A 98,557-nucleotide genomic window follows, 5' to 3' on the forward strand; every position below is an offset into this window, starting at 1 on the left:
TCGGCCGACGCGGGTGACGCCTCGGCGGTCTTGATCTTCGACCTCGGGTAAAAAGTCGTTACCCGGGGCGGTAACGTAAGGCTGTGAGTGAGCAGCGGCGTGGAGTGATGTTCGGCGTCGCGGCGTACGTCATGTGGGGCGCGTTCCCGCTCTACTTCCCGCTCCTGGAGCCGGCCGGAGCCTGGGAGATCCTGGGACACCGGGTGGTGTGGTCCCTGGTCGTGGCCGGAGCGCTGGTGCTGCTCGTCGGCCGCCGCCAGCAGGTGGCGGCGATCCTCCGCGACCGGCGCAAGCTCCTGCTGCTGGCGGCGGCTGCCGCGGTGATCTCGATCAACTGGGTGACGTACATCTGGGGGGTCAACAACGGCCGGATCGTGGAGACGAGCCTGGGCTACTTCACCAACCCGCTGGTCACCATGCTGATGGGCGTGATCATCCTGCGTGAGCGGATGCGGAAGCTGCAGTGGGTGGCGCTGGCGATCGCGTTCGTGGCGGTCGTCGTGCTCACCATCGACTACGGGCGGCTGCCCTGGGTGGCGCTGGTGCTGGCTTTCTCGTTCGGCACCTACGGGCTGCTGAAGAAGAGCGCCGGGGTCGGCCCGTTCGAGTCGCTGGCCGTCGAGACCGCGGTGACGGCGCCGTTCGCGCTGACCCTCATCGTCGCTCTCCAGGCCACCGGCAACGGCACGCTCGTCGGGCACGGTGTCGTCCACGTACTGCTGCTGATCAGCCTCGGCATCATCACGGTGGTGCCGCTGGCCTGCTTCGGGGCGGCTGCGATCCGGGTGCCGATGGTGACGATCGGGCTGCTGCAGTACCTCGCGCCCATCCTGCAGTTCGCCGTCGGCGTCTTCATCGCCCACGAGGCGATGCCGCCGGGTCGCTGGGCCGGCTTCGCGATCGTGTGGGTCGCCCTGGTCATCTTCAGCGCCGAGGCGGTCCACCACCGGCGCAAGGTCCTGCGCACCCTCGTCGCGCCGACGACCCCGACAACCGTCTGATTCAAAAGCCAGGCGAGGCGTCACTCAGGTCGGTCGAGATGGCACCCAGGTGCCATCTCGGCCGACCTGAGTGACGCCTCGGCGACCGGGGGACGTCCAAGGGGCGGAACGATCGTGCGTTTTCACATTCACTCGGCTAACTCAAGTATTCTCCTCGACATTCGTAACCCGATCGACCTTGACTCGGCAGGGCAGAAGTGAGGAACCAGATGAAGAAGATCAAGGTTGCAGTGGCCCTGGCCGCTGCGAGCATCCTGACCTTGACCGCGTGCGGTGGCTCCGGTGGCGGCAGTGACGCGGAGTCGATCTCCATCGTCGGCTTCGCCGTCCCCGAGACGGCCAACAAGGCGATCGCCAAGGAGTTCAACAAGACTCCCGAGGGCAAGGGCGTCACCTTCGAGACCTCCTACGGCGCCTCGGGCGACCAGAGCCGTGCGGTCGAGGCCGGCCTGAAGGCCGACTACGTCCACCTGTCCGTCGGCACCGACGTGCAGCGCCTGGAGAAGGCCGGCCTGGTCGACCCGAAGTGGGACGACGGCCCGAACAAGGGCATCGTGTCCAGCTCGATCGTCGTGCTGGGTGTCCGCAAGGGCAACCCGAAGAACATCCAGGGCTGGGACGACCTGATCAAGCCGGGCGTCGGTGTGGTCACCGCCAACCCGGCCTCGTCCGGCGCGGCCCGCTGGAACGCGCTGGCCGCCTGGGGCTCCGTCGTGAAGAACGGTGGCACCGAGGCGGAGGGCAAGGCGTACCTCGACAAGCTCTTCAAGAACGTCGTCACGCTGACCAACTCCGGCCGCGACGCCACCACCGCCTTCCTCGGCGGCACCGGTGACGTACTGCTCGCCTACGAGAACGAGGCGATCCTGGCCTCCCAGCAGGGCGAGGGCTTCGACTACATCATCCCGGACTCCACGGTGCTGATCGAGAACCCCGGCGCCATCCTCAAGGACTCCTCCAAGCCGTCCCAGGACTGGCTCGACTTCGTCCTCGACCCCAAGGGCGGGCAGAAGCAGTTCGCGCTGACCGGCTTCCGTCCGGTCAACACCGAGAACCCCGGCGTCGTCGACTGGGACGCCATCGGTCTCAAGCCCGAGGACATCAAGGGTGCCAAGGACCCGGCCGACCCGTTCCCGGCGCCGAAGCAGCTCCTCACCCTGGAGAACGACTTCGGCGGCCGCGACTGGTCGGGCGTCAAGGAGAAGCTCTTCGGCACCGGTGAGGACGGCGAGGCCCTCGGCATCGTGACCGACGCCATCGCCAAGTCCGGCAAGGCCTCCCAGTAGTCACGTCATGACGACAACCATCCCTACGGTCGAGCCGGCTGCGCCGCGTTCGCGGAGCAGCCGGCCGGCCACCACTCTGACAAGGACCAGCGGCATCGGGCTCGGCGTCACGATGCTCTGGTTCAGCCTGCTCGTCCTCATCCCGCTGGTCGCGGTGATCATCACCGCGTCCAGCGGGGGCTGGTCCGCCTTCGCGCACCAGCTCGGCAACGAGCAGACCGCCTCCGCGATCTGGCTGACGATCCGCGCGGCCATCGTGGTCACGCTGATCAACGTCGTCGTCGGCACCGTCATCGCCTGGGTGCTGGTGCGCGACAAGTTCTGGGGCAAGGGCCTGCTCGAGGTCATCATCGACATCCCGTTCGCGCTGCCGACGATCGTCGCGGGTCTCGTGCTGCTCTCCCTCTACGGCACGTCGTCGCCGCTCGGGCTCCATTGGGCCAACACGTCGATGTCGGTCTACCTGGCCCTCGCCTTCGTGACGTTGCCCTTCGTCGTACGCATGGTGCAGCCCGTCCTCGAGGAGCTGGACGCCGACGTGGAGGAGGCGGCTGCCTCCCTGGGAGCCTCGCGGTTCACCACGTTCCGGCGGATCATCCTGCCCTCGCTGGCGCCCGCGATCGCGGCGGGGGCGGCGCTCTCCTTCGCGCGCGGGATGGGGGAGTACGGCTCCCTGGTCCTGCTCTCGGGCAACCTGCCGTTCAAGTCCGAGGTCGCCTCGGTGCGGATCCTGTCCGCGATCGAGAACGACAACCCGGAGGGCGCGGCGGCGATCGCGGCGATGCTGCTCGTGGTCTCGCTGCTCGTCATCGTCGTCCTCGACCTGGTCCAGAGGAGGATGGTCCGCCGTGGCTGAGACCCGTCGCGCTCCGCGCACCCCACTGACGTACGTCCTCCGGCTGGTCGTCATCGCCTATCTGGGCCTGCTGGTGGCCTGGCCGGTGGTGCTGGTCGCCTGGAACGCCTTCCACGTGCCCGACGTCGGGTTCACCACCGAGGCGTTCGCAGGGATCTTCGGCGACCCGCAGATGATGCACGCGATCCAGCTGACCTGCATGGCCGCGGTGGTCGCGACGCTGATCAACCTGGTCTTCGGCGTCTCGATCTCGCTGCTCCTCGTCCGGACCGAGTTCCCGGGCAAGCGGGTCCTGAGCGCCCTCATCGACCTGCCGCTCTCGGTCTCTCCGATCGTCGTAGGCCTGGCGCTCGTGCTGGTCTACGGCGGCCGCGACGGCTGGTTCGGGCCGACGCTCGAGTCGGCCGGCATCCAGGTCATCTTCGCGACCCCCGGGATCATCATGGCGACCGCGTTCGTGTCGCTGCCGCTGGTGATCCGCGAGGTCATCCCGGTGCTCGAGGAGATCGGCACCGAGCAGGAGCAGGCCGCGGCGTCGCTGGGGGCGAGCTCCTGGCAGACGTTCTGGCGGATCACCCTGCCGGGCATCAAGTGGGCCGTCATCTACGGCGTCGTGCTCACCCTGGCCCGCTCGCTCGGCGAGTTCGGCGCGGTCAAGGTCGTCTCGGGCAACGTGCTCGGCCAGACCCGCACCGCCACCCTCGCGGTCGAGGAGAAGTACCTGAACTTCGACCAGCAGGGCGCGTACGCCGTCGCCTTCCTCCTCGCCAGCGTCTCGGTCATCTGCATCCTCGTCGTCTTCGTGCTGCGCGCCCGTGGTGCGCGCGTGCGCTGAAAGGACCACATCCCATGAGCATCGAAGTAAGTGGTGTCAACAAGCGTTACGGCGACTTCGTGGCGCTGGAGGACATCAACCTGACCATCCCGACCGGGCAGCTGACGGCACTGTTGGGGCCCTCCGGTGGCGGTAAGACCACGCTGCTGCGGGTCATCGCTGGGCTGGAGACGCCCGACTCCGGGTCGGTCGTGATCGAGGGCAAGGACGCGACGTCGCTGCCCGTGCAGAAGCGCAACGTCGGCTTCGTCTTCCAGCACTACGCCGCGTTCAAACACCTCTCGGTGGCCAAGAACGTCGCCTTCGGGCTGGAGATCCGCAAGCGGCCTCGTGCAGAGATCGCCGCGAAGGTGGAGGAGCTGCTCGAGCTCGTCCACCTCTCGCAGTTCGCCAACCGGCTGCCCTCGCAGCTCTCCGGCGGCCAGCGGCAGCGGATGGCGCTGGCGCGCGCCCTGGCGATCGAGCCGTCCGTGCTGCTGCTCGACGAGCCGTTCGGGGCGTTGGACGCGAAGGTACGCAAGGAGCTGCGCGACTGGCTGCGCCGCCTCCACGACGAGGTGCACGTGACCACCGTCTTCGTGACCCACGACCAGGAGGAGGCCCTCGAGGTCGCCGACGAGATCGTGGTCGTCAACCAGGGCGGGATCGAGCAGATCGGCACCCCCGAGCAGCTCTACGACGAGCCCGCCAACGACTTCGTGATGTCGTTCCTCGGCGACGTGACCACGCTCGGCGGCGCCCTGATCCGCCCGCACGACGTCGAGGTCACCCCGTCGCCGATCTCCGAGCACTCGCTCGAGGGCACGGTCTCGCGCGTCCTGCGGATCGGCTTCGAGGTGCGCCTCACGGTCCTCACCGACGACGGTGAGGTCGTGACCGCCGAGCTGACGCGTACGCATGCCCGGGCTCTGCAGCTCGAGGAGGGCGTCAACGTGTTCGTGACGCCGTCGCCGGGGGCGTACACGATGCCGGCGCCTTCGCCGGCGGCGTAGGGGAGGGATACCCGGTTAACCGGTGAAACCTGCACTTCTCAGGTGTTGCAATGCCAGAGAAGTGCAGGAATACCCGGTGAACCGGGTATTCCTTCGCGTCAGTGAGGCAGCCAAGCCTCGTCGCGCGCGGTGCGGGTGGTGACCTCGTCGGGCAGCTCACGAGAGGCGAGATCGGCGATGGAGACCTTCTCGAAGACCTCGCGGAGCGAGTCGCGCGCGGCGATCCAGACGTGCTGGAGGACATCGGCGCGCTCGTTGTAGGTGACCCCCTCGGGGCGCAGGCCATAGACCGAGACCAGCGGGCCGTCGACGGCGCGGATCACATCGGCGACAGAGACGTCCGACGCCTTGCGGGCCAGGCGCCAACCGCCGGACTGGCCGCGCTGTGAGATGACGACGCCGGCCTTGCGGAGGTCGGCGAGGATCGCCTGCAGGAACCCGTGAGGGATCTCCTGGGCGCGGCCGAGCTCCTCGGCGCTGACAGCTTTTCCGTCCTCGCGCGCGGCCATCTCGATGAGGGCGCGGAGGGCGTAGTCGGACTTGGCAGATACTCGCACGACCACATTCTTGCAGATGAATGCAGAATTTCGCTCAATCTAGTGGTCAAGTCCACTTTCATTCGCGAGCGTCTCGGCCCGAGCCTTGAGCGCCTCGGCGTGACGCCGGAAGCCCTCGGCGACCCGCTCGGGACCGGCCAGCCCCACCAGCGGACCGGAGAAGTCCTCGACCGTCTCGTAACGCGTCGGCCCGCCCGGTCGCTGGGTCAGTCGCTGGTGACGTACGCCCCGGACCAGGCCGAGCCGCGCCGGCCAGCCCTCGTAGACATAGGCCAGGTACGCAACCCCCACCCCGTCCCCGCCTACGACCGGCGGCTCGAGCGCCGAGATCCGCTCGGGTGAGCGCGTGTGGCCACCGTTCGCCCAGGTCACATGCAGGATGATCGGGTTGCCCACCGCCGCCGGCCGCGCGGTCTCGGCGCGGACGACGAACGGGTTCCAGGCGGCGTACGACTCGGTCTCGACCATCACCCGCCACACCACCTCGATCGGGGCGTCGATCTCGGCTGACGCTCTCGGAGGCTCGTAGGTCACAGCCGGAGCCTAGTGCTGAAGTCTGTGCTCCCACCGGGAGTCAGGCGAGCTCGATCAGGCCGTAGTGCCCGTCGTACCGGTGATACAGCACGCTGCCGGCACCGGTTTCCGCTTCGAGGTAGAAGACGAACGGCTCACTGTCAGCCTCGAGCCGGGCACGCGCCTGGTCTTCGGTCAGCGACGGCGGCGAAGGTGCCTGGATCGCCGAAGGGAGACGGTGCACCAGCGCGGGCGCGTCCGAAGCGGCGTCTCGGTAGAGGAAGAAGTCGTGGTCGAGCAGGTCCATCTCGTACGCCGCCTGCTCGGCGGTCATCGAGGCGCTTGCGAACGACTTGTGTCGGACCACCTCCCGGGTCCCCTCCGACCTGGGGAAGTAGGGGACCCGGCGGCTCGGAGGGTCGCCATGACGCCACTCGTGCTCGGCCGGGGTGCGCGTGCGGCGGTGCCTGGTGCGGTTGCGATCCTGCAGATGTGCCAGCTGTCGGCGCAGCCGGTACTCCAACTCGTCGACGGCCTCCGGCATGGTCGGGGCTGCTGCCTTCGCCCTCACCATGAGTCCGTCGACGTTCGCCGACGCTTCCGCGATGGCGTGGTTCTCCGCCGCTGGGTTGTGCCGCCAGTCCAGTACGACGTGCGCCTGCAACACCGGTCCGTGCGCGACGCCCAGTGCCGTGGAGATCTTGCTCCGCGCGTACTTTCCGGCGTACTCGCCGACGTTGCCGCGCAGGGTGACTGTGACCGGGATCGGCTCCTTCGTGAGCGCCATCGCCCCTCCTCTCGAGGCTCTATCAGCCACCTCCGATGCAACCCTCGCGTCGCCCGTACGGGTTAGTGGCCAAGGTCCTGGGGTGGGGTGCCTCTCGACCCGGGGCAGGCCATTCGTCCGCATCGAGAGTGCTGATCGGCCCTACCCGCCTCGTGGTGGGCCTTCGAGGCTGGTGAGCGTGCAGGAGCTCGGACAGATGAGACCCACCGACACGGCCCGCGACCCACACGTGGGCGGACTGGGCGGCTCGACCGATGTCATCGACGCGCCGACCGTAGGCGTCGAGGAGGAGTTCACGCTGCTGGACCCGCGCAGCGGCGCGGTCGTTCCGGCGGCGATCGAGATCATTCGCGAGTGCGGCTACCCGACACACGTCGTCACCGAGTCGATGAGGTTCATGGTGGAGACGCGGACGCCGGTGTGCACCACGCTCGCGGAGGTCCACGATGCACTGAGCGCGATGCGTCGCCGGGTCGCGGAGGTCGCGAGCCACCACGGGGCCATGGTCGTCGCGACAGGAGTGGCGCCGTTCGGGCTGCCCGACCCGCCTCCGGTGACGGATGAACCTCGCTACAACGAGCTCGCCAGGCGTTTCCCGGTGGCCATGCGTACCAACGGAACCTGCGGCTGCCATGTGCACGTGGGTGTTCCGACCAGGCAGGTCGCCGTGGACGCTCTGCTCCGGCTCCGGGCCTGGTTGCCGCCACTCATAGCCCTGACGGCGAACTCGCCCATCTGGGAAGGCGCGGTCACCGGTTGGGCCAGCAGACGCTTCCTCCTGGCGTCCCGCTGGCCGACCCTCATGCCCGCGCCACCGGTGCGCTCGGTCGAGGAGTACGACCAGATGGTCGACCAGGCCGTCGCGGCGGGCCGGGCATTGGACAGGCGCAGCGTGTACTTCCTGGCGCGCCTCTCGCCCCGATACCCCACCATCGAGGTCAGGGCGGCCGACATGAGCCTGACGGCCGAGGAGGCCGCGGCGTACGCGGGACTCGTCCGGGCGCTGGTCGGCATGGCGGTCGACGATGCCGCAGCCGGTCGGCCCGTGGTGCCCGTTCGTCAGGACCTGCTTCGGCGGTCCTGTCTGTCGGCTGCCCGTGACGGCCTGGGCGGGATCGTGATCGATCCGCAGAGCGGCCGTCCTCTCCGCTCCTGGGAACTCATCGACGCCATGGTCACCCGGGTTCGACCGCAGCTGCGCGCACATGGAGACGAAGCCTCGGTGCTCTCGACCATCGATCGCCTACGCCGGGTCGGGGGCGGAGCCGACAGGCAGCGTCGGCTGTTCCGGCGAGCAGGCTCGCCTGCTGCGTTCACCGCCGCTCTCGCGGCAACCACCACTGGTGGACTCGGTGCCGGCCCTGCGCGGTGATCGTCAGCGGTAGTTGATGAACTGCACCGCGAAGTCGTAGTCCTGCGCCTTGACCAGCGAGATCACGGTCTGCAGGTCGTCGCGCTTCTTGGAGGAGACGCGGAGCTCGTCGCCCTGGATCTGCGCCTTGACGCCCTTGGGGCCCTCGTCGCGGATCAGCTTGGAGATCTTCTTCGCGTCCTCGGAGGAGATGCCCTCCTTGAGCGTGATCGAGATCTTCGACTGCTGCCCCGACTGGCGCGGCTCGCTCGCGTCGAGGATCTTCAGCGACTGCTGGCGCTTGATCAGCTTGTCCTGGAAGACCGAGAGCACCGCGCTGGCCCGGTCGTCGGCGGAGGCGGAGATCTCGATCGCGTGCTCACCGCTCCATTCGATGGTTGCGTTGGTCCCCTTGAAGTCGAACCGCGTCGCCACCTCACGTGCGGCTTGGCTCAGCGCGTTGTCGACCTCCTGGCGGTCGATCTTGCTCACGATGTCGAACGACGAGTCAGCCATGACTCTCTCCTCTAGCCTCTGACCAGGACGGTGCCCCGGGAACGTACCTGTCTCACCCTAGGACCTCGTGCCGTTTTCGTACGCCGCCAGCCCCTGCGCTATTGTTTCGTGCTGTCGCGATCCGTCTCCGACGGGACGCGCACAACCCAGGCAGGTTGCCCGAGCGGCCAATGGGAGCGGACTGTAAATCCGTCGGCTTTGCCTTCGAAGGTTCGAATCCTTCACCTGCCACGCCTGGGAGAACACCCCTGGTGACCAGCGGAAACGTTGGCCACCAGGGGTGTTTCGCTTTTCTGGGGGTATGCAGCCGTAGCCACTGTCGTCAGGTGACTCGGAAGACCGGCCAGCCGATCTCGGTGCGCCAGGCAGCGGGGTCGCTGGTGTCACGTGGGCCGACGAGGTAGACCTCCCGCACCGGCCCGGCGACCGACATCGCGTTCTCGACCACCCAGGTCCCGAGCTCGCCGTACGTCACCTCGATGCCGTCGTGCTCGCCGACGTGGGTGGTGACGGCCAGCTCCACGGCCGGCAGGGTCGCGGGGTGCACGCGGCCGGTGCGGGGTGGGGTCGCGGTCGGCAGGTAGACGAGGGCGTGGCCGCGTTCCTGCTCGAAGAGGGCGTTGTCGTAGCTGCCGCCCGGCGGTCCGGTCACGGCGGGGCAGACGGCCGCTTCCAGCTCGGCCATGGCGCCTGCGTACCAGGTCGTGACGTCGTGATGACCGACGACATCCTCCACCGCGGCGACCGTCCGGGCGGGCTCCGCGCGGAGCTCGACGTCGATCGGCGCGGGGTCGGGCTGGAGCAGGCGGCGCAGCGACACGACGGCGGCGCGGGTGCGGTCGAGCACGTCCTCGAGGCGCTGCAGGTGGTCCGCGACCAGGGTCGCGCGGACACCGGGATCAGGGGTCCGCAGGATCTGCCGCACGTCGCTCAAGGGGACGTCGAGCTCGCGGAGCCGGTGGATGACCTGCGCGGTCGGGATCTGGTCGACGCCGTAGTAGCGGTAACCGGTGGTCTCGTCGACCACGGCCGGCTCCAGCAGGGCCGCCTCGTGATACCGGCGCAGCGTCCGTACGCTCAGGTGGGTCAGCCGCGAGAACTCCCCGATGGTCAGCACCCCCTCATTCTGAAGGCTCTCCCTGGGGGAGAGTCCACCGCTTGACCCTCCCGCACCGTGAGGCCGGATGGTGGGCTCATGACACAGCACACCGACCTTCCGTCCGACCTGCTCCCGACCACCGTGCGCGACTTCTTCGCGGCCCACGTCGTCCATGACGCCGACACCGCCGCGTCGTTCCTCACCGACGATGCGGTGATCGTCGACCAGGACGAGACCTTCCGCGGCCGCGAGGCGGTTCACGCGTTCCTGCGGGACGCCGGGTCCGAATTCGACTACACGACCGAGCAGATCGGCGCCCGCCGCGTCGACGACGCCCACTGGGTGCTGACCGTGCGGCTCGAGGGCACCTTTCCAGGTGGCGTCGCCGAGCTCGACTACCGGTTCACGCTGCGGGACGACCTCGTCGCCGAGCTCGTCATCGCCAACTACGCGGCCTGACCCGCGCCACCGCGAACTTCGAAGGAGAGAGATGTCCAGTTCAGACCGCGATCGTCTCGACGGCCGCCGGGCGCTGGTCACGGGCGGCTCGAAGGGCTCGGGCAAGGCCGTGGCGGAGAGACTTCGAGAGATGGGTGCCGACGTGTACGTGACGGCGCGAAGGATGCCCGAGGGGTACGAGCACCCCGACCGATTCATCGAAGCGGACATCCTGACGGCCGAAGGCACCGACGCCGTGGCCGCCCGCATCGCAGAGTCCGGCGGCCCACTCGACATCCTGGTGCACGTCGTCGGCGGTGCGTCCACGCCGCCCGGGGGATTCGCGGCCATCACCGACGACCAGTGGCTCACCGAGCTGAACCTCAACCTCCTCGGAGCGGTTCGTCTGGATCGAGCTCTTCTCCCGGCGATGATCGCGTCCGGGTCGGGCGTGGTGCTGCACTTCACCTCGATCCAGCGTGAGCTGCCCCTGCACGACGCGACCCTGGCGTACGCGGCGGCGAAGGCCGCGCTGCGCACCTACAGCAAGGGGCTCGCCAACGAGCTCGCCCCGCGCGGCGTACGGGTCAACGCGATCAGCCCCGGCGGGATCGAGACCGAGGCCTACGAAAGGTTCGTGGACCGGATCGCCGAGGGCAACGGGCTCACCCGCGAAGCAGCGAAGCAGACCATCTTCGACTCCCTCGGCGGCGTACCTCTGGGGCGGTTCGCGCGCACCGAGGAGATCGCGGACCTGGTCGGCTTCCTGGTCTCGGACCGCGCCTCGGCGATCGTGGGCGCCGAGTACGTGATCGACGGCGGCACCGTGCCGACCGTCTGAGCGGGAGGCGCGATAGGTTCGGGTGATGGACATGAACGCCTACCAGCAGGCGGCGCTGCGGACCGCGGCGTCGAAGGGCACGCCCAACGAGGTGTTCCATCTGCTGCTGGGGCTGGTCGGCGAGACGGGTGAGATCGCCGAGAAGGCGAAGAAGATCATCCGGGACCACGACAGCGACTTCGCGCAGTGGGACCTCGATGATCTCGCGAAGGAGCTCGGCGACACACTGTGGTACCTGGCGGTCCTCGCCGACCATTTCGGACTTCCGCTCGCGGACGTCGCCGAGCTCAACGTCAAGAAGCTCGCCGATCGTCAGCAGCGCGACGCCATCGGTGGCAGCGGCGACAACCGCTGACCCCGCCGACGGGCCCGCCGGCCCCGGTCTACGAAGGAGCCCCATGACAGCCGACACGACGCCCTCCACCACCGAGAACGACGAGTTCTGGCGGGAGCGGCGGGTGTGCTTCCTGACCACGACCCGCCCCGACGGGAGCCCGCATCTCGTGCCGGTGGGAGTGACCTTCGACCCCGAGGCCGGCATCGCGCGGATCATCAGCAGCGCGGGCAGCAAGAAGGTCCGCAACGTACGCGCGGCCGGGGATGGCGCGCAGGCGGCGGTCAGTCAGGTCGACGGGCGGCGCTGGTGCACGTTGGAGGGCACGGCGGTCGTCAAGGACGACCAGGAGTCGGTGGCGGAGGCCGAGCGGCGCTATGCCGAGCGCTATCGGCAGCCGCGGCCCAACCCGGAGCGCGTGGTCATCGAGATCACCGTGACCCGGGTGCTCGGCAACACCCGTCCGTCGGGCTGGTGAGCAGCCCTACTGGGAGCGGACTGTGAATCCGTCGGCCTTGCCGGGGTCGGACTGCCACGAGGTCAGGATGCGCAGGCGATCGTCGGACGGGCTGCCGGTGGGCGCGGTCAGCACCATCAGGCGCTGACCGGAGCCGTCAGGGCTCTGCCAGGTGTCGCAGTCCAGGGTCAGCTCGCCGACCGCGGGGTGGTGGTAGTGCTTGGTTCCGAAGCTCGCGGAGTTCACGTGCCGCTCCGCCCACCACGTACGGAAGTCGGCATCTCTCACGGAGAGCTCGCCGACGAGGACGGCCAGCTCGGGGTCGTGCGGGTCCTTCGCCGCCTCCATCCGCAGCGCGGCCACGGCGTCGCGGGCGTCGTGCTCCCACTGGGCGTGCAGGCCGCGCACGATCGGGTGGGTGAACATCAGGCGGATGTAGTTGCGCTCCGGTTCGGGGATCGTCGCGAAGTCGAGGAACAACGCGGTGGCCGCGTGGTTCCAGTCGAGGACGTGCAGCCTTCTTCCCAGGACCAGCGCGGGCGTGTCGACGAGCTGGTCGAGCAGCCGGCGTGCGGCGGGCCGGATCGTCTGCACGGTCCGGCGTCGCCGGGGGAGCGCGTCGACCTTCCCGGCGATCTCGTACATGTACGCCTGCTGGTCCTCGTCCAGGCGAAGGGCACGAGCCAGCGTCTCCAGGACGGACGCGGATGCCTTCACCCGTCCCTGCTCGAGACGGGTGTAGTAGTCGACGCTGATCACGGCGAGGGCGGCGACCTCCTCGCGGCGCAGGCCGCGTACCTTCCGGTGATTTCCCAGGTCAGGCAGGCCCACGTCGGCCGGTGTCAGGCGTGCCCGAGACGCCTTGAGGAACGCTCCGAGCTCGTCGGGCACCGCTGAGTTGCTCATGGGTCCATTGTGGCCGGGACGTACGGAACCCATCCAGGGAAGAAACCTTCCCAGGCAGATACTGGCCGCTTTCGCGGTCCTTCGGCGCGGTGGACCTTGGTGTGTGCCGGCGGCGAACCCGCCGGTGCGGACCGGACGGACCGGCCGCCTGTACGAAGGAGAGACCCATGGTCACCAAGCTCGACGTCACGTTCGACAGCGCAGGGATCCAGATCGCTGCCCACCTCTACGTCCCCGAAGGCGCCGGCGCCGCGCCCGCCGTCGTCGTCGGTCACCCCGGGACGGGGGTGAAGGAACAGGCCTCGGGGCTGTACGCCGCGCGCCTGGCCGAGCAGGGGTTCGTGACCGTCGCCTATGACGCCGCCTACCAGGGCGCCAGCGGCGGGCTCCCCCGCGGGCTGGAGGACCCGGCCCAGCGCATCGAGGACATCAAGGCGGCAGTCTCCTTCCTGACCACCCGCCCCGAGGTGGACGGCGAGCGCATCGGGGTGCTCGGCATCTGCGCGTCGGGCGGCTACTCGCTCACCGCGACGGCCGGCGACCACCGGATCAAGGCGCTCGCGACGGTCTGCGCTGTCGACGTCGCCCGCCAGTTCCGGCTCGGCGCCAACGGCACCCAGGACCCGGCGGTGTTCCAGGCGATGCTGGACGGTGCGGCGGCTGCCCGCACGGCCCGCGCCCGCGGCGAGGACCCCGGGATGCTGCCGCTGTTCCCGGCGACGGCGGACGAGGCGCGAGCGATCGGTGGGGAGCATGCGGCCGAGGGCTTCGACTACTACTGCACCCCGCGTGCCGATCACGAGCGAGCCGCCAAGGCCTTCGACTGGACGAGCGTCGACAAGATGGCGACGTTCGACGCCTTCGCACAGGTTCCGCTGATCGGGCAGCGACCGCTGCTCATGGTGCTCGGCACCCGGGCCGAGACGGCGTGGATGGCGATCGACGCGTTCCAGCGAGCCGTGGGGCCGAAGGAGGTCTTCTGGGTCGAGGGCGCCAGCCACGTGGACCTCTACGACCGCGAGCCGTACGTCGGCGCAGCCGTCGAGCGACTGGATGCCTTCTTCACCCGGAACCTCGACGGGTGAGCCGCGCATCAGGGTCGGAAGCGCCGTGTCGGCGACCTAGAGTCGTCAGGGAGGGAGACAGGAGAATCCGATGAGCGTCCAGCTGAACCACACGATCGTCCACGCCTCCGATCGAGACGCGATGGCGACCCATCTGACCGAGATCCTCGGACTTCCGCCGGCCCAGGTCTATGGCCCGTTCCGGGTCGTCGAGCTCTCCAACCAGGTCAGCCTAGACGTGGTGGAGGACCAGGATTTCCGGCCGCAGCACTACGCGTTCAAGGTGTCCGAGGCCGAGTTCGACGAGATCTTCGGGCGGATCACCGAGCGCGGCATCACCTACTGGGCCGACCCGTTCCACCGTCAGGAGGGCCGGATCAACCACAACGACGGCGGCCGCGGGGTCTACTGGGAGAGCCCGGACGGGCACAACCTCGAGATCATCACGGTTCCGTACGGCGGCTGAGCGCCCACGAAGGGGTCAGGCCAGGTCGGCGGCGAGCTGCTTGCCGGCCTCGGTGAGCAGCGGGACGGCGCGCTCGATGAGCTCGTCGCTCATCCGGCCGGTGGGTCCGCTGATCGACATCGCCAGGCGCGGGGCGTAGTCGGGGACGGCGACGGCGACGCAGCGTACGCCTGCTTCCTGCTCGCCCTCGTCGATGGCGTAGCGGCGTTCGCGGACCTGCTCGAGCTGGTCCAGATACTCGTCGCGCGAGGTGATCGTCGTCGGGGTGTAGGGGACCATGTCGGTGCGCCGGAGGATGTCGCGGACCTGGTCGGGAGCCATGTCGGCGAGGATCGCCTTGCCGACGGCGGTGCAGTGCGGGGAGACCCGGCGGCCGACCTCGGTGAACATACGCATCGACTGGCGCGACTCGGTGTGGGCGACGTAGACGATCTGGTCGCCGTCGAGCATCGCCAGGTTGGCCGACTCGCCGACCTCGTCCACGAGCCGGGCGAGGTGGGGGCGGGCCCAGGTGCTGAGCATGCGGGAGGAGCTCTCGCCGAGGCGGATCAGCTTGGGGCCGAGGACGTACTGCCGGTTGGCCTCCTGGCGGAGGTAGCCCAGGTCGACGAGGGTGCGGACCAGCCGGTGGATGGTCGGCAGCGGCAGGCCGGAGGCGGCGGCGAGCTGGGAGAGTCCCATGGTCCCGCCGGCGTCGGCCATCGTCTCGAGCAGCGCGAAGGCACGCTCGATCGACTGCACGGCACCGGCGCGTGCCCTGGGTGCCTTCTCGTTCTCGCTCACCTGAACTCCTTTGTCCCTCCGGGCTGTTCTTCCGGATGACGGAAGTCTAGCGTCGTCTAGAGGAAATCCGGACGGTTGCGCCGGTTGTTCCCTCCGATTAATATCCGCAATGCGGAAAGAAGAATCCATTCAAAGGAAAACTGTAGCCCTGGGAGGGTGGAGCTCGTGAACATTCAGATCACCGGTGGCCAGGTCGAGCGGGGAGACGAGATCCTCACCCCTGAGGCCCTCGACTTCGTGGCGGAGCTGCAGCGACGCTTCGGGGCCCGCCGTGACGAGCTGCTGGCCGCCCGCAAGGCCCGGCGCGAGGAGGTCGCGCGCACCGGCCGGCTCGACTTCCTGCCGGAGACGGCAGACGTACGCGCCGGCGACTGGACCGTGGCACCGGTGCCCGAGGATCTCCAGGACCGCCGCGTCGAGATCACCGGCCCGACCGATCGGAAGATGACGATCAACGCCCTCAACTCCGGCGCCCGGGTCTGGCTGGCCGACATGGAGGACGCCAGCACCCCGCACTGGAGCAACGTCATCGGCGGCCAGGTGAACCTGCGCGACGCCATCCGGCGCGACATCTCCGCGATGTCGCCGCAGGGCAAGCTCTACGAGCTCAAGCAGGACCAGCGGCTGGCCACGATCGTGATGCGCCCCCGCGGCTGGCACTTCGACGACCAGCACGTGCTGGTCGACGGGGCGCCGGTGGTCGGTGCGCTCGTCGACTTCGGGCTCTACTTCTTCCACAACGCCCGCGAGCTGGCGGAGCGGGGGAGCGGGCCGTACTTCTATCTCCCGAAGATGGAGAGCCACCTCGAGGCGCGGCTGTGGAACGACGTGTTCACCTTCGCCCAGGCGGAGCTCGGGATCCCGCACGGCACCGTGCGCGCGACGGTGCTCATCGAGACCATCCCGGCCGCGTTCGAGATGGACGAGATCCTCTACGAGCTGCGCGACCACGCCTCCGGGCTCAACGCCGGCCGCTGGGACTACCTGTTCAGCCTGATCAAGTACTTCCGCGACGCCGGGCCCTCCTTCGTGCTGCCCGATCGGGCGACGGTCGGGATGACCTCGCCGTTCATGCGCGCGTACGCCCAGCTGCTGGTCAAGACCTGCCACCGCCGCAACGCCCACGCGATCGGTGGCATGGCGGCCTTCATCCCGAGCCGCAAGGACCAGGAGGTCAACGCGATCGCCTTCGCCAAGGTGCGCGAGGACAAGGAGCGTGAGGCCGGCGACGGCTTCGACGGTTCCTGGGTCGCCCACCCCGACCTGGTGCCGATCTGCCGCGAGATCTTCGACGGTGTCCTCGGTGACCGGCCGAACCAGGTCGACCGGCAGCGCGACGACGTCACGGTCGCTGCTTCGGATCTGCTCGATGTGACCTCCGCGGGCGGCGCGATCACGCTCGCCGGCCTGCGCGACAACGTCGAGGTCTCGCTGGTCTACCTCGACGCCTGGCTCCGCGGTGCCGGCGCGGTCGCCATCCACAACCTGATGGAGGACGCCGCCACCGTCGAGATCTCCCGCTCGCAGATCTGGCAGTGGGTGCACAACTCCTCCAAGCTCGATGACGGGACGCCGGTGACCGCCGAGCTCGTACGCCAGGTCCTGGACGAGGAGATGGCGAAGCTGCTCGCGGCGGCCGGCGAGACCGAGCACCGCCTGGAGCAGGCCCGCACGATCTTCGAGGAGGTCGCGCTCGCCGACGACTACATCGACTTCCTGACGCTTCCCGCTTATGACCAGGTGGCGGGTGCATGAGCTATCTCGAGGATCTGGTTGCGCGGCTCGACCGCGAGCTGGCCGACGCCGACGCGGCGCTGGCCGCCGGCTATCCGGGGGATCGTGGCGTACGGCAGCCGGTGCACACGGTCTACGTGCCCGGTGACCGCTACTCGGACAAGACGGTGGCGCAGTGGTCGGCCGAATCCGTCGCCGCGCTGGACGAGTTCGGGGGCTCGGCGGCCGAGGTCGCCTCGGTCTTCGGACTGGGCTCTGACGCGGTCGATGCGATCTACGACCGGGTGCGCGCCAAGCTGACCGACGAGCCCATCGAGGACCTGCGGATCGACTTCGAGGACGGCTACGGGAACCGGCCGGATGCTGACGAGGATGCTGCTGTGGTTGCGGCCGCGGGGGCGCTTGCGGCCACCGTCCGCGACGGCGCCGCGCCGCCGTTCCACGGCATCCGGATCAAGTCCTTCGAGGCGCCGACGCGACATCGCGGGCTGCGTACGCTCGATCTCTTCCTGGGTTCGTTGATTCGCGAGGGCGGCCTGGGCGACGGCTTCGTCATCACCCTGCCCAAGGTGACCTCGGTGGAGCAGGTGACCGCGATGGTGACCGCGCTGTCCGCGCTCGAGGCGGCGCACGGGATCGAGGCCGGAAGTCTTCGGTTCGAGATCCAGGTCGAGACGCCGCAGGCGATCCTCGGCTCCGACGGCACCGCGCTGATCGCCCGGATGATCGCCGCGGGCTCCGGGCGGGTCACGGGTCTGCACTACGGGACCTACGACTACTCCGCCTCCCTCGGTGTCGCGGCCGCCTTCCAGAGCATGGAGCACCCGGTCGCCGACCACGCCAAGGACGTGATGCAGGTGGCCGCCGCCGGCACCGGCGTCTTCGTTTCCGACGGCTCGACCAACGTGCTCCCGGTCGGGGACGCGGATTCGGTGCGCGCTGCGTGGCGGCTCCACTCGCGCCTGGTCCGCCGCTCGCTGGCTCGCGGGATCTGCCAGGGCTGGGACCTGCATCCGGCCCAGCTCCCCAGCCGCTACCTGGCGACGTACGCGTTCTTCCGGGACGGGCTCGAGGTCGCCTCGGCCCGGCTGAAGGCGTACGTCCACGGCGGCTCGTCCAGCTACCTGGACGAGCCGGCGACCGCTGCCGCGCTCGCCGCGTTCGTGCTGCGCGGGGTGGAGTGCGGGGCGGTCGCGGCCGACGAGGTCGAGCGGCTCGCCGGGATCGACCAGGCCAAGCTGGCCGAGCTCGCCCGCCGGCGGATCGGCTGACTCGGCCCCGGGATCACGACCAGCATCCAGATCGCATGGCGGCAGGCTGGGTAGCCTGCCGCCATGCGCGTCGAAGCCGAGTTCACGACCGAACCGTTCCGTGGTGAGGGCGAGCCTCCCGAGCACGCGACGGCGGCACTCGAAGCCGCCCGTGAGGCGGGCCTGGAGTGTGACTTCGGGCCGCTGGGAACCTCGGTGCGCGGCGAGCGGGACGCGGTCCTGGCGACCCTGGCCGCCGTGGTAGCCGCCGGGCTGGACCACGGCGCCGACCAGATCACCTTCCAGGTGCGCGTCGAGGGACACAGCGCTCCGCGGCGTACGGTCGGCGGGTTGGAGGGGCTGCTCGCCGAGGTCGCCGACGAGCTCGGTGGCGACCTGCGGTCCCTGGACCGGCAGGGGAAGCAGCGCGCCGTGCGGCTGCTGGAGGAACGCGGCGCGTTCGACTACCGCAAGAGCGCCGAGATCGTGGCCGGCGCGCTCGGGGTCACCCGGTTCACGGTCTACAACTACCTGAACCGCGAGCGGGAGTAGCCAAACTTTTCAACAAACTGTTGACTGTGACGAGAGCCACATGCAATCGTTGTTGCTGTACGGAAATTAGTTTCCGCATAGCGAGAAAGAACGGTTCATGGACCTCCAGAGCTTCAACACCTCACCGGCGGACGTCGTCCGGTCTGCGCTGAAGGCCTGCTGCGACGCGCCGAGCTGGGTCGCCGCCGTCCTGGCGGGGCGCCCGTACGCCGACGAGGCCGATGTCGTCCGGGTCGCCGACGAGGCCGCCCGGCGGTTCACCGCGGCCGACGTCGACCAGGCGCTGGCCGCGCACCCGCGGATCGGCGAGCGCGCCGAGGGCGAGCACGCCGAGGCCGCCTGGTCGCGGCGCGAGCAGGCCGCGGTCGGCACCGACCCGACGACCACACAGGCCCTCGCCGAGGGCAACCGGGCCTACGAGGAGCGCTTCGGGCGGGTGTTCCTGATCTGCGCCAGCGGCCTCTCGGCCGACCAGATCCTGGTCTCGCTCCGCGAGCGGCTCGGTCACCAGCCCGCCGAGGAGGCGGCCGTGGTCGCCGACGAGCTGCGCAAGATCGCCCTGCTCCGGCTGGAGCGGGTCCTGGCCGTCGAGGAGGTCTCCTCGTGACCGGGAAGCACAGCACCAGCGCCATCACCACCCACGTACTCGACACCGCGCTCGGCCGCCCGGCCGCCGGTGTCCCGGTCCGGCTCAGCCGGATCGACCCCGACGACTCCTCCGTCGTCCTCGCCGACGCCATCACCGACGACGACGGCCGGGTGACCGACCTGGGACCCGATCAGGTCCCGGCCGGCACCTACCAGCTCCGATTCGGCACCGCCGCCTACTACGCGGCGACCGGTCAGGAGTGCTTCTACCCGCAGGTCTCCGTCACCTTCACGGTCACCGATCGGCGGCACCACCACGTGCCACTTCTGCTGAGCCCGTTCGCCTACTCCACCTACCGAGGGAGCTGACATGCCCATCCACCTTGGACCCAACCAGTACGGCAAGGCCGAGAACCGCGTCGTACGCATCTACCGCGACACTCCTCGCCACCAGATCCGCGACCTCAACGTCTCCACGGCGCTGCGCGGCCGCTTCGACGACGCCCACACCAGCGGCGACCAGAAGGACGTGCTGCCGACCGACACCCAGAAGAACACCGTCTTCGCCTACGCGAAGAAGATCGGCGTCGCCTCGATCGAGGAGTTCGCGCTCGCTCTCGCCGACCGCTACCTCGAGGCCTGCCCGGCCGCCGAAGGCGCCCGGGTCGAGATCGACGAGTACGCCTGGGACCGGATCGAGGTCGACGGCGCGGGTCACGACCACTCCTTCGTGCGATCGGGTGGCGGCGTACGGACGACGGTGGTGAACGTCGACGGGCGGGGTGCTGATCGGGTCGCCCATGTGGTGTCCGGCATCAAGGACCTGGTCGTGCTCAAGTCGACCGGCTCGGAGTTCCACGGCTTCCTCAAGGACGAGTACACCACCCTGCAGGAGACCACCGACCGGATCCTGGCGACCTCGCTCGTCGCCCGGTGGCGCTATTCAGGCACCGAGATCGACTGGGACAAGGCGTACGACTCCATCCGGGCGCTGCTGCTGCAGCGGTTCGCGGAGATCCACAGCCTCGCGCTGCAGCAGACCCTGAACGGGATGGGCACCTCGGTGCTCGAGCAGCACGCCGACGTCGCCGAGATCAAGTTCTCCGCACCGAACAAGCACCACTTCCTCTCCGACCTCTCGCCGTTCGGCCTGGACAACCCCGGCGAGGTCTTCTTCGCCGCGGACCGGCCCTACGGCCTGATCGAAGCCTCGGTCGTACGTGACGAGGCCCCTGACGCCGGCAACGCCTGGCACGCCATCCCCGGATTCTGCTGAGGACCGGCCATGCTTGGTCGTAGGAGGCAGGCAACCGCATCGGCCCCGGCTCCGGCCCGTCCGGAGGACGAACGGCATCCACCGGGCCAGCTCCTCGCCTACGGCACGCAGCACATCCTGACGATGTACGGCGGCGTGATCGCGCCGCCGCTCATCGTCGGGGGTGCCGCGGGCCTCTCGGCCACGGACCTCGCGCTGCTGGTGACCGCCGGGCTCTTCGTGTCCGGCCTCGCGACGCTGCTGCAGACGCTCGGTCTCGGGCCCTTCGGCAGCCGGCTGCCGATCGTGCAGGGCATCTCGTTCGCCAGCGTCTCGACGATGGTCACCATCGCCAGCGAGGACGGGCTACGCCCGGTCTTCGGCGCGATCATCGTCGCCGGCCTGATCGGGCTGGTCCTGTCCTCGTTCTTCGCCCAGCTGGTCCGGCTCTTCCCGGCGGTGGTCACCGGCACGATCATCACCGTCATCGGGCTCTCGCTGATGCCGGTGGCGTTCCGGTGGGCGATGGGCAACGACGCCTCCGCGCCGGACTACGGCTCGATGACCAACATCGCCTATGCCGGGCTCACGCTGCTCATCATCCTGGTGATCAGCCGGGTGTTCCAGGGCGCGATCTCGCGGCTGTCGATCTTGATCGGGCTGGTCATCGGCACGCTGATCGCCGTCGTGGCCGGTCGCGCCGACTTCTCGGCGGTGGGCAAGGCCGACCTGGTCGCGCTGCCGCCGCTGCTGCACTTCGGCAGCCCGACCTTCGAGGTCGGCGCGATCGTCTCGATGACGATCGTGATGCTGGTGATCATGACCGAGACGACCGCCGACATCCTGGCGATCGGCGAGATCGTGGAGACCGACGTGGACGCTCGACGTGTCGCGCGCGGTCTCCGCGCCGACATGGCCGCCACCACGGTTGCGCCCTTGTTCGGGACGTTCCCGTGCAGCGCGTTCGCGCAGAACGTCGGGCTGGTCGCCCTGACCGGCATCCGGAGCCGGTACGTCGTCGCCACGGGTGGCCTCGTCCTGCTGCTCCTCGGGCTGTTGCCGGTGGTCGGCGCGGTGGTGGCCGCGATCCCGTACCCCGTGCTCGGTGGCGCCGGCATCGTGCTCTTCGGCTCCGTCGCGGCATCGGGGATCCGCACGCTGTCCCGGGTCGACTACGAGGACAACCTCAACATGGTGATCGTCTCCGTGGCGCTCGCCGTCGGGATCCTCCCGATCGCCGCCCCGACCTTCTGGGACGCCTTCCCGTCCTGGGCCGGCGTGGTCATGCACTCCGGCATCAGCGCCACCGCCCTGGTCGCCGTCGTGCTCAACCTGCTGTTCAACGAGATCACCGTCGGCAACCGCTCCGGCGCCTCCGTCTTCGCCGCCTCGCAGGACTCTCGTGAGGGCTTCGGGGACCGGCTCGACGATGACATCGAGAGGACGTGATCCTCACCGAAGTCGGCTTCACCAGACGATGACACCTTGTGAATCGTTCACAAGGTGTCATCGTCTTGTGAAGGCGGGAGGACGGTCGAGACGTCAGTCCGGTCGGTCGAGACGTCACTCGCGTCGGCCGAGTTGGCACCTTGGTGCCTACTCCACCGACCAAAGTGACGCTTCGACCGACCGGGGCGACGCTTCGGCCGACGTACGTGACGCTTCGGCCCCTGTCGTCGCGCACGTCGGCCTGCGGTCAGATTCAGAGCTGCCGAAAGGTCACTCGCGTCGGGCGAGTTGGCATCGCGTTGACCACTCGGCCAACCGGGCTGACGCTTCGGCCAACCGGGCTGACGCTTCGGCCGACGGGGCTGACGCCTCGCTGAACGGTGCCGAGTCGGCTCGTCCTCACTCGAAAACTCGCCGAGTCGGCTCGTCATGACGAGCCGACTCGGCGTGGTTTCAGGTCAGGATGCGCCGACTCGGCACCGGCGGGGTCAGCCGACCAGGTGGGGGTCGGGGGCGTTGACGAGGTCGCCGTCGATCCAGACGCTGCGTACGTCGGCGGGAGTGCCGAGGGCGAACATCTTGGCGAGGGCGTCGGCAGGGTCGGCGGCGTGGGCGAGGCCGACGGCGAGAGGGGTGCTGGGGGCGGGCTTGATCCACTGGGCGTCGAAGCGGCGGCCGACGGAGAAGTCGCCGACCGAGGCGCCGAGGCCGAGGGCTTCGGCGCCGGCGACCGTGGCCAGGTGGAAGAGGTGGGTGGGAGTCAGGGGGTGGCCGGCGTCGCCGAGGAGCTGCTGGGCGACGTACGCGCCCAGGCCCTCCTTGAGCAGGGAGAACCCGGTGCCGGCGCCGACGTCGGAGCCCATCGCGACGCGTACGCCGTGGGCGCGGTGGCGGGCGAGGGGGAAGAGGCCGCTGCCGAGGGCGGCGTTGCTGGAGGGGCAGTGCGCGACGGCGGCGCCGCGGGCGGCCAGCAGGGCGAGCTCGGGGTCGGTGGGGTGCACGTTGTGCGCCAGGACGGTGCCAGGGCCCACCAGCCCGTGGCGGTCGTAGGACGTCACGTAGTCGCAGCCGCAGAGCTCCTCGACGGTCGCGATCTCGCGGACGTTCTCGTTCACGTGGGAGGTGAGCATCGCGCCCGGCACCGCACCGAGCACGTCACCGCAGGCCTCGAGCAGCGGCTCGGTGCACGACAGCGAGAACCGCGGGGTGACCGCGTAGCGGGCCCGGCCGACGCCGTGCCAGCGGGCCGCGAGCGCGAGCGATTCCTCCCGTGCCCGGGAAGGATCGGTGAACAGGTCCTCGCGGATGAGCCGGTCGCTGACCACGAGACCGCTGGTGATCCGCAGCCCGACCCGAGCCGCCTCGGCGAAGACGGTGTCGACGGCGGGCGCGAAGTGGCTGCCGAAGACGAGGGCCGTGGTGGTGCCGGCGCCGACCAGGCCGCGTACGAAATCGGTGGCCACGCCCGCGGCGTAGGCGGTGTCGGCCAGGCGCGCCTCCTCGGGGAGGGCGGTCTGGTCGAGCCAGTCGAGCAGCGGCATGCCGAGGCCGCCGATGACGCGTACCTGCGGGAAGTGCACGTGGGTGTCGACGAATCCGGGCAGCACGAAGCCGCCGGAGAGGTCGACGACCTCCTCCTGCGGGTGCTGGCGGCGCAGGTCGGCAAAGGACCCGCGGGCGCGGATCACGCCGTCGCGCACCAAGAGTGCGCCGTCCTCTTCGGTGCGGAGCCGGCCACCGGCGAAGGGGTCGGAGGGAGTGTCGAGGAAGGTTCCTCGGAAGAGCGTCATCGTGGGGTTCACCTTGGTTGTTGTTCGATGGATGCGGGCGAGCCCGCGAAGATCTGCAGCAGCCGGGCCGCGACGCTGACCGCGATCGTGGCCGGCTCCTTGCCACCGAGATCCGGGAGGCCGATGGGGGTCGTGATCCGGGCGATCGCCTCGGGGGTGTGCCCCTCGTCGGCGAGCTTGGCCCGGAACCGGCTCCACTTGGCGCTCGAGCCGATCAGCCCGATCGACCCCAGGTGCCCGGCGCGGAGAGCCGCGTCGCACAGTGCGGCGTCCTCGGCGTGGTCGTGGGTCATGATCAGGACGTGGGTGCCCTCGGGGAGCTCGCCGATGACGAGCTCGGGCAGCACCGGCACCTGGTGGACGTGGATGCCGGCGACGGCGTCGTCCAGGCCTTGCAGATGGGCAGGCGAGAGCTGGGCGGCACGGGAGTCGACGAGGTGCAGCTCGAGGTCGTGGCGGGCCAGGATGCGGGCCAGCTCGACCCCGACGTGGCCCATCCCGAAGACGGCCACGGACGGGACCACGGGCAGCGGCTCGAGGAACAGCTCGACCTCGCCGCCACAGCACTGCACGCCGTGCTGGTAGGGCGCCTTGTCGGAGAGCGACACCTTCAGGCTCTCCGGCACGGCGCGATCCTCGGCAAGCATCGCCCGGGCGCGCTCGATCGCGACCGCCTCGAGGTTGCCGCCCCCGACGGTGGCCCAGGTGCGGTCGGCCGAGACGACCATCTTCGCCCCGGCCTCGCGCGGCGAGTGGCCGCGTACGGAGGACAGGGTGACGAGTACGCCGGGAACCCGCTGCTCGCGCAGCCGCTGGACGGCCTTCAGCCACTCCATGGGATCACCTCTCTCCGGCCATGGCCGGCTCGGCGCCGGCGTCGCTCGTCTCAGCGGCCTGGGGCGTACGCGCAGTGTCGAGCGCCCAGTAGACCGCCTCCGGCGTCGCCGGACAGCCGAGCACCACGCTGGTGCCGGCCGGACCGAACGCGGCCGCCGCCTCGCGCAGCGCCTCGCGCACCGAGAAGGCGAGCATCAACGGAGGCTCGCCGACGGCCTTGGAACCGTAGACGGCGCCCTCCTCGTGCGCCTTCTCGAGAAGTTTCACCCGGAAGTCCTCGGGCATCTCGGAGAAGCTCGGCAGCTTGTAGGTGCTCGCCGCCTGCGTCGCCAGCCGGCCACGGTTGGGCCCGTCGGAGGTGTCCCAGCGCAGGTCCTCCAGGGTCAGCCAGCCGGCGCCCTGCACGAAGCCGCCCTCGATCTGGCCGATGTCGATCATCGGGCTCAGGCTGTCGCCGACGTCGTGGACGATGTCGACGCGCCGCAGCGTGTAGGCACCGGTGAAGCCGTCGACCTCGACCTCGGCGGCGGCGACCCCGTTGGCGAAGTACTTGAACGGCTCGCCCTGCATGGCGTTGGCATCCCAGTGCAGCCCCTCGGTGCGGTAGAAGCCGGCCGCCCACAGCTGCACCCGCTGGTGGTAAGCCGTGTTCACGAGCTCGTTCCAGCCGATCGAGCCGGAGGCAGGCGAGAGACCGCGGACGACGCCGTCCTCGATTCGTACGTCGTTCGCGCTGATCCCGAGCTGGCCGCCGGCGACCTGGGCGAGCCGCTCGCGGATCTGCTCGCAGGCGTTCTTGATCGCGGCCCCGTTGAGGTCCGCGCCGGAGCTGGCCGCCGTCGCCGAGGTGTTGGGCACCTTGTCGGTCCGGGTCGGCGCCAGCCGGACCCGGGACAGCGGCAGACCGAGCGCGGTCGCCGCGACCTGGAGCATCTTGGTGTGCAGACCCTGGCCCATCTCGGTGCCGCCGTGATTGATCAGCACCGAGCCGTCCTTGTAGACGTGCACGAGCGCGCCGGCCTGGTTGAAGGCGGTGAGGTTGAACGAGATGCCGAACTTCACCGGCGTCATCGCCAGGCCCCGCTTGGTGTGCGGGTGGCGAGTGTTGAAGTCGGCGATCTCGGCACGGCGGCGGGCCACCTCTCCGGACGAGGCGACCTGGTCCCAGCAGGCCGCCAGCCGGTCGGCCTGCTTGACCGGTTGGCCGTACGGCGTGGTCTGGCCCTGCTGGTAGAAGTTGCGGCGCCGCAGCTCGAGCGGGTCGATCCCGAGCAGCGGGGCGCACCGCCCGAGCAGGTCCTCCATGACGAGCATGCCCTGGGGTCCACCGAAGCCGCGGAACGCGGTCTGCGAGGTCTTGTTGGTGCGCGCGATCCGGCCGTCGACGCGGATGTTCGGCACCCAGTAGGCGTTGTCGATGTGGCACAGCGCGCGGGCCAGCCGGCTCGGAGAGGTCGAGGCTCCAGCCGCCGTCGGCGGTGAGCGTGGCCTCGAGCGCGACGATGTGGCCCTCGTCGTCGAACCCGGCACGCCAGGTGCTGTGGAAGCCGTGCCGCTTGCCGGACATGGTGATGTCCTGGGTGCGGTTGAGCCGCAGCCGCACCGGCCGCCCGGTCAGCCGAGCGCCCAGCGCGGCGATGGCCGCGTAGCCGTGCGGCTGCATCTCCTTGCCGCCGAACGCGCCACCCATCCGCAGGCACTGGACGGTGACCTCGTGGCTCGGGACGCCGAGCACGTGGGCGACGATCTCCTGCGTCTCGGAGGGGTGCTGGGTGCTGCTGTGCACCAGCACCTGGCCGCCCTCGTCGACCAGCGCCAGCGAGACGTGGGTCTCGAGGTAGAAGTGCTCCTGACCTGCGAACTCGAACTCGCCCTCGAAGACATGGGCGGCGCCCTCCAGCGCCGTCGCGGCGTCGCCGCGGGAGAGGTTGCGCGGGGTCCCTTGGAAGCTCTCCGCCGCGATCGCCTCCTTCACCGTCACCAGCGACGGCAAGGCCTCGTAGTCGACCTCGACCGCGGCCGCGCCCAGCCGGGCGGCCTCCTGGGTCTCGCCGAGCACCCAGCACACCGCGTGGCCGTGGAACATCACCTCGGTCGGGAAGAGCGGCTCGTCGTGCTTGACGCCGGCGTCGTTGATGCCGGGTACGTCCTCGGCCGTCAGCACGCGTACGACGCCGGGCACCTCGTAGGCGGGCGCGGTCCGCAGCGACGTGACCAGGGCGTGGGTGTGCGGCGCCTGGACCGGCCAGGCGTGCAGCGTGCCGGCGATCCGCCCGACCAGATCGTCGGTGTAGAGCGCCTCGCCGGTGACGTGCAGCGCGGCGCTCTCGTGCGGGAGCGGGATCCCGACGACGGGGTTGTCGGGGCGTTGGGACAGGGCGCTCATGCGGGCACCTCCTGTGTCATCGGTGGTCGAGCTTGTCGAGACCAGAACAGGCGCAGCAGGGACTGGCCGAGCATCGCCGAACGGTAGGACGCGCTGGCGCGGTGGTCGTCCATCGGTGTGCCCTCGGCGGCGAGGACGGCCGCGGCGCGGCGTACGGACTCCTCGGTCCAGGGCTGCCCGACGAGGGCGTCCTCGGTGGCGACCGCGCGCAACGGGGTGGCGGCGACGCCACCCAGGCCGATCCGGGCGCGGACCACGGTGCCGTCGGCGATCTCGAGCGCGTAGCCCACGGCCACGCTGGAGATGTCGTCGAAGCGGCGCTTGGCGATCTTGTGGAAGCCGACGACCGGCGCCAGCGGCAACGGCAGCCGTACGCTGCGGATCAGCTCGTCCGCGGCCCGGACCGTCTCGCGGTAGCCGGTGAAGTAGTCGGCCAGCGCGACGACCCGCTCGCCGCGCGGCGAGGCCAGGACGACCTCGGCGTCGAGCGCGAGCAGCGCCGGCGGGGCGTCGCCGATGGGCGAGGCGGTGCCGATGTTGCCGCCGAGGGTCGCGCTGTTGCGGATCAGCCGCGAGGCGAACTGCGGGAACAGCTCGGCCAGCAGCGGGACCCGGCCGTTGAGCTTGCGCTCGATCTCGGTCAGGGTGAGGGCCGCGCCGATCTCGACATGGCCGGTCCGGAAGGAGAGCCCGCGCAGCTCGGGCAGCCGGTCGACCGCGACGACCAGCGGCGCGCGGCGGCCGCGGAGGTTGACCTCCACGCCCCAGTCGGTCGAGCCGGCGACAACCTGCGCCTGCGGCCACTCGGAGATCAGGTCGAGGGCCTCGGTGAGCGTCTCCGGGCGTACGAACTCGGCGCCGTCGACCGCGATCCGGGTCGGGCGCGGCTCGGGCGGGGGCTGCTGCTGGCGCGCGGCGAAGGCGTCGTCTGCTTCGGGGGCGCCGAGGGCGTAGGCGGCGTCGCGGATCGGGCGGTAGCCGGTGCAGCGGCACAGGTTGCCGCTCAGCGCGTGCAGGTCGACGCCGTTCGGGCCGTGCTCGTGGTCGCAGGGGGCGCCGTCGGCGGAGGGCTCACGGTTCGGGCGGTAGTACTCCGCGGCCAGGCTGCAGACGAAGCCCGGCGTGCAGTAGCCGCACTGCGACCCGCCGCGTACGGCCAGCTCCTGCTGGACTGGGTGCAGGTCGCTGCTGGTGCCGAGGCCCTCGCTGGTGACGACCTCCTGGCCGTCGAGCGCGGCGACCGGGACCAGGCAGGCGTTGACCGAGGTCCACTCGGTCGGCGAGGTGGTGCCGGGCCGGGCGACCAGCACCGAGCAGGCGCCGCACTCGCCCTCGGCGCAGCCCTCCTTGGCACCGGTCAGGCCACGGTCGCGCAGCCAGTCGAGCGTGGTGGTGTGGGTGGCGACCCCGGTCAGGGGTACCTGGTCCCCGTTGACGGTGACGCTGGGTGTGCTCATCGTTGGCTCCGGATCGGGTTGCGGGTGCGGGCACTGTGGATCGGGTTGGCATCGCGCAGGAAGTCGTCGAAGCGGTGGCCGGCGATCTTGGCGATCTCGATCAGCGCGGCCGCGTGCTCCTGCCGTTCGCAGTTGCCGAGCCGCTCGCGGCCCTCGGCGAGGATCCGGTCGAGCGAGTCGGAGTCGCGTACGGAGATGACCAGCGGGAAGCCGAACCGCTCGTGGTAGGCGTCGGTGAGCGAGGTCAGCGCCTCCTGGTCCGGCTCGGGCAGGTGGGTCAGGCCCTTCGAGGACTGGTCACGCAGCGACTCCTCGCCGACCATCCCCTCCGAGACCAGCTTCGATCCGAGCTCGGGGTAGGCCTCGATCAGCTCGCGCTGCTCCTCGGCCGAGCCGCCGAAGAGGGCGTCCTGGAACGCACGGCGCAGGGCGTGGGTGTCGGTGAACGGCCGCTGCTCCCAGGCCCGCTCCACCATCCACCGCGGTCCCTGGAAGAGACCGTCGAACGTCTCCACGAACTCCGTACGTCCCATCTGGTTGACCTGGTCCAGGCGGACGCCCTCGCCGGGCTGACCGGCGACGGCCGGGCCGTAGTCCGGGCCGACGTGGTGGAACAGGATGTTGAGCAGGATCGCGGTCAGGCTGCCCAGGGTGATGCCGCTGCCGAAGATGATCTCAGCCCACCCCGGGACGGCCTGGGCGACCTCGGGCTGCGCGGTGACGTACATGGCCAGGCCGACGCTGGTCGCCACGATCACCACGTTGCGGTGGTCGTGGAAGTCGACCTTGCTGAGCGTCTGGAAGCCGACGACCGCGACGGTGGCGAACATGGCCAGGGCGGCGCCGCCGAGGACCGGGTGCGGGATGCCGGCGACGATCGCACCGACCTTCGGGAGGAGGCCGATGAAGACCATGATCAGGCCGGCCGCGGCGACGACCCAGCGGCTCTTGACCCGGGTCAGCCGGACGAGGCCGACGTTCTCGGCGAAGCAGGTGTAGGGGAACGAGTTGAAGACGCCGCCGATGGTGGTGGCCAGGCCGTCGGCGCGCAGGGCGCGGGCGATGTCGGCGCGGCCGATCCGCTTCTCGACGATCTCGCCGGTGGCGAAGACGTCACCGGTGGTCTCGACGGCGGTGATCAGCATGACGACGATCATCGAGACGATCGCGGCGGCAGAGAACTGCGGCCAGCCGAAGTGGAACGGGGTGGTGACACCGACCCAGCTGGAGCCGGCGACCGCGTCGAAGTGGGCGTCCCCGAGCGCCCACGCGACGAGGGTGCCGACGACCAGGCCGACGAGCACGGCGACGGTGGCCATGAAGCCCTTGAAGACCCGCTGGATGACCACGATCAGGGCCAGGGTGCCCAGCGCGTACGCCAGGTTGCGGCCGCTCGTGGGGTCCGAGGTCGGGCCGGCGCCACCGGTCGCGTCGGCGGCCGCGACGGGCAGCAGCGCGATGCCGATGATCGTGATCACCGAGCCGGTCACGACCGGCGGGAAGAACCGGATCAGCCGGCTGAAGTAGGGGGCGATGAAGAAGGTCGCCAGGCCGGCGACGATCACTGCGCCGTAGATGACGAGCAGGCCGTCTGTGCCGCCGCCGGCCGCCATCCCGATCGCGATCATCGGCGAGACGGCGGTGAAGGTGACGCCCTGCAGCAGCGGCAGGCGTACGCCGACCTTCCAGAAGCCGACCGACTGGATGATCGAGGCGATGCCGCAGGTGAACAGGTCCGCGTTGATCAGGTGGATCAGCTCCTGCTGACTCAGCCCGATCGAGTTGGCGAGGAGGATCGGCACGATCACCGCACCGGCGTAGAACGCGAGTACGTGCTGGAGGCCGTAGACGGCGAGCTTGCCCGCCGGGAGCACCTCGTCGACGGGGTGGGTGGGGCGGCCACCATCCTTCTTCTGGGGCCGTATCGACCTCAGGGCTGCTCTCGCGTTCATCCTCACACCTTTCTCGGGGGCGCCCTGGTGGGCAGGTGAGCTGTGACTAACACCACAGCCTGGTCTGTTCGGGCCCCGAGCGGCACCCGCCGATCATCCGAAGATGGGGTCTGCGTCGATCCGGGCTTTGTGTGATCCTCCAGGATGGCGTTCTGCCGGTTTCGGATCGGTTTCGGCGAGGTGAAACAGGGGCCTGCGGATCGCGTGTAACACGCTGTTCGTAGGACTTTCCGGTCGTTCTGATAGGGCGAGTAGTCCTACGAACGACGTGTTACACCGGCGGCGGGTCAGAGCGATCAGGGCGGATCAGAGCGATCGGAGGGCGAGGAAGACGTCGACCCGGTCCTCCATCGTGGTGAGGTCACGGCCGGTCAGCTCCTCCACCCGGGAGATCCGGTAGCGCACGCTGTTGACGTGGAGATGGAGCGACTCCGCGGTGCGCGTCCAGGATCCCGCGTACGTCAGGAACCGGTCGAGCGTCGGCACCAGATCGCTCCCGGTGCGCTGGTCGTGCTCGAGCACGGGGCCGAGGACGCGCTGCGCGTAGGTGCGGCGGATGTCGTCGGGAACCGTGGCGAGCAGCAGCACGTGGGAGGTGACCTCCTCCGAGCTGGACAGCGTCACCGCGCCGCCGCCGGAGCGGGCGACCCGGTGTGCGAACCGGGCCTCCTCGAGTGCGCCGGCGAGGGCCTCGATGCCGCTCTCGCCGCTCAGTCCGACCGACAGCGAGCCGCGGACCAGCGCCGGCGCCAGCCGGGTGAGCGATCGGCGCAGCTGGTCGGTGAGGTCGGGGCGGGCGGGGAGGAAGGCGACCGCGCAGCCGTCCCGGGCGGCGCTGGCGACGACCGACGGCCCCAGGCCGAGGGCCACGTCCTCGAGCACCGCGGCGACCGCGTCGGGCGGGCCGCCCGGCCCGAGCTCGGCCACGGCGAGGACGAGCGGTCGCTCGGGATCGAGACCGGACTGGCGTAGCCCGGTCGCGATCTCTGCGGGTGAGGCACCGGCCTCCAGGTGGGCGAGGGTCGCGGCCGCGAGCGGCCGCCGAACCCGGAACCCCTCGTCGCGCCGCGAGCGGTCGAGGGCGGTGATGGCGCCGAACTCGTGGACCATGTCGAGGTCCTCCCGTGGCCAGGTGGTGTGGTCGCTCTCGACCACCACGGTCCATCCGGTGACCCGGTCGGCCAGGCCCGACCCGACGGGGAACAGGGAGTAGCTGCGGTCGCCGACCTCCGCCACCGCCGGCAGCAGATCGGCGGTCAGGAAGCGACGGGTGAGCGCGTCGACCGTCTCCGGGTCGAGCTCGCCGGGGCCGGGTACGACATGCCGGCCGCTCGCGGTGAGGACCCGGCACGCGTGGCCGATCTCGGAGGCCACCCGGGCGGCCAGCTCGTCGAGGCTGCGGCCCGAGGCGATGGCGGAGAGCAGCTGGCGCTGGCGGGCCAGGCTGGCCGACATCCGGGCGCTCTCGCCGGCGGCGCCTGCGGCCGCGACGTACTCGGTGATGTCGGCGAACGCCACGTCGCCGGGGACCTCGACCAGGGCAACCTGGTGGCGGCGGCAGGCCTCGACGAGATCGTCGGGCACCGCGCCGAGGAGGGCCGCGCCGGCCAGCAGGCACGTCGCGCCACCCTCTGCGATCGAGGACACGAACGTCTCGCTGTCCTCCGGGCTGCGACGCCAGACGAGGCCGGTGAGCACGAGCTCGCCGCCGTTCAGATAGCGGCCCGGCTCGAGCAGGTCGATCGTGATCGTGCGGCCCACCGGACGCTCGAGCGAGCCCTCGGGCGCATGCAGGAGCCGCAGCCCCAGGCGGGGCGTCTCCAACAGCTCTGCAAGTAGCACAAGTCCTCCACGGTCCGTCGGTCCGAAGCCGCGTCTTGGAGGAACGTACAACGCCTGCGCACGTACGCGGGAGGCCCGTTGTCGTTTCTTCACCAGTTTGGGGCCTGACGCCGGGACGGGGTTGACGTGACTCCGCTCACATCCTTATATTTCGAATGTCAGAAATCAAATTCCGCATTACGGAAGGAATGGTGAGGATGTCCCACCAGCTCCGCTACGAGGTGAACTGTTCGATCCTGTTCACCGAGCTCCCGCTGCTCGAGCGACCTGCTGCGGTGAAGGCCGCCGGCTTCGACGCGGTGGAGTTCTGGTGGCCCTTCGCCGAGGCGGTTCCGTCCGACAGCGACGTCGACGCCTTCGTCACCGCCGTGCAGGACGCAGGGGTGCAGCTGGTCGGCCTCAACTTCTTCGCCGGTGACATGCCCGGCGGCGACCGCGGCCTGGTCTCGTGGCCGGCCCGGTCGGCCGAGTTCCGCGACAACATCGACGTGACGATCGGCATCGGCGAGCGGCTCGGCTGCACCGCGTTCAACGCGCTCTACGGCAACCGTATCGACGGCGTCGCCGCCGAGGAGCAGGACGAGCTCGGCGCCGAGAACCTCGCGCTGGCCGCCCGGGCCGCGGCCCGCATCGGCGGCACCGTGCTGGTCGAGCCGGTCAGCGGCGCCGACCGCTACCCGCTGCTCACCACCGCCGACGCGGTGGCCGCGATCGACCGCGCCGGCGAGCCCAACATCGGCCTGCTCGCCGACCTCTACCACCTCGCCGTGAACGGTGACGACGTCGACGCGGTGATCGCTGCGTACGCCGCTCGCATCGCCCACGTCCAGATCGCCGACGCCCCGGGCCGCAACGAGCCCGGCACCGGCGACCTCCCGCTCGAGCGGCAGCTCGCTGCACTCGAGGCGGCCGGCTACGCCGGCTGGGTCGGGCTCGAGTACAAGCCCGCCACGACCTCCGCCGCCAGCTTCGACTGGCTGCAGAGCACATCGCCTCGGGCTCCGCTTCGGCCAGGCGAGCGCAGCAGCGCCGCGACCAGCACCCACTGACGACCCCGCAGGAGAGATCATCATGACCAACATCGCATTCATCGGCCTCGGCATCATGGGCAACCCGATGGCCGTCCACCTGGCCGAGGCCGGGCACAGCGTCGCCGGCTACGACCACAACGTCGAGCGGGCCGAGCCCCTCGTGAAGGCCGGCGGCCGCGCCGCCACCTCGACCGCCGACGCCTGCCGCGACGCAGAGGTCGTCTGCGTCATGGTTCCCGACTCGCCCCACGTCGAAGAGGTCCTCACCGCCGAGGGCGGCGTCTTCGAGTCGGCCCCGACCGGTGCCCTGATCATCGACTTCTCCAGCATCCGGCCCGACGTGAGCGCGGCGCTCGCCGAGCAGGCCACCGAGCGCGGCTTCCGCATCCTCGACGCCCCGGTCTCCGGTGGCGAGGCCGGCGCGAAGAACGCGGCCCTCTCGATCATGGTCGGGGGCGCGGAGGACGACTTCGCCACCGCGAAGCCGCTCTTCGACGCCGTCGGCAAGACGATCGTCCACGTCGGCCCGAGCGGTGCCGGCCAGACGGTCAAGGCGGCCAACCAGCTCATCGTCGCCGCCAACATCCAGGCGCTGTCCGAGGCGGTCGTCTTCCTCGAGGCGTACGGCGTCGACACCAAGGCCGCCCTCGAGGTGCTCGGCGGCGGGCTCGCGGGTTCGAGCGTTCTCAACCAGAAGAAGGAGAACATGCTGACCCGGTCCTTCCAGCCCGGCTTCCGGATCGACCTGCACCACAAGGACATGGGGATCGTCACCTCCGCCGCCCGTGAGGCCGGCGTCGTGGTCCCGCTCGGCTCGCTGGTCGCCCAGCTGATGGCGAGCGCCCGGGCCAACGGCGACGGCGGCCTGGACCACTCCGCGCTGCTGCGGGGCGTCGAGCGCCTGAGCGGCTCCGAGACCAAGGGAGAGAACTGACATGGCACGCATGCGCGCGGTCGACGCCGCCGTCCTGATCCTGGAGAAGGAGGGCGCGACCCAGCTGTTCGGCCTCCCCGGCGCAGCGATCAACCCGTTCTACAGCGCGATGCGCAAGCACGGCGGGCTCCAGCACGTGCTCGCCCGCCACGTCGAGGCGGCCTCCCACATGGCCGAGGGCTACACCCGGGCGAAGGCCGGCAACATCGGCGTCTGCATCGGCACCTCCGGCCCCGCCGGCACCGACATGATCACCGGCCTCTACTCGGCCTCCGCCGACTCGATCCCGATCCTGTGCATCACCGGTCAGGCTCCGGTCGCGAAGCTCCACAAGGAGGACTTCCAGGCGGTCGACATCGCCGCCATCGCCGGACCGCTCACCAAGATGGCGGTCACCGTGATGGAGCCCGCCCAGGTCCCCGGCACCTTCCAGAAGGCCTTCCGGCTGATGCGCGAAGGACGTCCCGGCCCGGTCCTGATCGATCTGCCGCTCGACGTCCAGCTGGCCGAGATCGACTTCGACATCGAGACGTACGAGCCCTTGCCGATCGCCCGGCCGGCGGCCAGCCGTGCCCAGGCGGAGAAGGCGCTGACGATGATGCTGGCCTCGGAGCGCCCGCTGATCGTCGCGGGCGGAGGCGTGATCAACGCCGACGCCGCCGACCTGCTGGTCGAGTTCGCCGAGGTCACCGGGGTGCCCGTCGTCCCTACGCTGATGGGCTGGGGCACGATCCCGGACGACCACGCACTCAATGCGGGCATGGTCGGCCTGCAGACCTCGCACCGCTACGGCAACGCGACCATGCTGGCCAGCGACTTCGTGCTCGGCATCGGCAACCGGTGGGCCAACCGCCACACCGGCTCGGTCGAGACCTACACCCGGGGACGTACGTTCGTGCACATCGACATCGAGCCGACCCAGATCGGCCGCGTCTTCGCGCCGGACTACTCGATCGTCTCCGACGCCCGCGCGGCTCTCGAGGTGCTCGTCGAGGTCGCCCGGGAGTGGGCGGCGGCCGGTCGAATCGCCGACCGCACCGCATGGGCCGAGGAGTGCGCCGAACGCAAGCGCACCCTGCACCGCAAGACGCACTTCGACAACGTCCCGATCAAGCCGCAGCGGGTCTACGAGGAGATGAACCGCGCCTTCGGCGCCGACACCCGGTACGTCACCACGATCGGCCTCTCCCAGATCCAGGCCGCGCAGCTGCTGCACGTCTACCAGCCGCGGCACTGGATCAACGCAGGTCAGGCGGGCCCGCTCGGCTGGACGCTGCCGGCTGCTCTCGGGGTCGCGACCGCCGTCCCCGACGGCCAGGTCGTCGCGCTCTCGGGCGACTACGACTTCCAGTTCCTGATCGAGGAGCTGGCGGTCGGTGCGCAGTTCAACATCCCCTACATCCACGTCGTCGTGAACAACTCCTACCTCGGCCTGATCCGCCAGGCCCAGCGCGGGTTCGAGATGGACTACTGCGTCCAGCTCGCCTTCGACAACGTCAACAGCCCCGAGGTCGACGGCTACGGCGTCGACCATCTCAAGGTCGCCGAGGGCCTGGGCTGCAAGGCGATCCGGGTCACCGACCCGAGCGATCTGAGTGCCGCCTTCGAGAAGGCCAAGGCGCTTCAGGCGGAGTATCGGGTGCCGGTGCTGGTCGAGGTCATCCTCGAGCGGGTCACCAACGTCTCGATGGGCGTCGAGATCGACGGTGTCGTCGAGTTCGAGGAGCTCGCCGAGCGTGGTGAGCACGCCCCGACCGCGCTCGTCCCCCTGGACTGACCCATGGTCCGAGTGCTGGTCGCCTCCGACAAGTTCAAGGGATCGCTCACCGCTGCCGAGGTCGCGGCGGCGGTGAGCGCCGGGATGCGCCGGGGGCGTCCCGACGTGGTCGTCGACGCGATCCCGGTCGCCGACGGCGGCGACGGCACCCTCGCGGCGGCCGAGTCCGCCGGGTTCACGCTCGTGCCGGTCGGCGTGACCGGGCCGACCGGGTCACCGGTTCGGACCGCGTACGCCCGGCGCGACGACACCGCTGTCGTTGAGCTAGCCGACGCGGCCGGGCTCGCCCGGCTACCGGGGGCGCCCGATCCACTGGGCGCCTCCAGCCTCGGCGCCGGCCAGGCGATGGCGGCCGCGATCGATGCCGGCTGTCGCCGGGTGGTGCTCGGCATCGGCGGCAGCGCCAGCACCGACGGGGGAGCCGGCCTGCTCCGCGGGCTCGGTGCCCGTCTGCTGACCGCCTCCGGCGCGCCGGTGCCCGAGGGCGGAGCCGGCCTCGAGCAGGTGGCCCGACTCGACCTCACCGAGCTCCGCCGCCGGGTCGAGGGGGTCGAGATCACCGTCGCCTGCGACGTCGACAACCCGCTCACCGGCCCCCGCGGCGCGGCGGCGATCTACGGGCCGCAGAAGGGCGCCGACCCCGACCAGGTCCAACGCCTGGACGCCGCGCTCGACCACTGGGCCTCCGTCGTCGCGGAGGCGACCGGTGCCGACCTCCGGGACCACCCCGGGGCAGGGGCCGCCGGCGGGGTCGGCTTCGCCGCCGTGGCCCTCCTCGATGCCGAGCTCCGCTCGGGGATCGACCTCGTGCTCGAGCTGGTCGGCTTCGAGGCTGGGCTGGAGGGCGCGACCCTCGTCGTCACCGGCGAGGGGGCGCTCGACGAGCAGACCCTGCACGGCAAGGCACCGGCCGGTGTCGCCGCCACAGCCGCCCGCGCCGGTGTCCCGGTCGTCGCGGTCTGCGGGGTCAACCACCTGGATCACGACCGGCTGCGGGCGGCCGGGATCGGGGCTGCGTACGCGTTGACGGACATCGAACCCGACCGCCAGCGCTGCCTGACCGACGCGGCGGCCCTGCTCGAGCAGATCGCCGAGCGGATCGCCGCCGGAATGCTCACCGAGGTAACTCGGTGAGCGCGCACCTCCTTCGTGGAGTTCCACGAGGGAACCGCAACCAGACCGAGGTATCTCGGTCAACATCCGAGGAGGACGCATGAGACTGCTGAGCGTGGGACCGCCGGGCCAGGAACGCCCCGCGGCCCTCGACCACCAGGACGTACTGCGCGACCTGTCGGCCGTGGTGCCGGCGATCGACGGCGACCTGCTCGGCGACCCCGAGCGGCTCGCCGCGGTCAGAGAGGCGATCGCCTCGGGCGTACTTCCGAGAGTCCCCGACGGCACCCGGATCGGACCGCCGGTCGCGAGACCGGGCAAGGTCGTCGGAGTGGGGCTCAACTACGAGGACCATGCCGAGGAGGCCGGGGTCGCGATCCCGGACGAGCCGGTGGTCTTCCTCAAGCCCTCGACGACGGTCGTCGGGCCGTACGACGCGATCGAGCTGCCACCGGGCTCGACGATGACGGACTACGAGGTCGAGCTGGGCGTGGTGATCGGGCGACGGCTCTCCCGGTGCCCGGACCCGCAGCAGGCGCTCGCCGCGGTCGGCGGCTACCTCACCGCCGACGACGTCAGCGAGCGGGCCCGGATCGCTGCCGGGCCGACCTGGGCCAAGGGCAAGTGCGCCGACACCTTCACCCCGATCGGCCCGTGGCTGGTCACGCCCGACGCCGTCGGCGACCCGCAGGCGCTGCCCCTGGAGCTGTGGGTCGACGGTGAGCGGCGACAGCACGGGACGACCGCCCGGATGGCCTACGGCGTCGGTGAGGTCCTCGCCTACCTCAGTACGCTGATGACACTCGAGCCCGGCGACCTGGTGCTGACCGGGACGCCTGGCGGGGTCGCAGCGTTGCGGCCCGAGCCCCGGCCCTTCCTGCGGGCAGGGCACGTGGTGGAGGCCGAGGTGACCGGTCTCGGTCGCCAGCGGACGCGAGTGGTGGCAGTCGAAGAGGCAGTCGATGAGGCAGAGGTGAAGGTGTGAGTCGAGATCTCGACATCGTCATCCGGGCGGCGCGGATGGTGACCCCGGACGGCGAGACGGCAGGCAGCGTCGGCGTCAGCGACGGGAAGATCGTCGCGGTGGAGTCCGCCCGGCTCACAGCGGACCGCGTGGTCGAGCTCGCCGACGACGAGGTGCTGATGCCCGGCGTCGTCGACGCGCACGTGCACGTCAACGACCCGGGACGGACCGAGTGGGAGGGCTTCGCCTCCGCGACCCGGGCCGCGGCCGCCGGTGGGGTCACCACGATCGTCGACATGCCGCTCAACAGCATCCCGCCCACCTGCGACCTCGCGGCGCTCGACCTCAAGCGCAAGACCGCCGCGAGCCAGGCCTTCGTCGACGTCGGCTTCTGGGGCGGCGCCATCCCCGGCAACCTCGCCGAGCTGCGACCCCTGCACGAGGCGGGCGTCTCCGGCTTCAAGTGCTTCCTGCTGCACTCGGGCGTCGACGAGTTCCCGCCGCTCGACGCCGACCAGCTCGAGCTCGCGATGCGCGAGATCGCGACCTTCGACGGTCTGCTGATCGTGCACGCCGAGGACGCCCACGCGATCGAGCACGCGCCCGCGGCGGGTGGCGGGGCGTACGAACGATTCCTGAACAGCCGGCCGCGGGGCGCCGAGAACCTGGCCATCGCCCAGGTGATCGAGCTGGCCCGGTGGACCGGCTGCCGCGTCCACATCCTGCACGTCTCCAGCTCCGACGTGCTTGCGATGCTGGCCTCGGCCCGCCACGACGGGGTCCCGATCACGGCCGAGACCTGCCCGCACTACCTGACCTTCGCCGCGGAGGAGATCCCCGACGGCGCGACGCAGTACAAGTGCTGTCCGCCCATCCGGGAGGCGGCCAACCGCGAGCTTCTCTGGCAGGGCCTGCGCGACGGCGTCATCGACATGGTCGTCACCGACCACTCGCCCTCGACCCCCGACCTGAAGGCCCTCGACACCGGCGACTTCGGGGTCGCCTGGGGCGGGATCTCGTCGCTCCAGCTCGGCCTGTCGGCGGTCTGGACGGAGGCCCGCGAGCGCGGATTCGCGCTCACCGACATCGCCCGCTGGATGTCCGCGGCTCCCGCTCGTCATGCCGGGCTGCCGGGGAAGGGGAAGATCGCGGTCGGCCACGACGCCGACTTCGCGGTTCTGGCCCCTGACGACACCTTCGTCGTCGACGCCGAGAGGCTCCATCACAAGAACGCCGTCACGCCCTACCACGGCCGCACCCTCGCAGGCGTCGTACGCCAGACCTGGCTGCGCGGCGAGAAGATCGACATCGAGGCCGCGCCCCAGGGCCGGCTGCTCAGCAGAGTCACCACCGAAGGAGCCCGACCATGAGCGCAGCACACAACCCTCCTGGCCGCTACTACGCCCCGACCGGCGGCCACCCGTCGCAGCGGGAGCTGACCACCGACCGGGCCGTCTTCACCGAGGCGTACGCCGTGCTTCCCCGTGGCACCATGCGCGACATCGTCACCAGCAAGCTGCCGTTCTGGGAGGGCACCCGGCTCTGGGTGATCGCCCGGCCGCTCTCGGGCTTCGCCGAGACGTTCTCGCAGTACATCGTCGAGGTCTCGCCCGGCGGCGGCAGCGACAAGCCCGAGCTCGACGCCGGTGCCGAGGGCGTCCTCTTCGTGGTCGAGGGCGCGCTGACGCTCTCGATCGAGGGGGAGAAGCACGACCTCGCCCCCGGCGGCTACGCCTTCCTGCCGCCCGGCTCCGCCTGGACGCTGCACAACACCAGCGACCAGGTCGCCCGCTTCCACTGGATCCGCAAGGCCTACCAGCGGGTCGAGGGCATCGACGTACCGGAGCCGTTCGTCACCAACGAGGTCGACGTGCCCGGCGGCGAGATGCCCGGCACCAACGGCGCCTGGAAGACCCAGCGCTTCGTCGACCCCGATGACGTACGCCACGACATGCACGTCAACATCGTCAGCTTCGAGCCGGGCGGCGCGATCCCGTTCCCGGAGACGCACGTGATGGAGCACGGGCTCTACGTCCTCGAGGGCAAGGCCGTCTACCTGCTCAACAAGGACTGGGTGGAGGTGCAGGAGGGCGACTTCATGTGGCTGAGGGCGTTCTGTCCGCAGGCCTGTTACGCCGGTGGCCCCGGCCGGTTCCGCTACCTGCTCTACAAGGACGTCAACCGGCACGCGGTCCTGTCGCGGCAGTTCGGCTGATGCCGGTCGCGGTCGTCACCGGCGCCGGTTCGGGCCTGGGCAGGGTGATCGCCCAGGCCCTGGACGGCGCCGGCTTCCAGGTCGCGTTGCTCGGGCGCACCAAGGCCTCGCTCGACGAGACGGCGTCGGTGATGGCGCGGCCCCTCGTGCTGCCGACCGACGTCGCCTCCGCCGCCGACGTGTCGGCGGCGTTCGCCGCGGTCGTCGGGTTGTGGGGGCGCGTGGACCTGTTGGTCAACAACGCCGGCACCTTCGGCCCGAGCGGTGACCCCGACGAGGTCGGGCCGCAGGAGTTCGCGTCGACGCTGGCCGTCAATGTCACTGGCTCCTTCCTCTGCGCCCGCGAGGCGTTCGCCCAGATGAAGCGGCAGGACCCGCGCGGCGGGCGGATCATCAACAACGGCTCCATCTCCGCGCACGTCCCGCGCCCCGGCAGCGCGGCCTACACCACGTCGAAGCACGCGATCACCGGCCTCACCCGCTCGCTCGCCCTCGACGGCCGCACCCATGACATCGCCGTCGGCCAGATCGACATCGGCAACGCGGCCACCGAGATGACCGCCGGGATCGCGGTCGGTGCCCGTCAGGCCGACGGCACCGTACGCCCCGAGCCGACCTTCGATCCCCAGCACGTCGCCGACGCGGTCGTAGCCATGGCCCAGCTGCCGCTCGGCGTCAGCGTGCCCGCGATGACCATCCTCGCGACCGGAATGCCGTACGCCGGCCGCGGCTGACGGCACGGCCCCGCTTCGTACCCCTGAAAATGGGCTAGAACAACCGTTCGGGCCCGCCAGCCTCTCCGGTCTGAGATCGTCAGCTCATGTCGGTGTCAGGAGCGGTACGTGTAGCGGTGGTCAGCCCGCAGGAAGTCGTCGAACGCGGGATCACCTCGATGCTCGCCGACTACCCCGACCGCGTGGCCGTGACCGCCCTTCCGTCCGCTCACAGCGACATGGCCCGCATCGACCTGATCGTGTACGACACCTACGGCCTGTTCCTCCGCGGTGAGCGTGAACTCGCCCACCTGCTGCACGAGACCGATGCGAAGGTGCTGATCTACAGCCGGGACCTACGCCCCGACCTACATTCCCAGGCCTACGCACTGGGCGCCAGGGCCTGGATCTCGATGAGCGCGACCGCCGCCGAGCTCGTACGCAGCATCGAGCTCACCGCCGCCGGCGAGCCGATCAACGAGCCCCAGAGCGACCGCCAAGGCACCGCAGCCGGGCTCACCGTCCGGGAGATCGAGGTCCTCAAACTGATCACCCAGGGGCTGCCCAACCAGGAGATCGCGGAGAGGCTCGTCATGAGCGGAAACACGCTCAAGAGCCACATCCGGCAGGCCTACCGGAAGATCCACGTCACCACGCGCAGCCAGGCGGTCAGCTGGGCGATCGCCCACGGCCTCACTCCGCCCATCGAACTTCTTCCTCGCATCTCGCCCGTACCGAAGGGCCCGCCACCTCCGCGGAAGGAGATGGAGGGCTCTTCGGCCTAGGTCAGCCGCCGCTGGTGATCGAGGAGGCGAAGCGGGCCGTGTTTGAGAGCATTCCGGTGTGAGCGAGTTGAGCCTGCGACGCGTGGAGTACTTCGTGGTCGTGGCTGCGGAGCTGAACTTCGGCCGTGCCGCCGAGCGTCTGCATGTCACCCAGCCGGTCCTCAGCCGTCAGATCGCGCTCCTGGAGCGGGAGTTGGGGGTGCCTCTGTTCGAGCGGTCCAGCAGGGGTACCTCCCTCACCGAAGCCGGCCGCGAGCTGCTTCCGGACGCGCAGGCGATGCTGCAGTCCGCGGCGGCTCTTCAGCGACGCGGCCGGCAGGCCGCGCGCGGAACCCAGCGTCTGGTGGTCGGCTTCATGCCCGGCCTGCTGGCCACCCCGATCCTGCAGGGACTGCGCGCCGCGTTCCCGGCCCTCGATGTCAGCACGGTGCGCACCGGCTGGGACGATCAGGTCGAGACCATTCTCGACGGCCGCGTGGACCTGGGCCTGGTGCGTCTGCCGGTACCGACCCGCGGGCTGACCGTGCGGCCGCTGTTCGCCGAGCACCGTCTGGCGGTGCTGCCGCGTACGCATCCGTTGGCCGACCGCAGCGAGCTCGACATGGACGCCGTGGCCGAGCTCGAGCTGCTGCAGTCGCCGGACGCCGTACCGGAATGGCGTGAGGCGCGCCGACGGCGAGGTCTGCCGGTATCCGTGGCGCCGAGCTATCCCCACGAGGTCGAGGTGAAGCTGGAGCAGGTCGCCCTCGGGCTCGGCGTCGCGTTCCTGCCCGCCTCCACCGCACGGTTCTACTCCCGGCCCGACCTGATCGCGACAGAGGTCACCGGTCTCGGACCGAGTGAGGTGGGTGTTGCCTGGGCGGCGCGACGTCGCTCGGAACCGTTGATGCGGGCGGTCGAGCTGGCTCATGCCCTGCGGACATCGCTGACGACGGAAAGGGTCTTGGACGAGGCACCTGGGTCGCACTGATCCTGAACACGTGACCATTTCCACCTCTTCCCGCATCGTTCTCATCGGCGCCACCAGCGGCATCGGCCTGGCCATCGCCCGGCGTGCCGCCGAGTCCGGCGCCGCCGTGACCATCGCCTCGCGCCGACCCGAGTCCATCGAGCGCGCGCTGGGGCAGCTCCCCGCCGGCGTCGTCGGTCGCGCCGTCGATGCCAGCTCGAGCCAGGCCGTGGCCGGCTTCTTCGACGAGATCGGCGAGTTCGACCACTTCGCCTACACCGCCGCGGAGAACCTCACCGGCTTCCCGATGGCGGACTACACCGTCGAGAGCGCTCAGCAGTTCTTCGCGCTGCGGCTCTTCCACATGCTCGATGCCGTACGCCTCGCCGTCCCGCACCTGACCTCACACGGTTCCATCACGCTCATGAGCGGCACCGCCGCGTTCAAGGGTGGCGCCGGCTGGACCCTCGGCACCGCCGTCTCCGGAGCCGTCGTCTCGGCGGCCCGCAGCCTCGCGGTCGAGCTCGCGCCGCTACGCGTGAACGTCGTCGCCCCCGGCGTCGTCCGCTCTCCGCTGTGGTCGCAGATGAGCGAGGAGGACCGCGAAGGCATGTACGCCAGCCTGTCGGAGTCACTGCCTCTGAAGCGCGTGGGCGAGCCCGACGACGTCGCCAAGGCCTTCCTCGCCCTGATGGACCAGGACTACGTCACCGGCACCGTCTCCGTCGTCGACGGCGGAACGCTCATCTCCTAGTCCGCAGGCAGCGAGCGCCGCGGAGGACGGCGTAGCCGCCATCGAGCTCATCGACGGCGAAGATGTCGGCCTGAAGACGAAATCCGATTCGCCTCGGGGACCGAAGACCCGGTGACGGCGCCTCTGCGCCGGTCGCCCCTTCGACCCCCGAGGAGCCCGGATGAGCAGCCCCGATCCCGAACGCCGTCGGATCGCCGTGGTGGGCAGCGGCGTCGCTGGCCTGACCGCGGCGTACATCGCGTCCCTGCACGGATCGGTCACCCTCTACGAGGCCGACGACAGGCTGGGCGGTCACGCCGACACCCACCGCGTGGCCACGCCGGACGGGAGCGAGCTGGCGATCGACACCGGTTTCATCGTGCACAACCGGCGTACGTATCCGACGCTGCTCCGCCTCTTCGCCGAGCTCGACGTGCCGACCCAGGTCTCGGAGATGTCGATGTCGGTGAGGTCGGAGGCCGCGAGCGTCGAGTACGCGGGCGCGCGCGGGATCCGCGGGGTGCTGCCCGGCCGGCGGGCGCTGCGGCCGGCGCACCTGCGGATGCTCGCCGAGATCCCGCGGTTCCATCGCGCCGCCCGGACGCTGCTGGCCGGTGACGAGCCCGACGACCGCACGCTCGGGGCCTTCCTGGACGAGCACGGGTTCACCCCGCACTTCCGCCGCCACTTCATGGCACCGCTGGTCGCCGCGGTCTGGTCCTGCGACCCGGCGACGGCGCTGAGCTATCCGGCTCGCTACCTCTTCGAGTTCCTCAGCCACCACGGGATGCTGCAGGTCTTCGGCTCGCCGCGCTGGCGCACGGTCACCGGCGGGTCGGCGACGTACGTGGAGCGGGTCGCCGCCGCGATCCGCGCCCGCGGCGGCCGGGTGCTGACCTCGACGAAGGTGGTCAACGTGGTCGATACCGGCGCCGGCGTCGAGATCACCGACGGCAACGGGACCATCTGGGTCTTCGACGCCGCCGTGCTGGCGACCCACCCCGGGCAGTCGCTGGCGATGCTCGGCGACCCCACGGACGCCCAGCGGGAGATCCTGGGCGCGTTCCCGTACTCCGCCAACGAGGCCCAGCTGCACACCGACACCAGCCTGCTGCCGCACAGCGAACACGTCCGCTCGTCGTGGAACTACCTGGAGCGCCCCGGCCGCGGCGAGGTCACGGTCACCTACGACCTCACCCGGTTGATGCGGCTCCCGACTCCGGGCGGCGTACGTCATCTGGTGACGCTCGGCGGCGCCGATCTGATCGACCCGGACAAGGTCATCGCCACCATGGAGTACGAGCACCCGCTCTACACCCCGGAGTCGGTGGCGGCACAGCAGCGCGCCGACGAGCTCGACTCCGACACGCTGGTCTTCGCCGGCGCCTGGCACGGCTGGGGGTTCCACGAGGACGGCGCCCGCTCCGGCGCCCGGGCGGCCCAGCGGCTGGGGCTGCGGTGGACGAAGCCCACGAAGCGGCCCGGCGACGTCGCGACCGGCCTCTACCGCACGACGATCAGCCACACCCGGCGTGGCCCGCTGCGGAACCGGTTCGTGCACCGCTCGTACTGGCGGGTGGTCGACCTCGACCGGCTGCCCGACCACGGCCTCCTCGGCCGCTTCGAGGCCCGCGACCACCTGGGCGATCCCCAGCGCACCATCCGGGAGAACCTCGCTGCCTTTCTGAAGCTTCATGACATCGACCTGGGCGACGCGAAGGTGCTGCTGGCGACCCAGCCGCGAGCGTTCGGCTTCTGCTTCAACCCGATCAGCGTCTACTGGTGCACCTCGCCGTCCGGGGACCCGCTGGCCACCGTCGTCGAGGTGCACAACACCTACGGCGACCGCCACGCCTACCTCGTCCGACCCGACGAGCAGCATCGGGCGCGGGTCACGAAGGAGATGTACGTCTCGCCCTTCCACGGCGTCGACGGCGACTACACGCTGTCGGTGCCGCCACCCGGCGATCGGCTCGCTGTCGCCGTCCGGCTGACCACCGAGGACGGGACCGTCTTCGACGCCTCCGTCCTCGGGGTCCGGGTCGAACCCCGCTTCGGGGCTGTGCTCCGTTCCGCTCCTGCCGCGCTGCTCGGCGCTGTCTGGATCCGCATCCACGGCGTCGCGCTGTGGCTACGACGCCTGCCGGTGCACGACCGGCCGCTGCACCATCAAGAAGGAGTCCGATGAACACCGTCGAAGCACCCGTCGCCCCGGCCGTCGAGGACCGCTGGCCGATGCTGGAGGAGGCGCCCACCGGCCTGGTGACCCGAGGCGCCGCGGCCGCCGCGGCGACCCTGTTCCGGACCGCCACGAAGCGGCTCGGCATCAGCGTGAGCGAGGACGGCAGTCCGGCCGACATCGTGCTGCACCGGCCCGAGGAGTTCTACGCCAGGATCAGCCGGCACGGGCTGATCGGCTTCGGCGAGGCGTACCTGACCGGAGCCTGGGACGCTCCCGAGCTGGGTGAGACGTTGACCGTGCTGTGCCGCGACATCCGCGATCTGCTGCCCGGATGGGCGCAGAAGGCGGGCGCGGTCTACGAGCGTCGCCGCGGGGCCGCCGACCTGAACACGCCGGAGAACGCGCGCGAGCACATCGGGCACCACTACGACCTCTCCAACGACCTCTTCGCGCTCTTCCTCGACCCGACGATGAGCTACTCCTCGGCGCTCTTCTCCTCGCTCCCCTCCACCGAGGACCTGGCGATCGCCCAGCACCGCAAGATCGACCGGATCCTCGACGAGGCGGAAGTCGGACCGGGCACCCGGCTGCTCGAGATCGGCACCGGTTGGGGCGAGCTCGCCCTGCGGGCCGCCGCCCGCGGCGCCCAGGTCACCACGGTGACCCTCTCCGTCGAGCAGGCCGACCTGGCGCGGCGCCGAATCGGCGCGGCCGGTCTGGCCCATCGGGTGGACGTGGAGCTGCGCGACTACCGGGCCGTGGACGGGACGTACGACGCGGTGGTCTCGGTCGAGATGATCGAGGCGGTGGGCGCTCGGTTCTGGCCGGTCTACTTCGCGAAGATCGACGAGGTTCTGGCGCCGGGCGGCACCGCGGTGATCCAGGCGATCACCATGCCGCACGACCGGATGCTCGCGACCCGCAACCTCGAGACCTGGATCACCAAGTACATCTTCCCCGGCGGCCTGCTGCCCTCGACCGAGGCGATCGCCGGTGCGACCGAGGAGCACACCCGCCTCCGGATGCGCAGCCGGCTCTCGTTCGGCCCCCACTACGCCGAGACCCTGCGACGCTGGGACACCGCGGTGAGAGACCGTGCCGACGAGGTCAGGTCCCTCGGCTTCGACGAGACCTTCCTGCGGATGTGGCACTTCTATCTGGAGTACTCCCGGGCCGGGTTCGCGGCCGGGTACATCGACGTCCAGCAGCTCACGTTCACCCGCGACGAGGCTCGTTGATCCGCGACCTGCTCTTCGTCAGCGGTGCCGCTGCCGCCGTGGTCGCGGTGCTGATGGTCATCACCACGGTCGCCGCCCGACGCGCCGGGCGGTTCTCGGTGGTCGACACGACTGGGGCCTCGCGTTCGCCGCGATGTCGGCCGGCAGCGCGGTCCTCTCCGTCGGGATCGGCACCACCGGTCCGCTGCCCTGGTTGGTGCTGGCCCTGGTCGGGGTGTGAGGCCTTCGCCTGGCCCTGCACATGCACCGTCGCAACCACGGCGCAGGCGAGGACCCGCGCTACGCCGAGATGCTCGGGGACACCCCGTTCGGGAAGGCCGCGCTGCGGGTCTTCGGGATCCAGGCCTCGCCGCCTGGCTGGGCTCCTGGCCGGTCCAGGCGGTCGCGGTCACCGGCTCCGATCCGCTGTGGTGGCTGGTGGCCGTCGGTGCGCTGGTGTGGGTCGTGGGGGTCGGGTTCGAGGCCGTCGGGGACGCCCAGCTGGCGGCGTACAAACGTACTCCGGACCGGCCGACGGTGCTGGACACCGGCCTGTGGCGCTACACCCGCCACCCGAACTACTTCGGCGACGCGTGCGTGTGGTGGGGCATCTGGCTGATCGGGGCCGCCACCGCGTGGTGGGTCGGGCCGGCGACCGCCATCGCACCGGTGGCGATGACCTACTTCCTGGTCCACGCCACCGGGGCCCGGCTGCTCGAGCAGACCATGATGAAGCGGCCCGGCTACCCGGAGTACGCCGCGCGCACCTCGATGTTCCTGCCGCTGCCGCCGCGACGCGGCGCCCACGCTTCTGGCCCGCTGCGCGGAACGCTTGGCTGACCCGCCTCTGGCAGTGGGCCGCATCGATCACAACCGCCTCGCGTACGTATGTGCCGCGCTCCGTTCAGTAGGTGCACGTTGAGTTAGAGCTACTGCTCGCTTGGATCGTCAAGACGAGCAGTAGTGCCCGGTGACCCGGCGCACTCATTCGCGTTCGGCACCGTCCGGCCAGACGACAAGAACTTTGCGGCCCTGTTCGCGGGCGTAAGTGACGACGTCGGCTGTCCCGCCGTGCCCACCCGCGGGGCCTCCGTCCCATACCGCAACCATCAGGTCACTTCGAGAGACAAGTTCTTCGCTCGCCGCCATGTAAGCGTCCCGGCCAGGCTCCTCGAACGGCAGATAGGCAATCTCGGTTGCGCCGGACAACAACTCGTCGAACGTCGCCAGGTTGGCCGGTTTGACCTTCCTGTCCCGGTAGTTCGGGGAGGGGAGAACAACCGCGAGGTCGCCGCCGGCCTCCAGGACAACCTGCGCGAAGACCTGATCCGCACCTTTGGCGAGGCAGGTCACCCCCGTGAACCCTTTCGCTGCATAAGGCGTCAGGGCGTCGCGAATGGCTTCGCGGACCAACTTCTCCGTGGCCGCGGTGAGGTTCGAGTGTCCTGTGATGCCGATCTTCATCATGCTCCCTGGTTCAGTTTCTTCGGCCGCAAGTAGTCGGTGAGTTCTTCGCGCGCGTGTCGTACTTCGCGGTTCTTCGCGAACCGTGCGCTCTCTTCAGCGAACCGCATCAACTTTCGGTCAGCGTGCCCAGAGTTGATGTGGCGGGCCATCCGCATGGCCTCAAGGGCCGTCCGTGCGGCCTCGTCCGGCTCGCCTGTGCCGAGTCTCGCCCGGGCCAGGTTGATGGTGTCGAGCGCACGGTTCCGAAGGTTGTCCTGGTCACGAAGTTTCAAGGCGTCGGAGATGTACGTCACTGCGTGGCCGAAACCTTGAGGCTTCCCCGTGACCGTGGCCAGTTCGAGGTAGCGGCCCCCGATCGTGCCAGAGAGCTCTGCGCTGTCGAAACCGTCGATCCAGGGAGGGTCGTCGCCATCAGCGCCATGATCTGCAACCATGAGTTCTTCGGCTTTCCCAGCAACTCTCCGGAATGCCTCGGGCCGTCCCAACCGGGCGTGAGCCCATGCTTCGCGCATACGAAGCATCGCGTGGACACGTGGCGTTGTGCGCGGAGCTCCGTCGACCGCTGCTCTCACGATTTCGAGGGCATCGGCGCTCCGGTTGAGGTAGATCATCTGTCGCGCCATGGCCGCGAGCACGTTGAGTCCGAATAGTCGGTCACTGGCAGCGTGGGAGGCTCGCAGTGACAGCAGATAGTAGTGCTGCGCCTCGGCGTTGAGCCCGGCTTCCCATGACATGGAGGCGGCCGCCTTGCTCAACTCTGCAACGACCCGGAACAGCCGTTGCTCCAGTTCTGCTGGTTGGCCTCGCTCGACAAGTTCGGCCACCTCAGCGAGCTGCCCAAGGACAGCCTTTCGCTTGATTCCCAAGCGGAATCGTCCTTCCCATCGTCGGAGCGCGTGTCCGGTCATCTCGATGTGATGGACTTCCTCTTCCGTGACGGTCTGGGTCTTGCTCGCGGAGAAGTAGAGAGGGACGCCTGCCGCCCAACCGTCGATGGGCTCCGTCAGACGGCTTCCCACGGCGAGAACTGCCATTCCGCCTGTGATTACCTGGCGCCGGTCGAACACGAAGTCCCTCACCGCAAAATCACGAGTCTCGCGTGCCGTACTCGCGGGACGCCATAGACCGGCCGGATCGGCTCTGGCGTCGAACTGATCAGGAACAGATGGATCGGAATGTGGGGTCCCGTCAATTGCCGGCAGATGAACCGGCAGGGATTCCTGCGCGGCCAGGTTGGCACGTAGTGCTCGTGAGAATCGGGCCTTGGCATCGTCGTCGGCCTGTGCCAAGGCAGTGTCGAGCATCGCTTGCATGTGTGGCCGCGGCTCTCGGGCCGATCCCGCTTGCTCCCACTTGGAGATCGTTCGGGCCGGGATGCCCAGAAGCTCGGCGAAGTCGCGCACGCTGAGGCGCAGCGCCACTCTTCGCAGCAGCCGCGCTTCTGCCCCGGTCCAGGTATCCACCTCTGGCATTACACCAGGTCCGATCACCGAAAGGCAGGGTAAGGGCGACGGAAGGGCGACACCTGGACGTTACTGCGAGGCCGAACCTCGAGGAGGCTTGAGAACGACACCCGGCACCGGCCAGAGCGAACGAGTCGCTGGTGCCGGGGGTCCGCAAGAAGAAGATCCGCCACCCCATCCAGACAGTCTCGGGAGCATCGTGAGCCCACCGCCAATCGGTCCTGGACGCCGCCGGCCAGGTCGGCCGCGTCTCGTATCTGACCAGTTTCCGGGGTCGCCACGCGAGCAGGTCCTCGAAGCAGCGGCTCGACTGTTCACCAGCAAGGGATACGCAGCCACGTCGACTCGGGAGATCGCCGACGCGGTCGGGATCAGGCAGGCATCGCTCTACTACCACTTCGCTGGGAAGGGCGAGATCGTGACTGAGCTGCTGAGCCAGACGATCCGCCCGACCGTGGAGGCCGTGGCTCGGATCGAGTCGCTGACCGACGATCCGGAGACGGTGCTGTACCTCCTGGCGTTCACCGACGCACGGACCTTGGCGAGGGCGCCTCACAATGTCGGGTCGCTCTATCGTGCTGCCGACGTCGCTCGGGTCGAGGGGTTCGACGAGTTCGTCGCGGCTCGCGACAAGCTGGTGGACATCTACTCCCGTTTGGCCGCGTCGATCGCCGATCCTGAACTGCTGGATCCGATCGGGGCGATCAGGCTGGGCCAGAAGCTGGTCCACTCCGTGGAGGAAGTTATCGGGATCCGGACCGACGGCCGCCTGGTGGGCACCGACGAAGCGGTCTGGATCGCATCCTCGTGCCTTTCGCTATGCGGCGTCGACAAAGGACGTATCGAGCTGGCTGTGAAGACCGCCGACACCCTTCTGGACCAGCTGGGCGGCAACTAAGCGAATGCCTCCATCGCCACACATCCACTACGAGAGGAAGCCCGTTATGACCGCTACTGCAACTGCTCCTGTATCCCCGTGGGGCCTGCAAAGGCTCCGGCCCTATCCGCCCGTCACCGCTGAAGCTGGGTATGCATCGATCCGCCTCAACCCGGACACCCAGACCACGGTCTACCTCGATTCCGCAGGCTTGCCTGTTGATCTGCCGGTTGCTGCGACTGCTACAGCGACCAGGTCCATGCGGCCGACGAACCAGGACGGCAAGTCGGACTCCCACCCAGTGCTGGACACCAAGGGTGACTGACCAGACAGTGCTGGTGATGTCGGCGGTCGGCGACTCGACCGCCGACATGGTGACCGCGGAGCTGAACGAACGGGAGGTTCCGGTGGCCCGGGTCGAACCGGCCGACTTCGGTCGCGAACTGAGCTTCACCAGCGTCATCTCCGCCGGCGACCCACTCGCGGGGACGCTGGCCACAGCGTCGCGAACGGTGGATCTGGGGCAGGTCAGGTCGATCTACTGGCGGCGACCGGAGTGGCCTACGTTCCCCGACCTGTCCGGACCCGATCTCACCTGGGCCAAGGCACAGATGCGACACGGGCTCGGCGGTGCCTTGGTGAGCCTGCCGGGGTGCGTGGCCGTGAACGACCCGCTGGCGGAGGAGGCAGCCGATTACAAGCCGCTGCAGTTGGCCGTTGCCTCCAGGTTCGGGTTCTCGGTGCCGCCGACACTGGTGTCGAACCGGCGCGCAGACATCGAGGAGTTCATCACCGCCTACGGTCAGGTCATCCACAAGACGCTGCGCTGGACCGACTACCGCCGTGCCGAGGAAGGTCTATCGGTGTGGACCGAACCGGTCACCGTCGACGAGATCGACGACAGTGTCGGTTTGGTTCCGCACCTGTTCCAGGCCCGTGTGAACAAGGTCGCCGACCTGCGGGTGACCGTCGTCGGCGAGCAGGTATTCGGCGTCCGGATCGACTCAGATCTGCTCGACTGGCGACGCGATTATGGTTCGCTTACCTACACCGTGATCGACCTACCCGACCGGCTGGTGAAGATGCTGCGTACGTATCTGGAGCACTTCCGGCTCGCGTTCGGCTGCTTCGACCTGTGTGTCGACGCCAAGGGCGACTATCACTGGCTCGAGCTCAATCCGAACGGCGAATGGGGCTGGATCGCCGCCGAGACCGGCCTCCCGATCGCCGCCGCCTTCGCCGACCTTCTCCAAGGAGCATCATGAGCACCCACCGCACCAGGCTTGCCGACACATTGGCCCGCGACGGCCTGGTCCGGACCAGAGGTCTTCGTGACGCAGTGGCCACGGTGCCGCGCGAGCCTTTCCTCCGGCCGGGCGTGTTCTTGGCCGACGAGACTGGTCAGTGGGTGCCGACCAGCCCGGAGCAGGTCGGAGAGCAGGCCTGGACCGAGATCGCGTATCGCAACGACTCGCTCGTCACTCAGCTCGACGGTCACTTGACGGTCAACGATGTCGACGGGCCGCTGTGGGGTGACCCGACCTGCTCCTCAACGATCCCAGGGGTGGTCACCTCGATGATCGACGAGCTCGACCTCGACCACATGCCTGACGAGGGTCGCGTACTCGAGTTCGGCACCGGAACCGGCTACTCCACCGCACTGCTGGCCACTGTCCTTGGCGATCAGCGAGTCGCCAGCGTCGAGCTCGACCCCGACCTGGCCGCACGAGCCCACACAGCACTGGAGACCGTCGGCCTCCACCCCTCTACGGTCACGGGCGACGGCCTGGCAGGACACCCCGACGGTGGCCCGTACGACCGAGCGATCGCCACCTTCGCCGTCCGAGACATCCCGCACACCTGGATCGAGCAGGTACGACCGGGCGGGACCATCGTCGCCACCGTCGGCGTCTGGGCCTACGGGACTGGGCTCGCTCGACTCACCGTCGACGACGACGCAACGGCGACGGGACGTCTGGTGCGGACCTCGGCGTTCATGCCCGCCCGCGCCCAGGCCACTCGGTATCGGGACGACATGTTCACTCTCGCCGAGCGTGCCGACGGCGAACGAGACACGACGCTCGACCCTGAAGTGCTGGGGGCATGGATGCCGGCGCTGCTGATTCAACTGGCCCTTCCCCGCGTCCACCTGACTGCGGTGACCTCCGACGACGGTGTCCGTGGCCCGGTCACCTATCTGGTCTCCGAGAACACCGCGTCGTTCGCCGAGATCGCCCCCGCCCCGATGGGATGGCATGTCCGGCAGGGCGGGCCTGTCGCGATCTGGGACACCGTCGAAGCCACGCTCTGCGCATGGACCAACGCCGGATCGCCCGGGATCGAGAGCGTCCAGGTTCGGGTCGACCGGGAGGGAAGCACGTACTGGATCGGCAATGACCCCGCGCTGCGGTGGATGCATCCGGCGTGACTCCCAGGTGTGACGGACGAAGGGTTCGAACTTTCGAAGCCAAAGCAGGTGGACATACTGAGCGCCGGATACGTCACCCTGACCTGCCCAAACTCCTGAATCTCCGTGCCAGCGTACGCGTCCCGGAGGTCGGGCGCCCAGTTCGGCCAACATCGCAGGGGCGGCACGACCCCTTGCAAGGGCGAGCCTCCACAATTTGCGGTACGCGGCTCAGTTGTTGCCTCTAGGAAAGGACGGCCAGCAACTACGTTCGCCCCGTGACGGATGCCGCGCCCTCGGAAGCCAGCATGACTGGTGAAGATCCCCGATTCGCCTACTTCTCTCTCATCGGGGATAGGTTCGATGCTCCCGGGATGCCAGCCGAATCGGCGCGCGAAATCGGATACTTTCGCGAAGCCATCGTCACCATGGCCCGGCAGATCTACCTGGACCTCAATCCAGACCGCAGCCGCGTCCCGGCTGGGTTCGACCAGGCATTCGACCTTCGACTCACCACTGTCGAGGAAGGCAGCGCTCGCCCTCAGCTTGCCCTCCACCGTCCACGCACGCGCCGCATCAACGATCCTGAATGGCATGAGTGGACGGGGATCTATGCCGCCGCCCGTGATGCGGTCACGTCGACGCTCGGCTTAGTTGGCGCCACGGGCACAGTTCCACCAGGCCTATCGACGAACACGCGCAGGGCTCTCAAACGGATCGGGACAAGCCTCGAACCCACAGAGCAAATCGATCTCGGGCACCCTACCGACGCAAAGCGCCGGGCGACCCTCACTGAATCCACCCGCCAAGTCCTGGCCGACATCGAGGATGTGCTGCCCACACCGGTTGAGCACACACTGATGGGAGTCATTACCGAGTACGACGGAGCGAGCCTATCGTTCACTCTCCGGACGGAGCAGGGCCTGTCGACCTGCGTTCTGGAGAGATTCAACAGTCAGCTCGCCAAACGTGCCCGAGACGTGCTAGCACTCGACGGTGTCACCGCCCCCGATGTGTCAGTCGTAGGTGAGACACTGGACAGAGAGCGCAAGTCGGTCCATCTTTTCAATGTCACTGCCATCGAAATAGTGCGCTCTTTTGAAGAGAAAGTCCTGGTCAAGCGCGTGGAGCGACTCACGGAACTGGAAGATGGGTGGTGGGGGCCCAACAGCGAGCCCCCAGCCCCAGCCGTGCTTGATCGCATCCAACTGGTCATCGAACCGTTGGCAAGCGCAGGGATCCCGATCGACTTCATCCCCTCCCCGGACGGCGCCGTAGTCATCGAGTGGATACGCGGCGAGGTTGAGTTCAGTGCGAATCTGCAACCGGACGGCGCAATGATCCTTATTTCCGACAACACCAAGACCGACGAGCTACACGAGGCGGAAGTGGACTTCGAGCCGGCGACACTCGTTGACTTTCTCAATCAGGGGGAACTGCCTTGACCGATCCGATCCGACTGACAGACTCGACCGAGGTTCTCCTCAGACAAGTTCACCCTGCCCACTGCACAGCCGATGGATCCATCAGCACCGGAGCCTTCAGCCCGTCCAAGCGCGACGCGGGCATGCTCTCCACAATGAGAAGCGCGGTCGGCGCGGCTGCCGCACATCAGAGGTGGGTCAGTGCTGGATACGAGTCCATCGGTACCTACGGGGTCTCGGTTGAGGAGATCGATGAGATCGAAGTCGTCCTGGACGATGGGAGGACCTGCGCGCTCCAGGCGCTGGACGACGCTGACCACATCGAGGTCGACGATCACGCGTCCATCGACTTCACCGAGATGCCATCGAATGGGAAAATCCGTCAAGCTGCACGAAAGGTTCGGGACGCCGCCATCAAACGAGGGATCCTCTACCCGCAGGGCTGATCCGGACGACGGCGAAGGCAGCTTACCTGGCCTCGCACCGGCCACGCGGGATGGGGATGGCGGTCGCGAACTGGCCTCGCGGATGTGCGCTGCATCGACCGACGACTACGTCACATGCGGTTCTAGGCCGTGCCCGGTGAGGAGGCGGAGTCACCGCCGCGAGCTTCGCCATCTGCGCCATCGGCGCCATACGTCTACAGCGAAGGTGAAGGACCCGAATCCGAAGACGACTGCAAGGACGGTGTCGCCGGAGAATGCAAAGAGGAAACAGAAGGCACCTAGGGTGACGAGGGCAATAGCCTGGACAGTTGCCATGGCTAGGCCGGCCATCCTGCTGAGCGGGTCCGAACTCTCAGTTGTCATGGATCGATCGTCCATCGTCTGCCCAGAGTCGAGGGCCGGAATCGCGGACGCGTATCGGACGTGAATACCGGCAGACAGTGGGCTATGGCTGGACACAGCCGAACAAGCCAAACACCTCAGTGGCCAACGTTTCCGCTGGCCACTGAGGTGTTTCCCCAGGCGTGGCAGGTGAAGGATTCGAACCTTCGAAGGCAAAGCCGCCGGATTTACAGTTCGTTTCCATTGGGAACGATCGGGGATGAACGAGCCCCTGGCCGGAGGGAAACCGGTCAGGGCCCGAGCACTGGGGCAGCGGGTCAGCGGCCGAGCTGCTCGATGATGCGCGCAATCTCGGCGAAACCGCGGCTGCGGGCATGCTCGAGCGGCGTGACGCCGTCGCGGTCGGCGATGCTCGGATCGGCGCCGTGCTCGAGCAGGCTGCGGACGATGCGCTGCCAGGGCTCGGATCCCTCGCCCAGGATCACCGCCTCGAGGAGGGCGGTCCAGCCGAGGTCGTTGACGTGGTTGACGTCGATCTCGGTGCGAACGACCCGCTCCACGTAGTCCGCGTGGCCGCGCTCGCTGGCCGGGATGATCGAGACGCCGCCGTAGCGGTTGCGAACGGTCAGGTCGGGGTCGGCGGTGAGCAGCAGCTCGGCCATCGGCACGCTCCCGGTGACGCCGGTGACCAGCCAGGGGGTGTCGTGCTGGCCGTCGAGGGCGTCCGGGTCGGCTCCCAGGTGGACGAGCAGTCGGGCCGTGGAGAGGTGGTCGTCGGTGACCGCGAGCAGCAGCGGCGTACGCCGGTTGCCGTCGCGTGCCTCCAGGTCGGCGCCGCCGCGGAGGGCCGCCGCGGCCGCGTCGGCGTCACCCGCTGAAGCGGCACGCAGGAGCTGGGCATCACTGTCGGCGACCTCGGATGAAGCAGTACGCAGCGTCGACGCGATCGCGTCGAACCCGCGCTCCTCGGCGTGCTCGAGGGCGGTCTTCCCGTCCCGGCCCGCCTTGACCGAGATGTCCACACCGGCCGCGACCAGCACCCGCACCGTGTCGGCGGCGTCCGGCCCGTCGTCACCCAGGACGATCGCCTCGTGCAGCGCGGTCCAGCCGAGGTTGTTGACGTGGTCGAGGTCGATGCCGGCCTGCACCAGGCGCCCCACGACGTCGGCGTGTCCACGTTCGGCCGCACGGATCAGCGCGGTGCCGTCGTAGGAGTCCTTCGCGTTGATCTCGGCACCGTTGCGCAGGGTCAGGTCGAGCAGGTCGACGTAGCCCTCGCTCGCGGCGATGAGGTAGGCGCTCTGCTGGGTGTCGTCGGCGTAGTTCACGTCCGCACCGGCCCGGACCAGCTCACGGGCGCGGGCGACGTCGTTGTCCCACGCCGCCTTGATCAGCTGCTCGTTCATCCGCTGTCGCTCCTCGGGGTCGGGGGTGTTCGTCGGTGCCTCGGGCGCGGACGCCGAGCCCGAGGAAGAGGCCGTCGGCGACGGTGGGGTGGTCTTCGACGGCGCCGCGGCGCAGCCTGCCAGAAGCACGGCCAGCGCCGCGGCGGCCATCGACCACCGCAGGTGGAAAGCGGTCATCGCGGCATCCGCGCGGTGACGATCTCGTACGGCCCCTGCGCGGTCTGCTCGTCGAAGTGGCTGTCGACCAGCAGCATCCGGCCGTCGAGCAGCTTGCCGGTCGTGAAGACGCGGTCCGGGTCGGTCGCCCGCGACGAGATGTGGTCGGCGGAGGTCGCGGAGCGGTTCAGCTCCAGGTGCACGATCTGCTTGTCGAAGTTGCGGATCACGGCGAGGTCGCGGCCCTTCCGGACGAGACCGTCGGCGTTGCGCAGGTCGGCGCCGTCGGTGTCGATCGCGCTGACCTCACCGGTCGCGACGGAGAAGCGCCACAGCCGGCCGGTGTTGCCCTGGGCGACCACGAACGCCGAGCCGTCGGTGCTCAGCACGATGCCACCGAGGTTGAAGCCCTCCTCGCGGGTGATCAGCGAGCTGCCGTCGGCCCACTCGGTCGCCTCCCAGCCGTCGGTGCCCTCGGCGACCCGGATGATCGTGGGGTCGTTGGAGTTGGTGAAGTACGCAGCCCCGTCGGGCCCGATCGCCACGTCGTTCAGGAACGCGTCGTTGTCGGGGACGCGAAGCGCCGCCAGCAGCTCGCCCTCGGGGCTGTAGACCCACAGGTCGGGGCGGTCGTTGCCGGTGCCGTTGGGGCCGCCGGCGATGTAGATCCGGCCCTCGTCGTCGACGGTGATGCCGCGAGCGGTGTAGCGGCCGTCGGTGCCGTCGCCGGCCAGCCACTCCTCGGCCTGGGCCCGGTCGGCGCTGCCGCGCTGGATCTCGCCGCCGGTGACCTCGCTGACGTAGAACGTCCCGGACTCCTGGTCCACACCGATTCCCTCGAACTTCGAGCCGCCCTGGGCCGAGGGGTCACCCTCGAGCAGGTAGCCGGTCGGGCGACCCTCCGCGGCGTTGGCCGCGGTGCCCGTGCCGAGGGCGGTGACGGACAGGGTGGCCGAGGCGGCGATGCCGGCGAGCCCGGCGAGGGCGGCGATTCGGGACGTACGCATGGTGGTTCTCCTCAGATGTTCAGTCCGGTTGTCGAGCTGATGCATCAACCATCGCTGTCAGCACGGGGCCCGGACATCGGGAGACCGGCGACGTCTGGATAGCCGTCCGGCGACACTCCGGATAGCCGATCGGATGATGCCGGGACCCCGTGACCGGCCTAGCCTGGAACGACCATGTCGACCGACGCCGCGCCCACCCCTCGAGCCGGTGGGATCCTGGCCGGCCAGTCGCTGCTCGACCGCTGGCTCCACATCTCACTGGTGGTGCTCGTCGTCGCCTCGGCCGCCCGCTACCTGCAGGGTCACGGCCTCGGTGACCAGGCCGAGGTGGTCCTCCCCGGTGCGGCTCTCCTCCTGATCGCGTACGCAGCGGGCCGCCGCCTCACCGGCACGGCCGCCGTCGTCTGGCTGGCCGCGGTGGTGGCCTGCTGGACCGTGCTGGCGCTGATCGCGCCGTCCTTCTCGTGGGCGGCGGTTCCGCTGGTCTTCCTGGCGCTGCGGGTGCTGCCGTTCCGCTGGGCCGTGGCCACCACGGTCTTCCTGGTCGCGGTCGTCGCGGTCGCGTGGAGCCGGATGACCGGCCTGGCCGACCCGACCGTGCTGCTCGGCCCGGTGTGCGTCGCGGTGCTCGCGGTGACTGCCTACCGCGCGCTCGAGCGCGACGCCGCGACCCGGCGTGCGCTCCTCGCCGAGCTCGAGGCGGCCCAGGACGAGGTCGCCGACGCCGAGCGCCGAGCCGGGGTCGTGGCCGAGCGTGCCCGGCTGAGCCGGGAGATCCACGACAGCGTCGCCCAGGGCCTGACCAGCATCAACCTGCTGCTCCAGGCCGCCGACCAGGAGTGGGAGTCGCGTCCGGCCGACGCCCGCGACCACGTCGACCAGGCGGCCACCATGGCCCGTTCCTCCCTGGACGAGGCCCGCCGGGTCGTCCGCGACCTCGCCCCCGCCGAGCTGACCGGCGGTTCGGCCCTGGTCACCGCCGTACGCCAGGTCGCCGACGACGTCGCCGCCACCACCGGACTCACCGTCCCGGTCCACGTCCACGGCGACCCGCACGAGGTCGGCGGGCGGGTCGCGGCGGCCGTTGTCCGCACCCTGCGCGGTGCTCTCGCCAACGTCGCCGAGCATGCCGGCGCGACCACCGCGGTCGTCTCCCTCACCTTCCACGAGGGCGGGGTCGCCCTCGACGTACGCGACGACGGGGCGGGTTTCGACCCGGCCGACCTCGAGGAGTCGGACGGGCTGCGCGGACACGGCCTGGCCGGCATGCGGGCCCGCGCCCGGCTGCTGGGTGGAGACTTGGTCATCGAGAGTGCCCCGGGGGAGGGCACCGTGGTCGCGGCCTCGTTCGCGGCGGGGCAGCTGGGAGCGGAGGAACGGCGTGGGTGAGCAACACATCCGGGTGGTGCTGGTCGACGACCATCCGGTGGTCCGGGCCGGCGTACGCGCCCTGGTGAGCGCCCAGGACGACCTGGACGTGGTCGGCGAGGCGGCCGACTCGGCCGAGGCGGTCGCGGTCGTCGGCGAGACGAAGCCGGACGTGGTGCTGATGGACCTCAGCCTCGGCGACGGGCCCGGCGGCGCGGAGACGACCCGACTGGTCCGCGACCTGCCGTCGCCGCCGCAGGTGCTCGTGCTGACGACGTACGACACCGAGGCCGACGTCCTCGAGGCCGTCGACGCCGGTGCGGCCGGCTACCTGCTGAAGGATGCCCCGCCCGACGAGCTGTTCCGGGCCATCCGCGGCACCGCCCGTGGCGAGACCGTGCTGGCCCCGTCCGTCGCCACCCGGCTGCTGCAGCGGGCCGCCTCGCCCGCGCCGAAGGTGAGCCCGCGCGAGGTCGAGATCCTGCGCCTGCTCGCCCGCGGTCTGGGCAACAAGGAGATGGCCCGCGAGCTCCTGGTCAGCGAGGCGACGGTCAAGTCCCACCTCTCCCACATCTACACCAAGCTCGGCGTCGACACCCGCGCCGGCGCCGTCGCCACGGCCATCGAGCGCCGCATCCTGCGCCCCTGACTTTCGTTAACCTCGGGGTCATGCCGGTGAACATGAACTTGGTCGTGGGCTTTCTGCTGCTCTCAGCCCTGCTGTCGGCGGTCCCCGGGCCGTCCGTGCTCCTGGAGACCAGCCGGGCCATCACTCGTGGCCGCCGCTCGGCGATGTGGATCGTCTTCGGCAACGCGCTCGGTGGCATGGTGCTGCTCGCCTTGGTGCTCGCGGGCCTCGGCGCGATCGTCGCGACCTCGGCGCGGCTGTTCCTGGCGTTGAAGATCCTCGGCGCCGTCTACCTGCTGTGGCTCGGGATCTCGTCGATCCGTTCGGCTCTCTCGGGGTCGACCGACCGGCACCTCGCGACGGCCGCCGAGCCACCGGCCAGGCGAGGCGCCGCCGTACGTCAGGGTTTCGCCGTCGGCGTCGCCAACCCCAAGAGCATCGTCTCTCTGATGGCCGTCCTACCTCAGTTCGTCGACCTCGACCTCGGCAACCCGACGCTCCAGATGCTGATCATCGGTCTGGCCGGCGGCCTCGCCCAGGTCGGCATCGAGACGATCTGGGTCTGCGCAGCCGGGACCCTGCGGTCATGGTTCCAACGGCGCCCCGTCCGGATCCGCTACCTCGAGGCCGGCGGAGGCGTGGCGATGATAGGCCTTGCCGGGAAGCTGGCAGTCGCTCGCTAGCGACAACCTGGGGAGTGCGAGGCGCACCAGGTACGCGCACCCTCCCCAGCTTCAGCAGGTCGCGAGGAGCATCGGCTCGAGCAGGAGACCGAGGTCGTAGATCGGGTCGGCGCTGTCCCAGTTGCGACCGGTCCAGCCGAGCGTGATCTGGCGGGTGCCGTCCGGTGATCCCCAGCTGATCGACTGCGCACCCATGTGGGCGCCGTCGTGGCCGTAGAGATATTCACCCTCGTGGCACGGGTCGGCGACCCGGTAGATCCCGAAGCCGTAGTCCGGTTCCGGGCTGCCCGAGATCGGCGGCAGCATCTTCTCGACCGATGCCGGGCTGACCAGCTTCCCGGTGAGGAGCGCCTCGTTGAGGCCGGCGAGGTCCTCGGTCGTGCTGGTGGCTGCCCCGGCGGCGTGGAAGATGCTCGGGTGCAGGTCGGTCATCGGCCGCCAGCGGCCCTCGTAGTAGCCGGCGTCCTCGAGGAACGGGCCGCGGTTGCGCGCGTCGGTGGGGTAGGCGCTCCGGCGCATCCCGGCCGGCTCGAGCACCCGGTCGCGGACGAGATCCTCGATCCGCTCACCGGTCTCTTTCTCGAGCATGACCCCGAGCGCGACGTAGCCGTAGTTGGAGTAGGAGAAGTCGGTGCCGGGCTCGAAGAGCCAGCCGGCGTCGCGCATGAAGGCGAGGTGCTCGGCCTCGGAGTAGTACTGCCCGAGCGCGTCGATCAGCTGGTCCCACGACGTCGGATCCTCGACGCGGTCCAGGAGCATCTCCTCGGGCCCGCGCGGGGCACCGGAGGTGTGGTCGAGCAGGTGCTGGATCGTCACGCCCTCGGGAAAGGTGCCCGGGAGCAGGTCGTTCGCAGGCGTGTCCAGGGTCCAGCCGCCGCGCTCGACCTCCTGCATCACCAGGGTGGCGATCAGCGTCTTGGTGTTGCTGGCGATGTGGAAGCGATCGCCCGTCCTGACCGGCTTCTTCGTCCCCACCTCGCCTACGCCACCCGCCCCCGACCAGGTCAGCCCGGGCGCCTCGACGCGCGCGGTGACACCCACGGCTCCGTCGTCGACGAGCGCATCGACGGCCCGGTCGAGGTCGGCGGCGGTGGGAGTCGCCGACCGGGCCCGCAGCCCCTGCCGCCCGGAGGCGACCCGCTCGGCGATCGCAGTCGCCTCCCGGGTCAGCGCGGTCGGGTCCGGCGCGACCGCCGCGGCCCCGCTGTCAGGGTCAGGATCGGCGTACGCGGCCGGGACGGCCGTGAGGGGGAGGAGCACCGCGGCCAGCGCTGCGGTGCCCGTGCGGAGGATGGTCCGAGACATGGCTGCTCCTGTCGTCGTCGACGTTTCGCAGCAATCGTTCCGGCCCCGGGCCGACGCCCGCATCAGCCTCGAGGCGGAGATCGGGCCGCCCGGGATCAGTCTCGAAGCTGACGCCGCAGCGCGCGGGCGGCCTTGCCCTTGCGGGAGAAGAGGTCGCGACGCTCGGCGGGGGTCATCGGGGCGAGCTTCTCGAGGACCGAGGACGGGAAGCCGGCGACCTCGGGCGCCTCGCCGATGGGCACGGTGGTGTGGACGACCGGGGCGCCGGGGACGCCGCCGACGCCCTCGTCGTAGAGGTGGACCAGCGAGATCGCCTGGTGTCCGTCGACGGAGGCGGAGTAGCGGTCGAGGGTCGCGGGCGCGGCGGTGTAGCAGCTCGCGGAGGCCACCGAGACCGGGATGCCGGCGAAGGTGGTGTTGGTCGAGTAGTGCAGGTGACCTGCGAGAACGGCGCGTACGTCGGTCCCCTCCAGCACCGGCGCGAGTCGCTCCTGGCCGTCGAGCTCGATGATCACGCTGGCCTCGTTGAGGGGGAGCGGGACCGGCGGGTGATGCATCGCGAGCAGGGTGCCGTGCGGCGCCGGCTCGGCGAGCACGTCGGCCAGCCACTCCAGCTGGGCCTCGGTGATGTCGCCGTGGTGCCAGCCGGGCACCGTGGTGTCGAGGGCGATGATCCGCAGCCCGTCGATGTCGTAGACCCGGTCCTGCGGTTCGTCCGACGCCGACCCGAAGAGCACCTCGGAGTAGACCTCGCGCTCGTCGTGGTTGCCCATCACCCAGATGATCTCGGCCCCGAGGTCCGCGGCGACCGGTTCCACCTGCTTGCGGAGACGGACATAGGCGTCGCGCTCGCCCAGGTCGGCGAGGTCGCCGGTGAAGACGATCGCCTGCGGTGGCACGGTCATCCCGCGCAGCCGGTCGAGCGCGCGCTCGAAGCCGGGCTCGGGGTCGACCTTGCCGAAGATCCGCCGGTCCCCGGCGTAGAGATGGGGATCGGAGAGGTGGGCGATCGTGTGACGGGGAGAGGGATACTGGCCGAACTGCACGATCTCCAGCCTAGGTCGAAGTTGGAAGTGACTCCGGAACTCCCAAGTCCGACTGGGAAGTTCCCGTCAACTTCCAACTCAAACCCCTTCCGAGTGGTAAGTTGACCGGCCATGGATCCGGAGAGGTACGACGCTCCGCAGTTCGGCAGGGCGACCCGGGAGCCGGGCAACAAGTGGGCCTACTGGTACTACCGGCCCGCTCATATCCCCCGTGACCTGCCGCTACAGCCGCTGACCGTCAAGGCGCTCTCCGACGCCGACGCCGCCCTGGGGCGCCTCCAGGGCGTGAGCGCGCTGATCCACGATCCCGAGCTGCTGATCGGCCCTTACCTGACCCAGGAGGCGGTCGCCTCCTCCCGGATCGAGGGCACCCAGACCTCCCTCGAGGAGGTCCTCCAGGACGAGGCCAGCGGTCAGGTGACGAAGAGCGAGGACGTCGCCGAGGTCAAGGCCTACCTGGCCGCGACCCGTCAGGGCTTCGAGCTGATCAGGAGCTGGCCGCTCAGCCAGCGCCTCGTCCTCGAGCTCCACAAGACCCTTCTGACCGGGGTCCGCGGCCAGGAGCGCCACCCGGGCGAGTTCCGGCGGATGCCGGTCTGGGTGGGCTCGCCGACCGACGACCCCACCACCGCCGCGTACGTCCCGCCCCTCCCGGCCGACCTGCCGGAGCTGATCGCCGACTGGGAGGCGTACGTCAACGTCCCCGACCTCTCCCCGACGCTGGTGCGCTGCGCACTGATGCACTACCAGTTCGAGACGATCCACCCGTTCCTCGACGGCAACGGGCGTATCGGGCGGCTGCTGATCAACCTGATGCTGATGGAGGAGGGGCGGATGACCACGCCGCTGCTCTACCTCTCGGGCTACATCGAGGCCAACCGGCAGACCTACTACCAGCGGCTGCAGAGCGTCCGGGAGCGCGGCGAGATGCAGGAGTGGCTGCAGTTCTTCCTCACCGCGGTGCGACGCTCGGCCGAGGACGCGACGACCAGGTCCGAGCGCCTGGTCGCGCTGCGGGAGGGCTACCTCGACGAGGCCGCGACCTCACGCGCCAACCTGTCCGGGCTGGTCACGCTGCTGTTCGCCAACCCCTACCTGACGGTCAGGCGCGTCCAGGACGCGACCGGGCTGACCAACCAGGGTGCGCGCAACCTGATCCAGGATGCCGAGCGGCGGGGCTGGATCGAGGCGGCGGGCCGGTCGGGCCGCGGCGGCCGTCACTACTGGGTCGCCAGGGCCGTGATGGACGTGATCGAGGAGCCGCTGGCGTACGACTGAATGCCTGTGCACGACGTGCAGGTGGCCCCGGCGTGCACATGTGCACGCGCGGGGCCACCTGGGTGACGTTGCCGAGCAGTCGGTAGGGGGTGATCACTCGGCCATGGTCATGTTTCTCAGAAGGTGCCCAGCGGACCCAGCGGGTTCGGGACCTGGTCGACCGGGAGGCCGTCGAGAGCCGGGTTCTCCATCGGGAGCAGGAACGAGACCTGGTCCATCTCGCGGTCGGACAGCTCGGACGGCACGGCGCCGCCCATGATCTTGTCCATCACGATGCCGGGCGCACCGACGTAGGCGCCGGAGACGACCAGGGCGGCACCGTTGCCGACCTGGTGCGCGCCGCCGTCCCAGTTCACCCAGGCCTTCTTCTGCGCCGGGCTCAGCTCGTCGCCGGTGGCACCCATCAGGATGAGGCCCGGGGCGCCGACCCAGGCGCCGCTGACCATGCGAGCGGCGCCGCCGGTGGCCTGGCCGGCGCCACAGATGAAGCTGGCCCAGGCCTTCTGGCTCGAGGGCGAGAGGTCCGAGGCACCGGAGGAGTTCTCCGCGATGCACTCGGCCTCGGAGCGGTTGTGGTTGTCGCCCGTCATCGGGGCGGCGGTGGCGGTGCCGGTGGTCAGTGCGATGGCGACACCCGAGAAGGCAGCGACGGCCGCGGTGCGGCGGAGCAGCCCTGTCATCTTGTTCATTTCGTACCTTTCATCGATCAATTCGAATTGAAACATCACGCACGGACACGACCCCCGGATCGATAGCAGAGTCATCGATACGTTCGCATCCGGGAAGTGATGCTAAGAGGCGCAACGACCATCAGGGCAAGTAGACACGGCTGTTTTCATGTCAACTAGTGCCGAATGAAATGTAATGACGTAATTTTCGCCAACCTGCAACGTTCTTGTCTGAACGTGCGTAAATGCGCAGATGGCCCGGGCGTGCGCGGAGGCACGGCCTGGGCCATCTGGGGACGGCGCCGATCGGATCGTGGTGGGAGCTACGGTCGGTCGGCGGTCGTCATGTCGACGCTCAGAAGGACCCGAGGGGAGCCATCGGGTTCGGGATCTGGTCGGTGGCGACACCGTCGAGGGCCGGGCTGTCCTCAGGGATGAGGAACGTGACCTGCTCGAGCTCGGCCGGCGACAGGTCGCTCGGGGTCGCCCCGCCCGCGATCTGGTCGAGGATGATGCCCGGGGCACCGACGTAGGCGCCGGCGACCATCATGGCGGCGCCCTCACCGATCTTGCGGCCGCCCTCGTCCCAGTTCTCCCAGGCCTGCATCTGCTCGGGGGTCAGGGGCGAGCCGGTGGCGCCGGCGAGGAGCAGGCCGGGAGCGCCGACCCAGGCACCGCTGACCATCTGGGCAGCACCCTCGGTCACGTAGGAACCGCCGAGGATGAAGTCCTCCCAGGCCTTCTGCGACGACGGGGAGAGGTCCGACGGCGCGGTGCTGACGGCGGTGGTGTCGGCGTCGACGGGAGCGGCCGTGGCAGCTCCGGTGGTCAGCGCGAAGGCGACACCCGAGAAGGCGGCGACGGCCGCGGCGCGGCGGAGCAGCCCTGTCTTCTTGCTCATTTCATACCTTTCGTCGATCAATTCGAATTGAAACAACATCAGCGGCCGCGATTCGCGCCGACAACATGAGCATCAGCACGTTCGCGACCGCTTCATGACGCTAAAGACACCCAGCGATGGAAGGTCAGACCGACACGGCCTAGGAATTACCAAGTCAAGGTAAACGTTCCATACTGTCTGGTAATACCCTGCCGGGTTGGGTTAATCACTTCTCGGGCCGGATCGGACACGCTAAATTGCCGCGTCCACTTCTCGGGACCCCCACGTAGAAGGCCTCGATGAGCTCGGCAACGTACGCACCCGTGAACCCTGGACCCACCCGGCCGAGGAAGGGCGGCAGGGTTCTTCCGGCCGTGCTCCTCGGACTGCTCGGGGCACCGCTCCTCCTCGTCGGAGCGGGGCTGGCCCTCGCCGCCGGACCCGACGACGTGCTGATGGGCAAGGAGACCCCGATCGAGCAGGGCGCGGCGTACTCGACGCCGGAGGCGTTCGCCTTCGACCGGCTTCCGGTCACGGTGCGTGTGGAGGCGATGGGGGAGACGTACGTCGGTGTGGGCAACCCGGTCGACGTGCTCGACGTCGTCGAGGGGACCAGGGCCGTCGAGATCGCCAGGACGCCGCTGACCAGGGTCAGCGGCGTGGCCGGGTCGGGGGAGCAGGTGCCGGATGCCTCCCAGGCGCTGTGGTGGGAGGAGAAGGTCTCGGGCTCCGGTACGCAGGAGCTGACCGTGACGCTCACCGGGGAGCCGGTCGCGTTCCTTGCCGCGAGCCGGGACGGGACACCGATCAAGGTCGCCTTCGGGTACCGGATCGACGGGATCTTCGCGGTCTCGCTCGGTATCGCCGGCTTCGGTGCCCTGCTGCTGATCGGCGCGCTCGTCCTGCTGCTGACCGGGCGTCGTGAGCGACCCGAGCAGCGGCAGCCACCCCGTCCGGTGCCGTACGTCCACCCGACCCACCCCACCGGCCACCCGGCGCCGCCTCGTCCGCCGGCCGCTGGGCTCTACCGCCGGCTGGGCGTGGCTGCGGGAGTCGGCGTACTGACGTTCTCCCTCGCCGGGTGCTCGATTCCCGTGGCCGTCGAGGTCGAGCAGGTCAGCAAGGTCTCTCTGCCGGACGACGACGTCAGCGCGGTGATCCGGGAGTGGAGCGAGCGCAGCGACGAGGCCATCGAGGCCAACCGGCGCGGGAAGTGGAAGGCCGAGGAATGGGGCCAGGCTGCCAGCGGTCCGACGCTCGCCATGTTCCAGGCCGCGACGGTCGCGGCCCAGGGCGCCGGCTCCAAGCAGCGCCCGCGCACCTTCGAGGTGCATGCGGGTCGGTCCTGGTCGGTGCGGCTCGACGAGTATCCGATGTGGGCCGTCGTGGAGATCAACGGCGGCGGCCGGCGGTCCCCGTTGGCGATCTACGAGCAGCAGGACGCCCTGTCGCCCTGGACGCACCGTGGCGAGGTCAAGGTCAAGGCGAGCGCCATCCCCACCCCGGTCGAGGGCGCCGCCCCGGTCGCCGCTGCGGAGGCGAAGCGGGTCCAGGACGTCGCTGACAGGATCGAGGCGTACCTCGGTGAGCCCCAGGGCATCGAGGGTGTCGCCGGGCTCAAGAAGCTGCGGGCACTGCGGCGCGAGATGGATGCGTACGTCGCGGAGCTGGGTGTGGACACGGTCAGGACGACCGCGGAGCCGTTCGACGAGACCGGGCTCCGGATGGTGCAGACGCCCGAGGGCGTGCTCGCCATGCCGGAGTTCACGGTCGACAGCATCGTCGGCGGCCAGGGCGAGGAGTGGGAGTGGAACCCGCCCTACGACCGGTTCCGCAGCCAGGCCGGCAAGAACCTGTCGATCCGGACGGCGGTGACGGTCGCGGTGCTGGTGCCGGAGGACGGCGACGCGTCGGTCCTCGGCGTCGAGTACGGCGAGATCCCGGGCGCCAGGGTGAAGAACTGACCCTCAGGGTTCATCCGATGATCGCGTGAGCGGCGGGTGGACGTTCCTCGCGCGGCCTAGCGTCGAGGCATGCATCATGCTGCGGCCGTGGGCCTGGCCATCGGCGCATGCGTCCTGTTCTCGCTCTCCGCGGCTGTCCAGCAGCGTGCCAGCGCGGTCGCGCCGGGCCGCAGCGGCGGGATCGCCGGGATCGAGCGGCTGATGCTGGCGCTGGTGCGCAACCCGCTGTGGGTGACCGGCGCGCTGATCAACGCGACCGGCTTCGGGGTGCAGGCGGTCGCGCTCCACCTGGGGTCGGTCTCGGTGGTGCAGTCGGTGATGCCCACCCAGCTGCTCTTCGCGCTCGTCTTCGCGTCGATCGCCGCCCGGCACTGGCCCACGCTCGCCGACTGCGTCAGCGGGGCCGCGATCACCGGCGGCGTGGTCCTGCTGGTCACCGACGACCACCGCGGCGGCACCTATGCCGACGTCGGCCGCGTCGCGCTCTTCGCGGCGTGCGTGGCGGTCGTGATCTGCGTACTCCTGCTGGTGGCGCACCGGTTCCCACCGCCGGTCGCGGCGGCGACCACGGCGGTCGCGGCCGGGTGCTCCTTCGCGACGACCTCGGTGCTGCTCAAGATCACCGCCGACCGGGCCGCCGCCGACGGCTTCGTCGGACTGTTCACACTGCCGGCGTTCTACGGCCTGCTGTGCACCTGCGGCCTCGGGATCATCCTCACCCAGGCGGCCCTCGCCGCCGGGCCGCTGCCCTGGGCGATGGCGGCGATGACGATCACCAACCCCACCGTCTCGTACGTCGCCGCGGTGGTCGCGTTCGGCGCCTCCGCCCCCACGCCGTGGGTGGCGGTGAGCGCCGGGGTGCTGCTGGTCACCGGGATCGCCGGGCTCGCCCGGTCACGCTCGGCGGTGAGGTGGACACCGCCGCAGCCCGAGCGGGCCGAGATCCGGGTGCCTTAGCCCCGGTCCTGCATCGACCGAGGCCAGGAACGCCGCCTGGTCGAGCGCGGCTTGAGGTGCTCGGGCAGGGCGCTGATGTAGGGCGCGGCGTGCCGGCAGGCGCTGCAGGTGACGTCGCGGTAGTCGTAGGTGGTCTGCGGATCTTCTCCGTATGCGCTGCACGCCGGGCCGAACGAGTCGGCGAAGTGCGTGGGCTGCAGTGTTACCTGGTCGGCTTCAGCGGTGACTTTCGTTGAATCGCTCATGGTGAAATCCCTAACGAGACAACGGCTCATGCGTAACGCCGAGCCCGCCTGGCCGCCTGGCGCTGCCGCGAACGAGCGAGGAGAAAGGTCGGTGCGGTCTCCTGGGCGAGGCTCTCGTGGAGCGCCAGCATCTCCTCGATCGTGCGGGACCACGGGAACTGCTCGGCCCGCTCGCGAGCCGCGTGGCGGGTCGCCACCACCGGACGCTCGGCGACGTCGATGACCGCGTCGGCCAGGGCGGCCGGATGCGCCGCCGCCCAGGCCCCGCAGCGGGGGTCGATGAGCTCGCGGGCGCCGCCGCGGTCGGCGGTCACCACCGGCGTACCGCTGGCGAGGGCTTCCAGGACCGCCAGCCCGAAGGTCTCGCGGGGGCAGACCGAGAGGGCGACGTCGGCCGAGGCGAGCGCGCGGGCGATCCGGCCGCGGTCGGAGACGTGCCCGTGGAAGACGACCGGCGCTCCGGCGGCGAGGGCCTCGAGCTCGGCGCGATGCGGGCCGTCGCCGTAGACGTCCATCCGTACGTCGAACCCGCGGCGATGGAGCTCGACGGCGGTGGCGACGGCGAGGTCGGGGGACTTCTCGCGGGAGAGGCGGCCGACGTGGACGAGCCTCAGGGTGTCGTCGCGGTGGCCGGGCGAGGGCTGGAAGAAGTCCAGGTCGACGCCCAGCGGCACCTGCGCGATCGGGCAGCCGACGGTCGCTGCGAGCGGCTCGAACTCGTGCCGGGCGTAGTCGGAGGTCACCAGCACCTGGTCGAAGGAGCGCACCAGCATCCGGTTGAGCAGCGCGGTGGAGACCTTCGAGGTGGTGTCCATGCCGGTGTAGGTCGGCATGTACTCGTCGAGCCGCTCGTGGGAGAAGAGCACCGTGCCGATGCCCTGGCGCCGGGCCCAGCGGGAGACCGGCAGCATCGTGAACTTGTCGCTGACCTCGAGGCTCGTCGGTCGATAGCGGGTCAGCACGTCGGTCACCCGCCACGGCTCGATGATCAGCCGGTAGCCGCCGCCCACGCGTGGTGCTCTCAGCTGCACCACCTCGCCGAGGTCGGTCGAGGTGACCGCGTCGTACGGGCCGGGGACGACGAGGAGCCGGTCGTGTCCCGCCTCGAGATAGCCACGGGCGAGGGCTTCCAGAGCCGTCTTCATCCCGCCGGAGGTCGGGCCGACGAAGTTCGCGAGCTGAGCGATGAGCACGGGCCACATCGTGTGGCATCGAGGTAGCCCGCCGGCGACCTCGATGTGACGTCGGTATGGCGAGGCAACGTACGAGATATGGTTGAAGATATGACCAACCTGGACGCACATCCCACCCCTGTCGAGTGTGTCGGGGGCACCGGCGACGAAGGCGTCGAGATCCAGATCATCACTCCGAGGGATGTGCCGCTGGGTGGTCCACGGGCGATGAACGTACGCCGCACGCTGCCCGCGCGTTCGCGCTCGCTGATCGGCGCGTGGTGCTTCCTGGACCACTACGGTCCCGACGACGTCGTGGTCTCCGGCGGGATGGAGGTGCCGCCCCACCCGCACACCGGGCTGGCGACGGTCTCCTGGCTGTTCACCGGGGAGATCGAGCACCGCGACTCGGTCGGCACGGTGGCGATGGTGCGTCCGGGCGAGGTCAACCTGATGACCTCCGGACGCGGGATCTCCCACTCGGAGAACTCCACGCCCGAGACCACCGTCCTGCACGGGGCGCAGCTGTGGGTCGCGCTGCCCGACGAGTTCCGCGACGTGGAGCCCGCGTTCGAGAACCACCGGCCGACGCCGATCGAGCGCGACGGGGCCACGGTCCGGGTCTTCCTGGGGTCGCTGCTGGGCGTGACGTCGCCGGTGCGGACCCACTCCGAGATCCTCGGTGCCGAGATCCTCCTCGAGCCCGGCACCCGGCTCGAGATCCCGGTCGACGACCGGTTCGAGCACGGCGTACTCGTGGACACCGGCGAGGTGTCGATGACCGGTGTGGGCCCGTCCGGTCCTGCTTCGGCCGAGGTGGAGAAGGACTCGCTCGCCTACGCGCCCCCGGGCGCCACCACGCTGGTCCTGCAGGCCGGCGAGGCCTGGACCCGGCTGCTCCTCCTCGGTGGCCCGCCGTTCGGCGAGTCGATCATCATGTGGTGGAACTTCGTCGGGCGCACCCACGACGAGGTCGTCGCCTACCGCCAGGAGTGGCAGGACCAGGTCACCCGCGGTGGCGGTGAGGTGGTCGAGGACTCCCAGGACCTGGCCGAGGGGCGTTTCGGAGTGGTCGAGGGCAACCACCAGCGGCCGATCCCGGCGCCTCCGCTGCCCAACGCGCGCCTCCGCTCGCGGTCTTAGGTGGCGCCCGGGGTCGTGCTTAGACTGCAGTCGTGAGTGACGAATCCTCAGACCCAGGGGTCGTGCTGGCGGTGGCCGTGGGCCGCAGCCGCAGCCAGGCGGCGGTCTTCGACCTCGCCGGGCGCGAGCTGGCCGGCGACACCCGCGACCACGAGGTCGGCATCTCCGCCGAGGCGCTGATGCCGGAGATCGTCGAGCGGCTGACCAAGATGGTGACCTCGATCGACCTGCCGGTGCTGGCGATCGGGATGAGCCTGCCCGGCGTGGTCAACCCCGAGCTCGGGATGAGCATCGACACCCCGGCGATGGGCGGCTGGGACGGCGTCCAGCTGGCGCCCTACTTCACCAAGCTGACCGATGCGCCCCTGATCCTCGCCCACGACGCCCACGTGCTGGCCCGCTCGGAGCTCTTCAACCCCGACCATCCCGTACGCAACGCCCTGGTCGTCAAGGCGTCGACCGGCCTCGGCATGGGCATCATCGTCGACGGCAAGCTGGTCACCGGCGCTCTCGGGGCGGCCGGCGAGATCGGCCACACCCGCATCGACGCGGCCGGTGACCGGCCGTGCCGCTGCGGCTCGACCGGCTGCCTGGAGACGGTCGCCTCGGGCTGGGCGCTCGCCCAGCGGCTGACCGACTCCGGCGTCCCCGCAGGCCACGTACGCGACCTGGTGGCCGCCGCGCTCGCCGGCGACGCCGTGGCGCGCGGGCTGCTGCGCGAGGGCGGACGACAGCTCGGCGAGGTGGTGGCCACCGCCGTCAACCTGCTCAACCCGGAGGTCGTCGTCATCGGCGGCGACATGGCCGGAGCCTTCGACCTCTACACCGCCGGGGTGCGCGAGAGCGTCTACGCCCGGTCCAACCCGATCGCCACCCGCGAGCTCACCTTCATGGCCCAGCTGCACGGGGACTCCTCGGGCCTGGTCGGCTGCGCCGCGATGGCCATCGAATCCATCGCCTCGTGATCGTCGGCCTGCTCTGGCTGCTCGGGTGTCAGCTGGCCGGAACGTTGATCGTCGACGCGACCGGCATCCCGCTGCCGGGCCCGGTGGTCGGGATGCTGCTGCTCTTCGTCGTCCTGGTGCTGCGGCGCCGTGACGCCGAGGACGACCCGATCATCCAGGTCGGCGACTACTTCCTCTCCCACCTGCAGCTCTTCTTCATCCCGGCCGGCGTCGGCGTGATCGCCTACCTGGCGATCATCCGCGACGCCGCGGTGCCGATCGTCGTCGCGCTGCTCGGCTCCTGGCTCCTCGGCCTGGCCACCGTCGGCTGGGTCCTCAACCTGTTCCTGCGCCGGGTGCCGTCGGTCGCCGGCACCGAGGGTGCGCCGGGGGAGGAGATCGAATGAGCCTCATCCTGTGGCTGTTCGTGACGGTGGCTGCGTACGAGTTCGGGCGGTGGCTGCGCGCGCGGACGCATTCGCCGCTCGCCCAGCCCGTGGCGGTCGCGATCGTGATCGTCGGGACGTTGCTGGCGGTCAGCGGCACCTCCTACGACGACTACGCCGACGCCACCGGGCTGATCAGCTTCCTGCTCGGCCCGGCGACGGTCGCACTGGCGATCCCGCTCTACCACCAGGTCGCCCGCCTCAAGGGGATGGTGGTGCCCGTCCTGGTCGCGCTCACCGCCGGCGCGCTCGTCTCGATGGTCAGCGGCATCCTGCTGGTGCGCTGGCTCGGTGGCAGCGACGTGCTCGAGCGCACGATGGCTCCGAAGGCCGTGACGACGCCGGTGACGATCGAGCTGACCCACCGCCTGGGCGGCTACCCGGAGCTGTCCGCGGCCTTCGCGATCGTGATCGGGATCGTCGGCGCGATGATCGCGCCGCGCGTGCTGACCCTGCTCCGGATCCGCGACCCGCGGGCCCGCGGCATCGCCGTGGGCGCCGTCTCGCACGGCATCGGCACCGCCCGGATGCTGGAGGAGAGCCGCGTCGAGGGCGCCTTCTCGGGGCTGGCGATGGGGCTCACCGCGGTGGTGACGTGTCTCATGGTTCCGCTGGTGGCGTACTTCCTCCTCTGACCTGGGCCCACGGCTTAACGTTGGTCTCATGGCTCGAGTGCACGCCTTCACCGACGACGTGCTCGGCACTCTCGACGCGGTCGGGGTCGCCGAGGCCCTGCGGCGCGGTGACTTCAGCACCGTCGAGGCGGTCGAGGCGTCCATCGCCCGGATCGAGTCGGTCGACCCGGCGCTCGGCGCGATGGCCTACCGGACCTTCGACCGCGCCCGGGTCCAGGCGCGCGCTCCCCGGGCCGGCTTCTTCGCCGGTGTGCCCACCCTGATCAAGGACAACACCGACGTCGCCGGAGTCCCCACGAGGAACGGCACGGATTCGTACGTCATGCCGCCGGCCTCACGCAACGGCGAGATGACCAAGCTGCTCTTCAAGCTCGGGCTGCTGTCGCTGGGGAAGACCCAGCTCTCCGAGTTCGGCTTCTCGGGCACCGCCGAGCACGCGCGTCTCGGCGCGGTGCGCAACCCGTGGGACACCGGCCGGGTGGCGGGTGCGTCGTCGGCCGGCTCGGGTGCGCTGGTGGCCGCCGGGGCGGTGCCGATCGCCCACGGCAACGACGGCGGCGGCTCGATCCGCATCCCGGCCGGGGCCTGCGGCCTGGTCGGGCTCAAACCGACCCGCGACCGGATGCCGCAGGACCCGCTCTACGGGCTGCTGCCGCTCAAGATCGTCACCGACGGCGTGCTCTCCCGCTCGGTGCGCGACACCGCCGCCTTCCTCCGCGAGGCCGAGAAGGCCCACCACACCTCGCTGCCGCCCATCGGGAACGTCACCGGTCCCGGCTCGAAGCGGCTCCGCTTCGCGGTCTTCACCGGCGCGCTCGGGCGCGAGGCCAGCCCGGAGGTCGCCGAGCTGACGCTGAAGACCGCCGCCGTGCTGGAGGAACTTGGACACACCGTCGAGACGGTGCCGCCGCCGGTGCCCGAGACCTTCGCCGACGACTTCGTTCTCTACTGGGGCACGCTCGCCGTCGCCCTGGTCAACGCCGGACCGCTCCGCGGCAAGACGTGGGACCGTCAGCGGCTCGACAACCTCACCGTCGGCCTGGCCCAGCACACGCTCAAGAACGCCAAGTACGTCCCGGCCGCCATCGTCCGGCTGCGCAAGACCCAGGCGATCGCGGAGGGGTTCCATGCTGCGTACGACGTCGTCCTGACGCCCACCGTCGCGCACGAGACCCCGGAGGTCGGCCGGCTCGCGCCGAGCCAGGCCTACGACGTGGTGATGAAGCGGCTGATGGACTGGGTCGCGTTCACGCCGTGGCAGAACGTCACCGGTGGGCCGGCGGTGTCGCTGCCGGTGCAGCGGACCCTGGCCGGGCTGCCGCAGGGGATGATGTTCGGGGCGGCGCCGGGACGTGAGCGAATGCTGCTCGAACTCTCCTACGAGCTCGAGGAAGCGATGGGTTTCGCGCGTATCTGGGAGCCCGACGGCGATGCCGAGGGCCCCGCTGACCTGGGATGATGCGACGGCTTCGCGGAGGGGTCGTGTCGATTTGTTGAGCATGGCGCCCCTGCCGTAACGTTCTCTCTCGCAACGCCCCTTTAGCTCAGTCGGCAGAGCGTCTCCATGGTAAGGAGAAGGTCTACGGTTCGATTCCGTAAAGGGGCTCTGGAGTTCGGGACCCGCGGTAGGAATGCTGCGGGCCTGATTCCTGTTGAGGCGGGGTAGCTCAGGCGGTTAGAGCGCACGACTCATAATCGTGAGGTCGCGGGTTCGATCCCCGCCCCCGCTACCGCCAAAGACCGCAACACCTCGATCAGCACCGTAAGGATTCTCCCGTGGCCAGCAAGAGCAGCGACGTTCGCCCGAAGATCACCCTCGCTTGCACCGAGTGCAAGGAGCGGAACTACATCTCGAAGAAGAACCGTCGGAACGACCCCGACCGGATCGAGCTCAAGAAGTACTGCCCGCGTGACCGCAAGCACACCGTGCACCGCGAGACCCGCTGAAGCATCCCAGTAGAGCGCCACGCTGATCGGCGCTCCGAACGCCCCGCCCCCGCCACTGAATTCCAGATGGCCGGGAGGCGGGGCGTTCGTACTTTTGCCGAGACGTCAGCCCGGTCGGCCGAGACGTCAGCCCCGTCGGCCGAGTGGGCACCGGCCTGCCAACTCGGCCGACCTACGTGACGCTTCGGCCGACGTGGGTGACTTCTCGGCAGACCACTAGAGTTGTCCGCATGGCAGTTGATGGGTCGCTCGTAGGGCGCGCGTTTCCTCCGACCAGGCCCTATCGGGTCACCGACGAGAAGGTGCGGGAGTTCGCTGCCGCCACCGGTGTGGGCTGGGAGAGCGGGGACCCGGTCCCGGCGACGTTTCCGATCGTGCTCGCCTTCGACGCGATGAACGCGTTCCTGGACGACGTCCAGGTCGAGCTGTCGCGGATCGTGCACGGCGAGCAGAAGTTCTCCTACGCCCGGCCGATCGCGCCGGGGGACGTGCTGACCGCGACCCTGAGCGTCGCCTCGCTGCGCCAGATCGGCGGCAACGACATCATCGGCACCGTCTCCGAGATCACCGACGACACCGGGGCGGTCGTGTGCACCACCTCCGCCACCCTGGTCCACCGAGCGGCGGAGGTCGCCTGATGACGCTCGAAGCAGGCGCCGAGCTGGCTCCGAAGACCTACCCCGTGACCCGGGCGTCGCTGGTGCGCTACGCCGGCGCGAGCGGTGACTTCAACCCGATCCACTGGTCCGACCGGATCGCCACCGCTGTCGGCCTCCCCGGCGTGATCGCCCACGGCATGTTCACCATGGCGCTGGTCGCCCGAGCCGTCTCGGAGTGGACCGACGGGGCCGAGGTCGTCGACTTCGGCGCGAAGTTCACCAACCCGGTCGTCGTGCCGGACGACGACGAGGGGACGACCGTCACCGTCTCCGGCACCGTCAAGTCGGTCGAGGACGGGCTCGCCACGATCGCGCTGACCGTCGTCTCCGGCGACCAGAAGGTCCTGGGCATGCCGAAGGTCTCCGTACGTGTCTGAGCAGATCGTCTCGGGCTCCGCTTCGACCGAGCTTCTCTCCCGGCACACCACCTTCCATCTCGGCGGCCCGGCGGCGGAGTTCGTCACCGCGACCACCGAGGCGGAGATCATCGACGCCGTGACCGCGGCCGACGCGGCGGGCAAGGACGTGCTCGTCCTCGGCGGCGGCAGCAACCTGGTCGTCGCCGATGCCGGTTTCCCGGGCACCGTCATCAAGCTGGCGACCACGGGGGTCGCGGTGGAGACGGTGGAGGGTGGCGTACTGGTCACGGTGGCGGCGGGTGAGACCTGGGACGACTTCGTGTCCACCGCGGTCGACAAGGGCTGGAGCGGCGTCGAGGCGCTCTCCGGCATCCCCGGCAGCGTGGGCGCGACCCCGATCCAGAACGTCGGCGCGTACGGCCAGGACGTCTCCCAGACCATCACCTCGGTCACGGTGTTCGACCGTGAGCTTCGTGAGGTGCGGAGCTTCACCGCCGGCGAGTGCGCGTTCGGCTATCGCTGGTCGCGGTTCAAGGAGGTGCCAGGCCGCTACGTGGTCCTCGAGGTCACCTTCCGGCTCGGCACCGACGGCGAGACCGGGTCCCCGATCGCGTACGCCCAGCTCGCCGGCGCCCTGGGCGTCGAGCAGGGCACCCGGGTGCCGTCCAAGCAGATCCGCGAGGCCGTCCTCGCCCTGCGCCGCAGCAAGGGCATGGTCATCGACGAGGCCGACCATGACACCTGGTCCGCGGGCTCGTTCTTCACCAATCCCGTGGTCGCTCCCGAGGACGTGCCCGAGGGTGCGCCGGCCTACCCGCAGCCCGACGGCACCGTGAAGACCTCGGCCGCGTGGCTCATCGACCACGCCGGCTTCAAGAAGGGTCACGGCAACGAGCGGGTGTCGCTCTCCACGAAGCACACCCTCGCCCTCACCAACCGCGGCGAAGGTACGACCGAGGACCTGCTCGCCCTGGCGCGCGAGGTGCGCGACGGGGTCGAGGCGGCGTACGGGATCGAGCTCGTCAACGAGCCCGTCATGCTCGGCGTGGAGCTCTAGGCGAGACCAGCCCCGACTCGTACGCCACGACGACGAGCTGCGCGCGATCGCGCGCGTGCAGCTTGGTCATCGCCCGGTTGATGTGGGTCTTGGCGGTCAGCACGCTGATCACCATGGCCTCGGCGACCTCGTCGTTCGTCATGCCCCGGGCGACCAGGGCGACCGCCTCGCGCTCCCGGTTGGTGAGCTCGGCGAGGCCCACGGGGGCGTCGGCGGCCGAGGGCTGGCTGACGTAGTGGTCGATCAGCGCGCGGGTGACCGTCGGCGCCAGCAGCGCGTCCCCGCGGGCGGCGACCCGGACCGCGTGCACGAAGTCCTCCGGCTGGATGTCCTTGACGAGGAAGCCGGCGGCGCCGGCGCGCAGGGCCTCGAGGACGTACTCGTCCATGCCGTAGTTGGTCAGGATCACGACGTGCACGCCGGCCAGAGACGGGTCGGCGGCGATCCGCCGCGTCGCCTCGAGACCGTCAGCCACCGGCATCTGGATGTCGACGAGCGCCACGTCCGGCAGGTGCTTCCGGGCCAGCGCGACCGCCTCGACGCCGTCGGCCGCCTCGGCGACCACCTCGATGTCGTCCTCGATGTCGAGGAGGGCCCGGAAGCCGCTGCGGATGAGCGGCTGGTCGTCGACCAGGAGAACCCGGATCACGACGTACGCTCCACCGGCAGCCGCGCCTCGACCAGGAAACCGCCCTCCTCGCGGGGCTGTGCCCGCAGCTGACCTCCGAGAGCGGAGACCCGTTCGCGCATCCCGAGCAGGCCGATGCCGGGTACGGTCGTGGCCGGGGCGCCGATGCCGTCGTCCTCCACCCGGATGCCGAGCGAATCGGGCCGGTGGTCGATGTGGACCGACGCGGTGGTGGCCGCTGCGTGACGGGTGACGTTGGTCAGCGCCTCCTGCACGATCCGATAGGCGGTGCGGCCCACCGCGACCGGCACCGCACCTGGCTGCCCGTCGACGGTCAGCGTGACGTCCAGCCCGGTGGAGCCGGCCGACCCCACCAGATCGCGTACGTCCTCGAGTCCCCGCGGCGGGTTCGGATCGTCGTCGCGGAGCGCCGTCAGCGTCGCCCGGAGCTCGCGGGCCGCCTCGCGCCCGGCCTCCCGGATCGCCAGGAGCGACTCGGGGACCTCCTCGCCGCGCCGCTGGGCCACGTGGACGGCGGCCTCGGACTGGACCTTGATCACCGAGATCTGGTGGGTGAGGGAGTCGTGCAGCTCGCGGGCGATGTGGAGGCGCTCGTCGTCGGCCCGTCGCTGGGCGGCGGCCTCGCGGGTGCGCTCGGCCTCGTCGGCACGCTGCTCGGCCTGCCGCAGCGCCTCGCCGGCGGCTCCTGCCGCGATCAGCCAGGCGATCTCCAGGGCGCCGCGCGCCTGCTCGGAGGCGGCGCCGACGTCGCCCGTGGCGGCGTACGCCACCAGGAACAGGCCGCTCTGCATCACCACCGCGGCGATCACGGTGACCAGCCGATGGCCCTCCCGCACCGCTGCGTAGACCGCGACCAGGAAGGCGACCACCGCGACGTCGAACCCGAGCGCCTGAAAGGCCAGCCCGCACGCACCGCAGAGGACCAGCACGAGGACAGGTGCCCGGCGGCGGAGGACCAGGACCAGCCCGCTCGCGACCACCGCGGCGTAGCCGAGAAGACCGACTCCGGAGCCAGGGTGGCCGTCGCTCAGCGCGGCCGCCAGCTGGGCCATGGCCACTGCTGCGGCGATGACCCAGTCCCCGAGGGTGATCCGCCGCCTGGCCATGCGAGCAGGATATGCCCGCGGCGCCCTCCGCGAGTCCCTCTGGCGCAGCACTTCCGGCTACCACGTACGCAGTAGCGGCGGCGCCGAAGAGTCGACGTCGGCAGGACGACTCACAGGCGCGCCGACGGGACGATCGAGTCATCTGATCGAACCCCAACCAAGGAGCTCTCGATGTCCCTGAACGACCTGCTCATCAGCGCCGCCGACCCCGACGTCGGCGCCTACACACTGACCACCGCCCGGCTGTGGGCGACGCTCGCCGCGTTCGTCGGGCTGGGCGGAGTGGTGGCCGGCGCCGCAGCCCGGGGGCGCGCCGCCCGCGGCGTCGGCAACCGTGGCCGCAACGGCGCCGTCGTGGCACTGGGCTGCGGCTCGATCGCCCTGGTCACCGGCGTCGTCAACCTGCTCGTCGCCGACGGCGGACCCGGCACCGGCAACGGCGTCGTCGGCGGCGGGATCGCGATCGTCCTCGGCCTCACGGCCCTGACCCTGGGCGCCCTCACGCTGAACCGATCCCGCCGAGTCGGCGCGTCCTGACCGAATCCCCCCGCCGAATCGGCTCGTTCTAACGAGCCGACTCGGCGAGGTTCTGGGTCAGTTCGAGCCGACTCGGCCGGTCAGCGGCGGGTCAGGGAGACGAGCACCTCGTGGTGGTCGGTGTTGGGGAACATGTCGAGCAGCCGTGCCGACACCGGCCGCAACGAGGGCATGTCGAGCAGGTCGCGGGCGAGGGTGTCGACGTTGCACGACGAGTAGACGACGTGCTCGACCCCGGACTCCTCCAGCCAGCCGGCGAGCGAGGAGCCGATCCCGCGTCGCGGCGGGTTGACGATGACCAGGTCGGGCGCGGAGCCGGCGGAGAGGGCGTACGCGGTCGCGTCCCCGGCCACCCAGCTGGTGGCCGGCAGGCCCAGCTCGGCCGCGGTCGAGGCGGCAGCCTCGATGGCCTGCTCGCTGGACTCGACGCCGAGCACCTCCCGCCCGGGCGCGGCGACGTGCAGCCCGAAGCCGCCGACGCCGCAGTAGAGGTCCCACACCGTGGCCGGTGACACCGCGGAGACCAGGTCGCGGGCGTGCCGGTAGAGGGCCGCCGCCACGGAGGTGTTGGTCTGGAAGAAGGAGTGCGGGCGCAGCCGCAGCCCGATCCCGTTGACCTCCATCGTGAGCGCCTCGCGAGGAGTCAGGAAGATCTCCTCGGGCCCCTCGATGACGGCCTTGTGCTCCGGCTGGATGTTGACCGACGCCACGGCGATCGGGAGCGATTCCAGCAGCGCGGGAAGGTGCTTGCGCAGCCGGGACAGCGCCTCGGTGGACCGCAGCACCCACCGCACCATCAGCTCACCGCCGGGCGCCTCGGTGACGATCACGTGCTTGAGCTCGCCGCGCCGCTCCGGCACCGAGTAGGGGGTCAGCCGCGCCGTCGTGACGAACCGGGACAGGACCGGAAGCGCCGCCTGCAGCCCCGGCGTGTGCAGCCCGCACGCGAGCAGATCCACGCCGAGACCGTCGTGCGACAGGATGCCCAGCGTCGGCGCCTCCACCGAGCCGGCGACGACCATCTTCGCCTTGTTGCGGAAACCGGCCTCCGGGCTGGAGACCGGTTCCTCCCAACGTACGGCGCCGAACCCGACCGGATCGAGCGCGGCCGCGACCCGCTGCTGCTTCTGCGCGAGCTGGTCGGCGTAGGCCATCTCCAGCCAGCGGCAGGAGCGGCAGACGCCGGCGGTGAAGTAGCCGCAGTCCATCCGTCAGATTCGGCTGCTCAGCATCGCGTTGATGCTGTCGAACGTCGTGGTGGAGTCGGTCTCCTTGGAGGCGACGACGATCATCACGATGATGAAGATGACGTAGGCGACCCAGAAGAGCATGTAGAGCGCGCCGAAGATCGTCCCGATGAGGCCGGTGATGAAGCCGGCCTGAGCGTTGCCGCGCCCGCCGTACGCCGCCGGGTTGGCGTCGATCTCGGCCATCACCCGCTTGCCCTTGATCCATCCGAACGGGGCGACGAAGACGCCGATGCCGCCGCACATGACCGACAGGCACAGCCCGACGATCCCGAGGACCATCGCCGAGTTGGCCTCGGGGTGCGGGGGCGGCTGCGGGAAGCCGTACGGTGCCGGCTGGTAGCCCGGCGGGGGCGTGGTCGTCATCCCTCAGAACTCGCTGTCGTACGAGTCGTAGCCGCCGTCGTAGCCCGAGTCGAACCCGCCGCTGACGCCGATGATGATGACGACGACGACGGCGAGGATGCTCAGGACCAGCAGGACCGTGCCGATGATGCCGAGGACGAAGCCGGCCTGCGCGTTGCCGCGGCCGGTCAGGGCGCCGGCGGCCGCATCGATCCGCTTCTTCGCCGACAGACCCATGAACAGGGCGAAGGGGGAGAGCACGATCGGGAGGCCGCAGAAGAACCCGCCCACGAGCCCGATGATGCCCAGGACCATCGCCGTGGTCGCGCCGGAGTCCGGGGCGCCGACGGCACTCGAGTACGCCGGCGGGGCGCCGTAGGGCGCCTGACCGTAGCCCGGCTGAGCGCCGTAACCCGGCTGAGCGCCGTAACCCGGCTGAGCGCCGTAGGCCGGCGGCGGAGGCGTCTGCCCGTAGCCCGCGGCCGGTGCCGGCGGGACCGGCGGCTTCTGGTCGAACGTCGCGCCGCCGTAGGGGTTCGACGGCTGCTCACCGTAGGTCTGGCCGTACATCGGCTGGGTCGGCGCGGGCGGCGTCGACCCGGGCGGGGTCGCCACCTGGGTCACGTCGCTCTGGTCCGGCTCGGACGGCGTGGGCGAAGGCGGGGTGGACGCGTCGCTCGGCGTGGTGGGATCGGGCTGATCGTCGGACGGGTTCGTCATGGCCGTCATTCTGTCTTAACTCGGGGCATCCGTGCGCTGCGAGGGCGTGTTGAGCCAGTCGTCGATCTCGACGAGCAGACCCTTCTTGGTCGACTCCGGCGCGGTCGAGGCGGTGATGGACATCCGGGCCAGGTCGGCGAGGGTCTCGTCGGTGAGCTCGTGGGCGGCCCGCATCGTCGCGTACTGCGCCGCCAGCCGGGACCCGAACAGCAGCGGGTCGTCGGCTCCGAGCGCCACCGTCGCGCCCGCGTCGAGCAGCTGCGGCAGCGGCACCGAGGTGAGGTCGGAGTAGACGCCGAGCGACACGTTCGAGGTCGGGCAGACCTCCAGCGCGACGCCCGCCCGCACGATCTCGTCGAGCAGCGCCGGATCCTCGGCAGCGCGTACGCCGTGACCCAGCCGGGTCGCGTGCAGCGACCGCAGCACGGTGCGGATGTGCTCGGGCCCGCGCAGCTCACCGCCGTGCGGCATCAGCCGCAGCCCGGCCCGCTCGGCGATCCGGAAGGCGTGGTCGAACTCCTCGGTCCGCCCGCGCCGCTCGTCGTTGGAGAGCCCGAAGCCGACCACACCCTGGTCGACGTACTGCCCGGCCAGGCGCGCCAGCGTGCGCGCGTCCATCGGGTGCCGGGTGCGGTTGGAGGCGATGATCACCGCGATCCCCAGCCCGGTCGCCCGCTCGGCGTCGCGCACGGCGTCGAGAACCAGGTCCGTGAAGGCCGTGATCCCGCCGAACTTCGCCGCATAGCCCGACGGGTCGACCTGGATCTCCAGCCACCTGCCGCCGTCGCGTACGTCGTCCTCGGCGACCTCCATGACGAGCCGCCGGATGTCGGCCTCGGTGCGCAGCACCGAGCGGGCCACGTCGTAGAGCCGCTGGAACCGGAACCAGCCCTTCTCGTCGGCCGCGCTCAGCGCCGGCGGCCACTCCGAGACCAGCTGCTCGGGCAGCCGGATCCCGTCGCGGGTGGCCAGCTCGAGCAGGGTCTCGTGGCGCATCGCACCGGTGAAGTGCAGGTGCAGGTGCGCCTTCGGCAGCGTACGGAGGTCGCGGCGGTCGGCGGGCACAGTCACGCGAGCAGCTTCTCGGCAGCGGCCAGCTTCACGCACGCCGTGACGACCTCCATGGCCGCGCTGACCTGCTCCAACGGCGGGAAGGACGGAGCGAGACGGATGTTGGTGTCCTCGGGATCGACCTTGCCGGGGAACGCCGAGCCGGCCGGGGTGAGCGCGACGCCGGCACCCTTGGCCAGCTCGATGACCCGGCTCGCGGTGCCCGGGAGCACGTCGAGGCTGACGAAGTAGCCACCCGCGGGCTTGGTCCAGGTCGCCACACCGAGCGAGCCGAGCTCGTCGGTGAGGGCGTCCTCGACGGCCGCGAACCGCGGCGCCAGGAGCGCGCGGTGCTTGGCCATGTGCTCGCGTACGCCTGCGGCCGAGCCGAAGAACTCCGCGTGCCGCAGGTGGTTGACCTTGTCCGGGCCGATGGCCCCGCTGCTCAGGTGGTCGAGCCACCAGGCGACGTTCTCCTTCGAGCCGCCGAAGAAGCCGACGCCCGCGCCCGCGTAGGTGACCTTGGAGGTCGAGGCGAAGACCAGCGGACGATGGGGGTTGCCGGCCGCGTTGGCCAGCGAGACCACGTCGGCGGTCTTGGTCTCGGCCGGGGTCAGGTGGTGCAGCGCGTAGGCGTTGTCCCAGAAGATCTTGAAGTCGGGAGCCGCGGTCGGCATCGAGGTGAGCCGCTCGGCGATCTCCTGCGAGGTGGTGTCGCCGGTCGGGTTGGAGTAGGTCGGCACCAGCCACATGCCCTTGACCGCGGGGTCGTCCTTGACCAGCGCCGCGACGGCCTCGACGTCGGGGCCGTCGGCGTTCATCGGGACCGGCAGCATCTCGATCCCGAACCACTCCAGCAGCGTGAAGTGGCGGTCGTAGCCCGGCACCGGGCAGACGAACTTCACCGTCTCCTCGCGGTTCCACGGACGCTCGCTGTCGACGCCACCGTGAAGCCACAGGTACATCAGCGTGTCGCGCATCATCGTGAGGCTGGAGTTGCCGCCGGCGATGAGCTGGTCGGTGCTCAGACCGAGCAGCTCGGCGTAGATCTCTCGGATCTCGATGCCACCCGCCAGACCGCCGTAGTTGCGGGTGTCGGTGCCGTCCGGGGCCGTCGTCGACTTGGGGAGATGGAGCAGGCCGTCGGAGAGGTCGAGCTGGTCCGCCGAGGGCTTGCCCCGGGTCAGGTCCAGCTTCAGGCCCTTGGCCACCAAGTTGTCGTACGCCGTGCGCTGCTCCGTTGCGAACGCTTCGAGTTCCTCGCGCGAGAGCTCGGCGAGGGGACGGGGATCTGAGGTCATGCCAGCAATCCTATGGGTCATCGCACCCCGGTTTTGGAACCGCCATTGCCCCGTGCGTAGACTCACCGTTGGTGGTCTTCCCACATGGTTAGCCGCGCCCTCAACCGCGCGTCTGATGCAGACCTCCGTAGGGCACTAGCTCAACTGGCAGAGCATCGGTCTCCAAAACCGAAGGTTGGGGGTTCAAGTCCCTCGTGCCCTGCAAAGCCGGACCAGCGATGGAAACGTTTTCGAGAGAAGGTGGCGGCGTGACGGACAGCAAGGCGGTCCCGACTCCGAGCGACAAGAAGACGGAGAAGCGCACCAGTCTCCCGACGTTCTACCGCCAGGTCGTGGCCGAGCTCCGCAAGGTCGTCTGGCCGACGCAGAATCAGCTCACGACGTACTTCATCGTGGTTCTGGTCTTCGTCCTCGTGATGATGGCGATCACCGCGGGCCTTGACCTCGGGTTCGGCAAGTTGATGTTCTGGGTGTTCGGCGGCCGCGACGCGTGATCGCGTGGGCCCCGGCCGCGGAACACACCCGATACACACAATCAACGGTTTGGAGCAGGACGTGTCTGAGCAGGACTACACCGAGGAGACCGAGGTCCTCGAGACGGCCGAGGCCGCCTCCGACGTGCCTGCAGAGGCTGAGTTCGACGGGTCCGACGAGTCCGGTGACGCCGGCGAGGACGCTTCGTCGTTCGACGAGATCGTCGAGGGCGAGGCCCCCGAGGCCGCTGACGACGACCCGCTCGAGGCGTTCCGCCGTGAGCTGTGGGCCAAGCCGGGCGACTGGTTCGTGATCCACACCTACTCCGGCATGGAGAACCGGGTGAAGTCCAACCTGGAGAACCGCATCGTCTCCCTCAACATGGAGGACTACATCCACGAGATCGTGGTCCCCACCGAGGAGGTCCCGGAGATCAAGAACGGCCAGCGCAAGATGGTCAAGCGCACCGTTCTCCCGGGTTACGTCCTGGTCCGGATGGACCTCACCGACGAGTCCTGGGCCGCCGTGCGCCACACCCCGTCGGTCACCGGTTTCGTCGGCCACAGCCACCAGCCGGTGCCGCTGTCGATGACCGAGGTCGAGAACATGCTCGCCCCCGCCGTCGTCGCCCAGGCCGAGGCCGAGGCTGCCGCCGCCGGTGAGGCTGCGACCGCCACCTCCGGTGCCACCGGCACCGCCAAGAAGCCCGTCGAGGTCGTCGACTTCGCCGAGGGCGACTCGGTCACCGTCGTCGACGGCCCCTTCGCCACTCTGCACGCGACCATCACCGAGCTCAACGCCGAGTCCCAGCGCGTCAAGGCGCTCGTCGAGATCTTCGGTCGCGAGACCCCGGTCGAGCTCTCGTTCAACCAGATCGAGAAGGTTTGAGCCTACGACCCCGCGAGCGAAGCGAGCGGGGTCGTAACGCGAAAAGGTCGAGCGAGCGCAGCGGCTGAGCTTGCGAAGCCGCGAAGCGGGTCGAGACCAACTTTCCCGTAGCAATCAGGCCCCCGTTCGTCATCCGAACGGGGGCCTGCTGCGTTGTCGCTGAGCTCTAGGCGGGTGTATGCAAGACAGGCCGCTCCTGCGGATCGCCGGCCGAAGGCAACCGAACGAGAGTCTCCAAGTCGCGTACGACGGCTGCGGGCGTGATCGGGGACGGCATCAGCAACACGTCGATGAGGTCGTCGACCGAGTTGTCGACGGTGAACCTGGCGGCCGCGTCGAGTCTGACGACCTCGTCGACCGCGCCGAGAGCCGCGGCCTCGCGGATGCCTCGAGCCAACGCGGCGGGGTCGTCCGGGGCGACCAGCGTGATCGAACCGCAGTCCGTCTCGGGGAGTCCTCCGTCGTCGGAGGCGACCACGCGGCAGCCGGAGTGCTGGGCCTCGATCGAGACGATGCCGAAGGTCTCGTGCCAGTACTGGCTGTTGGAGGGCATGACGATGATGTCGTGCCGGGCCATCAACGTGGCCATCGCGCGCGGCGTGGTTCTGCGGGGCACGAGCCGAACGCTGGGATGTGCTTCGAGGACCCGCTCGATGTTGCGGCCCTGTGGTTTGTCGGAGCCCGCGGTCGTGGCCGTGCAGGTGAAGGTCCGTTCCTGGCCGGCCGGGTCCAGGTCGAGCATTGCCAGCAACGTGTAGATCCCCTTCTCGGGGCTGAGCCGGCCCGCGTAGAGGATGCGAGTCCCGGTCTCCTCGGAAGGCGGGCGCATCTCGGTGCTGAAGCACGCCTCGGCGTACGGGTAGACGATGCTGATGGTGTCCAGATCGACATCGAGGAACTCGGACCACAACCGCGCCGAGAATCGGCTGGTCGCGATCAGCGACCGGTCCTGCATCGTCGCCGCGATACGGACCCGGCCGGCAGCGTCACCCGGTGGTGGCACGTGCAGCATCTGGTAGGCAGGTCGCTTGGTTCTCACGACGGGGAACTCGGCCACGAAGATCACGACCCCGTCGAGCTCGCCGACGTCCGCGACACACGCCATCGAGAGGAAGGGGACGTCCGTGAACTCGTCGCGTCCGTCCGTCATCCCGACTCCAATGGTGACGACGTGGGCGTTGAGACCGCGGCGATTGAGCTCTCGGACGTGGCCGATCGTGTAGTTCTCGGTGCCCCCGGTGCCCGCCGGCAGTGGCTGGTGCGGGTTCCAGACGAAGTAGATGTTTCCGACTGTCTTCGGACGATCGTCGAGATACGAAGGCATCTGACCACTGTCTGCGGGTTGCTGCCGACACCGCTGCCGTGTGCCCGCGCGATGTCCGCGTCGGGCGGTAGGTGTCCTGCAGTCTTGGCCTCAGTGTAGCCGCCGGGACGTCACCTCGCGTAGACGCGGACTTCCCAGGGTTCCAGCCGATCGGGATCGATCCTGCGGCGGGGGTAGTTGGCCAGCACCAGGTCGCGAGCCACCCGGTCGTCGCGGTCGACGGAGACCGGCAGGTCGGACAGATTCGCATCGACGGTGAGGGTCGTGCCGTCCAGCTGGCGCCGGAACGAGTAGATCTGGTCACGGCCCGTGTCGACGGCGGCGAAGTGCCCGTCCACCACGACCGGCAGGTGGTGCCGCAGCGCGATCAGGGCGCGGTAGTACTCATAGACCGAGCCCGGCGCACCGCGCTGTGCGGCGACGTTCAACCAGCTGTGGTTGGGATTGATCCCGATCCAGGCAGTGCCGGGCGTGAAGCCGGCGCCGGGCGCGGCGCTCCACTGCATCGGCGTACGTGCGTTGTCCCGGCTCCGCCGTCGCAGGGTGTCCAGCGCGACGGCGGCGTCCACGCGGTGCGTACCGACCGCTCTCGCGTAGTAGTCGAGAGACTCGATGTCTCGGAAGTCGTCGATGCCGGTGAACGGGGCGTTGGTCATCCCGATCTCCTCGCCCTGGAAGACGTAGGGGGTGCCCCGGTGCAGGTGCAGCACCGTGGCCAGCGCGGTTGCCGACTCGCGCCAGTACGTCGTGTCGTTGCCGTAGCGGGAGACGACCCTGGGCTGGTCGTGGTTGTTCCAGTAGAGGCTGTTCCATCCGGTGTCGCCGAGGGCGGTCTGCCATCTCGCTAGCGTGTCGCGCAGGTCCTTCACGCTCATCCGTCGTTGGGTCCACTTGTCGCCGTCCGCGTCGAGGTTGACGTGCTCGTACTGGAACACCATGGCCAGCTGGCCATGCACCTGGTGGGTGAACTCCCGGGCCTGCTCGGGCGTGACCCCTGGCATCTCGCCCACGGTGAGGTAGCTGCCCGGCCGCGAGTCGAACACCCGGCGCTTCATCTCGGCCAGATAGTCGCGGATCCGGGGACCATGGCCGAAGTACGGCATCCCGTCGCCGTAGCCGTCGCGGTTGAGCGGCGCGTCGGGCAGCCGGGGATCCTTGGAGATGAAGTTGATGACGTCCATCCGGAAGCCGTCGATCCCGCGGTCGAGCCACCAGTTCATCATCGTGAACACCGCCTCGCGGGTGTCCGGGTTGTCCCAGTTCAGATCCGGCTGGGACCGAGCGAACAGGTGCAGGTAGTACTGGCCGCGCTCCGGCGCCCACTCCCATGCGGACCCGCCGAAGGACGCGCCCCAATTGTTGGGCTCCGACCCGGGCGCACCGGGGATCGTCCCCGGCCGTGCGTCCCGCCAGAAGTACCACTCCGAGGTGGCCGCCTCGCGCGAGGCGCGCGCGGCCAGGAACCAGGGGTGCTGATCAGAGGTGTGGTTGACGACGAGGTCCATGATCAGCCTCATGCCCCGTCGATGGACCGCGTCGAGCAGCCGGTCGAGGTCTTCCAAGGTGCCGAAGAGCGGATCGACATCCTGGTAGTCGCTGACGTCGTAACCGTTGTCCTCCTGCGGCGAGCGGTAGACCGGGGACAGCCAGATCACATCGATCCCCAGCTCCTGGAGGTAGTCCAGGTGTTGCACGATGCCGGGAAGGTCACCGATGCCGTCGTCGTCGGAGTCGGCGAAGCTGCGGACGTAGATCTGGTAGACCACCGCCGACTTCCACCACGCCTCGCGGTTCGAGGCCGACCGAGGCGTGCCGGGTGCGGCCATGTGCCACCGCCTCGGGTTTGCCACCATGCCAGTGTCGAGAGTGACCTGGACGACTGTGACCTTGATTCGAGCCTATCCGGAGTGCCAAGTGAGCGTTCGGGGGTCGCGAGGGCGCCTCACGGCAGCGTCTTGATCAGCCACTCGACGTACCCGGTGATGTCGGTGACGACGCCGGGGACGGCGGCCTTGGCCTGGGTGACGGTCTTGCCGAGCAGCCGGATGCTGCAGGCGTCGACGGCGCGGTCGGTGTCCCAGCCGTCGGCGAGGTCGGGGAAGCGGGAGGCGAGCTCGGCGGCACAGATCCCACGGCGTTCGGGGATCGAGGCCCAGCTGCCGTCGTCGGTGGGCGTGGGGCTGGGGCTCGGGGCCGTCGACGGGCTCGAGCTCGGCTTCGCCGAGGGCTGGGCGCCGGCGGTCGGCTTCGGAGCGGTCGATGCCGGCTTCTTCTTCCCGGGCTTCTTGTCGGTCTTCTTCGTCGTGTCCCGCCCGTGGCCGCCCGGGGTGGGCTCGGCGTGCGCGGGTGCGGCGGCGAGCTCGATGTCGTCGCCGCCGTAGGGGCTGTCGGAGTAACCCTTGGCGATCTTCAGGACGGTGGAGACGTACGCCTCGCTGCGGTTGTAGCGGGTGAGCGCGGCCCGCTTCCCGGCTTCGGTGGAGACGTCCTCGTCGCCGGAGCAGAGGTAGACGGCGGCGGCGAGGGCGGCGTCGTCGATGTCCTGCGGATCGCGTACGCCGTCGCCGTCTCCGTCGACGGCCACCAGCGGCCAGGTCGACGGGATGAACTGCATCGGCCCGACGGCCCGGTCGCCGTCGGCGAGCTTGTCGACGGCGCCGGCGTCGGTGTCGGGTGCGGGGTCACCCGTGGGAGTGGTCAGCGCGGGACCGTAGATGGCGGGGATCGCCTTGCCCGAGTCGTCGAGCCGGCTGCTCTTCAGGCGCCCGTGGTCGGACTCGACCATCCCGACGGCGGCGAGCAGCGTCCAGTCGAGGGCGCAGGCCCGGTCGGCGGTGGTGACGACCGCGGCGGCCCGCTGGTAGGCGGCCAGTGCGGCCATCGGGATGTCGCTGCCCTTCGCCATCGCGATGGCGATCGTGCCGGTCCGGGCTCCTTCGCGGGCTCCCTGTGCCGGGGCGGGCTCGGTGACGCTCGCGGGCTGTTCGATCGCCGATGCCGCCAACGTCTCCCCGCCGGGCAGCTTCACCGGTTCGGCAGGATCGAACCCGGCCCCGGTGGCGGCAGCGGTCCAGGCGGCCGACAGTGCGGTCAGCGGGACGAGTGCGGCGTACATGGACAGACGACGTCGATTGAACAATTGAGCTCCCTTTGTAAATCCCCCGGGGAGTATGTCAAGGAGCGTGGTGGTCGTCACTGACGGGGTCCCACTCAGTGGGCCGCCCTGCGCTGATTTCGTGAACCCGAACGGATCACGGACAATTGACAAGTTGCGAGAGCAACACCGCAGGTGGCAGAGGCCGAAACGTACAAGCGGCTTCGTCATGACCACGAGAAGGAAGAGATCTCAAGAATGCCTCCGAAGAAGAAGATCGCAGCGCTCGTCAAGGTGCAGCTGCAGGCCGGCTCCGCGACCCCGGCCCCGCCGGTCGGTACCGCGCTCGGTCCGCACGGCGTCAACATCATGGAGTTCTGCAAGGCGTACAACGCCCAGACCGAGTCCATGCGCGGCAACGTGATCCCCGTCGAGATCACCATCTACGAGGACCGCTCGTTCACCTTCATCACGAAGACCCCGCCGGCCGCTGAGCTGATCAAGAAGGCCGCCGGCCTGAAGAAGGGCTCGTCCGTCCCGCACAAGGACAAGGTCGGCAAGCTGACCAAGGACCAGGTGCGCGAGATCGCGACCACCAAGCTGCCCGACCTCAACGCGAACGACATCGACGCCGCGATGAAGATCGTCGAGGGCACCGCCCGCTCCATGGGCGTCACCACCGACTGATACGTGGGAGAGCCGCGCTGGCTCGCTAACCACATCTCCTCTTAACTACCGAAGGAATCACCATGCAGCGCAGCAAGACCTACCGCGCGGCGTCGGAGACGTTCGACAAGAACGAGCTCTACGCCCCGCTGGCCGCGATCAAGATCGCCAAGGGCTCCAGCAAGAAGAAGTTCGACGAGACCGTTGACGTCGTCATGCGTCTCGGCGTCGACCCCCGCAAGGCCGACCAGATGGTGCGCGGCACCGTCAGCCTGCCCCACGGCACCGGTAAGACGATGCGCGTCATCGTCTTCGCCGCTGCTCCGGACAAGGCCGAGGCCGCTCGCGAGGCCGGCGCGGACGTCGTCGGTGCCGACGACCTCATCGAGAAGGTCTCCGGCGGTTGGCTCGACTTCGACGCCGTCGTCGCGACCCCCGACATGATGGGCAAGGTCGGCCGCCTCGGCCGCGTGCTCGGCCCCCGTGGCCTCATGCCGAACCCGAAGACCGGCACCGTCACCCCGGACCCGGCCAAGGCCGTGACCGACATCAAGGGCGGCAAGATCGACTTCCGGGTCGACCGTCACGCCAACCTTCACTTCATCATCGGCAAGGCCTCCTTCTCCGAGGCTCAGCTCGCCGAGAACTACGCCGCTGCTCTCGAGGAGGTGCTTCGTCTGAAGCCGTCCTCCTCCAAGGGCCGCTACCTGAAGAAGGTCACCCTCTCGACCACCATGGGCCCCGGTGTCCAGGTCGACCCCAACCGCATCAAGAACGTTGCGGGCGAGGACGAGTAAGTCTCGCGTCAAGACGATGGCCCGCCACCCCGAGGGGTGGCGGGCCATCGTCGTACAAAGAGTCGTAGAGTTCGGCGCATGAATCTGCGGAAGCTTGCTGCTGCCCTGACCGTTCCTGCCCTGGGGCTGGCGCTCGCCGCCTGCGGAGGCGGTGACGAAGGCGGCACCTCGGCGTCGGGTGCGAAGCTGGTCAAGGCCGACACCCTGACCATCTGCACGCACCTGCCCTACAAGCCGTTCGAGTTCAACGAGGGCGGCGAGGTCGTCGGCTTCGACGTCGACGTGCTCAAGATCGCGGCCGACTCCGAGAAGCTCAAGACGGACGTCGTCAACATCGGCTGGGAGACCATCGTCTCCGGCGAGGCGCTCAACTCCGGCAAGTGCGACGTCGCCGCCGGCGCGATGACGATCACCGAAGAGCGCGAGAAGGTCATGGACTTCACCGAGCCCTACTTCGAGGCGACCCAGGCGCTGATGACCAAGAAGGGCGCCGGGTACGCGTCGCTCGACGACCTCGCCGGCAAGACCATCGCCGTCCAGGAGGCCACCACCGGTGCCGACTACGTCAAGGAGCACGCTCCGAAGGACGCCAAGATCATCACGCTCGAGGACTCGGCGCTGATGATGCAGGCGGTCAAGAGCGGCAAGGCCGACGCCGGTGTCAACGACAACGGCCTGCTCTACGACTTCGTCAAGAACAACACCGACACCGAGATCACCAGCGAGTTCCAGACCGGTGAGTCCTACGGCTTCTCGGTCAAGAAGAACGGCAACGACAAGCTGCTCGACGTGCTCAACAAGGCCATCAACGACAAGGCCGCCTACGACGAGGTCTACAAGAAGTGGTTCGGGGAGGCTGCCGCCCAGTGACGGGCACGGCAGTGGTTCCCAAGAAGCGGATGTCGCCGCGCAAGCGTGCGGCGCTCGTTCGTTACGTCCAGTACGCCCTGCTGGTGCTGCTGGTCGTCGTCCTGGCCCTGATCGCGGACTGGGGCGAGATCAGGCGCGCGTTCCTCGACCTGGACATCGCGGGAGCACAGTTCCCCGACGTCATCGTGATCGCCCTCAAGAACACGATCATCTACACCGCCTGCGGCTTCGCCTTCGGGCTCGCGCTCGGCCTCGTGCTGGCGCTGATGCGGCTCTCGAGCGTCGGTCCGTACCGGTGGATCTCCACCGGCATCATCGAGCTCTTCCGTGGGCTGCCGGCGCTGGTCGTGTTCCTGGTGCTCGGACTCGGGCTCTCGCTGGCCTTCGGGACCCAGCTCTCCAACCTCACCACCGTCACCCTGGCGCTCGGTCTGGTCGGCGGTGCCTACATGGCCGAGACGATCCGGGCCGGCATCCAGGCGGTGCCGAAGGGACAGTACGAGGCCGCCCGCACCCTGGGCATGACCCACAGCCGGGCGATGATCACGATCGTGCTCCCGCAGGCGTTCCGGGTGATCCTGCCGCCGCTGACCAACGAGCTGATCCTGCTCACCAAGGACTCCTCGCTGGTCTACATCCTCGGGCTGTCCTTGGACGAGTACGAGCTCACCGCCTTCGGTCGAGAGAACATGAACGCCAACGCCAACCTGACCCCGATGGTCACGATCGCGCTGTGCTACCTGCTGATCACGGTGCCGCTCTCGATCGTCGTACGCCGCCTGGAAGCCAAGTCGGGGAAGGCCCGCTGATGACCGTCACTGCTGACCGCGGCGCAGCCGCGATCGACGTACAACAGCTGCACAAGTACTTCGGCGACAACGAGGTGCTCAAGGGCATCGACTTCCACATCGGCCGCGGCGAGGTCGTCTGCGTGATCGGCCCCTCCGGGTCCGGCAAGTCGACCCTGCTGCGCTGCGTGAACCTGCTCGAGCAGCCGACCAGCGGCACGATCCTGGTCGAGGGCGACGAGATCACCGACCCCGACGCGGACGTGGACGCGCTGCGGGCGCGGATCGGGATGGTCTTCCAGCAGTTCAACCTGTTCCCGCACATGACGGTGCTGCGCAACCTGACGGTCGCCCAGGAGAAGGTGCTCAAGCGCGGTCGCGCCGAGGCCACGCAGGTCGCCCGGGCCAACCTGGAGAAGGTCGGGCTCTCGGACAAGGCCGACGCCTACCCGGCTCACCTCTCCGGTGGCCAGCAGCAGCGCGTCGCCATCGCGCGTGCCCTGTCGATGAACCCCGACATGATGCTCTTCGACGAGCCCACCTCCGCGCTCGACCCCGAGCTCGTCGGGGACGTCCTGGCCGTCATGAAGGACCTCGCCTCCGAGGGCATGACCATGATGGTCGTGACCCACGAGATGGGCTTCGCCCGCGAGGTCGCCGACAAGGTCGTCTTCATGGACGGCGGTGTGATCGTCGAGGAGGGCCTGCCCGCCGACGTGCTCGGCAACCCGCAGCACGAGCGCACTCAGGCGTTCCTCTCCCGGGTGCTCTGAGACTGGATGTTCACCGACATACCTCGGTGAACATCCAGCGCGCCACCGGCGCAGTGACCGCCGCGAGGACGAGGCACAGACCGGTGCCGGTGAGCCAGACCGTCGGCACGGCGTGTGACAACAGGCCGGTGGCGAGCACCGGGCCGATCGTCTGCGCGATCCCCCAACAGGTCCCGTACGCCGCCAGGTAGCCCGCTCGCGACGCGTCGGTCGCCAACCCGGCCACGAGCGCGATCGATGGGCCGAGGAGAAGCACCTCGCCGAGTGCCACGATCCCGGAGCCGACGGCGAGGAGCGGCAGCGGTGCTGCGTACGCGACGACGGCGAAGCCGACGGCCATCAGGACCAGTCCCGCGCGGATGAGCGTGAACGGCCGGGCGGCGGCGCCGCGGAGCAGGCGCTGGCCGGCGACCGTGACCAGCGCGGCGACCACGAGGAGCCAGCCGGTCGCTGCGGCGTCGTGGCCGCGGGCGGAGACGGTGAGGGGGAGCGCGATCGTGCTGAGGATCCATGCGGTCGCGAACCCGGTGCCGAGGGCGAGCATGATCAGGAGCCGGCGGTCGCGCCAAGGACTCCGGCCGCGTCGCTGCGGGCCCGCCACCCGGCCACCGGTGTCGCGGACGAGGGCGAGGACGAGCCCCGCGGCGCACAGACAGGTGACCGCGTCGGCGACGAAGAGCAGGCGTAGGTCGACGCCGCCGACCAGAGCCGCCAGCGCTCCCGCCGCCACGCCCGCGACGGCCATCGCGGCCCCGTAGAGCCCGTACGCCTGCGGCCGCCGCTCGACCTCCACCGACTCCGCGATCAGCGCCTGGGAGGCGGGCTCGTAGATCTCGTAGGCCAGCCCGAGCAGCGTCGCGCCGACCAGCGCACCGCCGATGCCCGGGGACGCAGCGATGACCAGCTGTGCCGCCGCACAGGCCACGAGTCCCGCGACGATGGTCGGGCGACGGCCCACGGTGTCGGCCATCCAGCCGCCGAGGAGCCGTGACGGGATGGTGGCGGCGCCGAACGCCGTCACGACCGCGCCGGCCGTGGCGAGGGATGCGCCGTGCACCTCGACCAGGGCTACGGCCATGAACGCCATGGCGAACGACCCCAGCCGGTTGACCGCTCGGGCGATGACCAGCGCGACGAGCGACCGCGGCCATCTTGCGCGTTGGTGACTGGCCAATGGTTGAATGACGGTCATGAGTGCGACGGTAGATCCGGCGATGGTGACTGGTCAAATACATTTCGACAGTCACGTACACACGGTGACCGATCAGGCCTGCAGACTCGTCAACGCGCTGACCCCCGGTCACGACGGCACCCGACCCGTCGAGCCGCCACCCGAGGGGCAGCGGGCCCAGATCGTCCACGACCTGCTGGCCCGACCCGACTACGACCCGCGGGTCGACGAGTCCGCCGCCGACGGGATGGTCACCCTCGCCGAGTCGCTGCGGGTCGTCTTTCAGGCCGCGGCGAGCGATGACCTCGACACCGCGGCGACCACGGTCAACGGGCTCCTGCGGGAGATGGGCTCCGTCCCGCAGCTCGACCGGGCCCGCGGAGGCGGTTGGACGCTCCACTTCCACGGTCGCGAGCCCGGCCTGGTCGTCGGCTGGGGTGCCGGGATCGCCGCCGGGCTCGCGTTGGCGATCGGCTCGGACCTCGCCGGCCGGCTCGGCGTTTGCCAGGCGGCTCCCTGTGACCGCGTCTACGTCGACACCTCCAAGAACGCCGGCCGCCGCTTCTGCTCGACGCGATGCCAGAGCCGTGTGAAGGCTGCCGCACACCGGGCCCGCCAGAGGTAGCGGCGTGCGAACTGATCCCGGGACAGTGGACTGGTCGGCGGCCCTCGAGTGGGCCCAGGAGAAGCTGGGGGATCCGGCCGGTGACGTACGGCGCCTCTCCGGTGGCTGGACCTCGACCATGCTCGCGATCTCGGGCGACGGCCACGAGCCGGCGGTGCTCCGGCTGATGACCAACGAGCCGTGGCGTACGCACGGCGAGCCGCTCACCACCCGGGAGAGCGAGATCCAGCGGATGCTCGCGGCCACGGACGTGCCGGCGCCGAGGTCGCTCGCGCTCGACGCCACGGGTGAACGCTGCGGGCATCCTGCCCATCTGATGACACTGCTCCCGGGCAGGATCGAGCCGCAGCGCGACGACGCCGCCTCGCTCGTCCGGTTCGCGGAGCTGCTGGCGAGCATCCATGCGATCGAGGCGACCATCGACGTACGCAGCTACCAGTCGTGGGCGTGGGAGGCGAAGTTCGTCGTGCCGGCGTGGGCCACAGATGCGGGTCTGTGGGAGGACGCGTTCGCGCTGCTGCGCGGCGAGCCGCCGGCGTACGAACCCTGCTTCATCCACCGTGACTTCCAGCCGCGCAACGTGCTGTGGGATCGCGATGAGATCACCGGTGTCGTCGACTGGGTGGAGACGTCGATCGGACCGGCCTGGCTGGACGTGGCCCACTGTGCGACCAATCTGGCGATCATGCACAGCAACGAGGTCGCGGACCGGTTCGCCGATGCGTACGTCACGACGACCGGTCGCCCGCCACAGCCCTACTTCGACGTGATGGACGTGGTCGGCTTCCTCCCGCCACCCGGGAGGGCGTCGTTCATCACCGATCCGGCCGAGCTGGCCCGCCTCGAGCAGCGGCTTGCCGTGGTCCTGCCGAGATGCCGCTGAGCCCGGCTTCGGATGCCAGTAGGGTCGGCGGCGTGCCCACGCCTGACGACTACTTCGTGACCCTCGGTGAGCTGCAGACCGGGTTCGCGGCCGCGCTGAAGCAGGCCGACCCGGACCTGCCGGTGCCGTCCTGCGACGACTGGTCGGTCGGAGACCTGGCCGACCACCTGGCCGGGGTGCACCACTGGGCTGCGGCGATGGCTCGCGACGAGGTCGAGGAGCCGCTGCCGGTCCCGTTGGACCTGGTCGCGACCTACGAGGCGCAGGCCGCCGAGCTGCGCGAGACGCTGTCCGGGCTCGGGCCGGAGGCGACCGGCCGGATCCTCAACGGGCTGACCGAGGACGGCCGTGGGCCGGTCTCGTTCTGGTACCGACGCCAGGTGCACGAGACCCTCATCCACCTCTGGGACATTCGGACCGCGCTCGGGCTCTCGGCGCCCGAGGCGACCGCGGAGCTCTGGGCCGACACCGTCGACGAGGTGCTGACCGTGATGTACCCGCGGCAGGTCGCCCTGAAGCGCACCCGCAAGGTCGTCACCCGCATCGAGCTCACCGCCACCGACACCGGCGACACCTGGGCGATCGGAGCACCGAACGCGGTGCAGAAGGTCTCCGTCACCGGATCCGCTCGCGACCTGGCGCTGCTGCTCTGGGGACGTACGTCGCCCAAGACCGCCGAGCTCACCGTCACCGGTGACGAGGCCGCCCTGGCCGAGGCGCTCTCACGCGCGCTCGTCCCGTAGCCGGGCGAGCCGAGAGAGCCGGTCGCGGTCGGCCCGGCCGGTCCAGTAGCCGACCCAGACCGCCCCGGCGAGCGAGAAGAGCCCGAGCGCGACCGGCGCGGCGGCGATCGAGAAGACCGCGGCCAGCCCGGAGACCAGGAGCGGTCCACCGGTGCCGCCGAGGTCGCCGCACAGCCGCCAGCCGCCGAGGAACTGGGCGCGCCCGTCGGCCGGTGCGGCATCGGCGCCCATCGTCATCACGATCCCCGAGCCGAGACCGTTGCCGACGGCGATCAGCGCCATCACCGCGCCCAGGCTGAGCGCGTCGTGGGTGAGGGGGAGGAGCAGGCAGCCGACGCCGACGGCGAGCACCACCGGGATCGCCACGACCTGCCGCCCGCGGCGGTCGAGGAGCCAGCCGCCGGGGAGGGTGAGGGCGATGTCGACCAGCGCGGCGCCGGCGAAGAGCAGGGACACCACCGAGGCGTCGAGGTGGATGTGATCGGCCCACAGCGGGAGCAGGCCGGTGCGTACGGACCGCGAGATCCCGATGATCACCACGGCCACCCCGAGCGTGGCGAAGGTCCGGCGGTGCGCCCACAGCACGCTGCGTACGCTCAGGTGTCCCTGCTCGCGCGTACGGGTCCGGCCGAGCTCGGGCATCCAGCCGCCGATCACCGCCGAGCACAGCGACATCGCGGCCGCGAACAGGAAGACGACCGGCAGTCCGAAGAGATGGATGAGGCCGGCGCCGAGCAGCGGGCCGACGAAGACCCCGAGCCGGAACGACCCGCCCAGCAGCGACATCGCTCGTGCCCGGTGGGAGAGCGGTGTCGCGTCGATGAGGAAGCCCTGCCGCGCGATCAGGAACGCCGTCCAGCTCATCCCGCTCACGAAGACGGCGATCGCGAGCACGGCGACCGAGCTGCTGAGGAACGCCACGGTCATCGCCACCGCGTCGAGCGCGCCGGCCCCCATCAACGTACGCCGCTCGCCGATCCTCGCCACCAGGGAGCCCGCGGGCAACGAGGTGGCCAGCGACCCGATCCCGAGCAGCGCGACCACGAACGCGGCCATCGACGCGTCCGCGCCGAGGTCGGAGGCCCGCAGGGCGAGCACCGGCATCACCGCGCCGTGCCCCATGGAGCTGACGATCGAGGGCGCGTACGCCACCACCGCGATGTCTCGGAAGCGGAACTCCTGGGTCGTCGTCTCCGTCGTCACCCCTTTACTCTGCCTTATTCGTTACCAAGGCTCACTATTTTTATTGCTGCGCGAGACGACCGGAGCGAGGTCGAGCGGCGAGCTTGCTCGTCCGCTCGCGCCGAGCGAGGGAGTGACCGCGCGAAGCGCGGAGACGG

General features: G+C 69.9%; 100 protein-coding genes, 4 tRNA genes and 3 pseudogenes. 70 read left to right on the forward strand and 37 right to left on the reverse strand.

The genetic code is table 11. From position 1 onward, the window contains the following. Window positions 1-83 precede the first annotated feature (83 nt). From rarD to UG56_RS16935, 5 genes are all read left to right on the forward strand, one after another. Window positions 84-1,001, forward strand: a complete 918-nt coding sequence (gene rarD / locus UG56_RS16915) for an EamA family transporter RarD (RefSeq protein ID WP_052693579.1) — start codon at window positions 84-86, stop codon at window positions 999-1,001. Window positions 1,002-1,210: 209 nt separating this feature from the next. Then, window positions 1,211-2,287, forward strand: a complete 1,077-nt coding sequence (locus UG56_RS16920) for a sulfate ABC transporter substrate-binding protein (RefSeq protein WP_045549057.1) — start codon at window positions 1,211-1,213, stop codon at window positions 2,285-2,287. Between the two features lie 7 nt (window positions 2,288-2,294). Further along, complete coding sequence (gene cysT / locus UG56_RS16925; RefSeq protein ID WP_045549058.1) at window positions 2,295-3,143, forward strand: sulfate ABC transporter permease subunit CysT; 849 nt, start codon at window positions 2,295-2,297, stop codon at window positions 3,141-3,143. Beyond that, complete coding sequence (locus UG56_RS16930) at window positions 3,136-3,978, forward strand: sulfate ABC transporter permease (protein ID WP_045549059.1); 843 nt, start codon at window positions 3,136-3,138, stop codon at window positions 3,976-3,978. The genes cysT and UG56_RS16930 overlap by 8 nt, the downstream gene beginning before the upstream one ends. Before the next feature lie 14 nt (window positions 3,979-3,992). After that, window positions 3,993-4,970, forward strand: coding sequence for a sulfate/molybdate ABC transporter ATP-binding protein (locus UG56_RS16935; protein WP_045549060.1), 978 nt, complete (start codon window positions 3,993-3,995; stop codon window positions 4,968-4,970). 98 nt (window positions 4,971-5,068) lie between these two features. On the opposite strand, the gene UG56_RS16940 is transcribed toward UG56_RS16935, so the two are convergent. From UG56_RS16940 to UG56_RS28420, 3 genes are read right to left on the reverse strand one after another with little or no spacing between them, the layout of a single operon-like run. Further along, window positions 5,069-5,527: an RrF2 family transcriptional regulator gene (locus tag UG56_RS16940; protein ID WP_045549074.1), complete on the reverse strand. Its 459-nt coding sequence runs from the start codon at window positions 5,525-5,527 to the stop codon at window positions 5,069-5,071. Between the two features lie 39 nt (window positions 5,528-5,566). Further along, the gene (locus UG56_RS16945; RefSeq protein ID WP_045549061.1) at window positions 5,567-6,061 is read right to left on the reverse strand and encodes an SRPBCC domain-containing protein; all 495 of its coding nucleotides are present in this window, start codon (window positions 6,059-6,061) and stop codon (window positions 5,567-5,569) included. Between the two features lie 40 nt (window positions 6,062-6,101). Then, window positions 6,102-6,827: a ribosome hibernation promotion factor gene (locus UG56_RS28420; RefSeq protein ID WP_045549062.1), complete on the reverse strand. Its 726-nt coding sequence runs from the start codon at window positions 6,825-6,827 to the stop codon at window positions 6,102-6,104. A gap of 196 nt (window positions 6,828-7,023) precedes the next feature. Between UG56_RS28420 and UG56_RS16955 the strand changes: the two genes are divergently transcribed. Next, complete coding sequence (locus tag UG56_RS16955; protein WP_177191497.1) at window positions 7,024-8,199, forward strand: carboxylate-amine ligase; 1,176 nt, start codon at window positions 7,024-7,026, stop codon at window positions 8,197-8,199. A 3-nt stretch (window positions 8,200-8,202) separates the two neighbouring features. Here the strand turns inward: UG56_RS16955 and UG56_RS16960 are convergent, their stop codons facing one another. Further along, the gene (locus tag UG56_RS16960; RefSeq protein WP_008356498.1) at window positions 8,203-8,694 is read right to left on the reverse strand and encodes a YajQ family cyclic di-GMP-binding protein; all 492 of its coding nucleotides are present in this window, start codon (window positions 8,692-8,694) and stop codon (window positions 8,203-8,205) included. A 149-nt stretch (window positions 8,695-8,843) separates the two neighbouring features. Between UG56_RS16960 and UG56_RS16965 the strand changes: the two genes are divergently transcribed. Beyond that, window positions 8,844-8,925 (forward strand) — tRNA-Tyr (locus tag UG56_RS16965). Window positions 8,926-9,016: 91 nt separating this feature from the next. On the opposite strand, the gene UG56_RS16970 is transcribed toward UG56_RS16965, so the two are convergent. Next, entirely contained in the window at window positions 9,017-9,811 is a 795-nt protein-coding gene (locus UG56_RS16970; RefSeq protein WP_045549063.1) for a MerR family transcriptional regulator, read from the reverse strand. 78 nt (window positions 9,812-9,889) lie between these two features. On the opposite strand from UG56_RS16970, the gene UG56_RS16975 reads away from it, so the two are divergent. Genes UG56_RS16975 through UG56_RS16990 form a run of 4 tightly spaced genes read left to right on the forward strand, consistent with a single transcriptional unit; the run spans window position 9,890 to window position 11,884 of the window. Next, on the forward strand, window positions 9,890-10,252 hold the full coding sequence (locus UG56_RS16975; RefSeq protein ID WP_045549064.1) for a nuclear transport factor 2 family protein: 363 nt from the start codon (window positions 9,890-9,892) through the stop codon (window positions 10,250-10,252). A 31-nt stretch (window positions 10,253-10,283) separates the two neighbouring features. Beyond that, the gene (locus UG56_RS16980) at window positions 10,284-11,072 is read left to right on the forward strand and encodes an SDR family oxidoreductase (RefSeq protein WP_084101190.1); all 789 of its coding nucleotides are present in this window, start codon (window positions 10,284-10,286) and stop codon (window positions 11,070-11,072) included. A 25-nt stretch (window positions 11,073-11,097) separates the two neighbouring features. After that, entirely contained in the window at window positions 11,098-11,427 is a 330-nt protein-coding gene (locus UG56_RS16985) for a nucleoside triphosphate pyrophosphohydrolase family protein (protein WP_045549065.1), read from the forward strand. A gap of 43 nt (window positions 11,428-11,470) precedes the next feature. After that, on the forward strand, window positions 11,471-11,884 hold the full coding sequence (locus UG56_RS16990; RefSeq protein ID WP_045549066.1) for a pyridoxamine 5'-phosphate oxidase family protein: 414 nt from the start codon (window positions 11,471-11,473) through the stop codon (window positions 11,882-11,884). Between the two features lie 6 nt (window positions 11,885-11,890). Here the strand turns inward: UG56_RS16990 and UG56_RS16995 are convergent, their stop codons facing one another. Beyond that, complete coding sequence (locus UG56_RS16995; protein WP_045549067.1) at window positions 11,891-12,769, reverse strand: helix-turn-helix domain-containing protein; 879 nt, start codon at window positions 12,767-12,769, stop codon at window positions 11,891-11,893. A 167-nt stretch (window positions 12,770-12,936) separates the two neighbouring features. On the opposite strand from UG56_RS16995, the gene UG56_RS17000 reads away from it, so the two are divergent. Next, a complete protein-coding gene (locus UG56_RS17000) occupies window positions 12,937-13,854 on the forward strand; it encodes an alpha/beta hydrolase (RefSeq protein ID WP_045549068.1) in 918 nt (305 codons plus the stop codon). Window positions 13,855-13,924: 70 nt separating this feature from the next. Next, window positions 13,925-14,299: a VOC family protein gene (locus UG56_RS17005; RefSeq protein WP_045549069.1), complete on the forward strand. Its 375-nt coding sequence runs from the start codon at window positions 13,925-13,927 to the stop codon at window positions 14,297-14,299. Window positions 14,300-14,314: 15 nt separating this feature from the next. Here the strand turns inward: UG56_RS17005 and UG56_RS17010 are convergent, their stop codons facing one another. Then, on the reverse strand, window positions 14,315-15,082 hold the full coding sequence (locus tag UG56_RS17010; RefSeq protein ID WP_045549070.1) for an IclR family transcriptional regulator: 768 nt from the start codon (window positions 15,080-15,082) through the stop codon (window positions 14,315-14,317). Window positions 15,083-15,247: 165 nt separating this feature from the next. Between UG56_RS17010 and aceB the strand changes: the two genes are divergently transcribed. The 7 genes from aceB (at window position 15,248) to UG56_RS17045 (ending at window position 21,910) form a co-directional block, all read left to right on the forward strand. Next, on the forward strand, window positions 15,248-16,837 hold the full coding sequence (gene aceB, locus UG56_RS17015) for a malate synthase A (RefSeq protein WP_045549077.1): 1,590 nt from the start codon (window positions 15,248-15,250) through the stop codon (window positions 16,835-16,837). Further along, window positions 16,834-18,087 carry a DUF6986 family protein gene (locus UG56_RS17020; RefSeq protein ID WP_045549071.1) on the forward strand — a complete coding sequence of 418 codons (1,254 nt, stop codon included), beginning with the start codon at window positions 16,834-16,836 and terminating at the stop codon, window positions 18,085-18,087. Before aceB ends, UG56_RS17020 begins: the two co-directional genes overlap by 4 nt. A 63-nt stretch (window positions 18,088-18,150) precedes the next feature. After that, window positions 18,151-18,618: a helix-turn-helix domain-containing protein gene (locus tag UG56_RS17025; protein ID WP_045549072.1), complete on the forward strand. Its 468-nt coding sequence runs from the start codon at window positions 18,151-18,153 to the stop codon at window positions 18,616-18,618. Window positions 18,619-18,715: 97 nt separating this feature from the next. After that, complete coding sequence (gene uraD / locus UG56_RS17030) at window positions 18,716-19,225, forward strand: 2-oxo-4-hydroxy-4-carboxy-5-ureidoimidazoline decarboxylase (protein ID WP_071327153.1); 510 nt, start codon at window positions 18,716-18,718, stop codon at window positions 19,223-19,225. Beyond that, on the forward strand, window positions 19,222-19,575 hold the full coding sequence (gene uraH / locus UG56_RS17035) for a hydroxyisourate hydrolase (RefSeq protein WP_045550923.1): 354 nt from the start codon (window positions 19,222-19,224) through the stop codon (window positions 19,573-19,575). The genes uraD (UG56_RS17030) and uraH overlap by 4 nt, the downstream gene beginning before the upstream one ends. 1 nt (window position 19,576) lies before the next feature. Continuing rightward, window positions 19,577-20,482: a factor-independent urate hydroxylase gene (gene pucL / locus UG56_RS17040; RefSeq protein ID WP_045550922.1), complete on the forward strand. Its 906-nt coding sequence runs from the start codon at window positions 19,577-19,579 to the stop codon at window positions 20,480-20,482. 9 nt (window positions 20,483-20,491) lie between these two features. After that, window positions 20,492-21,910: a nucleobase:cation symporter-2 family protein gene (locus UG56_RS17045; protein ID WP_045550921.1), complete on the forward strand. Its 1,419-nt coding sequence runs from the start codon at window positions 20,492-20,494 to the stop codon at window positions 21,908-21,910. A 488-nt stretch (window positions 21,911-22,398) separates the two neighbouring features. Here UG56_RS17045 and UG56_RS17050 read toward each other — a convergent pair whose 3' ends face one another. The 7 genes and pseudogenes from UG56_RS17050 to UG56_RS17075 form a co-directional block, all read right to left on the reverse strand. Then, entirely contained in the window at window positions 22,399-23,700 is a 1,302-nt protein-coding gene (locus tag UG56_RS17050) for a guanine deaminase (protein WP_045550925.1), read from the reverse strand. Window positions 23,701-23,708: 8 nt separating this feature from the next. Continuing rightward, complete coding sequence (gene xdhC / locus UG56_RS17055) at window positions 23,709-24,536, reverse strand: xanthine dehydrogenase accessory protein XdhC (protein WP_045550920.1); 828 nt, start codon at window positions 24,534-24,536, stop codon at window positions 23,709-23,711. A gap of 4 nt (window positions 24,537-24,540) precedes the next feature. Next, window positions 24,541-25,851: a molybdopterin cofactor-binding domain-containing protein gene (locus UG56_RS28865; protein ID WP_371264392.1), complete on the reverse strand. Its 1,311-nt coding sequence runs from the start codon at window positions 25,849-25,851 to the stop codon at window positions 24,541-24,543. Continuing rightward, window positions 25,831-26,923: pseudogene (locus UG56_RS28870) on the reverse strand (molybdopterin cofactor-binding domain-containing protein); the annotation flags it as partial. The pseudogene UG56_RS28870 and the gene UG56_RS28865, both read right to left, overlap by 21 nt. Further along, window positions 26,920-28,380, reverse strand: a complete 1,461-nt coding sequence (locus UG56_RS17065) for a xanthine dehydrogenase small subunit (protein ID WP_045550918.1) — start codon at window positions 28,378-28,380, stop codon at window positions 26,920-26,922. The pseudogene UG56_RS28870 and the gene UG56_RS17065, both read right to left, overlap by 4 nt. Beyond that, window positions 28,377-30,332, reverse strand: coding sequence for a 2-oxo-4-hydroxy-4-carboxy-5-ureidoimidazoline decarboxylase (gene uraD / locus UG56_RS17070; RefSeq protein ID WP_045550917.1), 1,956 nt, complete (start codon window positions 30,330-30,332; stop codon window positions 28,377-28,379). Before uraD (UG56_RS17070) ends, UG56_RS17065 begins: the two co-directional genes overlap by 4 nt. A 306-nt stretch (window positions 30,333-30,638) precedes the next feature. Beyond that, window positions 30,639-32,174 (reverse strand): PucR family transcriptional regulator, encoded by a 1,536-nt coding sequence (locus tag UG56_RS17075; protein ID WP_071327154.1) that lies wholly within the window; start codon window positions 32,172-32,174, stop codon window positions 30,639-30,641. Between the two features lie 197 nt (window positions 32,175-32,371). Between UG56_RS17075 and UG56_RS17080 the strand changes: the two genes are divergently transcribed. The 13 genes from UG56_RS17080 to UG56_RS17140 all read left to right on the forward strand — a co-directional run bounded on the left by UG56_RS17080 (window position 32,372) and on the right by UG56_RS17140 (window position 46,808). Beyond that, a complete protein-coding gene (locus tag UG56_RS17080) occupies window positions 32,372-33,223 on the forward strand; it encodes a hydroxypyruvate isomerase family protein (RefSeq protein ID WP_045551841.1) in 852 nt (283 codons plus the stop codon). Between the two features lie 22 nt (window positions 33,224-33,245). Next, complete coding sequence (locus tag UG56_RS17085; RefSeq protein WP_045551842.1) at window positions 33,246-34,139, forward strand: 2-hydroxy-3-oxopropionate reductase; 894 nt, start codon at window positions 33,246-33,248, stop codon at window positions 34,137-34,139. A 1-nt stretch (window position 34,140) separates the two neighbouring features. Further along, on the forward strand, window positions 34,141-35,916 hold the full coding sequence (gcl, locus tag UG56_RS17090) for a glyoxylate carboligase (RefSeq protein WP_045551843.1): 1,776 nt from the start codon (window positions 34,141-34,143) through the stop codon (window positions 35,914-35,916). Between the two features lie 3 nt (window positions 35,917-35,919). After that, window positions 35,920-37,050 (forward strand): glycerate kinase, encoded by a 1,131-nt coding sequence (locus UG56_RS17095; RefSeq protein ID WP_071327155.1) that lies wholly within the window; start codon window positions 35,920-35,922, stop codon window positions 37,048-37,050. 79 nt (window positions 37,051-37,129) lie between these two features. Continuing rightward, window positions 37,130-38,014 carry a fumarylacetoacetate hydrolase family protein gene (locus UG56_RS17100; RefSeq protein ID WP_045551540.1) on the forward strand — a complete coding sequence of 295 codons (885 nt, stop codon included), beginning with the start codon at window positions 37,130-37,132 and terminating at the stop codon, window positions 38,012-38,014. Further along, on the forward strand, window positions 38,011-39,363 hold the full coding sequence (allB, locus tag UG56_RS17105; protein WP_084101194.1) for an allantoinase AllB: 1,353 nt from the start codon (window positions 38,011-38,013) through the stop codon (window positions 39,361-39,363). Before UG56_RS17100 ends, allB begins: the two co-directional genes overlap by 4 nt. Next, on the forward strand, window positions 39,360-40,208 hold the full coding sequence (locus tag UG56_RS17110) for a bifunctional allantoicase/(S)-ureidoglycine aminohydrolase (protein WP_045551541.1): 849 nt from the start codon (window positions 39,360-39,362) through the stop codon (window positions 40,206-40,208). The genes allB and UG56_RS17110 overlap by 4 nt, the downstream gene beginning before the upstream one ends. Continuing rightward, window positions 40,208-40,942: an SDR family oxidoreductase gene (locus tag UG56_RS17115; RefSeq protein ID WP_045551542.1), complete on the forward strand. Its 735-nt coding sequence runs from the start codon at window positions 40,208-40,210 to the stop codon at window positions 40,940-40,942. The genes UG56_RS17110 and UG56_RS17115 overlap by 1 nt, the downstream gene beginning before the upstream one ends. An 86-nt stretch (window positions 40,943-41,028) precedes the next feature. Continuing rightward, entirely contained in the window at window positions 41,029-41,706 is a 678-nt protein-coding gene (locus UG56_RS17120; RefSeq protein WP_045551543.1) for a helix-turn-helix transcriptional regulator, read from the forward strand. Between the two features lie 58 nt (window positions 41,707-41,764). Continuing rightward, the gene (locus tag UG56_RS17125) at window positions 41,765-42,676 is read left to right on the forward strand and encodes a LysR family transcriptional regulator (RefSeq protein WP_256206699.1); all 912 of its coding nucleotides are present in this window, start codon (window positions 41,765-41,767) and stop codon (window positions 42,674-42,676) included. Between the two features lie 10 nt (window positions 42,677-42,686). Next, entirely contained in the window at window positions 42,687-43,409 is a 723-nt protein-coding gene (locus tag UG56_RS17130; RefSeq protein ID WP_045551544.1) for an SDR family oxidoreductase, read from the forward strand. Between the two features lie 160 nt (window positions 43,410-43,569). Then, window positions 43,570-45,576 (forward strand): FAD-dependent oxidoreductase, encoded by a 2,007-nt coding sequence (locus tag UG56_RS17135; RefSeq protein ID WP_071327156.1) that lies wholly within the window; start codon window positions 43,570-43,572, stop codon window positions 45,574-45,576. Continuing rightward, the gene (locus UG56_RS17140; RefSeq protein ID WP_045550273.1) at window positions 45,573-46,808 is read left to right on the forward strand and encodes a class I SAM-dependent methyltransferase; all 1,236 of its coding nucleotides are present in this window, start codon (window positions 45,573-45,575) and stop codon (window positions 46,806-46,808) included. The genes UG56_RS17135 and UG56_RS17140 overlap by 4 nt, the downstream gene beginning before the upstream one ends. On the opposite strand, the gene UG56_RS28875 is transcribed toward UG56_RS17140, so the two are convergent. Continuing rightward, complete coding sequence (locus tag UG56_RS28875) at window positions 46,786-46,917, reverse strand: hypothetical protein (RefSeq protein WP_256206701.1); 132 nt, start codon at window positions 46,915-46,917, stop codon at window positions 46,786-46,788. The genes UG56_RS17140 and UG56_RS28875 overlap by 23 nt on opposite strands. A gap of 132 nt (window positions 46,918-47,049) precedes the next feature. On the opposite strand from UG56_RS28875, the pseudogene UG56_RS17145 reads away from it, so the two are divergent. Next, a pseudogene (locus UG56_RS17145) lies at window positions 47,050-47,627 on the forward strand (DUF1295 domain-containing protein). Window positions 47,628-47,771: 144 nt separating this feature from the next. On the opposite strand, the gene UG56_RS17150 reads toward UG56_RS17145, so the two are convergent. Together UG56_RS17150 and UG56_RS17155 are read right to left on the reverse strand one after the other, a co-directional pair. After that, the gene (locus tag UG56_RS17150; protein WP_218145236.1) at window positions 47,772-48,251 is read right to left on the reverse strand and encodes a hypothetical protein; all 480 of its coding nucleotides are present in this window, start codon (window positions 48,249-48,251) and stop codon (window positions 47,772-47,774) included. After that, window positions 48,251-49,717: a hypothetical protein gene (locus UG56_RS17155; RefSeq protein ID WP_177191498.1), complete on the reverse strand. Its 1,467-nt coding sequence runs from the start codon at window positions 49,715-49,717 to the stop codon at window positions 48,251-48,253. The genes UG56_RS17150 and UG56_RS17155 overlap by 1 nt, the downstream gene beginning before the upstream one ends. Here UG56_RS17155 and UG56_RS29130 point away from each other — a divergent pair. From UG56_RS29130 to UG56_RS17180, 7 genes and pseudogenes are all read left to right on the forward strand, one after another. Beyond that, a pseudogene (locus UG56_RS29130) lies at window positions 49,629-50,132 on the forward strand (TetR/AcrR family transcriptional regulator); the annotation flags it as partial. The gene UG56_RS17155 and the pseudogene UG56_RS29130 overlap by 89 nt on opposite strands. Window positions 50,133-50,135: 3 nt before the next feature. Further along, a complete protein-coding gene (locus tag UG56_RS17160; RefSeq protein ID WP_052693894.1) occupies window positions 50,136-50,615 on the forward strand; it encodes a hypothetical protein in 480 nt (159 codons plus the stop codon). Between the two features lie 46 nt (window positions 50,616-50,661). Then, window positions 50,662-50,919 (forward strand): putative ATP-grasp-modified RiPP, encoded by a 258-nt coding sequence (tgmA, locus tag UG56_RS29135; protein ID WP_177191500.1) that lies wholly within the window; start codon window positions 50,662-50,664, stop codon window positions 50,917-50,919. A gap of 16 nt (window positions 50,920-50,935) precedes the next feature. Next, the gene (gene tgmB / locus UG56_RS17165) at window positions 50,936-51,859 is read left to right on the forward strand and encodes an ATP-grasp ribosomal peptide maturase (protein ID WP_045550284.1); all 924 of its coding nucleotides are present in this window, start codon (window positions 50,936-50,938) and stop codon (window positions 51,857-51,859) included. Further along, window positions 51,856-53,022: an ATP-grasp peptide maturase system methyltransferase gene (gene tgmC / locus UG56_RS17170; RefSeq protein WP_045550275.1), complete on the forward strand. Its 1,167-nt coding sequence runs from the start codon at window positions 51,856-51,858 to the stop codon at window positions 53,020-53,022. Before tgmB ends, tgmC begins: the two co-directional genes overlap by 4 nt. A gap of 257 nt (window positions 53,023-53,279) precedes the next feature. Further along, a complete protein-coding gene (locus tag UG56_RS17175) occupies window positions 53,280-54,446 on the forward strand; it encodes a hypothetical protein (RefSeq protein WP_045550276.1) in 1,167 nt (388 codons plus the stop codon). Further along, entirely contained in the window at window positions 54,443-54,871 is a 429-nt protein-coding gene (locus UG56_RS17180; protein ID WP_143055083.1) for a hypothetical protein, read from the forward strand. The genes UG56_RS17175 and UG56_RS17180 overlap by 4 nt, the downstream gene beginning before the upstream one ends. A gap of 659 nt (window positions 54,872-55,530) precedes the next feature. On the opposite strand, the gene UG56_RS17185 is transcribed toward UG56_RS17180, so the two are convergent. Next, window positions 55,531-56,796, reverse strand: coding sequence for an ankyrin repeat domain-containing protein (locus tag UG56_RS17185; RefSeq protein WP_045550278.1), 1,266 nt, complete (start codon window positions 56,794-56,796; stop codon window positions 55,531-55,533). Beyond that, complete coding sequence (locus UG56_RS17190) at window positions 56,793-57,782, reverse strand: SMP-30/gluconolactonase/LRE family protein (protein ID WP_045550279.1); 990 nt, start codon at window positions 57,780-57,782, stop codon at window positions 56,793-56,795. The genes UG56_RS17185 and UG56_RS17190 overlap by 4 nt, the downstream gene beginning before the upstream one ends. 174 nt (window positions 57,783-57,956) lie before the next feature. Here UG56_RS17190 and UG56_RS17195 point away from each other — a divergent pair, with 174 nt between their 5' ends. The 3 genes from UG56_RS17195 to UG56_RS17205 are packed head-to-tail and all read left to right on the forward strand — an operon-like array spanning window position 57,957 to window position 60,461. Further along, window positions 57,957-59,171 (forward strand): sensor histidine kinase, encoded by a 1,215-nt coding sequence (locus UG56_RS17195; protein ID WP_052693896.1) that lies wholly within the window; start codon window positions 57,957-57,959, stop codon window positions 59,169-59,171. Continuing rightward, entirely contained in the window at window positions 59,164-59,799 is a 636-nt protein-coding gene (locus tag UG56_RS17200) for a response regulator (protein WP_045550280.1), read from the forward strand. The genes UG56_RS17195 and UG56_RS17200 overlap by 8 nt, the downstream gene beginning before the upstream one ends. 20 nt (window positions 59,800-59,819) lie before the next feature. Further along, window positions 59,820-60,461 carry a LysE family translocator gene (locus UG56_RS17205; RefSeq protein ID WP_052693897.1) on the forward strand — a complete coding sequence of 214 codons (642 nt, stop codon included), beginning with the start codon at window positions 59,820-59,822 and terminating at the stop codon, window positions 60,459-60,461. A 51-nt stretch (window positions 60,462-60,512) separates the two neighbouring features. On the opposite strand, the gene UG56_RS17210 is transcribed toward UG56_RS17205, so the two are convergent. Together UG56_RS17210 and UG56_RS17215 are read right to left on the reverse strand one after the other, a co-directional pair. Then, on the reverse strand, window positions 60,513-61,766 hold the full coding sequence (locus UG56_RS17210) for a serine hydrolase domain-containing protein (RefSeq protein WP_071327157.1): 1,254 nt from the start codon (window positions 61,764-61,766) through the stop codon (window positions 60,513-60,515). 95 nt (window positions 61,767-61,861) lie between these two features. Next, window positions 61,862-62,812, reverse strand: a complete 951-nt coding sequence (locus tag UG56_RS17215) for a metallophosphoesterase (protein WP_084101201.1) — start codon at window positions 62,810-62,812, stop codon at window positions 61,862-61,864. Between the two features lie 111 nt (window positions 62,813-62,923). Between UG56_RS17215 and UG56_RS17220 the strand changes: the two genes are divergently transcribed. Further along, the gene (locus UG56_RS17220; RefSeq protein ID WP_045551574.1) at window positions 62,924-64,090 is read left to right on the forward strand and encodes a Fic family protein; all 1,167 of its coding nucleotides are present in this window, start codon (window positions 62,924-62,926) and stop codon (window positions 64,088-64,090) included. 116 nt (window positions 64,091-64,206) lie between these two features. Here the strand turns inward: UG56_RS17220 and UG56_RS17225 are convergent, their stop codons facing one another. Both UG56_RS17225 and UG56_RS17230 read right to left on the reverse strand, forming a co-directional pair. Beyond that, window positions 64,207-64,779: a hypothetical protein gene (locus tag UG56_RS17225; RefSeq protein ID WP_045551575.1), complete on the reverse strand. Its 573-nt coding sequence runs from the start codon at window positions 64,777-64,779 to the stop codon at window positions 64,207-64,209. 334 nt (window positions 64,780-65,113) lie between these two features. Beyond that, window positions 65,114-65,659: a hypothetical protein gene (locus UG56_RS17230; RefSeq protein ID WP_045551576.1), complete on the reverse strand. Its 546-nt coding sequence runs from the start codon at window positions 65,657-65,659 to the stop codon at window positions 65,114-65,116. A gap of 278 nt (window positions 65,660-65,937) precedes the next feature. Between UG56_RS17230 and UG56_RS17235 the strand changes: the two genes are divergently transcribed. Both UG56_RS17235 and UG56_RS17240 read left to right on the forward strand, forming a co-directional pair. After that, window positions 65,938-67,602 (forward strand): hypothetical protein, encoded by a 1,665-nt coding sequence (locus UG56_RS17235; RefSeq protein ID WP_143055084.1) that lies wholly within the window; start codon window positions 65,938-65,940, stop codon window positions 67,600-67,602. Between the two features lie 69 nt (window positions 67,603-67,671). Continuing rightward, on the forward strand, window positions 67,672-68,559 hold the full coding sequence (locus tag UG56_RS17240; RefSeq protein ID WP_045551578.1) for a DMT family transporter: 888 nt from the start codon (window positions 67,672-67,674) through the stop codon (window positions 68,557-68,559). On the opposite strand, the gene UG56_RS17245 is transcribed toward UG56_RS17240, so the two are convergent. Then, a complete protein-coding gene (locus UG56_RS17245; protein ID WP_045551579.1) occupies window positions 68,556-68,804 on the reverse strand; it encodes a hypothetical protein in 249 nt (82 codons plus the stop codon). The genes UG56_RS17240 and UG56_RS17245 overlap by 4 nt on opposite strands. A gap of 26 nt (window positions 68,805-68,830) precedes the next feature. Beyond that, window positions 68,831-69,949: a glycosyltransferase gene (locus UG56_RS17250; protein WP_371264393.1), complete on the reverse strand. Its 1,119-nt coding sequence runs from the start codon at window positions 69,947-69,949 to the stop codon at window positions 68,831-68,833. A 138-nt stretch (window positions 69,950-70,087) separates the two neighbouring features. Between UG56_RS17250 and UG56_RS17255 the strand changes: the two genes are divergently transcribed. The 11 genes from UG56_RS17255 to UG56_RS17305 all read left to right on the forward strand — a co-directional run bounded on the left by UG56_RS17255 (window position 70,088) and on the right by UG56_RS17305 (window position 77,166). Beyond that, window positions 70,088-71,119 carry a pirin family protein gene (locus UG56_RS17255; RefSeq protein ID WP_045552039.1) on the forward strand — a complete coding sequence of 344 codons (1,032 nt, stop codon included), beginning with the start codon at window positions 70,088-70,090 and terminating at the stop codon, window positions 71,117-71,119. A 32-nt stretch (window positions 71,120-71,151) separates the two neighbouring features. After that, the gene (locus UG56_RS17260) at window positions 71,152-72,084 is read left to right on the forward strand and encodes an ROK family protein (RefSeq protein ID WP_071327159.1); all 933 of its coding nucleotides are present in this window, start codon (window positions 71,152-71,154) and stop codon (window positions 72,082-72,084) included. Beyond that, window positions 72,081-72,470 (forward strand): CidA/LrgA family protein, encoded by a 390-nt coding sequence (locus UG56_RS17265; RefSeq protein ID WP_045552134.1) that lies wholly within the window; start codon window positions 72,081-72,083, stop codon window positions 72,468-72,470. Before UG56_RS17260 ends, UG56_RS17265 begins: the two co-directional genes overlap by 4 nt. Continuing rightward, the gene (locus UG56_RS17270; RefSeq protein ID WP_045552133.1) at window positions 72,467-73,144 is read left to right on the forward strand and encodes an LrgB family protein; all 678 of its coding nucleotides are present in this window, start codon (window positions 72,467-72,469) and stop codon (window positions 73,142-73,144) included. The genes UG56_RS17265 and UG56_RS17270 overlap by 4 nt, the downstream gene beginning before the upstream one ends. A gap of 28 nt (window positions 73,145-73,172) precedes the next feature. Continuing rightward, a complete protein-coding gene (locus UG56_RS17275; RefSeq protein WP_071327160.1) occupies window positions 73,173-74,603 on the forward strand; it encodes an amidase in 1,431 nt (476 codons plus the stop codon). Between the two features lie 74 nt (window positions 74,604-74,677). Further along, window positions 74,678-74,750: transfer RNA gene (locus tag UG56_RS17280), tRNA-Thr, on the forward strand. A gap of 50 nt (window positions 74,751-74,800) precedes the next feature. Further along, window positions 74,801-74,874: transfer RNA gene (locus tag UG56_RS17285), tRNA-Met, on the forward strand. Between the two features lie 46 nt (window positions 74,875-74,920). Then, window positions 74,921-75,091: a 50S ribosomal protein L33 gene (gene rpmG, locus UG56_RS17290; RefSeq protein ID WP_045551858.1), complete on the forward strand. Its 171-nt coding sequence runs from the start codon at window positions 74,921-74,923 to the stop codon at window positions 75,089-75,091. A 230-nt stretch (window positions 75,092-75,321) separates the two neighbouring features. Further along, window positions 75,322-75,729 (forward strand): FAS1-like dehydratase domain-containing protein, encoded by a 408-nt coding sequence (locus tag UG56_RS17295; protein WP_045551859.1) that lies wholly within the window; start codon window positions 75,322-75,324, stop codon window positions 75,727-75,729. Then, window positions 75,729-76,127, forward strand: a complete 399-nt coding sequence (locus tag UG56_RS17300) for a MaoC/PaaZ C-terminal domain-containing protein (RefSeq protein ID WP_045551860.1) — start codon at window positions 75,729-75,731, stop codon at window positions 76,125-76,127. Before UG56_RS17295 ends, UG56_RS17300 begins: the two co-directional genes overlap by 1 nt. Further along, the gene (locus UG56_RS17305; RefSeq protein ID WP_256206703.1) at window positions 76,120-77,166 is read left to right on the forward strand and encodes a UDP-N-acetylmuramate dehydrogenase; all 1,047 of its coding nucleotides are present in this window, start codon (window positions 76,120-76,122) and stop codon (window positions 77,164-77,166) included. Before UG56_RS17300 ends, UG56_RS17305 begins: the two co-directional genes overlap by 8 nt. Here UG56_RS17305 and UG56_RS17310 read toward each other — a convergent pair. After that, window positions 77,144-77,815 (reverse strand): response regulator, encoded by a 672-nt coding sequence (locus UG56_RS17310; protein WP_045551861.1) that lies wholly within the window; start codon window positions 77,813-77,815, stop codon window positions 77,144-77,146. The two genes, UG56_RS17305 and UG56_RS17310, sit on opposite strands and share 23 nt — an antisense overlap. Then, window positions 77,812-78,921: a sensor histidine kinase gene (locus UG56_RS17315; protein WP_071327161.1), complete on the reverse strand. Its 1,110-nt coding sequence runs from the start codon at window positions 78,919-78,921 to the stop codon at window positions 77,812-77,814. Before UG56_RS17315 ends, UG56_RS17310 begins: the two co-directional genes overlap by 4 nt. A 171-nt stretch (window positions 78,922-79,092) precedes the next feature. Between UG56_RS17315 and UG56_RS17320 the strand changes: the two genes are divergently transcribed. Continuing rightward, on the forward strand, window positions 79,093-79,458 hold the full coding sequence (locus tag UG56_RS17320; protein ID WP_071327162.1) for a DUF6223 family protein: 366 nt from the start codon (window positions 79,093-79,095) through the stop codon (window positions 79,456-79,458). A gap of 80 nt (window positions 79,459-79,538) precedes the next feature. Here UG56_RS17320 and rlmC read toward each other — a convergent pair whose 3' ends face one another. The 5 genes from rlmC to UG56_RS17345 are packed head-to-tail and all read right to left on the reverse strand — an operon-like array spanning window position 79,539 to window position 84,121. After that, window positions 79,539-80,666, reverse strand: a complete 1,128-nt coding sequence (gene rlmC, locus UG56_RS17325) for a 23S rRNA (uracil(747)-C(5))-methyltransferase RlmC (protein WP_045550577.1) — start codon at window positions 80,664-80,666, stop codon at window positions 79,539-79,541. Between the two features lie 3 nt (window positions 80,667-80,669). Continuing rightward, window positions 80,670-81,071, reverse strand: a complete 402-nt coding sequence (locus tag UG56_RS17330) for a DUF4190 domain-containing protein (protein WP_045550578.1) — start codon at window positions 81,069-81,071, stop codon at window positions 80,670-80,672. 3 nt (window positions 81,072-81,074) lie between these two features. Next, window positions 81,075-81,770 (reverse strand): DUF4190 domain-containing protein, encoded by a 696-nt coding sequence (locus UG56_RS17335; RefSeq protein WP_084101213.1) that lies wholly within the window; start codon window positions 81,768-81,770, stop codon window positions 81,075-81,077. A 15-nt stretch (window positions 81,771-81,785) separates the two neighbouring features. Further along, entirely contained in the window at window positions 81,786-82,841 is a 1,056-nt protein-coding gene (locus tag UG56_RS17340; protein WP_045550580.1) for an adenosine deaminase, read from the reverse strand. Beyond that, complete coding sequence (locus UG56_RS17345; RefSeq protein WP_045550581.1) at window positions 82,838-84,121, reverse strand: aminotransferase class I/II-fold pyridoxal phosphate-dependent enzyme; 1,284 nt, start codon at window positions 84,119-84,121, stop codon at window positions 82,838-82,840. The genes UG56_RS17340 and UG56_RS17345 overlap by 4 nt, the downstream gene beginning before the upstream one ends. Before the next feature lie 129 nt (window positions 84,122-84,250). Between UG56_RS17345 and UG56_RS17350 the strand changes: the two genes are divergently transcribed. The 3 genes from UG56_RS17350 to nusG all read left to right on the forward strand — a co-directional run bounded on the left by UG56_RS17350 (window position 84,251) and on the right by nusG (window position 85,483). Beyond that, a tRNA-Trp gene (locus UG56_RS17350) sits at window positions 84,251-84,323 on the forward strand. Window positions 84,324-84,339: 16 nt separating this feature from the next. Then, complete coding sequence (gene secE / locus UG56_RS17355; RefSeq protein ID WP_084101205.1) at window positions 84,340-84,615, forward strand: preprotein translocase subunit SecE; 276 nt, start codon at window positions 84,340-84,342, stop codon at window positions 84,613-84,615. 61 nt (window positions 84,616-84,676) lie between these two features. After that, window positions 84,677-85,483, forward strand: a complete 807-nt coding sequence (nusG, locus tag UG56_RS17360) for a transcription termination/antitermination protein NusG (protein WP_256206704.1) — start codon at window positions 84,677-84,679, stop codon at window positions 85,481-85,483. A gap of 166 nt (window positions 85,484-85,649) precedes the next feature. Here the strand turns inward: nusG and UG56_RS17365 are convergent, their stop codons facing one another. The 3 genes from UG56_RS17365 to UG56_RS17375 form a co-directional block, all read right to left on the reverse strand. Next, a complete protein-coding gene (locus UG56_RS17365) occupies window positions 85,650-86,807 on the reverse strand; it encodes a glycosyltransferase family 4 protein (RefSeq protein WP_052693944.1) in 1,158 nt (385 codons plus the stop codon). A 110-nt stretch (window positions 86,808-86,917) separates the two neighbouring features. Beyond that, on the reverse strand, window positions 86,918-88,633 hold the full coding sequence (locus tag UG56_RS17370) for an alpha-glucosidase (RefSeq protein ID WP_045550584.1): 1,716 nt from the start codon (window positions 88,631-88,633) through the stop codon (window positions 86,918-86,920). Between the two features lie 116 nt (window positions 88,634-88,749). Continuing rightward, on the reverse strand, window positions 88,750-89,922 hold the full coding sequence (locus UG56_RS17375) for a lytic transglycosylase domain-containing protein (protein WP_052693946.1): 1,173 nt from the start codon (window positions 89,920-89,922) through the stop codon (window positions 88,750-88,752). A 237-nt stretch (window positions 89,923-90,159) separates the two neighbouring features. On the opposite strand from UG56_RS17375, the gene rplK reads away from it, so the two are divergent. The 5 genes from rplK (at window position 90,160) to UG56_RS17400 (ending at window position 93,795) form a co-directional block, all read left to right on the forward strand. Next, window positions 90,160-90,588 (forward strand): 50S ribosomal protein L11, encoded by a 429-nt coding sequence (rplK, locus tag UG56_RS17380; protein WP_045550585.1) that lies wholly within the window; start codon window positions 90,160-90,162, stop codon window positions 90,586-90,588. A 62-nt stretch (window positions 90,589-90,650) separates the two neighbouring features. Continuing rightward, on the forward strand, window positions 90,651-91,364 hold the full coding sequence (gene rplA / locus UG56_RS17385) for a 50S ribosomal protein L1 (protein ID WP_045550586.1): 714 nt from the start codon (window positions 90,651-90,653) through the stop codon (window positions 91,362-91,364). Between the two features lie 78 nt (window positions 91,365-91,442). Continuing rightward, window positions 91,443-92,234 (forward strand): ABC transporter substrate-binding protein, encoded by a 792-nt coding sequence (locus tag UG56_RS17390; RefSeq protein WP_045550587.1) that lies wholly within the window; start codon window positions 91,443-91,445, stop codon window positions 92,232-92,234. Continuing rightward, the gene (locus UG56_RS17395; protein ID WP_256206705.1) at window positions 92,231-93,043 is read left to right on the forward strand and encodes an amino acid ABC transporter permease; all 813 of its coding nucleotides are present in this window, start codon (window positions 92,231-92,233) and stop codon (window positions 93,041-93,043) included. The genes UG56_RS17390 and UG56_RS17395 overlap by 4 nt, the downstream gene beginning before the upstream one ends. Then, complete coding sequence (locus UG56_RS17400; RefSeq protein ID WP_045550589.1) at window positions 93,043-93,795, forward strand: amino acid ABC transporter ATP-binding protein; 753 nt, start codon at window positions 93,043-93,045, stop codon at window positions 93,793-93,795. Before UG56_RS17395 ends, UG56_RS17400 begins: the two co-directional genes overlap by 1 nt. Before the next feature lie 10 nt (window positions 93,796-93,805). Here the strand turns inward: UG56_RS17400 and UG56_RS17405 are convergent, their stop codons facing one another. Further along, window positions 93,806-94,987, reverse strand: a complete 1,182-nt coding sequence (locus UG56_RS17405; protein ID WP_071327163.1) for an MFS transporter — start codon at window positions 94,985-94,987, stop codon at window positions 93,806-93,808. A gap of 64 nt (window positions 94,988-95,051) precedes the next feature. On the opposite strand from UG56_RS17405, the gene UG56_RS17410 reads away from it, so the two are divergent. The 3 genes from UG56_RS17410 to UG56_RS17420 are packed head-to-tail and all read left to right on the forward strand — an operon-like array spanning window position 95,052 to window position 97,217. After that, window positions 95,052-95,591: a CGNR zinc finger domain-containing protein gene (locus UG56_RS17410; protein ID WP_256206706.1), complete on the forward strand. Its 540-nt coding sequence runs from the start codon at window positions 95,052-95,054 to the stop codon at window positions 95,589-95,591. 4 nt (window positions 95,592-95,595) lie between these two features. Then, window positions 95,596-96,474 carry a phosphotransferase family protein gene (locus UG56_RS17415; protein ID WP_045547013.1) on the forward strand — a complete coding sequence of 293 codons (879 nt, stop codon included), beginning with the start codon at window positions 95,596-95,598 and terminating at the stop codon, window positions 96,472-96,474. 32 nt (window positions 96,475-96,506) lie between these two features. Continuing rightward, window positions 96,507-97,217: a maleylpyruvate isomerase family mycothiol-dependent enzyme gene (locus UG56_RS17420; RefSeq protein WP_045547014.1), complete on the forward strand. Its 711-nt coding sequence runs from the start codon at window positions 96,507-96,509 to the stop codon at window positions 97,215-97,217. Here UG56_RS17420 and UG56_RS17425 read toward each other — a convergent pair. Further along, on the reverse strand, window positions 97,197-98,420 hold the full coding sequence (locus UG56_RS17425; RefSeq protein ID WP_045547015.1) for an MFS transporter: 1,224 nt from the start codon (window positions 98,418-98,420) through the stop codon (window positions 97,197-97,199). The genes UG56_RS17420 and UG56_RS17425 overlap by 21 nt on opposite strands. Window positions 98,421-98,557 lie beyond the last annotated feature (137 nt).

Origin of the sequence: Nocardioides luteus (assembly GCF_000960475.2) — a bacterium.
Classification (GTDB): Bacteria; Actinomycetota; Actinomycetes; order Propionibacteriales; family Nocardioidaceae; genus Nocardioides; species Nocardioides luteus_A.

What these genes read in the sequence shown, in the direction of transcription:
- UG56_RS16935 (WP_045549060.1), top strand. Translation starts at nt 3,993, where the DNA reads ATGAGCATCGAAGTAAGTGGTGTCAACAAGCGTTACGGCGACTTCGTG.
- UG56_RS16960 (WP_008356498.1), bottom strand. Translation starts at nt 8,694, where the DNA reads ATGGCTGACTCGTCGTTCGACATCGTGAGCAAGATCGACCGCCAGGAG.
- UG56_RS17400 (WP_045550589.1), top strand. Translation starts at nt 93,043, where the DNA reads ATGACCGTCACTGCTGACCGCGGCGCAGCCGCGATCGACGTACAACAG.
- UG56_RS16955 (WP_177191497.1), top strand. Translation starts at nt 7,024, where the DNA reads ATGAGACCCACCGACACGGCCCGCGACCCACACGTGGGCGGACTGGGC.
- UG56_RS17210 (WP_071327157.1), bottom strand. Translation starts at nt 61,766, where the DNA reads ATGTCTCGGACCATCCTCCGCACGGGCACCGCAGCGCTGGCCGCGGTG.
- UG56_RS17095 (WP_071327155.1), top strand. Translation starts at nt 35,920, where the DNA reads ATGGTCCGAGTGCTGGTCGCCTCCGACAAGTTCAAGGGATCGCTCACC.
- tgmA (WP_177191500.1), top strand. Translation starts at nt 50,662, where the DNA reads ATGACCGCTACTGCAACTGCTCCTGTATCCCCGTGGGGCCTGCAAAGG.
- UG56_RS17065 (WP_045550918.1), bottom strand. Translation starts at nt 28,380, where the DNA reads ATGAGCACACCCAGCGTCACCGTCAACGGGGACCAGGTACCCCTGACC.
- tgmB (WP_045550284.1), top strand. Translation starts at nt 50,936, where the DNA reads ATGTCGGCGGTCGGCGACTCGACCGCCGACATGGTGACCGCGGAGCTG.
- UG56_RS17295 (WP_045551859.1), top strand. Translation starts at nt 75,322, where the DNA reads ATGGCAGTTGATGGGTCGCTCGTAGGGCGCGCGTTTCCTCCGACCAGG.
- UG56_RS17330 (WP_045550578.1), bottom strand. Translation starts at nt 81,071, where the DNA reads ATGACGACCACGCCCCCGCCGGGCTACCAGCCGGCACCGTACGGCTTC.
- UG56_RS17025 (WP_045549072.1), top strand. Translation starts at nt 18,151, where the DNA reads ATGCGCGTCGAAGCCGAGTTCACGACCGAACCGTTCCGTGGTGAGGGC.
- UG56_RS17250 (WP_371264393.1), bottom strand. Translation starts at nt 69,949, where the DNA reads ATGAAGACGGCTCTGGAAGCCCTCGCCCGTGGCTATCTCGAGGCGGGA.
- UG56_RS17370 (WP_045550584.1), bottom strand. Translation starts at nt 88,633, where the DNA reads ATGGCCGCACCCGGCACGCCTCGGTCGGCCTCGAACCGCGAGGCGTGG.
- UG56_RS17085 (WP_045551842.1), top strand. Translation starts at nt 33,246, where the DNA reads ATGACCAACATCGCATTCATCGGCCTCGGCATCATGGGCAACCCGATG.
- UG56_RS17150 (WP_218145236.1), bottom strand. Translation starts at nt 48,251, where the DNA reads ATGAAGATCGGCATCACAGGACACTCGAACCTCACCGCGGCCACGGAG.
- uraD (WP_071327153.1), top strand. Translation starts at nt 18,716, where the DNA reads ATGGACCTCCAGAGCTTCAACACCTCACCGGCGGACGTCGTCCGGTCT.
- UG56_RS17020 (WP_045549071.1), top strand. Translation starts at nt 16,834, where the DNA reads ATGAGCTATCTCGAGGATCTGGTTGCGCGGCTCGACCGCGAGCTGGCC.
- UG56_RS16995 (WP_045549067.1), bottom strand. Translation starts at nt 12,769, where the DNA reads ATGAGCAACTCAGCGGTGCCCGACGAGCTCGGAGCGTTCCTCAAGGCG.
- UG56_RS17110 (WP_045551541.1), top strand. Translation starts at nt 39,360, where the DNA reads ATGAGCGCAGCACACAACCCTCCTGGCCGCTACTACGCCCCGACCGGC.
- cysT (WP_045549058.1), top strand. Translation starts at nt 2,295, where the DNA reads ATGACGACAACCATCCCTACGGTCGAGCCGGCTGCGCCGCGTTCGCGG.
- UG56_RS17230 (WP_045551576.1), bottom strand. Translation starts at nt 65,659, where the DNA reads ATGAGCAAGAAGACAGGGCTGCTCCGCCGCGCCGCGGCCGTCGCCGCC.
- UG56_RS17100 (WP_045551540.1), top strand. Translation starts at nt 37,130, where the DNA reads ATGAGACTGCTGAGCGTGGGACCGCCGGGCCAGGAACGCCCCGCGGCC.
- UG56_RS17300 (WP_045551860.1), top strand. Translation starts at nt 75,729, where the DNA reads ATGACGCTCGAAGCAGGCGCCGAGCTGGCTCCGAAGACCTACCCCGTG.
- UG56_RS17375 (WP_052693946.1), bottom strand. Translation starts at nt 89,922, where the DNA reads ATGTACGCCGCACTCGTCCCGCTGACCGCACTGTCGGCCGCCTGGACC.
- UG56_RS17315 (WP_071327161.1), bottom strand. Translation starts at nt 78,921, where the DNA reads ATGGCCAGGCGGCGGATCACCCTCGGGGACTGGGTCATCGCCGCAGCA.
- UG56_RS28420 (WP_045549062.1), bottom strand. Translation starts at nt 6,827, where the DNA reads ATGGCGCTCACGAAGGAGCCGATCCCGGTCACAGTCACCCTGCGCGGC.
- rplA (WP_045550586.1), top strand. Translation starts at nt 90,651, where the DNA reads ATGCAGCGCAGCAAGACCTACCGCGCGGCGTCGGAGACGTTCGACAAG.
- tgmC (WP_045550275.1), top strand. Translation starts at nt 51,856, where the DNA reads ATGAGCACCCACCGCACCAGGCTTGCCGACACATTGGCCCGCGACGGC.
- UG56_RS17235 (WP_143055084.1), top strand. Translation starts at nt 65,938, where the DNA reads ATGAGCTCGGCAACGTACGCACCCGTGAACCCTGGACCCACCCGGCCG.
- UG56_RS16980 (WP_084101190.1), top strand. Translation starts at nt 10,284, where the DNA reads ATGTCCAGTTCAGACCGCGATCGTCTCGACGGCCGCCGGGCGCTGGTC.
- UG56_RS16920 (WP_045549057.1), top strand. Translation starts at nt 1,211, where the DNA reads ATGAAGAAGATCAAGGTTGCAGTGGCCCTGGCCGCTGCGAGCATCCTG.
- UG56_RS17245 (WP_045551579.1), bottom strand. Translation starts at nt 68,804, where the DNA reads ATGAGCGATTCAACGAAAGTCACCGCTGAAGCCGACCAGGTAACACTG.
- UG56_RS17270 (WP_045552133.1), top strand. Translation starts at nt 72,467, where the DNA reads ATGAGCCTCATCCTGTGGCTGTTCGTGACGGTGGCTGCGTACGAGTTC.
- pucL (WP_045550922.1), top strand. Translation starts at nt 19,577, where the DNA reads ATGCCCATCCACCTTGGACCCAACCAGTACGGCAAGGCCGAGAACCGC.
- UG56_RS17365 (WP_052693944.1), bottom strand. Translation starts at nt 86,807, where the DNA reads ATGCCTTCGTATCTCGACGATCGTCCGAAGACAGTCGGAAACATCTAC.
- UG56_RS17255 (WP_045552039.1), top strand. Translation starts at nt 70,088, where the DNA reads ATGACCAACCTGGACGCACATCCCACCCCTGTCGAGTGTGTCGGGGGC.
- UG56_RS17195 (WP_052693896.1), top strand. Translation starts at nt 57,957, where the DNA reads ATGTCGACCGACGCCGCGCCCACCCCTCGAGCCGGTGGGATCCTGGCC.
- UG56_RS17345 (WP_045550581.1), bottom strand. Translation starts at nt 84,121, where the DNA reads ATGACCTCAGATCCCCGTCCCCTCGCCGAGCTCTCGCGCGAGGAACTC.
- UG56_RS17050 (WP_045550925.1), bottom strand. Translation starts at nt 23,700, where the DNA reads ATGACGCTCTTCCGAGGAACCTTCCTCGACACTCCCTCCGACCCCTTC.
- rlmC (WP_045550577.1), bottom strand. Translation starts at nt 80,666, where the DNA reads ATGGACTGCGGCTACTTCACCGCCGGCGTCTGCCGCTCCTGCCGCTGG.
- rplK (WP_045550585.1), top strand. Translation starts at nt 90,160, where the DNA reads ATGCCTCCGAAGAAGAAGATCGCAGCGCTCGTCAAGGTGCAGCTGCAG.
- UG56_RS17120 (WP_045551543.1), top strand. Translation starts at nt 41,029, where the DNA reads ATGTCGGTGTCAGGAGCGGTACGTGTAGCGGTGGTCAGCCCGCAGGAA.
- UG56_RS17005 (WP_045549069.1), top strand. Translation starts at nt 13,925, where the DNA reads ATGAGCGTCCAGCTGAACCACACGATCGTCCACGCCTCCGATCGAGAC.
- uraD (WP_045550917.1), bottom strand. Translation starts at nt 30,332, where the DNA reads ATGAACGCGAGAGCAGCCCTGAGGTCGATACGGCCCCAGAAGAAGGAT.
- UG56_RS17000 (WP_045549068.1), top strand. Translation starts at nt 12,937, where the DNA reads ATGGTCACCAAGCTCGACGTCACGTTCGACAGCGCAGGGATCCAGATC.
- UG56_RS17390 (WP_045550587.1), top strand. Translation starts at nt 91,443, where the DNA reads ATGAATCTGCGGAAGCTTGCTGCTGCCCTGACCGTTCCTGCCCTGGGG.
- UG56_RS17135 (WP_071327156.1), top strand. Translation starts at nt 43,570, where the DNA reads ATGAGCAGCCCCGATCCCGAACGCCGTCGGATCGCCGTGGTGGGCAGC.
- UG56_RS17080 (WP_045551841.1), top strand. Translation starts at nt 32,372, where the DNA reads ATGTCCCACCAGCTCCGCTACGAGGTGAACTGTTCGATCCTGTTCACC.
- UG56_RS16990 (WP_045549066.1), top strand. Translation starts at nt 11,471, where the DNA reads ATGACAGCCGACACGACGCCCTCCACCACCGAGAACGACGAGTTCTGG.
- UG56_RS17405 (WP_071327163.1), bottom strand. Translation starts at nt 94,987, where the DNA reads ATGACCGTCATTCAACCATTGGCCAGTCACCAACGCGCAAGATGGCCG.
- UG56_RS17190 (WP_045550279.1), bottom strand. Translation starts at nt 57,782, where the DNA reads ATGCGTACGTCCCGAATCGCCGCCCTCGCCGGGCTCGCCGGCATCGCC.
- gcl (WP_045551843.1), top strand. Translation starts at nt 34,141, where the DNA reads ATGGCACGCATGCGCGCGGTCGACGCCGCCGTCCTGATCCTGGAGAAG.
- UG56_RS17205 (WP_052693897.1), top strand. Translation starts at nt 59,820, where the DNA reads ATGCCGGTGAACATGAACTTGGTCGTGGGCTTTCTGCTGCTCTCAGCC.
- secE (WP_084101205.1), top strand. Translation starts at nt 84,340, where the DNA reads ATGGAAACGTTTTCGAGAGAAGGTGGCGGCGTGACGGACAGCAAGGCG.
- UG56_RS17225 (WP_045551575.1), bottom strand. Translation starts at nt 64,779, where the DNA reads ATGAACAAGATGACAGGGCTGCTCCGCCGCACCGCGGCCGTCGCTGCC.
- UG56_RS17220 (WP_045551574.1), top strand. Translation starts at nt 62,924, where the DNA reads ATGGATCCGGAGAGGTACGACGCTCCGCAGTTCGGCAGGGCGACCCGG.
- UG56_RS17045 (WP_045550921.1), top strand. Translation starts at nt 20,492, where the DNA reads ATGCTTGGTCGTAGGAGGCAGGCAACCGCATCGGCCCCGGCTCCGGCC.
- UG56_RS17140 (WP_045550273.1), top strand. Translation starts at nt 45,573, where the DNA reads ATGAACACCGTCGAAGCACCCGTCGCCCCGGCCGTCGAGGACCGCTGG.
- UG56_RS16975 (WP_045549064.1), top strand. Translation starts at nt 9,890, where the DNA reads ATGACACAGCACACCGACCTTCCGTCCGACCTGCTCCCGACCACCGTG.
- UG56_RS17115 (WP_045551542.1), top strand. Translation starts at nt 40,208, where the DNA reads ATGCCGGTCGCGGTCGTCACCGGCGCCGGTTCGGGCCTGGGCAGGGTG.
- UG56_RS17335 (WP_084101213.1), bottom strand. Translation starts at nt 81,770, where the DNA reads ATGACGAACCCGTCCGACGATCAGCCCGATCCCACCACGCCGAGCGAC.
- UG56_RS28865 (WP_371264392.1), bottom strand. Translation starts at nt 25,851, where the DNA reads ATGCTCGTCATGGAGGACCTGCTCGGGCGGTGCGCCCCGCTGCTCGGG.
- UG56_RS17320 (WP_071327162.1), top strand. Translation starts at nt 79,093, where the DNA reads ATGTCCCTGAACGACCTGCTCATCAGCGCCGCCGACCCCGACGTCGGC.
- UG56_RS16985 (WP_045549065.1), top strand. Translation starts at nt 11,098, where the DNA reads ATGGACATGAACGCCTACCAGCAGGCGGCGCTGCGGACCGCGGCGTCG.
- UG56_RS17240 (WP_045551578.1), top strand. Translation starts at nt 67,672, where the DNA reads ATGCATCATGCTGCGGCCGTGGGCCTGGCCATCGGCGCATGCGTCCTG.
- xdhC (WP_045550920.1), bottom strand. Translation starts at nt 24,536, where the DNA reads ATGGAGTGGCTGAAGGCCGTCCAGCGGCTGCGCGAGCAGCGGGTTCCC.
- UG56_RS17185 (WP_045550278.1), bottom strand. Translation starts at nt 56,796, where the DNA reads ATGACCGCTTTCCACCTGCGGTGGTCGATGGCCGCCGCGGCGCTGGCC.
- UG56_RS17275 (WP_071327160.1), top strand. Translation starts at nt 73,173, where the DNA reads ATGGCTCGAGTGCACGCCTTCACCGACGACGTGCTCGGCACTCTCGAC.